This is a genomic window from Burkholderia sp. BDU5 (assembly GCF_001522845.1).
In the GTDB taxonomy this organism is placed as follows: Bacteria; Pseudomonadota; Gammaproteobacteria; order Burkholderiales; family Burkholderiaceae; genus Burkholderia; species Burkholderia mayonis.
On sequence record NZ_LOWC01000171.1, the window covers coordinates 1 to 115,343 of the forward strand.

Sequence of the window (115,343 nt, forward strand, 5' to 3'; positions counted from 1 at the left end):
ACGCCGGCTTGCCGCCCCCGCCAACATGCGGACATTTCATTTGCTACAAAACCGGACATTTCTATTTGTCCGCGACACCCGCGGGGAAGGCAGTGCGGGGAGCGGCGAGGCTGCGGTGGCGGTCTTCTGGCGGCGTTTCGCGATGGCTGTGCCGACGCGGGAATGCGGGTGGGTTGGCGACGTCGCGGCGGAAATCGTCGATATTTCGCACGAGTTCACGTGATCTGTGGGGGGCGCCCGGACGCGCGCGTTCGCTTTCGGCCGACGTTCGACGTTCGACGTTCGACGTTCGACGTTCGACGTTCGACGTTCGACGTTCGACGTTCGACGTTCGACGTTCGACGTTCGACCATGAACGGCGGCGCGCTCGCTTAGTTCCCGCTGCCGCGCACGAGCCGCACGCGCGTGATTTCCGACGGCGCGCCAAGCCGCTTCGGCGGTCCCCAATAGCCGGTGCCGCGGCTCGTATAAACCCACAGCCCGTCGAGCCGCGCGAGCCCCGCGGTAAACGGCTGCTGCAGCCGCACGAAGAAATTCCACGGAAAGAACTGGCCGCCGTGCGTGTGGCCGGACAATTGCAGCGTGAAGCCTGCGTCGGCAGCGGCCGTCGCGCTGCGCGGCTGGTGCGCGAGCAGCACGCGGATGCGCACGTCGACGGGCGCGCCCGCGAGCGCCACGCTCGGGTCGCTCCGATGCGCGGGATCGAAATGGCCCGCCGAGTAGTCGGTGACGCCCGCGATCACGAGGCGGCCGTCGCCGTGTTCGAGCGTGCGGTGCTCGTTGAGCAGCACGTCGAGGCCGAGGCGGCGGAACTCGGCGATCCATTCGTCGGCGCCCGAGTAGTACTCGTGGTTGCCCGTCACGACGTACGCGCCGTGCTGCGCGCGCAGCCGGCCGAGCGGCGCCGCGTGGCCCGCGAGTTGCGCGACCGTGCCGTCGACGACGTCGCCCGTCACCGCGACGAGATCCGGCTCGAGCCGGTTGACCGCATCGACGATCGCCTCGACATAGCCGCGCTTGATCGTCGGGCCGACGTGGATGTCGCTGATCTGGACGATCGTGAAGCCGTGGAGCGCGGCGGGCAGATCGTCGATCGGCACGTCGACGTCGACGACGCGCGCGCGGCGTCTCGCATTGACGAAGCCGACGACGCTGACCGCAAGCGCCGCGAGCGGCACGCCGGCAGCCGTCAGCGTGCGCCAGTGCGCGAGCGACACCGCGCCGGGCGCGAGCGCGTCGACGGTGACGAGCGACGCGAGCAGTACGTCGCGCGCGAGCGTCAGCACGAGCAGCGACGAGAAGAAGCCCATCGCCATGAGCCCGACCCATGCGACGCGATCGCCGAGCGGCTGCCGCTCGAACACGCGCGACAGCATGCCGAGCGGGATCAGGAGGCACGACGCCACGAGCCACAGCGCGCCCGCTACGCGGGCGGCGGGCGATGCGAGGTCCGGAACAAGACGAAAGCCGACGTATACGTGCAGTAGCACGCCGATGATCGTGAGGCGCAGCAGAAACGATGAGATGCGTCGCATGGGGCGGGAGCGGGAGAGGCGGCGGCGCGCGAACGCGCCGCCCGTTGCGCGATTACTCGATGCGTGCGATTTCGTCGAACGAGAAGCGCGGGCTGCGCGGGAATAGGCCGGCGGGGTCGCCGTAGCCGAGGTTCACGAGGAAGTTCGACTTGATCGACGTGCCGGCGAAGAACGCGGCGTCGACGGCCGCCTGATCGAACCCGGACATCGGGCCCGCGTCCAGGCCGAGCGCGCGCGCGGCGACGATCAGGTACGCGCCTTGCAGCGACGAATTGCGGAACGCGGTCGCCTCGATCAGCGCTTCGTTGCCGGCGAACCAACTGCGCGCGTCCGCGTGCGGGAAGAGTTTCGGCAGATGATCGTAGAACGCGAGATCCATCCCGACGATCACGGTGACGGGCGCGGCCATCGTTTTCGCGAGATTGCCTTCGGACAGCGCGGGCTTGAGCTTTGCCTTCGCTTCGGGCGACTTCACGAACACGAAGCGCGCGGGGCTCGAGTTGGCCGACGTCGGGCCGAACTTGACGAGATCGATCAGCTGATGGAGCAGCGCGTCGTCGACGGGCTTCGGCTGCCAGGCGTTGTGCGTGCGCGCGGTGCGGAAGATTTGATCGAGAGCGGCGTCGGAAAGTGTCATGTCGAGATCCGGATGAGCGCGCAAACGGCGTGGCGTTCGAGCGGCTAGAATTTGAACAGGGCGGCGCGGCGCCGCAGGGTGCGGTCCGCGCCATTCCGCGATGATAGCCGGATGCGGAGAATTTCACCGACCATGTTCGATTTGTTCGACGACTTGCCGAAACCCGATGTCGACTGGTATCCCGACTGGCTCGCGCCCGCCGACGCAGGCCGGTTCCATGCGCGTCTCGTCGACGAGGTCGCTTGGCGGCAGGACACGATGCGCACGCCGCGCGGCTCGCTGCCGCTGCCGCGCCTGACCGCGTGGCAAGGCGTGCCGGATGCGGTCTACGTGTATTCGGGCATCCGCAACGAGCCGACGCCGTGGACGCCCGCGGTGTTCGAGCTGAAGCGGATGGTCGAGGCGACGAGCCGCGCGCGGTTCAACAGCGTGCTGCTGAACCGCTATCGCAACGGCTTCGACAGCATGGGCTGGCACGCGGACGACGAGCCGGAGCTCGGCGCGGAGCCGGTGATCGCGTCGCTGAGCCTTGGTGCGACACGCGTCTTCGATCTGCGGCACAACGAGAAGGGCGTCGCGCATGCGTATCGTCTGACGAACGGCAGCCTGCTCGTGATGCGCGGGCGCACGCAGCAGGAATGGCGGCACCGTGTGCCGAAGGAGCCCGCCGTGCAGGGCGAGCGGATCAACCTGACGTTTCGCTGGGTGATCGCGCCGGCCGCCGCCGGGCGCCGCGCCCGGACGTGCGCAGGCGGTTGACGGCCGGGGACGCCGGCGCGTCAAAACCGTGCAGCCTTCGCGTTATGATTCGGTTTCTTTCCGTCCTCTGCAGCCGACATGGCCAAAACCACTACGACAGCCTCGGCGAAGCATGCCGCCGACGCCGAATCGGACAATCCGCGCGATCCCGCGGTCGCCGCGCCTGAAGCGGCCGACGATGAAGCCGCGGGCGGCGCGTCGTCCTATCTCGTTCCGGGGCTCGAGCGCGGGCTGCGTATCCTGTCCGAATTCTCCGCGCGCGAGCCGGTGCTGAGCGCGCCGGAGCTGTCGAAGCGGATCGGCATTCCGCGCACGACGACGTTTCGCCTGCTGCAGACGCTCGAAGCGCTCGGTTTCATCGAGCGCGCGAACGGCGACCGACACTTCCGGCTCGGCGTCGGCGTGTTGCGTCTCGGCTTCGAATATCTGAACTCGCTCGAGTTGACCGATCTCGGCGCGCCGGTGCTCGAACGCTTGCGCGATACGACCGGTCTGTCGACGCATCTGTTGATCCGCGACCGGCGCGACGTCGTGTTCGTCGCGAAGGCGCAGAGCAATGCTCCGATGTTCGGCTCGGTGAAGGTGCACGTCGGCACGCGGCTGCCCGCGCACGCGACTGTCCATGGCCACGTGCTGATGGGCGACCTGACGCGCGATGCGATGCGCCAGCTCTATCCGGAAAAGCGGCTCGAGGCGTTCACCGAGCATACGCCCGCGACCGTCGACGAACTGTACGAGCGTGTGCGTCACTATGCGCGTCTCGGCTACGCGGTCAGCGAGGGCGCGTTCGAGAGCGGGATCTCGGCGGTGACGGCGCCCGTGCGCGATCATTCGGGCTCGATCGTCGCAGCGATCACCGCGACGGTGCCGCGCTCGGAGATCGGCTCCGCCGACGAAAAGGAGCGGCTCGTCGAGACGGTGTGCGGCGCGGCCGTCGATCTGTCGCAGCGCCTCAACTATCGGCCGCTCGACAGCGATCCGACCGTCGCGCATGCGCGGCACAAGGTTGCGTTGTTTTAATCGCATGCCCGGCTGCGGGCGGCGTGGAGTGTGCGCCGCGATGATCGGCAGCCGTACCTGCGGGGCGAATCGATTGATGCGCGTTGCGCCAGCCGACCGCAAGAAGACGAAGCCCTCGCGCGAAGCGGGGGCTTTTTGCATCTGCGCGCGGCGCAGCGTTGCCGCGATGCGAAGCCGCGCTGCGCGCATACCATGAAGCACGTACGCACGTACGTACGTACGCGCAGCACCGCACTCAGAACGAGTGGTGAATCCCTGTCAGCAGGATCACCTGATTCGCCGTGCTCGACGCGCCCGCCGTGAAGAACGCCGCCTTCGCGTTGCCGCTCGCGTGCTCGTACAGCACGTTCGCATAGAGCTGCGTGCGCTTCGACAGCGAGTACGTATCGCCGAGTTCGAACTGCGTCCAGCGGCGGCCGGCGAGCGTCGACGTCGCCGCGCCGCCCGCGATCACGTTGAACGGCGACGTCTGGTAGTTCGCGCCCGCGTCGTAGCTCTGGAACGTGTCCGAGTGGCCGCTCGCCTGCAGCTTCACGCGCGTGTAGAGGCCATGGACGAGCAGCGGGCCGAACTGATACGACAGCCCCGCGCCCATGTTCTCCGCCTTCTGCGCGACGTAGCTCGCGACGGGCATCCCCTGGAACGTGCCGCCCGGCCCCGCGATGCCGCCGACGGTCGCCATCGAGAACGCCTGATCGTGCTCGTTCGAATAGACGGCCGCCGCCTTGAACGGGCCGTTCGCATAATTGACGCCGAAGCTCATCGTCCGGCCGGTCGAGAAGTTCGTCGTGTTGCCGAAGCCGAGCATCGCGCCCGCGGTGAAGCCCGCGTAGGTGGGCGAGCGGTACTTGACCGAGTTGTTGAACGGCACCGTGCTCGTGTCCGCGAGCTGGTCGAGGTTGCCCGGATGGAACGCGTACCAGCTCTGCGCGAGGAACGCGGTCGACAGCGGATCGAGCCAGTCGAAGTTGAACGGCGTCTGATGGCCGAGCGTCAGCGTGCCGAACTTGTCCGAATTCAGGCCGACGAACGCCTGGCGGTTCCACATCGTCCCCGCTGCCGCCATCTGTCCGTTGTTCGTATAGAAGCCGTTTTCGAGCTGGAAGATCGCCTTCAGGCCGCCGCCCAGATCCTCGACGCCTTTCAGGCCCCATCGATCGGGTTGCGTGTTGCCCTGAATCATCGACCACTTCGCGCCGCCGCCGACGTTGTTCACGTAGGCGACGCCGGCGTCGAGGCTGCCGTACAGCGTGACGCTGCTCTGCGCCCACGCGCCGGCGACGGCGCCCGCCCCGAGTAATGCTGCTACCGCATGCTTGACCATCTGATCTCCTGACCTTTGCTCCAAATGACGCGGGCGGTGGTGCGCGCGAATGAGAGTCGGCCACACGCGTTCCCACGGCTGAATGTCTGGCCTTCTTTCGTTCCATATATGGAACTGCGTGCCGTTAGTGGAATGGAGTATAGAGGGGGAAATCAGCCGGAAAAAAATAAATTTTCGAATCGGGGCGACGCGCGCGATTCGTCCGGCGACATGTCTATAACGTCATGAAAAATCAAGGGAAAACCAGAAATTACAATGTTGTCCCCGCGCGGCTCGGGTTGCCTGGCATCGCGCGGAATCCGAGTCTCGGTGTTTTCCCTAGGCGCTGCAGCTTTTTATTTTGATCTTCAAGGCACGCTCCTATAATCACCATCCATAAACTAACGTTCCTAATATGGAACAAACGAACGGGTCGATTTGAAGGAAGGGTGTGAGATGTCTGAACAATGGGTTTGCGCCGGACACGCCGGCGCGTTGTCCGAGGATTCGCCGATCGAGTTCAAGCGCACCGACGGCGTCGAGATCGGGATCTATCGCGTCGGCGACGAGGTGTACGCGCTCGAGAACGTCTGCCCGCACGCCTATGCGCTTCTCACGCAAGGCTTCGTCGACGACGGCACGGTCGAGTGCCCGCTGCACGAGGCGGTATTCGACATCAAGACCGGCCAGTGCCTGAAGGGGCCGGGCGGCCGCGCGCTGAAGATGTACGCGGTGCGGCTCGCCGGCGAGGACATCCAGATCAAGGTGGAATGACATGAACGAGACGACCGTGAACTTCAACCCGCTTCTGAAGCCGTGGCGCGCGCCGCAGCCGAACCACGTCGCGGGCAAGGGGCAGATCGAGATCCCCGGGCAGATGCCGAATCTCGTGTGGCAGACGCGCAAGGCCGGGCCGACGCAGTACGAGAACGATCTCGGCGACGCGCTCGAGCGTGTGTTCGAAAGCGGCGCGACCGAGCTGGCCGACGTCGTCGAAGGTTTGAACCGCATCGGCTTTCGCGCGCCCGACGGCGTCGAGTGGAGCGCCGAGCGCTTCTGCGCGGAACTCGCCGCGCTCGCCGAATGACGCGGCCGACCTCAAACGCTTCCGGAGCAAACAGATGACGTCTTCCGCCCAAACGAATCCCGGCGCCGATCCGATCCGCGACTATCTCGACCGCGGCATCCGCAACTACTGGTATCCCGTTGCGCCGAGCTGGCAGGTGTCGAGTGCGCCCGTCGGCATGACTCGGCTGTCCGAACAGATCGTGCTGTGGCGCGATCAGCAAGGCCAGGTGCATGCGCTCGAGGACCGCTGCCCGCACCGCGGCGCGCGGCTGTCGCTCGGCTGGAATCTCGGCGATCGCGTCGCTTGCTGGTATCACGGCGTCGAGGTGAACGGCGGCGGCACGGTGACGAAGGTGCCGGCCGTGTCGAACTGTCCGCTCGAAGGGCAGACGTGCGTGAAATCGTATCCGGTCGAGGAGCGCGCGGGCGCGATCTTCCTGTGGTTCGGCGACGACGCGCATCGCGAGCCCGATCCGCTCGTGCTGCCGGACGAGCTCGTCGCGCCCGAGTATGCGCAGTTCGTGTGCGTGTCGAACTGGACCTGCAACTATCAATATGCGATCGACAACGTGATGGACCCGATGCACGGCGCGTATCTGCACGCGACGTCGCATTCGATGGCGGAAGGCGACAAGCAGGCCGACATGCGCGTACGCAAGACCGAGACGGGCCTGATGTTCGAGAAGGTCGACCAGCGCGACGTGAACTTCGACTGGGTCGAGCTCGGCGAGACGGGCTGCATCTGGCTGCGCCTCGCGATTCCGTATCAGCGCAAATTCGGCCCGGGCGGCAGCTTCGGGATCGTCGGCTTCGCGACGCCGATCGACAACGATCACTGCCAGGTCTATTTCTGGCGCACCCGCAAGGTCGAAGGCTGGCAGCGCGACGTGTGGCGCTTCATGTACCGGAACCGCCTCGAAGGCCTGCATTGGGCGGTGCTCGAGCAGGACCGCTACGTGCTCGAGAGCATGGCGCCGAACGCGCGCGATCACGAATACCTGTATCAGCACGACGTCGGCATCACGCGCGCACGCCGGATGCTGCGGCAGCGCGCGCAGGCGCACCTCGACGCGCTCGACGCGCATCGCGCGGCGCAAGCCGAAGCGGCAGAGCGCGCATGAACGCGCCCGTGCAAGCGGTCGCGCTCGCCGGCCGTCGCGTGCTCGTCACGGGCGGCGCGCGCGGGCTCGGCGCGGCGTTCGTCGAGGCGCTCGCCGCGGCGGGTGCAAAGGTCGCGTTCGGCGACGTGCTCGAAGCGGAAGGCCGCGCGCTCGAACAGCGCCTGCGCGATGCGGGCCGCGACGCGCATTTCGTCGCGCTCGATCTCGCGAATCCGGCGAGCGTCGCCGCGTTCGTCGACGAAGGCGCGCACGCGCTCGGCGGCATCGACGGCCTGATCAACAACGCAGCGATCACGAATTCCGGCGGCAGGCTCGCGACCGAGCTGTCGATCGACACGTGGGATGCGGTGATGGGCGTCAACGTGCGCGGCGTGTGGCTCGCGTGCAGCGCGGCGCTGCCGCATCTCGCGCGCTCGGGCCGCGGCGCGATCGTGAATCTCGCGTCGGACACGGCGCTGTGGGGCGCGCCGAAGCTGCTCGCGTACGTCGCGAGCAAGGGGGCGGTGATCGCGATGACGCACGCGCTTGCGCGCGAGTTCGGCGAGCACGGCGTGACGGTCAACGCGATCGCGCCGGGCCTGACCGAAGTCGAGGCGACGGCCTATGTGCCCGCGGAGCGCCATGCGTATTACCAGCAGGGCCGCGCGCTGCCGCGCGCGCAGATGCCGGCCGACGTGACGGGGCCGGTGCTGTTTCTTTTGTCCGGCGCCGCGCGTTTCGTGACGGGCCAGTTGCTGCCCGTGAACGGCGGCTTCGTGATGCATTGATCGATTGTTGGAACTCTTGAAGGAGATGACGATGGCGGACGCCGATATCGCGCGTAAATCGTGGGACCAGCCGGCAGGCGAGAGCTTCGCCGAGTGGATGGACGGGCGCGTCGCGCGCTTCACGACGCGTCGCTACGACTGGGACGCGCTGAAGTTCCAGGCCGATTTCGATCCGAAATACCGCCGCGCGCAGATGCGCTACGTGGGCACGGGCGGCACGGGCGTCGCGAAGGACGTGAACACGGTGCCGGCGGGCGGCTTCACGTTTTCGACGATGGTGATTCCGGCCGGCAACATCGGCCCGAGCCACATCCACGTCGACGTCGAGGAAATCTTCTTTGTGCTGCGCGGCAAGATGAAGGTGATCTGCGAGCGCGGCGGCGAGACCTGGGAAGCGGTGCTCGGCGAGCGTGACCTGATCTCGGTGCCGCCCGGCGTCTATCGGACCGAAATCAACATCGGCGAGGAGGATGCGCTGATGTGCGTGATGCTCGGCTCGCCGAAGCCGATCACGCCGACGTATCCGCCGGATTCACCGCTCGCGAAGATCAAGCGCTGAGGCACGGACGACAACGATGAGCGCGATTTCCTCGACGATGAACGACGCAGGCGCCACGCCGTTCGCCGGACTGCTCGAACGTTTTTCCGAGCGGCGCGCTGCGGCGGGCGCCGCAGGCACGATCGGCTACCGGGAGGCCGGCGGCGTGCGCGGCGAGCGCTGTCCCGTCGTGCTGTTGCACGGGATCGGATCGGGCGCGGCGTCGTGGGTGCGGCAGCTCGATGCGCTCGGCGCGACGCGCCGTGCGCTCGCGTGGGACGCGCCCGGCTACGGCGCGTCGTCGCGCGTCGCCGCCGAGTCGCCTGTCGCGGCCGATTACGCGGCGTCGCTCGGCGCATGGCTCGACGCGCTGCGGATCGAACGCTGCGTGCTCGTCGGCCATTCGCTCGGCGCGATCGTCGCCGGCGCGTTCGCGCGCGCCGCAAGCGAGCGTCTGTCAGGATTGCTGTTGATTTCGCCCGCGGGCGGCTATGGCAGTGCGCCCGCCGACGTGCGGGCCGAGCGGCGCGACAGCCGTCTCGCGCTGCTCGCGTCGCTCGGCCCGCAAGGGCTCGCCGAGCAGCGCAGCGCGAACATGCTGTCCGCGCATGCGAGCGACGCGGCGCGGGCGTGGGTGCGCTGGAACATGGCGCGGATCGTGCCCGCCGGCTATGCGCAGGCGACGCACCTGCTCGCGAACGCCGATCTCGCGGCCGACCTCGCGCATTACCGCGGCCGCGTGGCGGTCGCGGTCGGCGCGGACGACGCGATCACGCCGCCCGCCGCATGCGAGCGGATCGCGCAGGCGGCGCGCGTCGGGTTGCAGGTAATTCCGCGCGCGGGCCATGCGGGCTACGTCGAAGCGCCCGATGCGTATGGCGCGCTGATCGATGCGTTTTGCCGTCAATGCGACGGACAGCGAGGTGCGGCATGAGCGCACCGCTGCTGAAAGACGCCGACGACGCGAAAAACGATTCGAACTATGTCGTACCGGGGCTCGAGCGCGGTCTGCGGATTCTTGCCGAGTTCTCGCCGCGCGAACCGGTGCTCGGCGCGCCGGAGCTGTCGAAGCGGCTCGGCATTCCGCGCACGACGGTGTTCCGTCTGCTGCAGACGCTCGAATCGCTCGGCTTTCTCGAGCGCGCGGACAAGGACCGCAATTATCGATTGGGCGTCGCGGTGCTGCGCCTCGGCTTTGAATACCTGAGCTCGCTCGAGCTGACCGATCTCGGCTTGCCGGTGATCGAAGGGCTGCGCGACGCGACGGGCTTCACGACGCACATCGTGATCCGCGACGGCCGCGACGTCGTGTTCGTCGCGAAGGCGCAAAACGCGGGGCACGCGTTCGGCTCGGTGCGGGTGAACGTCGGCACGCGCTTGCCCGCGCATGCGACGACGCACGGCCACGTGCTGATGGGCGACCTGTCGCTCGCTCAGTTGCGCGCGCTGTATCCGGAGCCTGCGCTCGAGCGCGTGACGAAGGCGACGCCCGAGACCGTCGACGTGCTGTTCGGCGTGATCCGCGAAGACGCGCGGCGTGGCTACGGGATCGGCAACTCGGCTTTCGAGCGCGACATCTCGGTCGTCACGGCGCCCGTGCGCAACGACGCGAGCAAGATCGTCGCGGTCGTCACGGTGACGGTGCCGCGGCCGGAGATCGACGCGTCGCTCGTCGCCGACGGGCTGATCGACAAGGTGCTGCGCGCGGCGGCGGAGCTGTCGCGGCGGCTGAACTACCGGTCCGACGACGAAAACACCTATTTGAAGGCATTGGGATTGCGATGATCCAGATCGATTTGAGCGGACAGGTCGCCGTGGTGACGGGCGGCTCGTCCGGCATCGGCTACGCGAGCGCAGAGCTTTTCCTGCGCGCGGGCGCGTCGGTTGCGATATGCGGCCGCGACGCAGAGCGGCTCGCGAACGCGCAGGCGCGGCTCGCACAGCCGTTCCCGCGCGAGCGCGTGCTCGCCACGCGCTGCGACGTGCTCGACGAGGCCGATGTGAACGCGTTCGCGCAGGCGGTCGCCGAGCGCTTCGGCGGCGCCGACATGCTCGTCAACAACGCGGGCCAGGGCCGTGTGTCGACGTTCGCCGACACGACTGACAACGCGTGGCGCGACGAGCTCGAACTGAAGTACTTCAGCATCATCCGCCCGACGCGCGCGTTCCTGCCGCTCTTGCGCGCGTCGGCCGCGCCGACGATCACCTGCGTGAACTCGCTGCTCGCCTTGCAGCCGGAGCCGCACATGGTCGCGACGTCGTCGGCGCGCGCGGGCGTGCTGAGCCTCGTCAAGTCGCTCGCGTCCGAGCTCGCCCCCGAACGCATCCGCGTCAACTCGATCCTGATCGGCATCGTCGAATCGGGGCAGTGGCGGAAGCGCTACGAAACACAGGCCCTTCCGGGCGAATCGTGGGAAGCGTGGACAGCCGCGCTCGCCGCGAAAAAGAACATTCCGCTTGCGCGCTTCGGCCGGCCCGACGAGGCTGCCTGGGCGCTCTTCCATCTCGCAACGAATCTGTCGTCGTACACGACGGGCAGCCATATCGACGTATCAGGAGGCTTTGCACGCCATGTCTAACAAAACCACCACCACGGTCGGCGAGCTGATTGCCGCCTTCCTCGAACGATGCGGCGTGAAGACCGCCTTCGGCGTGATCTCGATTCACAACATGCCGATCCTCGACGCGATCCATACGCGCGGCAAGATCCGCTACGTCGGCGCGCGCGGCGAAGCGGGCGCCGTCAACATGGCGGACGGCCTCGCGCGCGTGTCGGGCGGGCTCGGCGTCGCGTTCACGAGCACGGGCACCGCGGCGGGCAACGCGGCGGGCGCGATGGTCGAGGCGCTGACGGCCGGCACTGCGCTCCTGCACATCACGGGGCAGATCGAGACGCCTTACCTCGACCAAGATCTCGCGTACATCCACGAAGCGCCGGATCAGCTGTCGATGCTGAACGCGATCTCGAAGGCCGCGTATCGCGTGCGCACGGTCGAAACCGTGCTGCCGACGATCCGCGAGGCGGTGCGCGTCGCGATGACCGCGCCGAGCGGCCCGGTATCGGTCGAGATTCCGATCGACATCCAGGCGGCCGAAATCGAATGGCCGGACGACCTCGCGCCGCCGCATGTCGCGGTGCGCGCGCACGACGCCGCGCGCGTCGCGCAGCTCGCCGAGCGTCTCGCGAGCGCGCGTCGGCCGCTCCTGTGGCTCGGCGGCGGCGCACGGCACGCGCGAGCGGAGGTCGAGCGGCTCGTCGCACTCGGCTTCGGCGTCGTCACGAGCGTGCAGGGGCGCGGCGTGCTGCCCGAAGATCATCCGGCGACGCTCGGCGCATTCAACGTCCACGCGGCCGTCGAGCGCTTCTACAAGACGTGCGACGCGATCGTCGTCGTCGGTTCGCGGCTGCGCGGCAACGAGACGCTGAAGTACAAGCTCGCGCTGCCGCGGCCGCTCTTCCGCGTCGATGCCGACGCGCTCGCCGACAACCGCGGCTATCGCAACGACCTGTTCGTGCACGGCGACGCGAAGCGCGTGCTCGCCGAGCTCGCCGACCGGCTCGAAGGCAAGCTCGCCGTCGATCCGCGCTTCGCCGGCGATCTCGCGGCCGCGCGCGAGGCGGCGGTCGCCGACGTCGGCAAGGGGCTCGGCCCGTACAAACGTCTCGTCGACATGCTGCAGCAGGCGGTCGGCCGCGACTACAACTGGGTGCGCGACGTGACGATCTCGAACAGCACGTGGGGCAACCGCCTGTTGCAGATCTTCGAGCCGCGCGCGGGCGTGCATGCGCTGGGCGGCGGGATCGGCCAGGGGATGCAGATGGCGATCGGCGCGGCGCTCGCCGGCTCGGCGGCGAAGACTGTGTGCCTCGTCGGCGACGGCGGCCTGATGGTGAACGTCGGCGAACTCGCGACCGCCGTGCAGGAAAACGCGAACGTGATGATCGTGCTGATGAACGATCAGTGCTATGGCGTGATCCGCAACATCCAGGATGCGCAGTACGGCGGCCGCCGCTGCTACGTCGAGCTGCATCAGCCGGACTTCGCGCAGTTTTGCGCGAGCCTGAACCTCTCGCATCACCGGATCACGTCGCTCGACGACGCGGAGCGCATCGTCCGCGAAGGGCTCGCGCACGACGGCCCGGTGCTGGTCGAGGTCGACATGCTGTCGGTCGGCTCGTTCGCGACCGCGTTCGCCGGCCCGCCCGTCAAGAAGGACACGCCTGCGGAGCGCCAATATGCGTAATGCCCACGCTCCCGTCGACGTCGCGATGATCGGCTTCGGCGCGATCGGCGCGGCCGTCTATCGCGCGGTCGAGCACGACGCCGCGCTGCGCGTCGCGCACGTGATCGTGCCCGAGCATCAATGCGACGCGGTGCGCGGCGCGCTCGGCGATCGCATCGATGTGGTGTCGTCGGTCGACGCGCTCGCGTACCGCCCGCAGTTCGCGCTCGAATGCGCGGGGCACGGCGCGCTCGTCGACCACGTCGTGCCGCTGCTGAAGGCGGGCACCGATTGCGCGGTCGCGTCGATCGGCGCGTTGTCCGATCTCGCGCTCCTCGACGCGCTCTCCGACGCGGCCGACGAAGGCGGCGCGACGCTGACGCTCTTGCCGGGCGCGATCGGTGGGATCGACGCGCTCGCGGCCGCGAAGCAGGGCGGCCTCGACGACGTGCTGTACGTCGGCCGCAAGCCGCCGCTCGGCTGGCTCGGCACGCCGGCGGAAGCGCTCTGCGACCTGCGCGCGTTGACCGCCGAGCAGACGATCTTCGAAGGCAGCGCGCGCGACGCGGCGCGGCTCTATCCGAAGAATGCGAACGTGGCGGCGACGGTCGCGCTCGCGGGCGTCGGGCTCGACGCGACGAAGGTGCGCCTGATCGCCGATCCGGCGGTGACGCGCAACGTGCACCGGATCACGGCGCGCGGCGCGTTTGGCGAGATGTTGCTCGAGATGAGCGGCAAGCCGCTGCCCGACAACCCGAAGACGTCCGCGCTGACGGCGTTCAGCGCGATCCGCGCGCTGCGCAATCGCGCGTCGCACTGCGTGATCTGAACGATCTGAACGATCTGAACGATCTGAACGATCTGAACGATCTGAACGATCTGAACGATCTGAACCGGCTGGGACACCCATCATCATGACTGCATTCGATTCTTCCCTCGTGCCGTCGGGCGAGATCCTGATCGGCGGCGAGTGGCGCCGCGGCCGCGGCGCGACGACGCCGAACTTCTATCCGGCCGACGGTTCGCTCAACACCGAGATCCACATGGCCGACGCGGCCGACGCGCGCGAAGCGGTCGAAGTCGCCGACGCCGCGTGGCGCCGCGCGAACTGGGCCGGCCTGAAGCCGCATCAGCGCGCGGCCTTGCTGTATCGGATCGCCGATCTGATTCAGGCGAATCACGAGGCGCTTGCGCAATTGCAGCGGCGCGACAACGGCAAGCCGATCAACGAGACGCGCGCGCTCGTCGTGAGCGCGGCGAGCACGTTTCGCTACTTCGCCGCGTGCGCGGAGACGCTCGACGAGGCGCTGACGCCGTCGCGCGGCGACTATCTGTCGATGAGCGTGCACGAGCCGCTCGGCGTCGTCGCGGCGATCACGCCGTGGAATTCGCCGATCGCATCCGATGCGCAGAAGCTCGGCCCCGCGCTCGCTGCCGGCAATGCGGTCGTGCTGAAGCCCGCCGAGGTGACGCCGCTCGCGTCGCTCGCGCTCGCGCGCCTCTGCGAGCAGGCGGGCGTGCCGCCCGGCGTGATTTCGGTGCTGCCGGGCAAGGGCTCGGTGATCGGCGACGCGCTCGTGCGCCATCCGCTCGTGAAGAAGGTGTCGTTTACGGGCGGCACCGAAGTCGGACGCGGGATCGCGCGGCTCGCCGCGGAGAAGCTGATGCCGCTGTCGCTCGAACTGGGCGGCAAGTCGCCGACGATCGTGTTCGACGACGCCGATCTCGATCACGCGGTCAACGGCGTGCTGTTCGGGATCTTCAGCTCGTCGGGCGAATCGTGCATCGCCGGCTCGCGCCTCTTCGTGCAGCGGGCGATCTACGACGCGTTCGTCGCGCGTCTCGTCGACGCGGCGCGCAAGCTGCGCGTCGGCGATCCGGCGAGCGAGCGCACGCAGATGGGCCCGCTCGTCACCGCGCAGCATCGCGACACGATTGAGCGTTACGTGGCGCTCGGCCGCGACGAAGGCGGCCGTGTGCTGTGCGGCGGCGACCGGCCGGCGGGCGAAGGCCGCGACGCGGGCTTCTTCTATCTGCCGACGATCCTCGACGGCCTGTCGAACCACGCGCGCATCTGCCAGGAAGAGATCTTCGGGCCGGTGCTCGTCGCGCTGCCGTTCGACGACGAGGCGTCGCTCGTCGCGGAAGCGAACGACAGCGTGTTCGGCCTCGCCGCTGGCATCTGGACGCGCGACTACAAGCGCGCGTGGCGCGTCGCGCGCGCGCTCGACGCGGGCACCGTGTGGATCAACACATACAAGCAGTTCTCGATCTCGACGCCGTTTTCCGGCTGGAAGGAAAGCGGGATGGGCCGCGAGAAGGGCAGCCTCGGGATTCGCGAGTACATGCAGCAGAAGAGCCTCTACTGGGGCTTGAACGAATCGCCGCTGCCGTGGGCGAACTGACGGAAAGGATCATCGAATGAGCATTCTCGGCATCGAACAGATTACCTACGGCGTGACCGATCTCGCGACATGCCGCCGCTTCTTCGCGGACTGGGGCCTCACAGAGGTCGCGCGCGACGCGACGCACGTGCGCTTCGAGACGATGAACGGCTGCACGGTGCGCGCCGTCGACGCGAGCGATCCGTCGCTGCCGCCCGCGTTCGAGGAAGGCCCGACGCTGCGCGAGGTGACGTGGGGCGTCGGCACGCAGGCGGAGCTCGACGCGCTGCGCGGCAAGCTCGCCGGCCAGCCGGGCCACTATGAGACCGACGGCGCGGTCGGCTGCATCGATCCGAACGGCATGGCGATCCGCATCGAAGTGACGCGCAAGCGCGCCGTCGACGTGAAGGGTTCACTGCCGAACGTGTGGGGCGAGACGCTGCGTGTCGATCAGCCGGCCGCGATCTACGAGCGCGCGGAGCCGATCGAAGTCGGGCACGTCGTGTTCTTCACGAACCGGCTCGCCGAGCAGGAAGCGTTCTACCACGAGCTGCTCGGCTTCGAGACGTCGGACCGCTATCCGGGCCGCGGCGCGTTCATGCGCTGCGCGCCGCACGGCGGCCATCACGATCTGTTCCTGCTCGCGCTGCCTACGGCCAAGCGCGGCCTGAACCATGTCGCGTTCACGGTGCGCGACATCCACGAAGTGTTCGGCGGCGGGATGCACATCAGCCGCTGCGGCTGGGAGACGCAACTCGGGCCGGGACGCCACCCGGTGTCGTCCGCGTACTTCTGGTACTTCCGCAATCCGGCGGGCGGCCTCATCGAATACTACGCGGACGAGGACATGCTGACGCCCGCGTGGCAGCCGCGCGAGTTCGAACCGGGCCCGACCGTGTTCGCCGAGTGGGCGATCGACGGCGGTCTCGACGGCAACACGCGCCGGCAGAAGCACGCGCAGGCGCCGGAAGGCAAGTTCATGACGGAGCGCAAAGATGACTGAGCAAGCGAATGCCGCAGCGGAGGCCGCGCCGCGCGCCGTCGTCGTGATCGGCGGCGGGCAGGCGGCAGGCTGGGTGGTGAAGACGCTGCGCGGCGAAGGCTTCGCCGGGCGCATCGTGATGATCGCGGACGAAGTGCATCTGCCGTACGAGCGGCCGCCGCTGTCGAAGGCCGTGCTCGCGGGCGATGCGGACATCTCGACCGTACGCGTCGTGCAGCCCGACGAATTCGGAACGCTCGCGGTGGAAACGTGGCAGCCGGAACGTGCGGCGTCGATCGATCGCGCGCGGCGCGTCGTGCGCACCGCGTCGGGCCGCGAGGTCGAATACGAGCGGCTCGTGATCGCGACGGGCGGCTCGCCGCGCCGCTTGCCGGATTCGATCGTCAAGATGCCTAATCTTCATTACCTGCGCACGCTCGACGAAGCCGTCGCGCTCGGCGAGAAGCTGCGCGCGAGCCGTCGCGTGCTCGTGATCGGCGGCGGCTGGATCGGACTCGAAGTCGCGGCGACCGCGCGCAAACTCGGCGTCGACGCGGTCGTCGTCGAGGGCGCGCCGAGGCTGTGTGCGCGCTCGGTGCCGGGCGCGGTGTCCGGTTTCCTGCTCGATTTGCATCGCGCGAACGGCGTCGACGTGCGCCTGAATGCGTCGCTCGCGTCGCTCGATGCGCACCCGGACGACGCGAGCCGCGTGCGCGCGACGCTCGCCGACGGCACGACCGTCGATGCGGATATCGCGGTCGCGGGCATCGGCCTCGCGCTCAACACGTCGCTTGCCGCGGACGCCGGGCTGCGCGTCGACGACGGTATCGTCGTCGACGAATACGGGGCGACGAGCGATCCGGCGATCTTCGCGTGCGGCGACGTCGCGAACCATCCGAACGCATGGCTGAAGCGCCGGGTGCGGCTCGAATCGTGGGCGAACGCGCAAAACCAGGCGATCGCGGCGGCGAAGGCGGTGCTCGGCGTGCGCGCGCCGTACGCGGAGATTCCGTGGTTCTGGTCCGATCAATACGACGTGAACCTGCAGATCCTCGGCGATCTGCCCGCCGACGCGCAGCTCGTGATTCGCGGCGACGTCGCGGCGAGGCGCGCAACGCTGTTCTTGCTGACGGACGGCGCGCTGCGCGGCGTGATCGCGATCAATTCGGCGCGCGACCTGAAGCTCGCGCGCAAATGGATGAGCCAGGGGCGCGCGATCGACATCGCCGCGCTGGCGGACACGACAAAGGCGCTCGCCTGATCGACGAGAGCGACAACGACGACATGGAGGAGAACACACGCATGAGCACACTGGAAAGCGCCGTCGCGGGCGGGCCCGCGGCCAAAGCGGCGGCGAGCGCCGCGACCCCTGGCGCGATCATCGCGCGCCTCGAGCGGCTGCCCGCGAACGCGATGCAGATCCGCGCGCGCGTGCTGATCGGCACCGCGACGTTCTTCGACGGCTTCGACGTGATCACGATCGCGGCGACGCTGCCGCTCCTGATCCACAAGTGGGGGCTTTCGCCGAATCAGATCGGAATGCTGATCGCGTCGGGCGCGATCGGTCAACTGCTCGGCGCGTTCCTGTTTCCGGCGCTCGCGGAAAAGTACGGCCGCGTGCGCGCGATCGCGTGGAGTTCGGCCGTGATCGGCGTGACGAGCATCGCATGCGGATTCGCTTCGACGTTCGAAGCATTCGTGCTGCTGCGGATCGTGCAAGGGCTCGGCCTTGGCGGCGAGCTGCCGGTCGCCGCGACCTACATCAATGAGATCACGCGCGCGCACGGCCGTGGCCGCTTTGTGCTGCTGTACGAGATCGTGTTCCCGATCGGCCTGCTCGCGTCGATGGCGCTCGGCGCGTGGCTCGTGCCGCGCTTCGGCTGGGAGGTGATGTATTTCATCGGCGGGATGCCGCTCGTGCTCGCGCTCGTGTTGACGCGGCTCGTACCGGAGTCGCCGCGCTGGCTTGCCGCGCGCGGTCGGCTCGACGACGCGGGGCAGGCGCTGCATGTGTTCGAATCCTCGGTGAAGGGGCCGCTGCCTCCCGTGACGCACGCAGGCGAGTTCGACACGCTCGTGCGTCGTCATCCGAAGCGCCGGATGTTCGATCTGTTCGGGCCCGCCTATCTGAAGCGCACGCTCGCGGTCGCGACGCTGTGGGCGACCTGCGGATTCATCCAGTACGGGCTGTCGACCTGGCTGCCGACGATCTACAAGAACTTCTATCACGCGCCGCTGCAACTCGCGCTGAACCTCGCCGTGATCGGCTCGGTGATGGGCGTGGTCGGCTCGCTCGTATCGGCGCTCACCGTCGACGTGGTCGGCCGCAAGCCGGTGATCGTCGGGTCGTTCGTGCTGTGCGCGCTGTCGCTCGTGTTCGCGGGGATCTATCACGCGTCGTCGGTATACGTCGTCGCCGCGTTCTGCTCGCTCGCGCTCGGCCTGATGGCGTCGGGATTCATCACGTCCTATGTGTACACGCCCGAGCAGTATCCGACGAGCATCCGCGCCGCCGGCTGCGGGCTCGGCAGCGCGTGGCTGAAGATCGCGTCTTTCGTCGCGCCGATGGTGGTGCCGCGCGCGATCGTCGGCGGCGATCTGAGTCCGGCGTTCTACCTGCTCGCGGCGGTGCCGCTCGTCGCCGCGCTGACCGTGCATTTCGTCGGCATCGAGACGAAAGGGCAGGTGCTCGAGAAACTCGAGGCGTAGCACGGCACTTTCGCGGCACTCGGCAAAGCGGAGAGAACGGCCCGGGATTTTCCCGGGCCGTTTTTTTATTGTGCGCATCTGCCGCAAAAAGCGGTGGAGAAGATGCATCGAATGAGACGCCCGGCGCGCTCCGCGATTCCGTGAGTTTCCGGCTGTCGGTGCACCGGCATTCGATAAATAGTATTCCTCGGTTTTATTAATTGCTCGTTTAATATTTTCATTGATTAATCGGAATTTTCTGATGTGGAATTTTTGAGTAATGTGGGCTGGATTACATTTTTAACATTATTCCGCCAGTGTTCGATGGATTACTGTTTTTGAGTATTCTGGAAATGACGAGGTGGAAAGTTATTAATATCCCTGCCTGCGAGGCGTGATCGGGGTTCGCGATTGATGTCCCGGAAATCATATAAATGATTTTTACATTTTAATCGCAATGCGTGATTTCGTTTTCGATGGCGACAGTCCGGCGGGCTGGGCGATCGGATGCCGACCCTGCTGACGACCCGTGCGAATTGAATTCACAGGGGATATTGAGTGAACAAAATCTACAACGTTGTCTGGAGTCGGGTGCGAGGCCAATTGATCGCGGTATCCGAATTTGCCGGGTCGAATGGAAGCACGGGTTCGACGGCGCGAGCCGTCACGGCGGCCGCTCGCGTCGACGCAGACGCGGCGGCTTCGTGTCGATCGCGCATTTCGTGGGCGAAGCTCGGCCTGATGTCGCTGTCGGTGGCTGCGGCGATGGGCGCGATGGCGACCGACGCCGCCGCGCAGGTCAGCTATGCGGCGGGCTATAACGCGTACGCCGGCTCCGGCGGCAATACCGGCCCGTGGGCGTTCTACAACCCGGCTTTCAGTCCGGGCTCGCTGCTGTACGGCACGGCGGTCGGCAACTACGCGTACGCGAACGGCGAGGGCGGCTCGGCCTACGGCGATCACGCCACGGCGACCGGCCGCCTGGGCACCGCGCTCGGCGTCTACTCGCAAGCGGCGGGCGACGGCGGAACCGCGATCGGCGCCAGCGCGAGAGCGCTGCCGGACTTCAGCCTGGCGATCGGCACGAACGCGCAGGCGCTGAAGGACACGGGGCAGTCGATACCCGGTCGCGAAGACATCGGCACGATCGCGATCGGCGCCGGCGCGTTCGCGCAGGGCGACAACAGCGACCCGCTGCACGTGTCCGCGCCGAACGCGTTCGGCGGCTACTCGTCGGCGACCGCGAGCGGCGCAGTGGCGCTGGGCGAGGGCGCTGCGTCGTCCGCCTATTACGCCAACGCGCTCGGCGCGTATTCGAAGGCGTCGGCGGCGGGCGCGGTCGCGGTGGGCGGCGGCGCCGAGGCGACGGCTCAAGGATCGGTCGCGATCGGCGGCGCGACGAGCGTCAACAATGCGACCGCGTTGTCCGGCTACGCGAGCGCAAGCGGCGTCAACGCGATCGCGATTGGCTCAGGCGCTCAGGCGACCGGCAGCCAGTCGATCAGCATCGGCACGGGCAACGTCGTGTCGGGTGCGAACGCGGGTGCGTTCGGCGATCCGTCGACGGTCACGGGCACGGGCTCGTATTCGTTCGGCAACAACAATACGATCAACGCGAACAATGCATTCGTGCTGGGCAACAACGTGATGATCGGCTCGGGGCTCGACGGCTCCGTGGCGCTCGGCAACGGCACGACGGTGGCGGCGGCCAATCCGACCAGCAGCGCGACGATCACCACGACGTCCGGCGGCCAGTTGACGCTGTCCGGCTTCGCCGGCGCGAATCCGACGAGCGTCGTGAGCGTCGGCGCGCCGGGCGCCGAGCGTCAGATCACGAACGTGGCGGCGGGGCGCATCACGCCGACCTCGACGGATGCCGTCAACGGCAGCCAGCTGTATGCGGTCGCGAGCACCGTCGACAACGCGGTGAACGGCGGCGGGATCAAGTACTTCCACGCGAATTCGACCGCGCCCGATTCCACGGCGGTGGGCGCCGATAGCGTCGCGGTCGGGCCGGCTGCCGTCGCCTACGGTCAAGACTCGATCGCCGAGGGCGCGAACGCATCGGCGGGCGTGAGCGGCAATCCTGCGGTCGCGGGCGACGTCGCGCTCGGCAGCGGCGCGCAGGCGACGGGCGGACGATCGCTCGCGCTCGGCGCGAACGCGTCCGTCAACACGGCGGGCGGGGTGGCGCTCGGCGCCGGCTCGCTCGCGAATCGCGCGGCCGGCACCTATACGGACCCGATCACGGGCAGCAGCTTCACGACGGCGTTCGGCGCGGTATCGGTCGGCCTCGAAGGATCGCTGCGTCAAATCACCAACGTCGCGGCGGGCACGCAAGCGACGGACGCGGTGAACGTCGGCCAGTTGCAAGGTGCGATCGCGCAACTGAATCAGTCGATCCAGAACATCACGAACGGGTCGAACTCGGGCAGCAGCGGAAACAATGGCAATAACGCCGGGCAAACCGTGTCGGGCCAGTGGATCACGGGCAATCCGTCGACCTATACGGCGCCCGTCGCGAGCGGCATCGGTTCGACCGCCGCGGGCAGCGGCAGTGTCGCGTCCGGCACGAACAGCGTCGCGGTCGGCGACGGCGCGTCGGCTGCCGGCAACAACTCGGTCGCACTCGGCGCCCATTCGGTCGCGACCGCACCGAACACGGTGTCGGTCGGCTCGGTCGGCAATGAGCGGACGATCTCCAATGTCGCGCCGGGTGTCAACGGCACCGATGCGGTGAACGTGAGCCAGTTGAACAGCGGCATCGGCAATGCGGTCGGTCAGGCGAATCAGTACACGGATCAGAAGGTCGACCACTTGCGGCGCGAGATGAACGGCGGCGTGGCTGCGGCGATGGCCGTGGCCGGATTGCCGCAGCCGACCGCGCCGGGCAAGAGCATGGTGGCGATCGCGGGCTCCACGTGGCAGGGTCAGCAAGGCTTCGCGCTCGGCGTATCGACGATCTCCGAGAACGGCAAGTGGCTTTACAAGGGGTCGCTGACGACCAGCACGCGCGGCGGTACCGGCGCGGTGCTCGGGGCGGGCTATCAGTGGTGAGATGAGTCGCGCACGACGGCCGGTCTCGTGCCAGCCGTCCAGACGATAAGGAATCCAATATGAAAATGAACAGGATATCGAAATATGTGGCGGCGGCCGGAGTGTGCGGGGCGCTGCTGGCGGGATGCGGAATGGCGCCGACCACTGCGCCGGACGGGTCGGTCGGGTTCCCGGCGCGCGACAGCGCATGGTTGAAGGAGGGCGCGTTCGTGAATGTCGAGAATCTGCGGCAGATCGGGCCCGGTCTCGACAAGAACCAGGTCTATGCGCTGATCGGCGAGCCGCATTTCAGCGAGGGGATCTTCGGCGTGCACGTGTGGAACTATGTGTTCAATTTCCGCACGGGCCACGGGCAGGACGTCGTGACCTGCCAGTATCAGATCCAGTACGACAACCACTACCGCGTGAAGTCGACGTATTGGAAGGAGCCGGAATGCAAGGCGCTGGTCGATGGGCCGAAGGAGCCGCCGGTGGCGCAGGCGGCGAGCGACGAATCGAAGCAATTCACGCTCGATTACCACCTGCTGTTCCCGTTCGACAAATCTGCGCTGCGCGATCTGCTGCCGAGCGGGCGCGCGGAACTGGACCGGATCGCGGCCACGCTGCAGCAGCAATACCAGCACATCCGCTCGGTCCGGGTCACCGGCTATACCGATCGGCTCGGCACGGATGAATACAACCGCCAACTGTCGCTCGCCCGGGCTGAAACGATCCGCTCGTACCTGACGACGCGCGGCTTGCCGGCCGATCTGATCGTCGCGCAAGGGCTCGGCAAGGCCGACCCGGTGAGCGCCGGGTGTCCCGCGGGCCGTTCATCCGAAGCGATCGCCTGTCTCGCGCCGGATCGGCGCGTCAGGATCGACATCGCAGGAGAGCGGCGCTAGGCTCGCAACGGTGCGCCATTCCGGCGTGCGTCGGTGCCCTGGCGGCGCCGAAAGCCCGCCGCGTGCGGCCGGTCGGCGTCACGACCGGTTCGTGTGCGAATTGGCGCACCGACTAGCGCACGGCGGTGACGGGTACGCTCGCGATGCTCACGAGGCGGTCGAGGATGCTGCGGTGGAAAAAATGGGTGAGCGCGTGGAGCGGATCGCGGCGCGGCGCGACGACGACGATCTCGTCGCAGCCGTTCTCCGCCGCGCAGGCGGCGATCGTGTCGGCGATCGGGCCGACTTTCATCGCAACCGAATATTTGACGTGGGCGTCCTTGAGGATGGCGATGGCTTGGGCGAGTTCGCCTTCCGAGAAATCATGCTCGATCTGGCGGAGCTTCGCGAGCGAGTGGAAGGCTTCGAGGCGGGTGGATTCGAGAGGGGGCTGCACGTTGACCAATACGACTTCGGACGCACATCGCTCGTGATACAGAAAGGCGGCGTGCCGCACGGCCTGCAGCGAACGCTGCGAGTGACCGACGGGGACCAGGAGTTTGAGCATGAGAAAACCTGTTCGGTAACGCGGTGACAGTAGGCTAGTCCTGTCGCCGTCGGCATGGCCTAAAGAAATTTGGGGGCGGCGTAAAAATGTCGTAAACGTGTCCGGCGCGTCCTCGCGCTATAAAAAATATAAGAAATATAGATTTATGCGCATAAAGGGACGAGGCTCGGCCGGCGACGGATTCGCGCCGTCGGCCGTGTTCGTGCTTCGAGGCGAGCCGAGGCTTCCGCATCCCCGTGTCGATCGCAGCAACGCGAGACGAGACTTCTCGCTCCATTCGTCTATCGTAGCGCCGGCGCGAGGATTCGGCGCATCGTTAATTGGATCGTCATCTGAATCGTCTTGGGGATCGCTGCGATGCAGCAATCCGAACCCGGAGCCGGGCGGCCGCGCAGAGGAATCCGGGGCGTTTATATAATTGTCCGCGTCCAGAGAAGGCGGGGCTGTCGCAACGTCGTCGCACGCATCGCCGCCGGTATATTCACCGATCCGCACGGAGACCCGTATGTCCGCAGGCATTTCCCCGTCCTCCCGCCCGCCCGCCGCGCTGCTCGAGCCGCTCGTCGACATGCCCGCGCATGCGCTCGCCGTGGCGATCCGGTGCAAGGACGTGTCGTGCGTCGAGACGATGCGTGCGTATCTCGCTCACATCGAGCGTGTGAACGGCGACGTCAATGCGATCGTCGCGTTGCGCGAACCCGACGCGTTGCTCGCCGAAGCCGCGCTGAAAGACGCGGCGCTCGCGCGTGGCGAATATACGGGCTGGCTGCACGGCGTCCCGCAGGCCCCGAAGGATCTCGCGATGACGAAGGACATCGTGACGACGCTCGGCTCGCCGATCTTCCGCACGATGAGGCCGTCGGCCGACGCGCTCGTCGTCGAGCGGATGCGCGCGGCGGGGGCGGTGTTCGTCGGCAAGACGAACACGCCGGAGTTCGGGTTGGGCTCGCATACGTTCAACGAAGTCTATGGTGCGACGCGCAATCCGTACGACCTGTCGAAAAGCGCGGGCGGCAGCAGCGGCGGTGCGGCGGCCGCGCTCGCCGCGCGGATGTTGCCCGTCGCCGACGGTAGCGACTTCGGCGGCTCGCTGCGCAATCCGGCCGCGTTCTGCAACGTGTACGGCTTTCGGCCGTCGCAAGGGCGCGTGCCGCGTTGGCCGAGCGTCGACGTGTTCGTCCAGCAGCTCGGCACCGAAGGGCCGATGGGGCGCACGGTCGTCGACGTCGCGCTGCTGCTCGCGATCCAGGCAGGCTACGATCGGCGCGATCCGCTGTCGCTCGCCGAAGATCCGCAGCGTTTCGCGCAATCGCTCGATGCGGACCTGCGTGGCAAGCGGATCGCGTGGGTCGGCGACTGGAACGGCTATCTCGCGACGGAGCCGGGCGTGCTGGCGCTGTGCGAGGCGAGCTTTGACGCGCTGCGCGCGATCGGCTGCGATGTCGATGCGGCGCTGCCGTCCTTTTCACCGGAGCGGATCTGGCAGACGTGGCTTGTGCACCGGCATCTGCTGTCGGGCGGGAATCTGCTGATGCACTACCGTGAGCCGTCGCGGCGCGCATTGCTGAAGCCGGAAGCGATCTACGAAGTGGAGGGCTTGTTCGAGCTCGGCGCGTCCGACGTCTACGACGCGAGCGCCGCACGCAGCGCATGGCACCAGGCGCTGACGACATTCTTCGAGCGCTACGACTACGTCGCCGCGCCGACCGCGCAGGTCTTTCCGTTCGACGTCGGCCTTCGCTGGCCGCAAGCGATCGCAGGGCGCACGATGGACACCTATCACCGGTGGATGGAGACAGTCGTGCCGTGGACGCTTGCCGGCTGTCCGGCGATCAGTGTGCCGGTCGGATTCAACGAGGCGGGACTGCCGATGGGCATGCAACTGATCGGCCGGCCGCGCGACGATTTCGCGGTGCTGCAACTCGCGCGTGCGTACGAAAAGGAGCGGGATTGGGTGAATGCGCGCCGGCCCGCGTTACCCGGCGCTCGAATCGAGTAGACGCGGCGGCGGCGCATGACCAACGCGGTCGATCAGGCGTGCGCGGGCCGCTCCGATCGACCGCCGAGATGCTCGAGGCAGCCGGCGGGCCGAATTCGCCCGGGTTCGCACTGGAATGATGTCGTCAATTTTTTTGGCATGCTGAACTATTGAGGCCGGATCGATCGATTCGATTGAGCCGACTCACTTCGGCATCCTCAATTCACTCGCCGGCAGCCGGCTCGTGGATTTCAATTCGCGCATCGAAATCGTGCTGAGCAGTTCCTTGACGCCCGGCAGCGACCGGAGCCGATTCAATACGAAGCTCGAGAACGTATCGAAATTCTTCGCGACGATTTGCACGAGATAGTCGTGCTGCCCGGTCGTGTTGTGGCACGCGACCACTTCCGGCATCGCCATCACGCCTGCTTCGAACGCGCGGCAGGTTTTCTCGGTGTGGCTGTCGAGCGAAATGTTGACGAACGCGACGATCTCGTAGCCGAGCGCGCGCCGATCGAGGATCGCCTGATAGCCTGAGATGAAACCGTCGGCTTCGAGCCGGCGCAGGCGCTTCCAGCACGGCGCCGCGGACAGCGCCACACGATCGGCCAGCTCCGCGTTGCTGAGGCGTCCGTTCTCCTGCAGGATCTTCAGGATCTTCAGATCTGTTTCGTCCAGCTTCATGCCGATCGCCATTTTTTTATGAGGGAAATGAAGAAAGAAATATTCTTTTGATTATAGGGGCGTGCAGGAATGAAATGGAAAGCATATTTCCTGCTAGCTTTCTTACACTGAGTCGATTGGCGATAGGCGCGGCGCGCGGCTTACCGCGCGCCGGCGGACCGAATCGCAGCCACCGTAAATAGGAGTCACCGCATGACGTATTCGAGCTATCACAAGAAGGACATCGACGGCCGTCCGTTGCATCCGGAAACGCAGATGATGTCGTACGGATTCGATCCGTTCCTGTCCGAAGGTGCGGTGAAGCCGCCGGTGTTCCTGACGTCGACGTTCGCGTTCCGCTCGGCGGAGGACGGCGCCGATTTCTTCGACGTCGTGTCGGGCCGCAAGCCGCTCCCGCAGGGCGAGGCGGCGGGTCTTGTCTACAGCCGCTTCAATCATCCGAATCTCGAGATCGTCGAGGACCGCCTCGCGCTGCTCGACGGCTCCGAGGCGGCCGTCGTCACGTCGAGCGGGATGTCGGCGATCAGCGCGATCTTTCTCGCGTTCCTGCGCCCCGGCGATCAACTGGTGCAATCGGTGCCGCTCTATGGCGGCACCGAAACGCTGATCGCGAAGTTCTTCCGCGAATGGGGCGTGACCGCGCATCCGGTCGAGGACGGCCTGACGCCGCAGTCGATCGGCGCGGCGCTCGAAGCCGCCGCGCAGCAAGGCCCGGTGCGGCTTTGCTACGTCGAGACGCCGGCGAACCCGACCAACGCGCTGATCGATCTCGACGGGATGTGCCGCGAGCTCGATGCATTCGAGGCGCGTCACGGCTATCGCCCGATTTCGGTGTGCGACAACACGCTGCTCGGGCCGATCTTCCAGAAGCCGAGCGAGCATGGCGTCGACATGTCGGTGTACTCGCTGACCAAGTACGTCGGCGGCCATAGCGACCTCGTCGCCGGCGGCGTGACGGGCCGCAGGGATCTCGTCGCGAAGGTGCGGGCGGTGCGCAGCGCATTCGGTTCGCAGCTCGATCCGCATTCGTCGTGGATGCTGATCCGCTCGATGGAGACGGTCGTGCTGCGGATGAGGCAGGCGGCGCGCACGGCGTCGGCGGTCGCGAAGTGGCTGGCGACGAATCCGTATCAGAAGGTCGACGTGTATCACCCGGAGCTGATCGTCGACGACGCTTATCAGGCCGTGTACGAGCGGCAATGCGAGGGCGCAGGCTCGACGTTCGCGTTCGTGCTGAACGGCGGTCGCGCCGAAGCATTCCGCTTCATCAACGCGCTGCATCTGTTCAAGTCGGCGGTGAGTCTCGGCGGCACCGAGTCGCTGATCTGCCATCCGGCGTCGACGACGCATTCGGGCGTTCCGCAAGAGGCGCGCAAGGCGGCGGGCGTGTCGGAAGGGTTGATTCGCGTGTCGATTGGCCTCGAGCACGAGGACGATCTGATCGCGGATCTCGACAACGCGTTTCGCCGATCCGGCCTCGCTGCGAGCGAGTAACACGCGAGCGGCGACGGGTCCGCGAACGATCGGCCCGGCGTAGTCAGCGTTCCTGAACGAATGCTGTGCCGGGCCTGACGGCGTTTGTTGATATGAAGGTCATGCTCGGTGCATGTCCGGAATCGTCGGCTGGCGGCGCTGCGTCGCCAGCCGACGGTCATGATGAATCGCTTTCGATCCCGATGCGGATCAATCGGAATGGGATCGATACGTTGCCAATGCGGCAATGATCGCATTTCTCGATTCGAGAAAATCTTTTTGCGTTCGCTTGATTTCCTCTCCTGTCTTCGCGAAGCCGATTTTCGGAACGAGCGTCGCCGCATACAGATCGATCATCCACGGAGGCGGGTGATGAGAGACCTCGTTGTAGAGCTTTGCCGCGATGGTTTCGGCATCGATTGTTGAGGGATGCATAATAAAATTTTCAAGGAATTGATGTGGTTAACCTAGGTAATTTTTAGCGGTCGGTCAATTCAATGATTGATGTTTTTATAGTGCCGGATTCGAGTGGTTCGAAGTGCAAGTGGGTGAAGAAATTAATAAGGTATTCGAAGGTATTGGAAGTTAATCAAGTGTTGAATAGCGTTGTCTTTGTTGCGCGCGATGCACCGCTCGAGACAAAGCTGCCGTTACCTCGCACGGTGCGTCGATTCCGCCCGTCGATCCCACTGCCGGCGTGCGATCGCAATGCCGCAATCGCCCACCCGTCAAGCCACCCGGCGTGCTCGGTCGAATCCCGGTCTCGCCGCAGGTGTATCCGTGGCGAAGCCTGTCAATACGTTTCGATATGTATCCGTGATTGCATTCGTCGTACGCTCGCCTCGACAATTCTCCACGGCAGGATTCACAGGGAGATTCGATGAAAACGATCAATCGCTTCGCGAAGCGCGCGGCGCTCGTTTGCTGCGCCGGCGGCGCGCTCGTGAGCGGGGCCGCGTTCGCGCAGGTCGATCTGCAAAGCCTCGGCGCGTCGCTGCTCGGCGGCGCGTCACAGCAGGCGAGCGCGTCCGGCACATCCGGCATGTCGCAGATGCTGCAGTCGTACGTCGGCGCGAACCAGCAGGTGCTCTCGGGACAGGCGAGCCTTGCATCGGCGATGGGGCTCACGGGCGCGGCCGGGCAGGCGCAGCACGCGGCAGGTCTGTTGACGAACGGAGGCGCGAGTGCGCTGACGCCCGGTGCGTTGTCGCAGGTCGGCGGCGCGCAGCAGTCAGTCGCGCAGGCGTTGACGCAGGCGTTCGCATCGGGCGGCGCGAACGGCGCCGCGTCGGGCGCGGGCGTCGACAAGGCGGCGTTCACCCGAGGCCTGACGTCGCTCGGCGAAGGCATCACGCAGTATTCGCAACTGCAATCGGGGCTCGGGAGCCTGGGGGCGTCGAATCCCGCGTCGCTGCTGCAGGCGGGTCTCGATCCGAACAATCTGAAGGCTGCGTCGTACATCGCACAGAACGCGCCGAACCAGTTCCAGTCGATCGGCGGCACGCTCAGCGCAGCCGTGCAGTTCGCGGCGAGCCATGGGATCTCGGTGCCGTCCGTCGCATCCGCGGCGCTCAAGCTGCTGCCGTAACGCGCTTCGTCGACGCGCGCGCCGCCGCGACGGCCGGCGCGCGCTTGGCCTTGCGTCAGACGGGGTTATCCGCGTAATGCTATGGTGACGCGTTTCGTCCCCATCGGATTGTCCACATGCGCGACGCAGTCGATCTTTCCCGTTATTTCGCCCGCATCGGTTATCACGGACCGGCGGAGCCGACGCTCGACGTCCTTCGCCAACTGCAGGTGCTGCACCCGCAGTCGATTCCGTTCGAGAACCTCAATCCGTATATCGGCGCGCGCGTCGCGCTCGACCTCGAGTCGGTGGTCGACAAGCTGATCGAGCAGCGACGCGGCGGTTACTGTTTCGAGCAGAACAAGCTCTTTTACACGGTGCTCGCGCAACTCGGCTTTCGCGTGACGCCGCTGATCGCGCGCGTGCGCTGGCAGCGTCCGCCCGAAGAGTCGACCCCGCAGACGCACATGCTGCTGCGCATCGATTTGGACGGCGCGACATGGTTTGCCGACGTCGGTTTCGGCTCGACGACGCTGACGGCGCCGCTGCGCTACGACCTGAACGACGCGCAGTCGACGCCGCACGGCATGTATCGCGTCGTCGACGCGCCCGTCGCGGGCGAGCTGGAAATCGAGTGCGAGACGCCGAACGGCTGGCAGCCGCTGTATCGCTTTTCGCTGAAGCCCGTCGAGTGGATCGATTACGAGGTCGCGAACTGGTATACGTCGAGTCATCCCGATTCGTTCTTCACGCATGATCTCGTCGTGTGCCGGATCCTGCCCGACGCACGCGCGCTGCTTTTCAACGATGCGCTGACGTTGCGCACCACGGAGGGGGCGGCGCAAACGACCCGGCTGTCGGATGTCGATGCATGGACGGCGTGCTTGCGCGAGCGCTTCGGGCTCGACTTGAGCGGATTCGACGCGGCGGCGCTGTACGCGCGGGCGGTGGCGCGCGCCGAAGCGGCGGCGGCCGCGGCCGCCGAGCGGCGCGAGGACGGTGGGACGACGTAATGCGGAGCCGTGTGGTGTGCGGATGCGGCGGGCGGCAAGAAAAGCGATGTGTGGAATGCGCCACTTCGATTGCGGCGGTGCAGCACGCGTAAATGAAGGTTCCGGTGCGGCAAGCGCCGCTCATCGCATGCAATTCGGTGCACGGCGGCGACCTTGCGCAATCGGCGAGGCACGCCCGCGCAATCGATCGAGAGGAGACAGCCGAGGAGGAAACGGATGCGTGAAGTACGCTGGGCGCCGCTCGAAGACGACGGGATCGAGCATCTGGCATTCGAGCGACACGCGGGTGGCAGCATTGCCGAGAGCGTGGTCGTCGGGCGCAACGAAGGACGCGCGTACGGTCTTGCGTACCGCGTCGTCTGCGACGAACGCTGGCGCGCGAAGCACGTGCTCATCAAGATGATGGGCGGCGGCGCGCTCGAACTGCGCGGCGACGGCGAAGGCGGGTGGCGCAACGCGGCGGGCGAGCCGCTCACCGGGCTCGACGGCTGCATCGACGTCGACATCGCCGCGACGCCGTACACGAATACGTTGCCGATCCGCCGCCTCGAACTCGCGCGCGACGAACGGCAGACGATCGACGTCGTCTACGTGTCGATTCCCGACCTGGCACTCAGCCGCATGCGGCAGGCGTACCGGTGCGTCGAGCCGGACCGCCGGTATCGCTACGAAAGCGTGGCGAGCGGCTTCACCGCGGTGCTGGAAGTCGACCGCGACGGGCTCGTGATCGACTACGAGATGCTCTTCAGACGCTTGCCGGACGACGTACGCTGATTCGCCCGTGGCCGGTCGCCCGATTTTGCGGCGGCGACAGCAGTGAGTTTCTTCGGCTCGTGCGCGATCGCGAACCGGCCGATCCGCGCGGCGATCAGCGCCGCGTCGCGGATCACCGTCCAGTGCGACGCGGCAATCTCGTCGCGCCGGTGGGCGCCGAGCCAGCGGTCGAGGTTGCGGGTGAGGGCAGGCGTCACGTACCGATCGTAGCGCGGCACGATGATCTGCACCGGCGCCTGCGCATAGCGTTCGCGCGGCCGACGGGCGCGCTCGATGAAATTCGCGCGGTAGAGCTTGAGGCCGTTCAGCCCGTTGCGCAATTGATCCGGATCGGCGTCGACGACGATCCGCTCGGTCCTGCGCAGCCACAGCGGCCACAGCTTCGCGCCGCCCAGGCGCCACGCGAGCTCGGGGACGAACGGCAAATGGAAGAACGCGATGTACCACGACTTCAGCGTCTGCTTCAGATTGAGCGGCGCGCGAAGCACGTGATCGAGGCACGGCCCCGAAATCGACGTGTATGACGCGAGCCGACCCGCGATCGACGGATCGGTCGCCGCTTCCCAGCATTGAATCGAGCCCCAGTCGTGGCCGACGAGGTGAAACGGCCGGTTGCCGCACGTCACGTCGGCGACGGCGAGCAGATCCTGCGCGAGCGCGGGCAGCTTGTAGTCGACGCGGCGCTTCGGCGCATCCGATGCGCCCGCGCCGCGCACGTCGTACGCGATCACGCGAAAGCGCTTGTCGAGATGCTCGCGCACGCGCTCCCACACGCGCGCCGAATCCGGATAGCCGTGCACCAGGATCACGGGCGGAGCATTGCGCGGCCCGCTCAGATAGACAGCAAGACGCACGTCGCCCGAGCGGACCGTCAGCGTGTCGCGGACGGACGCCATCGCTTGTCCGCTTACCCGTGCTGCTGCGCCGGCGACGAATGAAGCGGCACGCGGCGCGGCGCGGCCTGGTCGGCATAGCGCTCGTTCGCAGCTTCGATGTTCGCGAGCAGCGTGTCGATGCCCTGCAGGTACTGCCGGTTGTCGTGATCCCACGGATGGAAGCCCGGCCGGAAATAGTCGAGCCATTCGAGCGCGATGCTCGGGAACACGCCGTTCTTCGGGCTGTACAGGTACTTGACGAGCCGCCACATCCCCTTCAGCTTGCCGTGGCGCATCCGGTGCGCGAACATCAGGCGCACGTGGAAGTCGAACACGACCGTCCAGAAGATCAGCGTCGTCAGCAGCATCGTGCCGGTGCGCAGTAGATAGGTCTTCACACCCGGCTTCATCACGGTGTTCCACACGTCGTACGAGACCGCCTTGTGCTCGGTCTCTTCCATCGCGTGCCACATCCACACCTGCTTGTAGCCCTCGACCGAGCCGTCGATCCGATGCTCGTGGCCCGTCAGCAGCAGATTCGCGAGGATCGCCGTGTAGTGCTCGAGCGCGATCGTGATCGCGAGCTGCATCGAATTCGGCAGCACCTTCTTCATGTAGCCGAGCAGCGCCCACAGGCGCTTGTCGAGCTTGTGCGCGGGCAGGCCGGCCGATTGCAGCAGATCGTTGTACTCGATGTGCTCGCGCGTGTGCATCGCTTCCTGGCCGATGAAGCCCGCGACCTGCTTCTTCAGCTCGGGATCATGGATCTCGTCGCGGTAGTTGCGCACCGAATCCATGAAGAAGCGCTCGCCCGCCGGGAACAGCAGCGACAGTGCGTTCATGAAGTGCGTGACGGGCGTGCCCTGGACGTGCCAGTCGTGCGCGCGATCGGGGGGCAGCGCGAAGCGGATGTCGCGCCGGACCGGCATCAAATGCGGTGTCGTCATGATTGCTCTCCTCCCTGGTTGCCTGCGTTGTTGTACGTTGCGTGCACGGGCGCCGGCGTCGCGCGGCCCGCGCGGCGGCGCGCGCGGGCGCTCTGCAGCTTCGTCGCGAGCACGACGAGCGACTGATACGCGGCGGGCAGCGTGCGCGCGAGCCAGTCGGCGCCGCGCGCGTCGCGGCCGATCAGCACGCGGCGCTTGTTCTTGCGCACGCCCAGCAGGATCACGCGCGCCGCTTCGTCGGCCGTCGTGATGAAGAACTTCTCGAAGTCCGCCTTGCCCTGCTGCTCGCTCTCGACCATGAAGCCGACCATGTTCTGCGCGAGCCGCGCCGATTGCGCGATGTTCGTGCGGATGCCGCCCGGATGCACGCAGGTCGCCGACACGCCGCACTTCATCAGGTCGAGTTCCTGGCGCAGCGACTCGGTGAAGCCGCGCACCGCGTACTTCGTCGCGTTGTAGCCGCTCATGCCCGGCTGCGCGAAGATCCCGAAGATGCTCGACGTGTTGACGATGTGGCCTTCGCCGGATGCCTTCAGGTATGGCAGGAACGCTTTCGTCCCGTGGACGACGCCCCAGAAGTTGATGTTCACGATCCACTCGAGATCGCTGTATTCCATCCCGTCGATCGTGCTCGACAGCGCGACGCCTGCGTTGTTGAAGACGAGGTTCACGCGGCCGTGCGCAGCGGCTGTTTCGTCGGCCCAGGCGTGCATCGCGGCGCGGTCGCCGACGTCGAGCACGCAGGTCGTTACGCGCACCGACGGCGCGAGCGCGCGGACGATCCGCTCGGTCTCGGCGAGGCCGACCGCGTTCTTGTCGGCGAGCGCGACGTGGCAATGCTGTTGCGCGAGCTGCACCGCGAGCGAGCGGCCCATGCCCGAGCCGGCGCCCGTGATTGCAGCGACTTTGTTGGAAAAGGATTTCATGTCGTAGGCTCGTGTGGTGTCTGGGCTCAGGCGGTCGTCTCGGCGGAGGTCGTCGCGACGACGGCGTTCGGCAGCGTCGGCGCCGGCTGCGCGTTTTGACGCGGGTTCGCGTAGTACGCGTGGTAGTCCGCCATCGAGAAGAACGCGGTTTCCTGCCGGAAGCGCCACGTGAAAGTCGGCCACAGCGTCGTGTTCTTGCCGTTGCGCGGATCGAGATACCAACTGTTGCAGCCGCCCGTCGACCAGACTGCGCTCTTCAGCTTGTTCTGGATGCGATTGTTGTATTCGAGCTCGACGAGCGGACGGACTTCGATCGCTTCCGCGCGCTCGGTGCGCATCGCCTTCAATGCGCCGAGCACGTACTCGATCTGCGACTCGATCATGTAAACCATCGAGTTGTGGCCGAGACCCGTGTTCGGTCCCATCAGGATGAACCAGTTCGGATAGCCGGGGACGGTCGCGCCGAGATACGCGTGCAGGCCGTCGCGCCATGCGTCGACGATGTCGACGCCGCCGCGCCCGACGATCGTGCCGCGCGGGAATGGGTTGTTGATCTGGAAGCCCGTGCCGTAGATCAGGCAGTCGACTTCATGGCGCTTGCCGTCCGTCGTGACCACCGCGTTTTTCTCGATCCGCTCGATGCCCGTCGTGACGACGTCGACGTTCTTGCGTGTGAGCGCCGGGTAATAGTCGTTCGACATCAGAATCCGCTTGCAGCCGATCGTGTAGTCAGGTGTCACCGCGGCGCGCAGCTCCGGTTCGGAAATCTGCTTGCCGATGTGGCGCAGCGCGAGCTTCTGCACGAGCTTCATCGTCGACGGATGGATCGCGAAGCCGAGCACGCGCGATTCGAGCATCCAGTAGAGACCGCCGCGCAGCAGCTTCTGCGTGAACGGCAGATTGCGGAACAGCCATTGCTCGAAGCCGCTGACCGGGCGGTCCGGCTTCGGCATGATCCACGGCGGCGTGCGCTGGAACAGCGCGAGGTTCGCGACGCGCGGCGCAATCTGCGGGACGAACTGGATCGCGCTCGCGCCCGTGCCGATCACGGCGACGCGCTTGCCTTCGAGCGGATAATCGTGATTCCAGTCCTGCGAGTGAAACGTCTCGCCCTTGAACGTCTCGATGCCGGGGATGTTCGGATACGCGGCGCGCGACAGCCCGCCCATGCCGGATACGAGCACGCGCGCGGACACGCGCTTGCCGTTCGCGAACGTCAGGTGCCAGCGATGCGCGGTCTCATCGTAGGTCGCATTGGCGAGCTCGTGGTTGAAGCGCAGATGCGAGCCGACGTTGAAGCGCTGCACGCAGTCTTCCATGTACGCGCGGATTTCCGGCTGCGGCGCGAACATGCGCGTCCAGCGCGGATTCGGCGCGAACGAGAACGAATAGACATGCGACTGGACGTCGCACGCGCAACCGGGGTAGTGGTTGTCGCGCCAGGTGCCGCCGACCGAGCTGGCTTTCTCGAACACCGCGAAATCCTGGTTGCCGGTCTGCCGGAGGCGAATCGCCATGCCGAGCCCGGAAAAACCGGTGCCGATGATGGCGATATCGATGGTTTCTTCGTGCTTTGTGTTGTCGAGCGGACCGAAAGACATATTGCGCGCGTTCATCCAAGCGTCTCCATTTTGGCTCATTTTTTACTGTTACATTGATTGATGTAACCATAGATCGTGAGAGCCGAAACCGCAAGCCGGGTAGACACAGCCCTCTAAGCGCGGGATTCAACGGATGCCGACGCCCGCCGGATGCGCTTGCGCGGGAGAAAGCGCGGTGGAGCAGGGAATCGCCATGCTGCGTCGCAAAATCGCGTGCGATCCCCAACAGATTAAGGATTGCGACGCGGATTCGATTAATTTGATTTGCGGCGCAGCACGCCGAACGCAATAGTCAATTGCGCGACGGCATAAAAACCCCAGATGAAATAATCGACGCCGGAAAACGCGCCGAGAAAACGATCGATGCCGATCAGCGCGTCGGAGGCGACGAACACGAGTGCGCCGATCGCGACCTGCGGGCCGGGTGTGCGGGCGCACAGCGCGAGGCTTGCCATCGCGACGAGCACGGCGATGTAGACGGCGACCGGCGCGGCGAGCGCGGCGAGATGGGGAAAGAACGCGGCGTAGAGCGCGGGTGCGGCGATCCACAGAGCGACGAGCGCGGCGGCGCGCAGTCCGCTCGGCGCGGCGCGCCACGGCGCGAACAGCGCGCAGTACGCGAGATGCGCGAGCAGGAACGCGCCGAGGCCGGCGACGAACGACGGCGGCCATTCGGAAAGCGCGAGCAGCACGTCGCCGAGCATGGACGCGGCGAATGCGATGCCAAGCCAGGCGCGCTCGCGCGCGAGCGGATGCTGCAGCGCTGCGAGGAACAGCAGCGCGCCGAGCGCGGCTTTCGCGGCGGGCTGGCCGGAATAGGGCGCGTGGCCGAGCGACAGCCCATACAGCAGCGCGGCAAGCGCGGCGGCGAGCCAGAGGCCGCGCGTGCGCGGGGGCAGGTTGGACAACACGATCGGGCGGTCTCCTCGCACGCAGCTCGTTATCGGGTGCGCGGGCGGCGTCGCGGTCGACGCACGATGTCCGCGCGGCCGTCCATTATCCGCAAGAAGACGTTATCGGGGACGGACGAATCCTTCTAACCGGGCTGCGGGCGAGGCGCTGCGCCTATTTCGCCGCGAGCGCGGCGGCGTTCCGGTCGGTCCAGACGTTGTCGCCGACGGTCAGCTTCTGCGGGATCAGCTTCGCTGCGTGAAACGCGTCGGCGACGCCCTGTTGCGACGCGACGATCTTTCCGTCGAGCGGCGCCGCGCCGTACGGCACGCGTTTCATCCAGGTCTCGACGAGCGCCTGATCGAGGCCGATTTTCGGCGCGATCAGCGCGGCGGTTTCGGCGGGATGCGCGTTGATCCACTGGCCGGTCTCGCGCAATTGCTGCAGCACCGCGCCGACGATGTCCGGATGCCGGGTCGCGAAGTCGCGCGTCGCTTCGTAGAAGTTGTAGGCGGAAGGCAGGCCCGTGTAGTCGGCGAGCGTGCGCGCCTTCAGCGCCTGCTGCGCGGCCGCATAGTACGGGTCCCAGACGACCCAGGCGTCGACGTTGCCGCTCTCGAACGCGGCGCGCGCATCGGCGGGCGGCAGATAGATCGGGCGAATCTCGTCGTAGCGCACGCCGGCCTTCTGCAGCGCCTTCAGCAACAGGTAGTTCGCGCTCGATCCCTTTTGCAGCGCGACTTTTCGGCCTCTCAGGTCGGCGACGGTCTTGAGCGGCGAATCGGCCTTCACGATGATCGCCTCGTTGTGCGGCGACGGCGGCTCCGCGCCGACGTAGACGAAGCGCACGCCGCTCGCCTGCGCGAACACGGCGGGCGGAGCGCCCGTGTAGCCGATGTCGATGCTGTCCGCGTTCAGCGCTTCGAGCAGTTGCGGGCCGGCCGGGAACTCGAACCATTTGACCGCGTAGCCGAGCGGCTTCACCCGCGTCTCGAGCGAGCCTTGCGCCTTGACGACAGCGAGCAGTCCCGCTTTCTGATAGCCGACGCGCAGCACCTTGCCGCCCGCGTCGTCCTGCGCGAAGGCGGCGACGGTGACGAGCGACGCGAGCGCGGCGGCTACGGTTCGGGGAATCCAGCGGGCAGGGCGAATCATCGGCAATCTCCACGACGTTGAACGAAACGGGCGGCGCGCACGCCGCTCGGGTCGGGAAATCGTCGCACAGGCGGTCGCCGGTGCGAACCAAGCATTGCCGATATCAATATGGCGCGCGCGTCTAACGTTTTTTCGGAGCGTCCTTCGCCGCGGTTCGTTCGAACCCGGACTCTCCGTCGCGCGCCGCCTGGGAACTCAGCTTCTTGTCGAGGATCGTCGCGACGCGGCCGCCCAAATAGGCGCTCGACGCCGCTTCGAGCGCCCGGTTCATCTCGCCTTCGACGAACACCGACGAGAGCGGACGCAGCCGCCAGATCGCGTCGACGAGCGCCGGCACGTCGGTCGGCGGCGGCAGCGAGCCTTCGTCGTAGCGATCGAGGCGGCGCACGACGAGCTCGACGAGCACGCGCGCGATCGCATCGAAATACGGCCGCGTGATGCTGATCGCGTCGAGCAGTTCGCGCGCCGGGATGCCCTCGCGTACCATCGCGGCCGCGGCTTCGAGGAGCGCCGGACTTTTCGCGACGAACGACATGCCGCGCCGCTCGAGCAGGCCGAGCTCGGCGACGCGCCCGAGCGATGCGGGCGTCTGCGGGCCGAACATCTGGATCAGCTGCGCGAGCGAGAAGGATTGCGGGCGCTCGTTGGACCAGCGGCCGCCGATCGCGTTTTCGAGCCCGAGGATCGAGCGCAGGTCGTGGCCGTCGTCGATCGCCTTGATCAGGTCTTGGATGTTCGACAGCGTGTAGCCGCGCGCGAGCAGATGATTGATGACCTTCAGGCGAGCGACGTGCGTGTCGTCATAGATGCCGACGCGGCCGCGTTTGCGCGGCGGTGCGAGCAGGCCGCGATCCTGATACGCGCGTACGTTGCGCACCGTCGTGTCCGACACGCGCGCGAGCTCGTCGACCGTGTATTCGTTCAACGTCGACGCGTCCGGGGCAGCGTCGGCGGGAGTGGTTGGGTTCGATTTCGGCATGCAACGATTTTAGCGCGACCGAGCGCTTCAGTGCGAGGCGTCGGCGTCGGAGGGCGGTTTTTGTGCGCCGTCTCCGAGCACTCGCTGCATCAGCGCGGTGTCGATCCAGCGGCCGTGCTTGAAGCCCACGCCGCGCAGCGTGCCGACCGGCTCGAAGCCGAGCGCGCGATGCAGCGACGTCGAGCCGCCGCTGCCGCCGTCTGCGACGACCGCGATCATCTGCCGCCATGGCCCCGCTTCGCAACGCTCGATCAGCGCGGCGAGCAGCACGCGGCCGATGCCGCGGCCGCGGTGTGCGTCGTTCACGTAGATCGAATCTTCGATCGCGTAGCGATAGGCGCTGCGCGGCCGATACGGCGTCGCGTACGCGTAGCCCGCGACGACGCCGTCCAATTCGGCGACGAGATACGGCAGGCCGTGCCGCAGCACCGCTTCGCGTCGCGTGCGCAGATCGTCGACGGAAGGCGGCGTCTCCTCAAACGACGCGACGCCCGTCACCACGTGATGCGCGTAGATCGCCCGGATTGCTTCGAGGTCGTGCTCGGCGGCGTCGCGGATGATGGCGGTGGAAAGGGTGGGCGCGTCGGAGGCTTTCATCGCAAAACGGGGCGGGAGTGATGGAATCGATACTATGCGCGCCTTCAAAAATGTCCGCAAAGCGAGGGACGCGATCGCGCGCAGCCGGAATTTCCGGAGATTGCGCGCGCAATGGGCGGTCATTCATGTTTCGATTTTCCAGCGGCGGCGAAGACGACTCGATTCGATCGATGGTGCCTTGCGATTTCGCTTAACGCCGTCGACTGCCTTATAATCCGCGGCCGTTCCGAGACGCGCGGCGTGCAGCGGGAAACCGGCGTTGTCGTTCGACACGAACGCGTCACGAAAAAATGCCCGCGATGATTTGAACGAAATGAATAAACAAAACAGCAAACCGGCCGAACTTCAAAAGAAGAACGATGCGCGTCGCAAGCCCGGCGCGCGGGCCGCGCTCCTCGACAACGACAACATCGTATACGCGCTGCATGTCGGCCACGAGCTGAAGTTATTCCCGCAGCCGTGCAAGCGGGACGCGAAGTGATCGACCGGGCCGCCGCGCGCGCAGGCGGCTCGAGTCACGCTTTTTTCCTGAACGGCACGTCTTCGACGAACCACGCGAGCGCGAATGCGATCGCAATCACCGCCGCTGCACACAGATAGACCGTGTGCAGCGAGCTCGCGAACGCGTGCAGATACGCGCCGCGCACCGTGTCGGGCAACTGGCGGACGGCCGAGGGGCCGAGCGACGGCGGCAGCTCCGCGTCGGGCGGCAGCGCGGCCGCGAGTCGCGCGTGCAGCCCGTTCGAGAACAGCGCGCCGAACGCGGCGACGCCGAGCGAGCCGCCGATCGAGCGAAACAGCGTCGCGCCGGACGTCGCGACACCCAGATGCCGGAACTCGACCGTGTTCTGCACCGCGAGCACGATGACGGGCATCACCATGCCGAGTCCGCCGCCCAGCAGCGCCATGTACAGGTACATCGCGCGCAGCGGCGTGTCGAGCGACAGCGTCGCGAGGAGCAGCATCGCCGCGCCGGCGACGAACGTGCCCGCGATCGGAAAGAGGCGATACTTGCCGAGCTTCGTGATGAGCCGCCCGCTCGCGATCGACGTCGCGAGTATCCCGCCCATCAGCGGCAGTAGCTGCATGCCGGCCTTCGACGGCGTCGAGCCCTTGACGACCTGCAGATAGAGCGGCAGGAACGTGACCGAACCGAACAGCGACAGACCGACGACGAAGCCGATCAGGCTGCACAGCACGAAGGTCCGGTGGCGGAACAGCGCGAGCGGCATGATCGGCTCGGCGGCGAGGCGTTCCTCGTAGACGAAGCCCGCCGTCGCGACGAGGCCGAGCGCGAGCGTGAGCCATAGCTGCGGCGACGACCACGGCAGGATCGTGCCGCCCTGGCTCGTGAACAGCACGACGCAGGTGAGTGCGGTCGCGAGGAACGCGGCGCCCGCGTAGTCGATCCGATGCCGCACGTGCGCGGTGTGCGGCTTGAACGCCGCGCCAATCACCGCGAACGCGAGCGCGCCGAGCGGCAGATTGATGTAGAAGATCCAGCGCCATGACAGGTGCTGGACGAGAAACCCGCCGAGGAGCGGCCCGATCACCGTCGCGATTCCGTACACGCCGCCGAACATCCCCTGAAAGCGGCCGCGCTCGTCGGGCGGGATCAGATCGGCGATCGCCGCCATCGTGACGACCATCAGCCCGCCGCCGCCGAGCCCCTGCAGCGCGCGCAAAACGATCAGTTGCGTCATGTCCTGCGCGAGCCCGCACAGCGCCGAGCCGACGACGAACAGCACGATCGCCGCCTGCAGCACGATCTTGCGCCCGTACAGATCGCCGAGCTTGCCGTACAGCGGCAGCACGACGGTCGACGACAACAGGTACGCGGTGACGACCCAGGACAGCTGCTCGAGGCCGCCGAGCTCGCCGACGATCGTCGGCAGCGCGGTCGACACGATCGTCTGATCGAGCGCCGACAGCAGCAGCACGAGCAGCAGCGCGGCAATCGTGAGCCGCACGGACGCGCCCGGGCGGCCGGCGTCGGCTGGGGCGGGCAGCGCGGAGGATTCGGTAGGCATAAGGCGTCGTTTCGTCGTTGGGGGCGACACGGAATGTAGGAACAATCGATTGACTAGTCAATATCTGCTTCGTCACAACATATTCCAGCGGTTACGAACCGTGACGGCGGCCGTCGGGCGGCGCGCCGCGGCAAGTCGCCGCAGCGCTTGATGCGTCTCAAGTTTTCAGGCGCGGGGCCGTAATACCGGCGACTGTCCCCCAAACCGACGGCTACCACTTACGGCTTTTCCTGGTCATGAACGCTTTTTTTTCCCGCTTTTCGATTCGCACCCGGATCTTCTCGACGCTCGGGCTCGTCGCCGTGCTGCTGACGATCACGGGCGTGATCGGCTTCTTCAGCATGCAGAACTCGAACGCCGCGCTCGACGACGCGTACACGCGGCAACTCGCGGCGAAGACGGCGCTCGCGTCGTCGAGCCTCAACCTCGCGATCACGCGCACGACGCTCGATCGCGTGATCCTGCATCCGGAGGCGCCCGACACCGCGAATACGATCGCGAAGGCGGAGCAGTACCTGGCCGCGTCGGACCGCGGCTGGCGCGATTATGACGCGCTGCCCCGCAGCGACGACGAGAAGGCGCTCGCCGGTCAGGCGAACGCCGCGCGCCGCGCGCTCGTCGACGATGCGCTCAAGCCGATGATCGACGCGCTGAAGGCGGGCCGGCACGACGATGCCGATCGTCTGATGATGACGGTCGCGCCGCCGCTGTCGGTTGCGTGGACGAAGGCGACAACCGCGCTCGACGACGCGCGCGCAGCGTACGGCAAGGCGGCCCACGGCGACGCCGAGCAAATGTACGTGTGGCTGCGGCTCGCGCTCGGCGGCGGGATCGTGTTCGGTCTCGCCGCATGCCTCGGCTGCGCGATCGGCCTGCATTTCGCGATCTCACAGCCGCTCGTGCGGATCCTCACGCACCTGCGCCGCTTGTCTGACGGCGATCTGACGACCGAACTGCGCTGGACGTCGCACGACGAAATGGCCGAGCTCGTGACCGGCCTGACGACGATGCAGCGCAGCCTGTCCGACACGGTGCGCAAGGTGACGGACGGCTCCGAGTCGATCGCGACCGCGACGCGCCAGATCGCGGCCGGCAACACTGACCTGTCGCAGCGCACCGAGGAGCAGGCGGCCGCGCTGCAGCAGACCGCGGCGAGCATGGAGCAACTGACCGCGACGGTGAAGCAGAACGCGGACAACGCGCGCGAAGCGCAGAACTGCGCCGACACCGCGACCAACATCGCGACGAAGGGCGCGACGGTCGTGGGCGAGGTGGTCGGCACGATGGCCGAGATCGATCAGAGCTCGCAGAAGGTGGCCGACATCATCGGCACGATCGAAGGGATCGCGTTCCAGACCAACATCCTCGCGCTCAATGCGGCGGTCGAGGCGGCGCGCGCGGGCGAACAGGGCCGCGGCTTCGCGGTCGTCGCGGGCGAGGTGCGCACGCTCGCGCAGCGCTCCGCATCGGCGGCGAAGGAGATCAAGGCGCTGATCGGCGAATCGGTCGAGCGGGTGGCGACGGGCTCACGCCTCGTCGGCTCGGCGGGCGACACGATGCAGGAGATCCAGCGCGCGATCGCGCGCGTGACGGGCATCATGACCGAGATCTCGGCCGCGTCGAACGAGCAGCGCGACGGCATCGAGCAGGTGAACCGCGCTGTGTCGCAGATGGATCAGGTGTCGCAGCAGAACGCGGCGCTCGTCGAGCAGGCGGCGGCCGCCGCCGCGTCGCTCGAAGAGCAGGCGGACGGGTTGCGCCGCACGGTCGGCGCATTCCGCGTCGCCTGACGTTTACGCTGCCCGATTTCCCGATATTTCGGCGCGCGGGACGGTTGATCCGTGCGTGCGTCCGGCCTCGCCTGACGCGATTCGGCGCCATCTTGCGTTAGCGCCCGTCATGCGGAGGGCGCGATCCGCTCCGCTGCCCGCCGCGACGCGACGACGATCAGCTTCATCGTCGCGCGCGTCGCGCCGACGAACAGCTTGCGCGCCGCGCGCGCGTCGAACGTGTCGAAGTCGACTTCGGTCAGGATCACGCACGGCGCCGCCTGCCCTTTGAAGCGATAGATCGAATCCAGCAGCACGTCGCCTTCCCGATATTCCGGATTTCCGAACAGGTCGTACTTGCCGGTGAAGCTTTTCACGCGGTGCGGGCCGAGCTGGTCGAGCGCCGTGAACGCCGAGCCCTCCCGTCCCCTGAACGACAGCACCGCGATGTCCTGCTTGCGAAAGCCGAGCGCCAGCGCATGCGTGACCGCGCGCTTCGTCGCGTCGATGCAGGCTTGCGCGGCGGATTCCGTGTCCGTCGCATCGTAAGCGGAGATCGAGATCTCCGATCCGCCGAACGGGCTGCCCGACGCGAGCTCGGTCGCGAGCGGCTCGACGCCGCCGACGACGTCGCGCACGTAGTCGAGGATGTCGCGCGGGCTCCGGTAGTTGGTCGTTTCCTTGAGCGTCACCCAGCCGGGCAGCGGCACGCTGTCGCGCATGTAGAGATTCTGAAGCGGATCTTCGAGCCACCACCCCGCGCCGCCCGGCGCGACGAGCCGCTCGAGCGCGGCCGCCCATGGCGGCTGGAAGTCCTGGCCTTCGTCGACGATCAGCGTATCGAACCGCCAGCGCTCGGCGACCGGCGTGTGCGCGAAGCGCGCTTCCAGTTGCGCGAACGCGTCGCGCGTGCCGAAGTCGGGCACGTGGCCGCCGTCGCGCGCGACCCAGTCGCAGAGCTGGTGGTAGTTCGCGATCTTCGCGCCTTCGGGCGCGATCCGCGCGACATGATCGGCGAGCGGCCGGTTGAAGCACACGTACAGCACGCGCTTGCCCGCCGAGATCGCGTCGCGCATCGCCTGCACCGCGAGCTGCGTCTTGCCGGAGCCCGCGGTCGCGATCACGCGCAGCCGGAATGGCGTGAACTCGAGCCGGCGCGCCCACGTGGCGAGGCCGCCCGACAGCCGGGTGACGAGTGTGTCTGCCTGGCCGACGAGCGCGCTCGTGTCGGGCGTCAGCGACAGCTCGTCCGCGAGGAAATGGTGGATTTTCGCGACGCTCGGAAAGGGCGGTTCGTCGGCGGGCAGCGCATCGACGATGCGCGCGGCGAATTCGCGCCTGCGCGTCGCGTCGACGATCCGCGCGGGCGCGACGCCCGCGATCGCCGGATTCTTCACCGTGTAGTCCGGGCAGTACAGCAGTTCCTCGACGCCGTACGCGCCCGCACCGAACGCGGCGGTGAGCCGCCGATGCAGGTTCTCGAGCGTGCGCGCGAGCTGGATCGACACGTTGCGTTCGGTCTGCAGATAGACCTTGGCGAGCCCCTTCGGGGTTTCGCGCAGGAAGCCCGCCTTCTGCTCGATCACCAGCACGCGTCCGGCCGGGCTCACGATCACGAAATTCGCTTCGCCGAACACCGAGAAATTCTGGTCGGCGCGCGTCCAGTGCACACCGTGGTAGACGGTGTAGGCGTCGGGCAGCATCCGTTCGAGCGTCGCGAGCGTCTCGCGCTCGCGCTCCGCCGCGCCCGTGGCGGCGAGGTTCTTCCAGTCGTCGGGAATGATGCGGGCCATGTCGGGTCCTGGCAGGGCGTGCGATGGGGAAGGATCGCCGGCTATTGTACGCAGGCGCGTGCGGGACGGGGCGCGCCGCAGTTCGCGGGACGCGATGCGAGTCGAACGAACGATCGGGCGCATGGGGGGGATCGATGTGTGCGGATGTGCGCGGCGAATGCGCCCGGCGCGCGCGGCGAATGCGCGGATCGGCGCGACATATCGTCGGCGGCGCGGAAATCGGGCGACGTGGAAAGAGGCAAGATGCCGCTGCCGATGCGCTCGCGCATGGGGCGCGATGCTTCTCGTCAGAAGCCCCAAAGTAACCAACATGTAACCAAATCCGAAGCAACCTGCCAGCCAAAGGTTTATGACGAAGTGCACCACGAACCATCATCATGAGTCCACCTGTACATTGGTGACACCCCTCCTGACGGCCCTCGCTGGGATTGCACACGGTCGAAAGACGCTCAGAAAAATCATAATGAGCCGCTATCTGGCAGCGGCGAGCATCGATTTCTACGTCAGGTTTCCTCCGAACAACTTGTGCGGCTGGGCAGGTGCGTCCCGTTTCATGTATCGCGTCCGGACGAGGACGGCATTTGCGCTGACGAACTCGTCGCCTTACCGTGCGCATCCGCCGCCTGCCTCTCTCAGATTTCGATATGCGAAACTGTTTGAGATGCAACGAGCTTCGGCGGCGGCGAACACATGCAGATACAAAGATCGTCGCTTAGCGCCACCTGCCGCCCATCCGGTCCCGTGCTCGAAATCCGTGGGCCATCGCACGCGATCTTGCCGACGGTTTTACACACCGGACACGACACCGGGTCGTGCTCATATGCCTGTTCGCGACCATTCAGCAGATCGCCTCCATCGCCTCCTTGGACGATGCCGCCGACTGTCGTCAGGTCGCCTTTCACAATGTCATATCGCCGCATCTCGTTCTCGCTCAGACCGCGCCCGGACGCAATCGCAAGCTATTCAGCAGCGTGTCCCACGTTTGCAGCGCGCCAGCCTCGTCCACGGGCGATGTTGCCTGATCCGGCGGCAGGTCGGGAGAGGGAGCACCAAGCAACAATTGGATTGCTGTATGCGGTCTCGCGAGCGTGCTCGGGTCGCCCGGAGCCAGCAGGTAGAAACGATACGACGTAATCGGGCCATCCTTCAGTTCGAACAGTACTTCCTCGCCGTCCACTCCGCCCACCGTGCGCTTGCCTTGGCGCAAGATTCGATAGCTCCCACCGCCGGCAACCCGATCCATCTGCGCACGGAGTTCGGGTAAGGTCTTGGTCAAGGGTTTCCCTTGATCCTGCCTGACGGAATCACGCATCTGGATCACCAACAGCGCTGGCCGTCCGGGCATCAGCGCGAAGGACTGGCTCACTTCTTCCGGATACGTGGATGAGCCCGTCACGATTCCGCCATCAAAGCAGAAACCCGATTCCGTTGGTACCGACCAGTTATCGCGTGCTTTTATGCGCCGATAAACATCCCTATAGATTCCATCCGCGTCATTAAGGGCCGTTTCGCCGATGCTGCCGGTTGTATGAAACAACGTATGGTTATCGTAAAGATATCCCTCGGTGTGGAATGGCAGGCTAACACCTTTTGCTACCCCTTTCTGAAATACAAAGACCTTCGAGTCCTTCGTTGGTGAAATCGTCTTTTCCAGCCATGAGAACCCCGTTTTTTCTTCCAGATTTATAGGGTTGACACGCTGTTTGGATTTCAGGTCTTTCTCTAAATTTTCGACTTTTGATTGGTAGACATCAAGCGATGTTTTGTACTGCGTTTCGAGTTTCTCGCCCCGAAACTCATATCGTTGATTGGAAATTTCACTTGTCGCGGGCCGGTTGAATACGAAACGGCCAACACACCACGGACGCGGTTTGGACAACAAGGGATTGGTCACCGTTGGTTCTCCGGAATAGGTTATTGAACTAGCGCACACACCCGCCACCACAATCAGATTTCGTGCAATACGAGTCAGCATGACGGCTCCGGTACCTCTTGTGCAATTTGTACAATGCTATAGAGCAACGCCCATCGGGTCCACGGATGGTTATAGCTGAACTGATGTTCGTAGCCACCTTGATTGAACACCATCTGTACACCCGGAGCTGCACCACCACTTGCACTACTTGCAGGGGCTTCCGCCGACCATACCGGTACAGTACCGTCACCTGGAGCGATGCCGTTCTTTCTTGGATCAGTCGTTGTGCTACCTGGAGGGAGCTTCGCCACTTTCTGCACCTCGAATTCGACGGTCAGCTTGCGTGACTCGAGATAGATGCGTAGGTTTCCCTTACCCGAATCCGAATTGGGATCGACATGCAAAAAGGTCGCGGCACGCAGTTCGTCTTCTGTCACATCGGCCGGCAGGTTTCCGGTCCACATCACCGTGCCCCATCCCAATAGGTCTTCAAGCTTTTCGCCCGACTCGATAGCTGGCTTACCTTTTTCGCCGCTCGGCCTAGATTTTTCTCTCGACTCAAGTCCGCCATCCGCATAAGAAATATACGTTTTCTCGTGGTAAGCATCTTTGATTTTACTTTGCCTAGTTACAACATCCAGCATGACATCTTTGAAACTGCTAAAAATAGTCTCTTTATTTCCCTTTGATTTCAGGCGTTCGTTCACAATTCCAGCTGGGTCGAGCAATGATGCATCTGGTACCAACCCATACCACTGTGAATTTGCGTAAATATCGCCGTATGCATTGCCGTCTTTCGGTAACTGCATTACCGGATCACCATTGATCCGCGCAAATATCCACCACGGCTCGCCCTTGTGATAATCCGGCATCGGCAATAGCTCCAACGGCCCCGGTGCATTCGCTGCAACCGCCGTGAACTCCGCCGCGTTGTTCCCGACCAAGCTGCCGTTGATGAAGCCTTTCAACACGCCCTCGTTACCGGCTCCGGTCCTGAACCGCTTCGCCGCAATCGGCGCACCCGTTGCGGGCAAGACGTTGTGAAACACCCCATACATCAGGTTCCCCGCACCGTGCATCGCGATCGCCATCCGCGCTACCAGTCCGCCCATCGAGTGCGTCAGAATGATCGCCTTGTCGGTATGGTTCTCCGCAATGATTTCCTTGATCCCCATCAGGCGCGTAATCTTCTTGGTCTTCGGATCTTTGTAATCAGAGCCGTTCACGACGTCGAATCCGGATTTCTCGTTCGATTGCAGCCAGTTATAGCCAATCGCATAGACCCGATATCGGTACTTGATAAAGCGATTAAACGCGTCCGATTCGGCATCGATCGCTTGCCCCTTGCCCTGCGCCCCTGCTTCAATCGCCCCATAGTCGGCCGGTTCGGTTCCAAGCAACGGCTTGAGCGCCCACGTCTTACCCGTTGGGTCGGGCGTCACCCAAACACCATGCGGCTTCCCCATGAACTTCGGCCGATTGAGTTGTTCTTCCAACCAAGCCAAAACCGGGTGATAGCTGGTCCGATGTATCGACCCCCAGCCCCGACGGCGCGCTTCCGCCTCGTCCACGTACTGCTCCGGGCTATCGTTCTTGCCATGTTTGCCGGCGTTGATCGGCCCATGCGGCGTCACTGCCGCCTTGGTCGGATCGAACTGCGTTTCGCGCGTGGACGAGCCCTTGAACCACAATCCAAGCAGCGCGGGAAGTGCGCCCAAGTCCCCCAGCATCCCGTCCGTGTTCGGTGCGAAGAACATCTCGTCGCCGGTATCGGTGTTCGTCAAGAGCGAGCCCATGACGCCCGGCAGGAAGATCACCGGAATGATGGGTCGCACGTCGCACAACAATTCCTTGCTGCGCGTGTCGCTCGCTGGCGTCAACGTAAAGTGGCCGTACGACGATCCATCCGGGGCAGTGCGCCCCATCACCTGCACGACCTCTTGCTCGGCAGGATCGCCATCGGACGGCGCACCGCCGCCCGCGTTGTCAGTTTGGTTATCGCTCATCGCGTTTCACTTGAATCATCTCGTTTGATGTTGGATGTCATGCTGACGTGTCGTCCGCACTCGGAGTAGGGCGCAAAGCGTGGAGTTTCAGCGACTCGACATCCTCGTTCTTCTGCTCGGCAATGTGTCCCAATTCGTTCGTCATGCCTTTGATGCGTGTGCCGTCGCCGCGCACAATCTCGTACGGATGGTTTTTCATCACTTCGCCCGTGATTTGATTTCGCAGTACGTATGGATCATTGAATTTCGCCTGCGGCAAGCTGTTCAGGTGCTGAGCGACGGAACTCGGCCCCTGACGGCTGAAGGATGCCGACTTGACCGTGCGCGGGCCTTGTGTCCCGTCCTCGATTCCGCCAGCCGTCCACCGAGTGTACGAACCGCCGGCCTTGATCCAGATTTCATCGGCATCGAGCACGATGCGCTTGGCCTTCATCATCACGTCTTTGCCCGCGTTGATACTCACGTCGTCAGTATTGGCCGACAGCTTGATCGGGCCTTTCGCCGTGACAAAGAACGCGCCAAATTTCTGCGCGAAGAAGCTGAGTTTTTCCGCGGCCGCCACGATCATCGATTTGCCCGTCGCAACATGGGTATTGCCGTTACTGACGATATTCGCCTCGCCTTCGGCAACGATATGGGCCGATCGGTCCGCCACGAGTGCAAGGTCTTTCGGCGTCGATACCAGAATGTTGGGCTGCGCAAATCCGTTCGCGTTGCCCGTGCCGCCGCCGGCCGTCACGCCGCCGGACGTTGAGCCTGATACCGCGTACTGAATCTCCTTCGATAGCCCCTTGAGCGCGTCTTGGCCCGCTTGCAGGGTTTCCGCCTGCGCGGTCGTGCTCGCACTCGATAGGGACTCGACCAGCATTCCCGCCTGCTGCAACTGGGTTCGCGCCTCGTCTGCGCTCATTTGCTCGTCGTCGTAGCCCTTCGCATGCGTGCTGATCGATAAGCCCTTGCTCGCGCTAACCGCACCGAACTCGTCTGCGTGCAGTGCGAAGCCCGAACCTAGATATCGGCCGCGCGTGTTGCCGTCCTGCTGAATCAGATAGCCTTGCATCAGTGCAGCATAGCTCTTGCCCGTGTAGCTGATGATCCGCGTGCCGCTTTGATGCGTGGCGTCGTCGTGGACAAATGCGTTGTATGCGCCCGTGCCGCCAAACCCTTGCGACTGGAATCCCGACAGCAGAACATTCGAATGCCATTGCGAAGGGGTCGTGCCGCCGTTGACGCGCCCCAAAATGAACGGCTTGTCGCAATCGTTTCCCCAATAAGCGACGAGAACCCATTCGCCGGCTCTCGGCACGTGAACCGATCCATAGCCGTTACCCGTATCGGCCTGCATGGCCGACAGCAGCGGCGACGATCCGAACGTGCCGTCTGGATTCTTCCGGTCCCACGCGAAATGCACGCGGACCTGATTGCGTTCATTCGTCCACGCCTCCATCCCTTCTTGCGTGACGACGATGGCATGCTCAATCGTCATCGGCGGCTTCCGATGCACAAGCGGGCTACGATATTCGACGCTCGTCTCCTGCGCTTCAACCTCCATCACGAAGAAGCCCGTCGTGCCATCCTGCACGTGCCCCGGCGTCGTGAAATGCGTATCATGTACCGCCTGCTGCTCGGCCAGTGTCGCACGCAGACTACGCGGATATTCGGTCACCTGCTGACCAATCGGCACGTTGTTTTCGATAAACCAGCGCGCCTCGATCACGAGGAATTCCCGCTTCTTCGGGTCACCGTCCGCATGGCGCGGATGGTTGTTCAAGGTGAACCGTAATCCCGCATCGAGCCACCGTAGACCACTGACGCCGAAATACCGGCGCGCGCGTGATTCCCAGACTTGCACGCGGCGATGCGCACGCGCCTCGCCGCTGTCCGTGTCGGCATAACCGTAGGCAGTTGGCTCGTAGATCGTCATCGGAGCGCGCGGAATGCCACGTATGTACCTGTGTCGCCCATCGTCTTCTACATAGGTCGTCGATGGCAACGCGCTGCTCGCCTCAAAATGCGAGGCTGGCCGTTTGTAATCGAACGAGCGGGATATGAATTGCAGGCTCTGCATCGTCTGCATGATCACCCATTGCGTGAACCCGTCGGCCTCGTGGTCGGTATTGCCACGATAGTATTCGGCTGGTTTTGCCTCCGGCAGTGACGACACGCCATCCAGAATGACGAGCGTCGTCTTTGGCGGCTCGCCTTCGCTCGTTGGCTCATGTACCCAATAGAAATACCAACCTTCTTCTTCGAGAAGGCGGTGTACAAAATGCAGGTCGGACTCGCTTTGCCGGCACCACGAGCGCACAACCGGCTCACGCGTCAGATCGAAGCGGAACCGTCCCCGAAGCTGCGGATACCGATTGAGTATTTCCGAAATGATTTCGCGCGCATCTTTTTCGAGCCATCCCTCGTCGTTGCGGGAATAGCTCAGGAAAATCAGGGCAGAGGAAAATTCGAGCTGGTACGTTGATAGACCGCCGTCCCCGCCCAGATAGCTGACCTGATGCACAAAGCCGTGCACCGGACGATAAACCGGATCGGCATACAGCGTAGTCCGCTGCTGAATCCAAAGGGTAACGGGGTGGTGCATCAACGAAAGCAACGCGGTGTCGTCGTTCAGCGATGCAACATCGACCGTCCAGTGGTAGTCGCCGCCGATGCCGGACGATCCGCGCGCCCGCAATGGAATCAAAGCGTTTTTGCCGAGCGGGGTGTTCAGCATCAACAGCCGGTCACGCTGAAGCATTCCCCGGTGGACGGCCTCATAGAGGTCGCGATATTTCAGTTCCCCGAGCGTGGATGGTCTGAGTACCATTTTTCGTTATCCTTTCTCTGCGGTTCGACCGTCAAGAAAGTGACACGAGGACGGTCAGCCATGGCGACCGGGGTCGCTCGCGCGATTGTAGCTTACGTCAGACGAAACCAAGGGTTTGCCTCAGGACCATTTGACAATCCCATTCCCGGTCTTCGGTGGACATCTCTGCGCGCGTCGCGTAGTGCGCGATGATGCGGGCAAACAGGGTTGCAAAATCCTGAAGGGGTTCCACTGCATGCTGGACGATGCTTTCGAGTATCGCGATATCGCGGTTCAATTTGCCGTAGCGCCTGCCAAAGGTCGCAGCAGATTGGTCGGTCGCGGTGGATTGGTCGTCTTGCGTCACGCACTGGCTCTCTCTTGTCAGGAGTAGCCCGCGCCGACGACGACGAAAAAACGAGGGTGGGCGGGCACGATAACGGAGTTGGAAGACCAGGAACGATGAACTGAACCGGCAGACCCGAAGGTCTCTCCGCCACGGCCCCCGTGTGTCCGAAACGCGAAAGCTGAAGTACTGGCTGACGCGGTACTTTATCGAAGATGAGGGTAGGCCCCTCGCGATCGGCGCGCAGGCGCAGGTCACAAACCACCTCAAGCCGCGAGGGTAAAGGGCCCTGGTGGTGAGCGTTGAGGAAATGGCGGAGAGGACGCCGTCAGGTATGGATCGAAGAGACGAACGAAAGTGAACCGCTGGTGAAGCGTCGTAATGGTGATTGCAGCGTCGTCGAAACCGCGGGATGTGGGCTCCCGCGGGACAAGCTCAAGGGAGCTAATGCCGGTCAATTGCATTACATTGCTTTCACCTGCTCAATACACTTAAGTTATTGACAGTGCTTCACTATTCCTCGTTGTGCAATGTCATTCACCCCGATAAATATAGATGATTGGGGGCGCGCTGATGCCCGACATCCGCGCGCCGCCATCGTCACGCGCGCGACAGGCGCTTCGCGAGATCGGCGCTCAGGATCGCCATGCGGGCAGGCTTTTCGTAGCAGACGACGTCGTACACGCGGATCACCTCGCTGATTTCGGTCTCGCTCGCACGGCCCGTCAGCAGGTCGCCCGTCAGCACGAAGATCGGCGCGCCCGGATTGTCGGACGCGCGCACGGCCTGGATCGCATCGGCGGCGGTGCGGCCGTCGAACATCCATTCGGTGACGACCGCGTCGAACGCCTGGCCTTGCAGCGCGTCGACGAAGGCGCCGACGCTGCCGAAGCGGGCCGTCACGAAACCCTGCTCGTCGAGATAGCGGCAGACTTCGCCGGCGCTCACGCTGTCGGCGTCGATCACGGCGACGAGCAGCTTGTCGCTTTCCGCGCGGCGCGGATAGATTTCGATCTTGTGAACGTCGTACGCGTTTTGATAGAGAACGCCCGTGTGGCGCAGCACGCGCCAGCGGCCCTGCTGCTCGTAGGCGACGAACTCGGGACGCGCGCCCGCGTCGAGCAGCCCGCCGATCCACGCAGTGCACGGAATTTCGGCGATGCCTGCATACAGCACCGCGTCTTGCGCGCATGCGCCGACCATGCCGGGATCGAGGGCCTGCGCGCCGAATAGCTGCGCGGCGGGCTCGCCATAGGCTTCGGCGACTTTCTTGATTTGCGCGAGCGTCCAGGGACTGCTGCCGCGCAGCTTGCGATGCCCTTGGGAAAAGCTCAGGTCGAGAATTCGACACAGCTCGGTCGTCTGCTGACGCTTGCCGATGCCGTGACGGGTCATCAGTTCGCGTACGCGCTCGGCGACGGCAAGGGCATCCGTGGTGTTTGCTTCGTTGGCCATACTGCGGGAACGGATCGGATCGAGTGATTCAGAAGGGAGCGCCTCGAGGCGCACGGTACGGCATCGTTCGATGCCACCGGATGAAGCGAGCCGACCGGCCACGCGTGGAAGGGATAACTTTACCGCAAATATAAAGTTCGTTCTGCGCACTAGTGTGCGTTTTTCTGTGAAAGGTGTTTCGTGAGGTTACTGTGACGGGTTTTCGCCAATGGCGTTTTCGCCAGAACTTCCGATATGACCACAACCTATCCGCTTCACAAGACGCTCGCGCGCGCCGACGAGCCGTTTCCCACGCAGGCCGACGTCGTGATCGCGGGCGCCGGCATCATGGGCTGCGCGGCCGCCTATTATCTCGGGCTGCGCGGAATAAAGGCGGTCGTCTTCGACAAATCCCGCATTGCGGGACAGCAATCGACGCGCGCATGGGGCTTCGTGCGCCAGCAGGGCCGCGAGGCCGCCGAGGTGCCGCTGATGATGGCCGGCATGCGCCTGTGGGAAAGCCTCGAGCGCGAGCTCGGCGTCGATCTCGAATGGCGGCAGGGCGGCTGTCTCTATATTGCCGACGACGACGACGACTGGGCGTCGTTCGTGCAATGGATCGACGTCGCGCGCACACACGGGCTCGACACACGCACGCTCACGCGCGCGGAGATCGACACGCACGCGAGCGGCCTCGCCGCAACCGCGCTCGGCGGCCTCTACACGGCGAGCGACGGCCAGGCCGAGCCGCGCCGCGTTGCCGCGGCGTTCGCCGCACGCGCGGTCGAAGCCGGTGCGCGCTTCTTCGAAGGCTGCGGCGTGACCGCGATCGACACGTCGGGCGGCGCGGTGACGGGCGTCGTGACCGAGCGCGGCGTCGTGAAGGCGCGGCGCGTGATCTGCGCGGCCGGCGCGACGAGCTTTTGCCTGCTCGACGGCGTCGGCATCCGGCTGCCGCAGCAGGCGGTGCGCGGCACCTGCATGCGCACGAACGCGTTGCCCGCCGTGTCCGCATCGACGATCTGGGGACACGGCCTCGGCATCCGGCAGCGCGCGAACGGCGCGATCAACCTCGCCGACGACATGCAGGTCGACGTCGACGTCACGCTCGGCCACCTGCGCGGACTGAGCGTCTTCTTGCCCGAACTTTGGACGCAGCGCGAGAAATTCCGCTTTCATCTGAACGGCGCGGCGTGGCGCGATCTGACGACGCGGATCGCAGGCGGTGCGCCCGCGATCGAGCCGCGCGATCCGAATCCGCAGCCGAATCCCGCGCATGCGCCGCGCGCGCTCGCGAAGCTGAAGACGATTTTTCCGGCGCTGCGCGACGCGCAGATCGTCGAGGCGTGGGCGGGCCTCATCGACGTGCTGCCCGACGGCATTCCCGTCATCGACGCGCCGCGCGCGCCGGACGGACTCGCGATCGCGACGGGGTTCTGCGGGCACGGCTTCGCGATGGGGCCGATCGTCGGCCGCTTGCTCGCCGAGTGGGTCGATACCGGCGCGACGTCGGTCGATCTGTCCGCGTTTCGCGCGGCGCGTTTCGTCGACGGGACGATGCGGCGGCCGAGAAGCATGCTGTAGCGTCGATGACCGTTCGCGACGGCGAGCATGACAGCCGCGCCGCTGCGGGCGATGCCGGCGATGCGGCGGGCGTCAAACATCGGCAAATAGCGCGCGTTCGAGCACGACGTGCGGTGCGCGACGACGGTTTCCGCCGCGCGCGGCGTCGTCCGGCAGCGTAAAATCGCGACGCCCGGTTCTGGAGATAATCATTGGCATCGCCTTCCGATTACCGCAAGTCGCTGCGCTTTCGCCTGCGCAAGGCGCGCACGCCGTGGACGGCGCCGCGTCCGCGCACGCTGTTCATGCGGCCCGCCGCGTCGCCGCTGCGCACGCTGGTGTTTCGCCTCGCGCTCGTGATCGGCCTGTGCATGCTCGCGTTCCTCGTGCTGTATCTCGATCGGGACGGCCTGCGCGACTCGACGAAGAGCGCGCCGATGAGCATCGCGGACCTCGTCTATTTCACGATGGTCACGGTCGCGACGGTCGGCTACGGCGACATCGTGCCCGTCACCGCGCGTGCGCGCCTCATCGATGCGTTCTTCATCGTGCCGATTCGCATCGGCATCTGGTTCATCTTTCTCGGCACCGCTTATCAATTCGTGATTCAACGAGTCATCGAGGACTTCCGCATGAAGCGCCTGCAAAAGAATCTGCGCGACCACGTCGTGATCTGCGGCTACGGCCTGAGCGGCTCGATCGCCGTGCGCGAACTGCTCGAAAGCGGCGTCGATCCGGCGACGCTGATCGTCATCGACTCGCAGGAGCAGGCGCTCGAGGCGGCCGCGGCGCTCGGCGTGACGGGCCTCTGCGGCGATCCCGCGCAGGAGGATCTGTTGAAGCAGGCGCAGGTGCGCAGCGCGAAGGCGGTCATCATCTCGGTTACCGACGACCCGACCGCGATCCTGCTCACGCTGTCGGTGCGCAGCATCGCGCCCGATACGAAGATCGTCGTGCGGATCCAGGAGAACCTGTACCAGCGGCAATTGCGGCAGGCGGGCGCCGACGTGATCGTGTCGTCGACGAAGATCGGCGCGCTGCTGCTCGCCGATGCGGTCGAGAGCCGCTACATCGTGCCGTTCGTCAACGACATGCTGTCGACGCGCGGCCGCGCGACGCTCGTCGAGCGGCCGGCCGCCGTGCACGAGATCGGCTGCCTGTCGAATGCGGTGACGGGCGCGCTCGTCGTCGGGCTGGCTCGCGCGGGCAAGATCCTGTCGTTCTACGAAGATCCGCCGTGCCGGATCGAGGCGGGCGATACGCTCGTCGTGATCCAGTCGACGCGGGCGACGGAGCGGGCGGGCATCGACGTGGCGGACTGAGCGGACGCGTCGGGAACGGGCGTCCGGCCCGTCGCGCGTGCGTGCGCGGTTGGCGGCGCGCGGGTCTCGTGATGTCCCGATGCGCCGAATCGCGGAGGCTTCATTGGCTCGTTCGGCGGAGGAACGGTTCGCCGACCATTGGCCGATGCGTCGGCGCGATCAAGGCGATGCGCGACGCACGCGCACGCGCGCAGAAGCGTCGCGCGCCGATCGACTCGCCGCCGCGCCTCACGTGAGCAAACGCGCGCTGTTCCGGACTCGGCGCGAATCGGCCGATCCGAGATTGACAGTCAGTTCGCCGGCGCGGCGGCGAGATCGCCGGGCGCTGCGTCAGGCCCCATCGCGATCGATTCGCGTATGAGCGCGGCGAGCTTGTCGGCGTCGTGTTCGGGAATCCAGTGGGTCGCGTGCGGCAGCACCTCGAGCCGGTACGGGCCGCTCACGAAGTGCCGCGCCAGCTCGGCGCCGCGCCGCGACAACGCCGCATCCCGCGCACCCCATATGTGCAGCACGGGCACCGACACCTTGCGGGACAGATAGCCGGGCGGCGTCAGCGGGATCGCGCGGTACCAGTTGAGCGATGTCGTCAGCGCACCCGCGTCGACGATGTCGGTATAGACGGCGTCTACTTCGTCGCGCGTCATTCCGGTGCGCGTCAGCATTTTCTCGAACAGTTTGCGACCGCGCGTGACGAACAGCTCCGGCAGCTTCGGCAACTGGAAGAGGCCCATGTAGTACGAGCGGAACAACTGGTCGCTGCTCAGCATCGAGCGCATGAACGCACCCGAGTGCGGCACCGACACGGTCGTCAGCGTGCGCACCGCGGCAGGGTGCTGGGCCGCGAGCGCCCAGGCGACGGCCGCTCCCCAGTCATGGCCGACGACGTGGACCGGGCCGCCGCCGAGCCGCTCGATCAGCGCGACGACGTCGCCGACGAGGTGCGGCATCCGGTACGCGGCGACCCGGTGCGGGCGTGCGCCCGGCGAGTAGCCGCGCTGGTTTGGCGCGACGGTCCGGTAGCCGTCGGCGTTCAGCGCGGCCGCGACGCGCGCCCAGCACTTCGCCGTCTGCGGCCAGCCGTGCAGCAGCACGATGATTTTGCCGTCGATCGGGCCCGTATCGACGACGTCGAAAGTCAGTCCTTCATGATTGAACGAAGTCACGCGGCGCGCATCGGCATCATCCAAGGTCGGATCTCCTGATTTATGTCTTCGATATCCTGTCTTCGGCATTCGCGCGACGCGCGACGCAATGCGCAAGCCGTCGTCGTCGGCCTGTGCGGCGTGCGCTTGCACGGGCGTTCGCCCGTCGTCGCACGGGGGGCGCGGCGATGGGCGCAGGGCGCCGGCAGCGCGCGGCATCGAATGAGTCTAGGCTGCGGCTGTCGATTTGCCTACTGGATATTCGTGATGTGACTCATTGACCATCCGGAATTTGCTCGCGCGACATCTGGCGGCGCGCCGGACGGAAGCGCGCCGCCAAGGGGGCCCCGCAATGGGGGAAAACCTCGACCGCGAAGCGCCGGCGCCGGGATCGAAGCCGTGTAGCATCTGAGACGACCCGGAATCCACTACGAACATCCCTTTCGAGAGAGGCGCAGCATGAGCGAAGCAGACCGCGAGCAGGGCAAGGCGCGCCGGACGCAGGTGATGGGCGACGCCTTCGTCGAGCGTGCGATGAGCAACCTGGACGGCTTTTCGCGGCCGTTGCAGGATTGGCTGAACGAGCATGCGTGGGGCAGCACGTGGCAGCGCGGCGGCATCGATCTGAAGACGCGCAGCCTGTGCACGTGCGCGATGCTGGCGGCGCTCGGCCGCGGCCACGAGCTCAAGGGGCACGTCCGCGGTGCGCTGAACAACGGCGCGAGCCTCGTCGAGATCCGCGAGGTGCTGCTGCACAGCGCGCTGTACGCGGGCGCGCCCGCGGCCGTCGAGGCGTTCCGCAATGCGCGCGAAGTGATCGATGCGCTGGGGCTCGGCGTGCCCGATGACGGCGAATGACGGCGACGTGCGCCGCGTCGCCGGAATCGCGCATTGGGCTCGCGGCAGCGCCGACCGGCCGCGACGGCGGCGGCGGCCGTCTGCTTGCGGATCATCGCTGATCGTCGATACTGGAGTAGCCAAGTAGCCAAGTAGCCAAGTAGCCGAGACGACTGATCGACGCCGCAAGAGCACGAAGCCGAAGAGCAACACCGAACAACCAGCAAAGCCCCCGAACGGACCCACGAACCCGAAGCCGACGCTCCCTTCAGGAGGACAAACGATGACGACAGCGGTTTTCGACGCGGCGCAGACGTCGCGACTGACGCCGTTCGCCGAGCTGGTGGATGCATTGCGTACGGCCGCGCTCGACGCGGCCGACGGCCGGATCGCGAGCCCGGCGCGGCTCATCGTGCCGCTCAACGAAGGCGGCGTGATGCTGTCGATGCCCGCGTCGGCGTCCGATCTCGCGATCCACAAGCTCGTGACCGTGTGTCCGCGCAATCGCGGCGGCGATCGGCCGACGATCCAGGGACAGGTGAGCGTCGTCGATCCGACGACGGGCGAGCCGCTCTTCGCGCTCGACGGCCCGACTGTCACCGGTCGCCGGACGGCTGCGGTCACGCTGCTCGCGATCCGCACGTTCCTGCCCGCCGCGCCGCGCGACGTGCTGCTGATCGGCGCCGGCGCGCAGGCCGCGCATCACGTCGACGCGCTCGCCGCGCTGTTTCCCGGCTCGCGGGTGCGCGTGAAGGCGCGTACGGCCGCGCAAGCGGCGACGTTCTGCGAGCGATTGCGCGCGGTGCTGCCGACGCTCGAGCCGATCGACGGCGACGCGCCGCCCGATACGCTCGATGCGATCATCACGTCGACGACGAGCGCGACGCCCGTCTACGACGAGGCGGCGCGGGCGGGGCGGCTCGTCGTCGGCGTCGGCGCGTTTACGCCCGACGCGGCCGAGGTCGGCGCGCGGACGATCGCAGGAAGTGCGCTCTACGTCGACGATCCGGCGGGCGCGCGCCACGAGGCGGGCGATTTGATCGCCGCAGGCGTCGACTGGATGCGCGTGCATTCGCTTGCCGACGCGCTGCGCGCGAAAGAAGCGGCTGCGCCTGCATCCGCCGAGGCCGTACCGGGTACGCCGGTATTCTTCAAGAGCGTCGGCTGCGCAGCCTGGGATCTCGCCGCGTGCCGCGTCGCGCTCACTTCACGCACTCGAGCGTGTACTTGAGCGCCGGGCCGATCAGGCGCCGCCACACGTCCCACGTGTGCGCGCCGCCGACGATCCGCAGCGCGGCCGGATTCTGCGCGCGCCGCAGGTTCGTGTAGAGCACGCTCGACTCGGCCTGGATCGACAGGTCGTCGTCGCCCGCCGCGATGAACATCCGCAGCCGCAGCGGCTGCGCGAAATAGCTGCGCCACAGCGCCGGGTAGTTGAGCTCGTGCCAGACCTTCGGATCGAACTGCTTGTCGCCGAACACGCCGACGTAGCGCGCAGCCGAGCTGGCGGGCGGCTCGTTCGCGTAGATCGCGGGGCTCAGCAGCATCGCGCCGCAAAAGCGCTCGGGCTCGAGGAGCGCGAAGCGCAGCGCGCCGTAGCCGCCCATCGACACGCCGCCGATCACCCGTCCCGCGCGCTGGTTCGACACCGCGTAGTGCGCTTCGACGTCGGGAATCAGGTCGTCGAGGAAGGCGCTCTGCATCTTCTCCTTGCGGTCGACGTACCAATCGGTGCCGCCTTGCGGCATCACGATCACGACAGGCGGAATGTCCCGGCGCTCGATCAGCTCGTCGGCGGTGAACTGCAGGCGGCCCTGCGTGATCCAGTCGTTCGCGTTGCCGGCGTTGCCGTGCAGCAGGTACAGCACCGGATAGCGCGCGCCCTCCGGGTTGTAGCCTGCCGGCAGGTAGACGGTGTACGACCAGTCGCGGTGCAGCGCTTGCGAGCGGAACGTGCGGGTGGCGATGCTGCTGACGGGCGCCGCGTGCACGGCGAGAGGGAGCGCGGCGGCGAGCAGCGCGGCGAGAAACAAAACGAATCGGCGCATGACGGCGTAATTGGTATGGGCGCCGATATGCTAGCAGCAGCGAATGACAGTCGTGTGCGGGTTTTCTGCGTCAGCGCCTCGGCCGGCGCAGCGGCGGGCGCAATGGCGGCCTGAACGGCTGCAACAGCCGCGATTGCCGCACGAAGTCCGACATCCGTGCGACGAGCGGCGCGTACAGCTTCGCGACGACGTACAGCAGGCCGACCGCCGCCGCATCGGCGACGAGTCCGAGCGGCAAATTCAGGTAGCCGTCCGTCGCCGCGTACAGCAGCGAATCGACCGACAGCGAGATGCCCGTGCCGGCGACGAAGCAGAGCAGCCCCTGCCGGCCGATCGTGCCGATCCACGGCATCGCTTGCGCGATGCGATGCATCCAGCCGAGATGGACGAGCTTCGCGGCGAGCCATGCGATCGCGATGAAGTTCGCGAGCCGCAGCGGGCCGAGGTTCTGCTTGATCGACGGATCGGTCGGGAACGGCTCGATGCGCAGCCGGTAATACGCGCCCGCCGCGACGACGGCGATCGCGGCCGCGGTCGCGAACCAGCCGACCGGCCGCCGCGCGAGCACCTGATAGATCGGCTGGCAGCGCGCGACGATGCCGAGCACGAACAGGAACTGCCACGCGAACGGATTGAAGTCCCACGGCGCGCCGTCGTCGGTCGGCAGATAGCCGGCGATCTTGCGCGCGGCGAGCCACAGCGCCGCGCTTGCGACGACGAGCAGCCACCACCCGCGGCTGCGCGCGACGGGCAGCGCGAGCGGCACGAGAAGCGCGAAGAACGCGTACATCGGCAGCACCGACGCGAGATACGGCTGACGCCTGAGCAGCAGGATGTCGCGAAGCGCGGCGAGCGGCGCGTGCAGCAGCCCTTCGAGATCGTTGGTCGGCATGTTCGGCGCATCGATCGCGAATGCGTTCAGCACCGCGGTGATGAGGAGCATCAGGCCGGCCGTGAACAGGAACGCGCGGTAGATTTCAAACGCACGTTTGACGAAGCGCTGGCGCGCGGCGGCCTCGGTGTGGCGCGCGGCGAGCGAGTTGTACGCGATCGCGGTCGCGAAGCCGCCGAGGAAGACGAACACCTCGGCCGCGTCGCAGAGCGCGTACGCGTGCAGCGTGACGCGCGACAGGATGCTGCCGCCGATATGGTCGACGACGATGACGAGCAGCACGAGACCGCGGAAGAAGTCGAGCTCGGCGTAGCGTTGGGCCGGCGCGGCGTTCATGCGGCGTCGCGTGCGCGCGACGCGCGACGGACGCGGTGCGAGGCTGGAACGGCGAAAACGGGGACGGACAAGGGACGCATGATGGGGGGCGGCATCGCTACATGATCGGATTCAGACGACGATGGTCGCGCATTGTGCCATCGAAGGCGAGGGTTTCGGGTTTACGCGAAGTTACAAACGATCCTGACGAAATCCCGACACAGTAGTTGGCAATACGCAACGAAATGTAAAAAAAGTGATGCACCAACATGGACGTTGCATTTTTTGCATGACAGTATTTCTTTCATTGCAGCAATCCCGCGACGTGGGCCGTCGGAGACGGGATGCACTCGAAATGCTCCGAAATGGGGCGCCGAAATTTGAAATGCGTCGTGGCAGCCTGGCTTGTGCGAGGTTGTCGAAAACAAAGTCTGGAGATACCGATAATGAAAAAGCAAGTCATTTCCGCAACCGCTTTGCTCGCATTCGCCGCGCCGGTTTTCGCCCAAAGCAGCGTCACGCTGTACGGCGTGATCGACGAGGGCTTCAACTACACGAGCAACGTGAACGTCAACGGCGTGGGCAAGAGCAACTACCAGCTCGCGAGCGGCTTCGCGCAAGGCAGCCGCTGGGGTCTGCGCGGCTCGGAAGACCTGGGCGGCGGCCTGAAGGCGATCTTCACGCTGGAAAACGGCTTCGATCTGAACAATGGCAAGCTTGGCCAGGGCGGCCGGATGTTCGGCCGCCAGGCGTTCGTCGGCCTGTCGCACACGCAATTTGGTTCGCTGACGCTCGGCCGTCAGTATGACTCGGTCGTCGACTACCTCGCGCCGCTGACCGCGAACGGCAACTGGGGCGGCACGCTGTTTTCGCACCCGTTCGACAACGACAACACGGACAACTCGTTCCGTGTGAACAACACGGTCAAGTACGCGAGCCCGGACTGGAACGGCCTGCAAGTCGGCGGCACGTACAGCTTCAGCAACGCGACCGGCTTCTCGAACAACCGTCAGTACAGCATCGGCGCCGCGTACACGATGGGCGGCCTGCAACTCGCCGCCGCGTACCTGCAGGCGAACAATCCGGGCAAGACCGCGAGCGGCGCAATCGCGGACAACGACGCGAACTTCACGGCCGACCGCCTGCGCATCTTCGGCGGCGGCGTCAACTACACGTTCGGCCCGGCGACGGTCGGCTTCGTGTACACGAAGGCCGACATCAAGAATCCGGTGTCGACGGTCTATCTGCCGTCGTCGACGTTCACGGGCCTCGGCCTGACCGCGACGAAGTTCCAGAACTTCGAAATCAATGGCAAGTACCAGCTGACGCCGGCGCTCTTCATCGGCGCGCAATATGTGTATACGGACGGCAAGTTCGACGCGGCCGCGGGCAACGTGAAGCCGAAGTACCACACGGTCGGTCTGATGGCGGACTACAACCTGTCGAAGCGCACCGACGTCTACCTGCAAGGCGCATGGCAGAAGGTCGCGGGCGACAAGACGGGCACGATCGCGGACGGCGGCTATGTCGTCGGTACGGATGGCCCGTCGGCTTCGGCGAACCAGTTCGCGGTCCGCGCGGCGATCCGCCACAAGTTCTGAGTGCGCCGGGAGACCGGCAAGGAGTAAGTGGTGCAAGTCCACTGCGATGAAGGTATAGCGAGCCACATCGGCCCCGAGCCGTGCGCAGGCCGCCGCGAGGCGGTCGGCGAAGCGTCGGTAGGGGAGCGTGTGGGCCAGCCGTTGAGCCGCGATAGTTGTGTTATTCCGGGTGCCGACGCGGTTCAGAACGCGGAAGGCAACACGAAGGGGCGCGCAAGCGCGAGCGCCTCGACGACCCGGCGTGGTCAGAGACCCTGGCACGCACGGACGCTCCTTGTGCGGGAACCGGGAGATCTCTCGTCTGGCCAGTCGCAACACGGGCTGGTCCGCGTCGGGAAGGCGAGGAGCCGTAGCCGCTAACCGCTAACCGCATTTGCTGTTCGCGTCCGCCGGGCGGTTCGGATCGAGCGCGGCGGAATCCACGTCTTTCCCGTTCTGCTTGTTTGCTGCACAGATCAGCTGACAATTCGCTCGACCCGAACGAGCCCCGGCAGATCGTCCATCAAGCGATGCTTGCCGCGCTGTACGCGTGGTGGGCGCGGCGCATAACCGAATCGCAGCGATTCCCCGAGCCGAAGCGCCGCGACGAGCGAACGCCATTCGGCGACCAAGCGATCAAGCCGCGAACGATTCGCCCTTGCCCGGATCGTGCGCGAGAAACGCGATGAAATCGCGCGTGTATTTCGGCAATTCGTCGAAGCTGCGCGCACAGATCGTCAGCCGGCGGTGCGCCCACGGATCGGTGAGCTCGATCAGGCGGATCTGCATCGTCTGTTGCGCGCGCAGCGCCGCATGGCGCGACACGATGCCGATCCCGACGCCGCGCTCGATCAGCCGGCAGATCGCGTCGAAGCTCTTCAACTGCACGCGGTAGTCGATCCGCTTGCCGAGCGCCTTCGCTTGTTCGGCGAGGTGGACCTGCAGCGCGCTGCCGTCCGTCATGCCGATGAAGTCGGCGTCGACGAGTTCCGTGAACGCGACCCGCTCGCGTGCGGCGAGCGGATGGTCGACCGCCGCGACGGCGATCAGCCAGTCCTCGCGAAACGGCATCTGCTCGAGTCCGTCGAGGCCGACCGAATCGGCGACGATTCCGAAATCCGCCGTCTTGCCGCGGATCGCATGGACGATCTCCTGACTCGAGCGCTCCTCGACGCTCACCGACAGCTTCGGATGGCGCGGCAGATATTCGGCGAGCGCGTCGGGCAGGTACTCGCTGAGCGCCGCGGTGTTGCTGAGGAGGCGAATGTGGCCGCGCAGTCCGGCGCCGAATTGCTGGAGTTCGCCGCGCATGTGGTCGATCTGCTGCAGCACGACGCGCGCGTGGTGCTCGAGCGCGCGGCCGGCTTCGGTCGCGCGCGTGCCGCGCTTCGCGCGCTGCAGCAGCGGGACGCCGAGTTCTTCTTCCATGCCGCGAATTCGCTCGCTCGCGGATTGCAGCGTCATGTGCGCGCGCTCGGCGCCTCCCGTGATGCTGCCGGCTTCGCAGACGTGCAGGAAAAGTCGCAGATCGGTCAGGTCGAATCGCATGGGGCTTGCGTTGTCGTTGTAATGGCCGATACGGTAACAGGATTGCGGCGCGGCGCGTTCAGGCTGTGCCTGAGCGCCGCTTCGCCGGTTCCGTATTTTCGTGTGACGAATTGCCGCGCATCATGTCCGCTCGTTCGTCGATCCGGAGGCGCGCATGCGAAGCAACCCGTCTTGGCTCCTGGCGTTCAAGATCGCGTTGCACATCTTCTTTCTCTGCTGCGGCGCCGCTTTCGCGTATTCGACGCTGGTCGCGGCGTAGCCGTGACGCGAACGGTCGCGGAGGGTGCGGCGCACGAATTCGCCGTCGGGTGAACGGGGCGCGGCGCGTGCGGATCGCCGGACGCCGTGCGCAAAAAAACGCGCCCAGTCGTCCGAAATAGGCTCGGTTCGGCATTTTTGACGGGGCGAACGCGTGTTTTGCGCTGTGCATCGAAGTCGTGCTTATCAGCGTCGCATCAGCGAATTATTTCGTTTCAAGCGGAATTGCAGCGGTGCAATTTCAGTTTCCACAATTCTTGCTGCGATTTTGTCATCATTCTTGCATCCGGTTACACGCGCTCGCGGCGATTTTTGAGATGCTCAAAAAATTCAATGACCGGAGTTGTCTCGAGCATGAGCAAGAGCGAGATCGACCGCAGTGTCGCGTGGCTGTCCGGCATGGCGGCCGCGCTCGTCGTCGCGGGTTGCGCAACCACGTCGCCTGTCACGCCTACCGATACGCTCGCCGATGCGGCGGCTGCCGCTTCGTCGGCGAGCGCCGCGCAGGCGGCCGCCGCGCCGCCGGCCAGCGATGCGGCGCAGCATCAGGACAAGTCCGTCGCGCCGGCGCGCTTCGCGACGCGCTACCTCGTGAAGCGCGGCGACACGCTGTCGGCGATCGCCGACGCGAACGGCTGCACGGTGCGCGACCTGCAGGCCTGGAATCACATGGGCCGCCGGACCCGAATCGCCATCGGGCAGGTGCTGCGGATCGCGCCGCCCAGCGCGGAAAATGCAGCCGCCTCGCAGGCGGCGAGCGGCCCCAATTTCGCACGTGCGCCCGGCATTGCCGCCGCCGCGGCCCGTACGAACGGTTCGGCAAGCGGGGCGAGCGCGGCGCCGGCCGGCGGCACGAATCCGTCGTCGTCGGTTGCTGATGCGTCGCAGTCGGCTTCGACGCCCGAAAGTGCCGCCGATCGCGCGGCGAACCGCCGCGTCGTGCAGGAAACGAAGCGGCATGCGCAGTCGATCGCGCTCGCGTGGCCGGCGAAGGGCGCGATTGCCGAAACGTTCCAGCCCGGCCGCAACCGCGGCATCCGGATCGTCGGACGCGCGGGCGATGCGGTGCGCGCGGCGGCGTCGGGCCGCGTGATGTATGCGGGCACGGGCCTGAACGGCTACGGCACGCTGATCCTCGTCCAGCACAACGTGGATTTCCTGACCGCGTATGCGCACAATCGCAAGGTGCTCGTGAAGACGGGCGACATCGTTCAGCAGGGCGAACAGATCGCCGAGATGGGTGCCGGCGACAGCACGCGCGCGGGGATGTTGTTCGAAGTACGGCGCGACGGCAAGCCGGTCAATCCCATGCAGTATCTGCCGGGCCGGCAGCAGGGATAGCGATCGATCGCGCACGCTGGCGGCGTGCGAACGAGAGGCGGGCGATGCGCGGCGAATTTGACGCATCGCCCGGGCGCGGCGTCGTGCGCGCGAGCGGCCACAAATCCGCACGGTTTCGTGCAGCGAGAACTGATACGCTCGTGGGCCGCGATTCCGGGTGCGCGAGTGCCGCGCCGCCCGGTTCGCGTCCGTTCACCCTCTCGCTATCCGCTTATGAACCATTCTCCGTTGCGCCGTTCACTGCTTGCTGCTGCCGTTTCCGCGCCGCTGATCGGCGCATGTGCGCCGCTGCGCGGCAACACGAACGGCGTCGCCGCCGCCGAGCGGCAATTGGGCGAACTCGAGTCGTCGTTCGACGGCCGACTCGGCTTCGTCGCGCTCGACACGGCGACAGGCGCGTGCATCGCGCATCGCGCCGACGAGCGCTTTCCGTTCTGCAGCACGTTCAAGACGATGCTGTCGGCCGCGATCCTCGCGCGCAGCGCGGGCGACGCCACGTTGCTGCGGCGCCGGATTCCGTATGAGAAGCGCGACCTCGTCAGCTATTCGCCGATCACCGAGAAGCACGTCGGCGAAGGGATGACCGTCGCCGAACTTTGCGCGGCGACGCTCCAGTACAGCGACAACACGGCAGCGAACCTGCTGATCGCGCTGCTCGGCGGTCCGCAGGCCGTCACCGCGTATGCGCGTTCGATCGGCGACACGATGTTCCGCCTCGACCGCCGGGAGACCGAGCTCAATACCGCGATTCCCGGCGACGAGCGCGACACGACGACGCCTGCCGCGATGGCCGCGAGCGTGCGGCGGCTGCTCGTCGGCGATGCGCTCGGCGTTGCGCAACGTGCGCAACTCGATACGTGGATGCTCGGCAACACGACGGGCGGCGCGCGGATCCGCGCGGGCGTGCCGGCCGACTGGCGTGTCGCCGACAAGACGGGCACGGGCGATTACGGGACGGGGAACGACATCGGCGTCGCGTATCCGCCGAACCGCGCGCCGATCGTGATCGTCATCTATACGACGATGCGCGACAAGAATGCGCAGGCGCGCAACGACGTGCTCGCGTCGGCGGCGCGGATCGCCGCGCGGACGTTCGGCTGACGGTACGCCGTTCGGGGGTGTCCGGCGCGCGGGTGGCTGGCGGCGGCTCAACGCGTCGTGCGAGCGATGCCGTGCGCGCCATGCCGATGCGTCGGGCATCGTCGTTTCGGTGAGGCGATCGTCCGACGCGTGATCGGTTTCGGCGGTCGCCGGCATGCACGCGATGTCGATCGATCCGCTTGGTCGTGTTCGTTGCGAGGCGGGCCGCCCTGAGGCGCGCAGCGTGCGCCACGAACGGGCGCGGGCAGCATCCTCCCGTTTGGCGACGGGGATTCGAACGTTCGCCTCGGTGATCGGGCAGTGCCGCGTTCGTGCACAGCGCGAGCCGCTTCGTACCGCCGAGTTTCCTGCCCGCCGCCGGCGACGGCGATTCGAACATCCATCGCGGTATGCAGGCCGCGCCGCTTTCCCTTCTCGCACGATCCGCATCATGTCGCCGACGCCGGGAATCGTCTGTCATAACGTCACGTGACGGCGAGGCCCGCATCGCTCGCACGAGCCACGCGGCAGCGGCGATTCACGCCGCGCGTCGCGTGCGTTCCGTCCCGCCTTGTCCTGGCTCGTCAAACGCTTCGTGTTCCGAACGCTCGCACAGCGCCCGCATTTCGCTTATCGTGACGGCTTGCCCGCAGGCATCGTCCGCCGCATCGCCTGCGCGTCCCCGTGTTGCCTCCGCTTCGCCGTCGACCGCCATGCGCCGCCTTCCACCCTTGAACGCCCTGCAGATTTTCGCGACGGTCGCGCGTCATCGCAACTTCACGCGCGCCGCCGATGCGCTGTGCGTGACGCAAGGCGCGATCAGCCGTCAGATTCAATCGCTCGAAGCGCATTACGGCTTTCCGCTCTTCATGCGCCACGCGCGCGGCCTCACGCTGACGGCGGAGGGCGAGCAACTGCTGCCCGTCGTCGTCGAGAGCTTCGCGCGGATCGAGGACATTTCACGGAAGCTCACGCGCCAACGCACCGATCTCGCGCTGAAGGTGCCGACCTGCATGATGCGCTGGGTGTTGCCGCGGATCATGCGGTTCCAGCGCGAGCATCCGGACCTGCACGTGCAGATGACGACCACCTGGCGGCACGACATCGATTTCCAGAGCGAGCCGTTCGATGCGGCGATCGTCTACGGGACGTCGCCTGGCACGGACATGAAGGCCGTGCCGCTCTTCGACGAGCGCCTCACGCCCGTGTGTTCGCCGGACTTGCTGAAGGACAGGCCGATCGCGCGCGTAGACGACCTCGCGCGCCACACGCTGCTGCATCCGACGCGCGATCACCGCGACTGGCGGCGCTGGCTCGAGTATGCGGGCGCAGCCGGTGTCGACCCGGATCGCGGGCCGAGCTTCGACACGCTCGATCTCGCGACGAGCGCCGCGACGCAAGGCTTCGGCGTCGCGCTGGGCGACCTGACGTTGAGCGAGGAGGACCTTGCCGCACGGCGGCTCGCGACGCCGCTCGACATCGTGCTGAAAACGGGAGCGCGTTATTACTTCGTCTATCCGGACAGCGTCGCGCAACAGCAGAAGATCCAGCGTTTCAGCGGGTGGCTCGAAGCGAATCGCGACTGACCGGACGGCTCGTCCGGTTCGGCCGCGATCTCGCCGGGCGAGGCCGGGCGCCGAACGTGCTCCGCGCGGCCGCCGCTACAGATACGACACGACGGCGACGATGCGCTGCGGGGCGCCGGGCCGGCCCGCCGGCAGCGGAATCGTGCGCGACTGCTCGGTGAACCTGACCGTGCGCAGCGCCGCGCCGCTTTGCGGATCGACGAACGTGACGGCGCCTTTCGCAGGACGAGGGCAGGCGGGCTGCAGTTGCGCGCGCGCGCTGGCGTCGCTTGCGACCGAGAACGAGCACGGCGGCTCGACGATCATGCCGGTGAAGCGGATGATGCCGGTCTGCTGGGCGTGAGCCGCGGAGGAAAGCGCAAACATCGACACGGCCAACAGGCTGGACGCAATGAGCGATGGACGTTGCATAGAGTACTCCACGCGAATGAGCGCCCCGCAACGTTCCGAACGGCAGGCTGCGGATACGCTGCGAAGCTAAATGCGTAAACGGCAGTGCATGCGAAAACTTGATGCGAACGGATTAGAAGGTTGCGTCAACAACGAACGGGTTGGCGCCTTTCGAAAGATGCTGACGCTTTCAAGATAGAAGCGGCACGCGGCGAATACAAGGCGATGTGGGGCATGGCGTTGCCGACGAGCGCGACGCGAAGGCGCACGGCGGCGCTGCGTCGAACGGACGCATGCGAGCGTGCTGTTACGCCGCCACGCTTCGGCGTCTCGCGCGCGCGTCAGCCCGCTCGCCGATAGCCTTCCGTCGCGCGCAGCAGCGTTCTCGTGTACTCGGTGCCGACGCGCGCCGCGCGCACGTCCTCGATCCCGAGCTGCTCGACCATCGCGCCGTCGCGCATCACCGCGACGCGGCTGCACAGGAAGCCGACGACCGCGAGATTGTGGCTGACGAGGATCATCGTCAGCCCGCGCTCGCGATGCAGCCGCTTCAGCAGATTCAGGATCTCCGCCTGCACCGACACGTCGAGCGCCGACGTCGGTTCGTCGAGCAGCAGCACGCGCGGTTCGACGATCAGCGCGCGCGCGATCGCGATGCGCTGCCGCTGCCCGCCCGATAGCTGATGCGGATACCGAAAACGGAACGCGGGGCCGAGCCCCACCTCGGCGAGCGCGCGCGCAATCCGCTCGTCCGCGTCCGGCAGTCGATGGATCGCGAGCGGTTCGCGCAGCGTCTCGTCGACGGTGAAGCGCGGATGCAGCGACGCATAGGGATCCTGAAACACCATTTGCACGTCGCGGCGGAACGTGCGATCGAGTTTGCCTTCGATCGGGCGCGCGTCGATCGACAGCGTGCCGCCCGCGAGCGGCACGAGGCCCGTGAGCGCGCGCAGCAGCGTCGATTTGCCGGAGCCGGACTCGCCGACGAGCCCGAACGCCTCGCCCGCGCCGATGGAGAAACTCGCGCCGCGCACCGCGTCGACGTGGCCGGTGCGGGTCGGAAAGCGGATCGAGACGTCGCGGACTTCGATCATCGGTGCGCGTCTCATCGTGCGGTCTCCGTCAACCACGCCGGATCGCGCTCGAGCACCGGCAGGGCGTCGGGCGGATTCGAAAGCGGCGGCGTCGCGGCGAGCAGGCCGCGCGTATAGGGATGCGTCGCGTGGACGAGATCTCGCGCCGCGCATGTTTCGACGACGCGCCCCGCGTACATCACGGCGACGCGATCGCAGAACGACATCACGAGCGGCAGGTCGTGGCTGATGAGCACGAGGCCCGTGCGATGGCGCGCGATCATGTCGTCGAGCACCGCGAGCACCTGCATCGACACCGCGACGTCGAGCGCGGACGTCGGCTCGTCGGCGACCAGGAGGCGCGGGCCTGTCGACACCATCATCGCGATCATCACGCGCTGGCCCATCCCGCCCGACAGCTCGTGCGGATAGGCATCGGCGACGCGCGCCGGATCGCGGATCTCGACCGCGGCGAGCGCATCGACGATCCGCTCGCACAGCGCGCGGCCGCGCAGGCCGGGATCGCGCAGCCGGAATGCCTCGGCCATCTGCTTGCCGACCGTCATCACCGGGTTCAGCGAATACTTCGGGTCCTGAAGAATCATGCCCATCGCACTGCCGCACAGCTTGCGCCGCTCGCGCGCGGAGAGCGTGAGCAGGTCGCGGCCGTCGAAGCGCAGCGCCCGCGTGCGCCATTGCGCGGCGGCGGGCAGCAGGCCGAGCAGCGCGCGACCGGTCAGCGATTTGCCGGAGCCGGATTCGCCGACGATGCCGAGCCGCTCGCCCGGCGCGAGCGTGAGCGACAGGTCGCGCACCGCTTCGACGAGCGTGCCGTCGTGCGTGCGAAAGCCGATCTGCAGTCCTTCGATCTCGCAGAGCGGCGGCGTGTCCGGGGAAATGGCGGAAGCAGCCATGTCAGGCTCCATGACGCGGATCGAAGACGTCGCGCAGACCGTCGCCGAGCAGGTTGAACGCGATGCTGACGACGAGAATCGCCGCGCCCGGCAGCGTCGCGACCCACCACGCATCGAGCAGCACGTTGCGGCCCGACGCGACCATGAAGCCCCATTCGGGGCTCGGCGGCTGCGCGCCGAGCCCGAGAAAGCCGAGCCCCGCGACGGTCAGGACGATGCCCGCCATGTCGAGCGTCGCGCGCACGATCACCGACGACAGGCACAGCGGCACCACGTAGCGCAGCACGATCCGCAGGTCGGATGCGCCTTGCAGCCGCGCCGCATGGATGAAGTCCGCGTTCGCGATGCGCAGCGTCTCCGCGCGCGCGAGCCGCGCATACGCGGGCCAAGCGGTGATCGAGATCGCAACCACCGCATTGACGACGCCCGGCCCGAGCGCCGCCGCGAACGCGAGCGCGAGCACGATCTTCGGGAACGCGAGCGCGATGTCGGTGATCCGCATCAGCGCGCTGTCGACGAGGCCGCCGCAATAGCCGGCCGTCGTGCCGATCGCGAGCCCGATCGGCACGACGATCGCGACGACGAGGATCGCGATGCCGAGCGTAAGGCGCGAGCCGGCGATCAGACGCGAGAGGATGTCGCGGCCGAGCTGGTCGGTGCCGAGCCAGTGCGACGGCGAGCCGGGCGGCAGCAGCCGGTCGGCGAGCACCTGGCGCAGCGGATCGTGCGGCATGACGAGCGGCGCGACGATTGCGACCGCGACGAGCGCGGCGAGGATCGCGAGCCCGAGCAGGTTCAGCGGATTGCCGGCGAAGCGCCGCCAGCGGCGGTACGCGAGGCCGAGCGTCGCCTGCCGGCGCGATGCGGGCGCGTCGGAGAGCAGCCACGCGCGCAGCGTCGGCGCGGCGGGGTTCGAGGTGGAGCGGTCGGATGAAGCGTTCATGGCGAAATCGGTCGGGCGAGCGGGGTGCGCATCGCGTCAGCGGGCGCGCGGATCGAACACGCGATAGAGCGCATCCGTCAGCAGATTGATCGTGATGAACATGATCCCGATCACGAGCGTGCAGCCGAGCACCGCGTTCATGTCGGCGTTCAGGAGCGCGCCCGTCAGATACGAGCCGATGCCGGGCCACGCGAACACGATCTCAGTCAGCACGGAGCCTTCGAGCAGGTTGCTGTACGTGAGCGCGATCACGGTCAGGAGCGGCACCGCGATGTTGCCGAACGCGTGCCGCCAGATCACGCGGCGCTCGGCGAGCCCCTTCGCGCGCGCGGTGACGATGTACTCCTGGCTGAGCTGGTCGAGCATGAACGAGCGCGTCATCCGGCTCAGGTACGCGACCGAGTAGTAGCCGAGGATCGCGGCGGGCAGCGCGATATGCGCGAACGCGTTGCGGAACACGTCCCATTCGCCGGCGAGCGCCGAATCGATCAGCAGGCTTCCCGTGCGCGTGTCGACCATCCCGTCATAGACGGGATCGAGCCGTCCCGGTCCGGCGACCCAGTGCAGCCGCGCATAAAACAGCAGGAGTCCCATCAGTCCGAGCCAGAACACCGGCACCGAGTTGCCGATCAGGCCGACGAAGCGCGCGACGTGATCGATCGGCCGGTTGTGCCTGACGGCCGCCGCGACGCCGAGCGGCACGCCGAGCCCGATGCCGAGCAGCGTCGCGAGCGTCGCGAGCTCGAGCGTCGCGGGGAACACACGCAGGATGTCGTCGAGCACCGGGTTCGACGTCAGCAGCGACATGCCGAGATTGCCGTGCAGCACGTCGCGCGCATAGATCACGAATTGCGTCGCGAGCGGCTTGTCGAGCCCGAGCGCAATGCGCTCGGCCGCATAGGCTTCGGCCGACGCGCGGTCGCCGAGCACGGCGAGCACCGGGTCGATCGGCACCTTGCGGCCGATCACGAACGTGAGCGCGAGGAGCCCGGCGAACGTCACGGCGAGCGTGAGCGCCCAGCGCAGGATGCGCAGCGCCCAGCGCACGCCGGGCCGCCGCGCGGGCAGCGTGCGGAGCGCTTCGAGGGAGGTGGCGGGTGTCGACATGTTGCTTATCCGGTTGCTGCGTCACTGCTTCTTCACATTGCGATACGACACGAGGTCGTTGATCGGGCCGACTTCGAGGCCGCTCACGCCGGGCCGCGTCGCGACCTGCGCGACTTTCTCGAACAGGATCACGAACGGCGATTTCGCGAGCACGTCCTTCTGCATCGCCTGATACAGTTGCGCGCGCTTCGCCGCCGACGGTTCCGCGAGCGCCGCGTCGGTTTGCGCGGTCAGCTGCGGAATGTTCCAGGCGTTGCGCCACGCGAGCATCTTGTAGCTGGACCGATCGGAATTATCCGGGTTCCATGCGAATCCTTGCGCGTTGCTGTGCGGATCGATGTAATCCGCAGACCATTCGCCGATGTAGATGTCGTGCTGGCGCGCGCGATATTTCGCGAGCGTCTGCTTGTTGTCGCCCGGAATCAGCTGCACCTTGACGCCCGCCTGCGCGAAGTTCGCCTGCACAGCCTGCGCGATTTCGGTGTACGGATAGTCGTTGCGCACGTCCATCGTCACGGTGAAGCCGTTCGGCACGCCGGCCTTCGCGAGGAGCGCCTTCGCCTTCGCGACGTCGAGCTTGTACGGGTTCGCGTTCAGCGTGCCGAGGAAGCCTTCCGGCATGAACGTCTGATGGACCTTGTAGGTCGCCTTCACGACGTGGCTCTGAATCCCGCTGTAGTCGACGAGCCATTTCAGCGCCTCCTGGACTTCGGGCTTCGCGAGCGTCGGATTCTTCGTGTCGAGGCCGAGGTACAGCAGCGTCGCCTGCGGCGACGGCGCGACCTTCGCCTCGCCGTGCTTCGCGACGGCTGCGATATCGTCGGGGCTGAGGTCGCGCGCCGCGTCGACGTCGCCGCTCTCGAGCAGCAGGCGCTGGCTCGCCGCCTCCGGCACGTGCCGCAGCACGATCCGCTTCATCGCGAGCGGCAGCCGGTAGCCTTCGAAGCGTTGCAGCACGATGCTCTCGCCCGCCGTCCACTTGACGAGCCGGTACGCGCCCGAGCCCGCCTCGCGGGTCTTCAGCCAGCCGTTGCCGAAGTCGTTGCCCTGCTGGTGCGACAGCAGCAGCTGCTTGTCGACGACCGACGCCGGCCACGAGCCGAGCACGTTCAGCGCGAAGGTCGGCGCGTACTTGCGGTCGGTCGTCACCGAGACCGTCAGGTCGTCGATCTTCTTCACGTTCGCGAGCGCGTTCGCCTTCGTGAGGCCGATGCCCGCGAGCACTGCGGCCGGTCCCTTGTCGAGCAGCACGGCGCGCTGGATCGACCACGCGACGTCGTCGGCCGTGAGCGGGTTGCCCGAATGGAACTTGAGGCCCGCGCGCAGCTTGAACGTGAACGTGAGGCCGTCTGGGCTCACGGTCCACGACTGCGCGACGTCGCCGTTGAACTTCGATGGATCGGCGAGATCGACTCGCACGAGCCGGTCATAGGTGTTCGCGACGTATTCTTCGGGCACCAGCTCGTAGATTTCGCCCGGATCGAGCGAGATGAATTCGTCGAGCAGCGTGGCCATTACGAACATGTCTTTCGGCGTCGCCGCGTGGGCATCGAGGGCCGGGGCGGCCCCGAGCACGGAAGCGGCGGCAAGCGCCGAGACGAGCTTGGGCATCGGGAGTTTCATACGCGCTCCATGGGGCTGGGATTCGGCGTGAAGGCCGTGGCTCGGGCTTCGGCCCGGTTGCGGGGCAGGCGTGGCGAGCCTGTCGCGTGCGGCGCGGGCGGGCGTCACATCAGCCGCCACGATCCGCTCGCCGCGTTGTCGATTGGCGGGAATGCGCGCGAGCCGGGCAGTTCGTAATGCCACCACTCTTCAGGAATGTGCGTGAAGCCCGCTGCGTGCATCACGCCGAGCAGCAGCAGCCGGTTGCGCTGCACGGACTCGGGCGGGCCGTCGTGAAAATGGCGCGACGCCGTCACCATCTCGTCGAAACCCGTGCCCATGTCGAGCGCGTCGCCGTGCGCGTCGACGAGCGTCAGGTCGAGCGCGGTGCCGCGGCTGTGATTCGAGCCGAGGCCGAGGTCGGCGACGAAGTTCCGGTCCGGCAGGAACGACCACAGTACTTGCTGCGCCTGCGGCGGCCGGTAAGCGTCGTAGATGCGCAGGCGCACGCCGATCTGCGCGGCGATCGCCGTCGCGCGGCGCAGCGCCGCTTCCGCGGGCGCGAGCAGCAGGCAGTGCGCGCGAGCGTAGATCGGCCGGCCGGTGAAGTTGCGGTTGGTCGCGTAGACGATGTCGATGTCGACGTCGACGTCGTGCGTGCGAGGCGTGATTTCGACGAGGTGCGGATGCGTCATCGGATGCGGTGTCACGGTTCGAATTGATCGAGCTCGCGCTGCAGCTCGCGGTTGCGCGCGACGCGCGTGTCGATCGCATCGCCGAGCCGGTCGACGACCGCGCTGATCAGCAGGTTGAACAGGCACGTGAGCGGCGCGAGCGAATCCCAGAACTGGCCGACGTCGGTCTTCACCTGCAGCAGGTCGCACGGCAGCTCGCGCGCCCACGGGCAGTAGACGTCGGTGACGAGCGCGAAGCGCACGCCGCGCGCGACGGCTGCGTCGCAATAGCGGCGCGCGATTCGCGAGTACGCGCGCGTGTCGGTGACGATGCAGTACGGATCGGCGAATTCGGCGTTCAGCGAATCGACATACGAACCCGACATCCCGTCCGAATAGAACACGCGCGGCCGCAGATATTCGAGGTAGCTGTGGAACGCGTTGCTGATCCCGCGCGTCGACTGGATGCCGAGGATGAACACCGCGTCCGCCCGCGCGACGCGGTCCGCCACTTGCGCGAACGCCGGCGTGCTCGCGAGCCGGTACGCGTGGCGAATCGCGTCGAGCTCGCGCGCGAGCGCGTCGTCGAGCGGACCGGGTGCGTCGTCCGGCGCGGCCTCGTCGCTTGCCGGCGCGCATGCGCTCGTCACGCGGCGGTATTCGTCGAGGCGATCGGTGATCATCCACGGCCGCTCGGTCGCGCCGCGCAACTCGCGCTTCAGGTCGTCGAGATTGCGGTAGCCGACGCTGCGCAGGAAGCGCCCGACCGAGATGCCGCTCGTGCCGGCCTGCCGCGCGATCTGGTCGGCGGTTTCGAGGCCGAGCCGGTCGAGGTTCGCGAGCATGTAGCTCGCGATGCGCTTCGCCGTGGGCGTCAGTTCGGCAAAGCGGGCTTCGACGGTCTGGGCGAAGGCGGGAGGCATGGATGCGTGCGTTAATGCACTGTCGAGAATGATGAAGTTGTCATCCATCTAACAAAGCCAAAATACGGCATACCACATCAAAATAACTATCAAATTCCTATATTCATAGTGTTTAATTATCGACGACATGAATCTTTTGTGCATTGAATCGCGGCTGAAGTATTGCGCGGATGTTTTTGTTCGTGTCTCATTTCGATCGCATTACAGGACATTACATTGAAATGAAAATCACCGCCTGTTTAATCGCTTGTTCCAAACAAAACAAGCGAGCGGGCGATGCCGGTTCGGCGACGCGCACCATTGGCCGTGGGCGTGCGCCAAGCCGGAACTGCGCTGCCACGGCGACGAGGCCGATCGCCGGGAGACGGACATGCGAAGCGAGCGACGCAGGGCGATTGATCTGCCAATAATAAAAGGAGAAAAATCAATGATCCATGTTGAAAGAACGAATAAATCGGAAAACGAGGGGAATCTCAATGGCCCGGCGTGAATATCCGAGAACGATGAAGCGCGCAGGGTCGAAGCTGCTGGTTCCGGTGGTCGTCGCGGCCGCAGCCGCGGTCGCGACCCGCCCCGGATGGGCGCAGACCGCGCCCGTCGCGCCATACCAGGACCCGGGCCGGCGAGGCGACCCGGCGAGCTGGCGCACGCCGGAATTCACGAACGCATGGGGGCTCGGCGCGATGCACGCCGAGTATGCGTATGCGGCCGGCTATACCGGCGCGAACGTCTCGATCGGCGTGCTGGACTCCGGCTACTACGCGCAGCATCCGGAACTGCCCGACAGCCGATTCATTCCGGTGACGGCGGCGGGCGTATCGGGCGTGCTGAACGCGAGCAACAACAGTCACGGCACGCTCGTGAGCGGCGTCGTCGGCGGGGCGCGGGATGGCGTCGGCATGCACGGCGTCGCGCCGGACGCGAAGGTGTTCGTCGGCAACACGAACGCGACGGACGGCTTGCGGTTCGGCGTGTCCGATCCGATGTTTCCCGCGTCGGATGCGAAGTATTTCGCCGAGGTCTACGACGCGCTCGCCGCGAAGGGCGTGCGCATCATCAGCAATAGCTGGGGCTCGCAGCCGGTCGACGAAAACTACAGCACGCCGAAGAACGTCGCCGACGCGTACAAGCTGCACGAAGCGGTGCGCATCCGCACCGGCCAGGGCACATGGCTCGACGCGGCCGCCAAGGTGTCGCGCGACGGCGTGATCAACAACTTCAGCGCGGGCAACACCGGCTACGACAACGCCAGTCTGCGGGGCTCGTATGCGTACTTCCATCCGGAACTCGAAGGGCGCTGGATGACGACGACGGGCTACGATCAGTTGAGCGGCCAGGTCTACAACAAATGCGGGATCGCGAAGTGGTGGTGCGTGATGGCGCCCACGGGCGTGCCGTCCACGTCATACTCCGGCAGCGCGTCGGCGCCGACGGGCCCGACCTATGCGAACTTCAACGGGACGTCGGCGGCCGCGCCGCACGCGTCGGCCGCGCTCGCGCTGATCATGGAGCGGTTCCCGTACATGTCGAGCGAGCAGGCGCTGTCCGTGATGTTTACGACGGCGCAGAACATGGAGCCGGACCCGAGCCGGCCGGACTACACCAACAACGGGCTGTTCTCGACCGTGCATCCGGCGAAGCCGGGCGCGTCGAACGTGCCGAACCCGTTCGGCGGCTGGGGGCTCGTCGATCTGAGAAAGGCGATGAACGGTCCGGGCCAGTTGCTCGGCAAATTCGACGCGGCGCTGCCGTCGGGCGTCGCGGACGTGTGGTCGAACGATATTTCCGATGTCGCGCTCGCCGCGCGCAAGCTGGAGGACGACGCCGAGCATCGGGCGTGGCTCGACACGCTGAAGACGAAAGGCTGGGAGCGCGGACTGCCCGCCGGCGCGAGCGACGGCGACAGGATCGACTATGCGGTCGGCGCCGCGCGCGAGGCGGCCTATCAGGCGCGCGAGTATCAGGGCAGCCTCGTGAAGTCGGGCGGCGGCACGCTGACGCTTGCCGGCGCGAACGCCTATCGCGGGCTGACGACGGTCGACGGCGGCGAGCTGAGGATCGACGGCTCGATCGCGGCGGGCGCAGTGGTCAATCCGGCGGGGCGGCTCACGGTGAACGGCCGCGCGGCCGACATCGCCGTCAACGGCGGCGTCGCGACGATCGCGGGAACGAGCGCGAACCTGTCGGTCGACCGGCAGGGCGCGGCGGCCGTCACCGGCACGACGGCGGATGTGCGGGTGGCGAGCGGTTTTGCGTCGCTCGGCGGAACGAGCGGCAATGTCGTGGTCGGCGCGCTCGGCGTCGCTGCGATCACGGGCCGGACCGCCGATGTGACGGTCGACGGTGGCCGGGCGTCGCTCGACGGCGTGAGCGGCGGCGTGTCGGTCGGCAACGGCGGCGTCGTGAACGGCAACGGCACGGTGCGCACGCTCACCGCGGCGGCCAACGGCACTGTCGCGCCCGGGCATTCGGTCGGCGCGCTGACGGTGTCGGGCGACGTGCGCTTCGCGCAGGGTTCGACCTATGCGGTCGAGGTGTCGCCGAGCGGCGCGAGCGACCGGATCGACGCCGGCGGCCAGGCGCGGATCGACGGCGGCGCGGTGACGCTCGCGCTCGAGAACGCGCCGCCTCCGCTCACGCCCGACCAGTCGCGCTCGGTGCTGGGCCGGCGCTTCGAGATCCTGAACGCGGCGGGCGGCGTCGAAGGCAGGTTCGATACGCCGGGCGGCTATCTGTTCGTCAATCCGGTGCTGGCCTACGGCCCGACGAACGTGAGCCTGACGATCGATCGCAATGCGACGCCATTCGCGAGCGTTGCGCGCACCGACAACGAGCGTAGCGTCGCCGATGCGCTGGAAACGGTGAATCCGGGCAGCGCGGTCTATAACAGCGTGCTGTTCGCGGCTTCGGCGCAGGCGCCGCAGGCGATGCTCGCGCAACTGACGGGCGAGATCTACCCGGCGGCCTATGCGGCGCTCATCAACGAGAGCCGGCAGGTGCGCGACGCGGTGCTCGACCGCTTGTGGACGGTGCGCGGCGCGCCGGGCCGGCCCGGCGCGTGGGCGCGGCTGCTCGGCTCGTGGGGCAGCGCGAGCGGAAGCGGCGACGTCGACGGCTACACGAGCTCGACGGGCGGCTTTCTCGCCGGCGCGGACGCCGCCGCGCGCGACGGCCTCCGGGCGGGCGGCTTCGCCGGCTACAGTCACACCGGCGTGCACTTGAAGGATCAGCCGTCGTCCGCATCGTTCGACAGCTTCCACCTCGGCGCGTATGCGGGCTGGCAGCCCGGCGCGCTCGGCGTGCGCGTCGGCGCCGTGCATGCATGGCATCGCGGCGGAGTCGACCGCGCGGTGCAATACGGTGCGGCCGCCGAAAGCGAGACGACCACGCTGAACGCGGAAACGACGCAGGTCTTCGGCGAGACCGGCTATCAGTTCGCACTCGGCGGCGCCACGACGGTCGAGCCGTTCGGCCGCATCGCGTACGTGCATCTGAAGAACCACGGGACGACCGAAACCGGCGGCGCGGCGGCGCTGCGCGTGCAGGAAGGCAATCATGACGTGACGTTCTCGACGCTCGGCGTGCGCGGCGAGACGCGGCTGGGCCTCACGTCCCGGCTGCAACTGACGCTGCAAGGCAGCGCGGGCTGGCAGCACGCGCTGACGGGCGGGCAGCCCGTCGGCTCGCTCGCGTTCGCGACGGGGAGCAGCGTGTTTTCGGTGTCGAGCGTGCCGGTGGCGAAGGATGCGGCGGTGCTGAACCTGAGCGCCGGGCTCGAGCTCGGCAGGAACGGGCGGCTGAGTGTCGGTTACTCGGGATCGCTAGCGAGCCGTCAGTCGGATCATGCGGTGCAAGGCAGTCTGCACTGGAAGTTCTGACGGGCGCGCGGGGCGCGGACCGGACAACGGCCGCGCCCCGCGCGTCGCGCACGTGGCCGTTGCGGCAACGCGGGTGGCGCATCGAGCCGTCATCGACATTCACGGGGACAACGATGGATATTTCATCCCGCCCGGGCGCGTCCGGCGCCTGGCAGGACATCACGATCATCGACGATCTGCTGCCGCCGCGCGAGCACGCGGAAATCTACCGATTCCTGTCGACGGGCCAATGGAGCCACGGCTGGCGCTCGCACAACGGCGCGGGGACGCAGCCGTTCTGGAATCGGCATTTCGCGGGCGCGACAGACCCTGCTCGATCCCGCGTCGGGCCGGGCGCGGGCGACGAATTGGCGCGTGCCGCGCCACCGTTGCATGCATGCTGGCAGCGACTGGCGCAGACCCATCTGAAGCAGCACGAACTGCAGAGCTGCTACGCGAACGGCCTTCCTTACGGCGTCGACGGATCGGTGCATACGGATTCGCTCGCGACGGGCGCGTGCACGGCGGTGTATTACCCGCACGAGCGCTGGGATCCCGATTGGGGCGGCGAGACGATACTCTTCAACAAGGACCGCAGCGACATCCTGTCCGCGGTGTATCCGAAGCCGAACCGGCTGCTGATTTTTCCGGGCTTCGTCTATCACGTTGCGCGCGGCGTGTCGCGCGCCTGCCCGACGATGCGGATCACGCTGATGTTCAAGACGCAATGGCTGTCGTGACGGGCGGGTGTCGGTGCGCACGGGCGGCGTAAGATCGCTGCGGCCGATGCATACGCCGATATCCGCCGGCCGCGATTTCGGAAGAGACTGCGAATGACGAGCCGGCCGACGATCACTGCGCCGCGACGAATCGCGGCGCGGTGATCGCGCAAACCTGAGCGCAAGCCCGAGCTCGAGCGGACGCCGGCGTCGTCACTTCTTCAGCGTCTGGTACGACACGAGATCGTTGATCGGCCCGATCTCCGGGCCTGTCACGCCCGGCCGCGTGGCGACCTGCACGACCTTCTCGAACATGATCACGAACGGCGAATTCGCGAGCACCGCTTTTTGCAGCGCCTGATACTGCTGCGCGCGCTTCGCGGTCGACGGCTCGGCGAGCGCCGCGTCGGTCTGCGCGGTGAGCCGCGGCACATCCCAGCCGTTGCGCCACGCGAGCAGCTTGTGCTTCGCGTTGTCCGAATTGTCAGGATTCCATGCGAAGCCGCGCGCGTTGCTGTTCGGATCCATGTAGTCGGGCGACCATTCGCCGATGAAGATATCGTGCTGGCGTGCGCGGTACTTGCCGATCGCCTGCTTCGCGTCGCCCGGAATCAGCTTCACCTTGATCCCGCCTTGCGCGAAGTTCGCCTGCAGCGCCTGCGCGATCTCGATGTACGGATAGTCGTTCGGCATGTCCATCGACACCGAGAAGCCGTTCGGCAGCCCGGCTTTCGCGAGGAGCGCCTTCGCCTTCTCGACGTTCTGCCTGTACGGATTCGCGTTCAGCGCGCCGAGGAAGCCGTCCGGCAGGAAGGTCTGATGGACCTTGTACGTCGTCCTGACGATGTTGCGCTGGATGCCGTCGTAGTCGACGAGCCACTTCATCGCTTCTTGCACCTCGGGCTTCGCGAGATTCGGATTCTTCGTGTTCAGGCTCAGGTACAGCAGCGCGGACACGGGCCACGACGCGACCTTGATCTTGCCCGCCTTCGACAGCGCATCGAGGCTGTCGGGGCTCAGGTTGCGGGCGGCGTCGACATCGCCGTTCTCGAGCAAGAGGCGCTGCGCGGACGCTTCGGGCACGTGCCGCAGCACGATGCGCTTCATCGGATACGGCGTGCGGTAGCCGTCGAAGCGTTGCAGCACGAGGCTCTCGTTCGGCGTCCACTTGACGAGCCGGTACGGGCCCGAGCCCGCGTCGGCGTTCTTCAGCCAGCCGTTGCCGAAGTCGCCGTTCTTCTCGTGCGACAGCAGCAGCTTCTTGTCGACGATCGACGCCGGATCGGCGCTCAGCACGTTCAGCACGAAGCTCGGCGCGTACTTGCGGTCGGTTTCGATCGATACGGTCATGTCGTCGATCTTCTTCACTTTCCGCGCGACGTTGTCCTTCGTGAGGCCCAGGTCCGCGAGCACGCCGGCCGGTCCCTTGTCGAGCAGCACCGTGCGCTGCAATGACCACGCGACGTCGTCGGCCGTCACCGGATTGCCCGAGTGGAACTTGAGGCCGGGGCGCAGCTTGAACGTGTAGGTCGCGCCGTCGGCGCCGACGCTCCACGATTGCGCGATCCGGCCTTCGAACTTCGACGGATCACGCAGATCGACGCGCACGAGCCGCTCATAGGCGTTCGCGACGTATTCGGACGAGACGAGTTCGTAGATCTCGCTCGGATCGAGCGTCGTGAATTCGCCGAGCTGCGTCGCGATCACGAAGATGCCGGGTGGGGTGGCGGCGTGCACGGGGAACGCGGCCGCCAGCGCGACGAGCGCGGCGCTCGCCGCGAGCTTGGACAGCAAGTGCTTCATCGAGGCTCCGTCGGAAAGGGTGTCGAGCCCGATTCTCTCATTGCCGGGCGCGTTTCAGAAACCTCGACCGGCGCGGCGCGCCGCCGCGCCGCGCTGCCGCAAAACGCGCCGCGCCGGCACGCGAATATTACAAACTTAAAGTAAATCAGATTAATTCATCGATTCATATTAACAAGTCATTTAATTTTTTTGATTATTTGTATTTAACTTGCGTGGCGGGATGATCAATTTATCGAAAATAGAATTGATATTTCGCGAAAGCCATTTTTTTGAGAAACGATAGAAGAGGCAAACATGACAAACCTGTCCCGACGCAAGATGCTCGCCAATACGGCCGGCGCGCTCGCCGCCGCCGGCATCGCCGTTTCCGCGAAGGCCGCATCGTTCGGCAATCCGGATAGTCCGCCCGAAGGCGCGGTGAATGCGCGCAATCCGCAGAGCCTGACCGACCCGGGTCCGAAAAACCAGGCGTTGATGAACGAATTCCCGTCTTTTCAGAATCCGCCGGCGACCGATATTAACGGGATGCCGATTTTCTGGGCATCGTTCAATAATGCGCACAAGCGAATTCAGGACGGCGGCTGGGCGCGCGAAGTCACCCAGGACGATTTCGCGATTTCCGAAACGATTGCCGGCGTCAACATGCGCTTGACGCGTGGCGGCATTCGCGAGATGCATTGGCACCAGCAGGCCGAATGGGCATTCATGCTCGACGGCCGCTGCCGGATCACCGTGCTCGATGAAGAAGGGCGGCCGTCCGTGCAGGACGTGAAGGCGGGCGATCTATGGTATTTCCCGCCGGGGCTGCCGCATTCGCTGCAGGGGCTCGGCGTCGACGGCGCCGAATTCCTGCTCGCGTTCGACAACGGCCGCGCGTCCGAATTCAACACGCTGCTGGTGACGGACTGGATCGCCCACACGCCGCCCGACGTGCTCGCGCTGAACTTCGGCGTGCCCGCCGACGCGTTCAGGAACATTCCGCTCGACAACCTGTGGATTTTCCAGGGCGACGATCCGGGGGCGCTCGCGGATGCGCAGCGGGCGTCAGCGTCGTCGCGCGGCGCGCCGAAGCATCCGTTCATCTTCTCGATGGGCGACATGAAGCCGACCGTGAAGACGCGCGGCGGCGAAGTGCGGATCGTCGACAGCACGAGTTTCGACGTGTCGAAGACCATCGCGGCCGCGCTCGTCACGGTGAAGCCGGGCGGCATGCGCGAGCTGCACTGGCACCCGAACGCGGACGAATGGCAGTACTACATCCGGGGCCAGGCGAGGATGACGGTGTTCGACACCGGCCCGAAGGCGCAGACGGCGGATTTCCGCGCGGGCGACGTCGGCTACGTGAAGAAGAGCCTCGGCCACTACGTGCAGAACACGGGCAATACCGATCTCGTGTTCCTCGAGATCTTCAAGGCCGACCGCTACGCGGAGGTGTCGTTGTCCGACTGGCTCGCGCACACGCCGCCGAAGCTCGTCGAAGCGCACCTGAACGTCGCGCCCGACGTGATCGCGCGCTTTCCGCGCAACCGGCCGGACGTGGTGCCGGCGTAATCGCGCGGCGGGCGAGCGGCCGAAACGGTCACGGCGGCGGCCGCCGCCCGGCCGCGCGGCCGGCGGGCGTTCCGGCTTGCCGCGCCGCGCATTCAGAAACACTCCGAACCATTCAGAACTCGAACGGACACACACCATGCTTTCCTCCACCACGATAAGCAAATCCGCCGGCGATTTCGCGCTGGCCGGCGAGGCGACGTCGCGCACCGTCCGCGCGGCGCGCGACGCGCTCGAAGGGCGCCGCAAGGGCGTCGCGGCCGCGCTGCCGTTCGTCGGGCCGGCCGTGATCGCGTCGATCGGCTACATGGACCCCGGCAACTTTGCGACCAATATCCAGGCGGGCGCCGCGTACGGCTACGCGCTGCTGTGGGTCGTGCTGGCCGCGAACGTGATCGCGATGGTGTTCCAGGCGATGTCGGCGAAGCTCGGCATCGTGACGGGCCGCAACCTCGCCGAGCTGTGCCGCGAGCATTTTCCGCGGCCCGTCGTCTGGGGGATGTGGGCGGCGTCGGAGATCGCCGCGATGGCGACCGACCTCGCCGAATTCCTGGGCGGCGCGCTCGCGTTCGGGCTGCTGTTTCATTTGCCGCTCATCGTCGGGATGGGCGCGACGGCCGTGCTGACCTGCGCGATCCTCACGCTCGAAAAGCGCGGCTTCCGGCCGCTCGAAGCGGCGATCGCGGCGTTGGTCGGCGTGATCGGCGCGAGCTATCTCGGCGAACTGCTGATCGCGCCGCAGGACTGGCATGCGGCCGCCTACCATCTCGTCGTGCCGCACTTGCGCGACCGCGCGGCGCTCACGCTCGCGGTCGGCATCATCGGCGCGACGATCATGCCGCACACGCTCTATCTGCACTCGGGCCTCACGCAGCAACGCACGACGCCGCGCAACGACCGCGAGCGCCGGCTGCTGCTGCGCTTCTCGAACCGCGAGGTGACGGTCGCGCTCGGCGTCGCCGGCTTCGTGAACATCGCGATGGTGATGATGGCGTCGTCGGCGTTCCACGAGACGATGCCGGGAATGGCCGACATCGGCGACGCGTATCACACGCTGATTCCGCTGCTCGGACCGGCGGCGGGCGCGCTCTTTCTCGTCGCGCTGCTCGCGTCGGGCGTGTCGAGCTCGGTCGTCGGCACGCTCGCCGGGCAGGTCGTGATGCAGGGCTTCCTGCGCCGCCGCGTGCCGATCTGGGTGCGGCGGCTCGTGACGATCGCGCCCGCGTTCGCGATCGTCGCGCTCGGCTGCGACGTCACGCGCGCGATGGTGCTGAGCCAGGTCGTGCTGAGCCTCGTGCTGCCGCTGCCGATGGTCGCGCTGCTGCGGTTGTCGAGCCGGCGCGCGGTGCTCGGCGATTTTGCGCTGCGCCTGCCGATGGTCTTCGCGGCGAGCGCGGCGGCGGCGGCGATCGTCGCGTTGAACGTCTATCTGATCTGGGCGGCGTTCGATTGATCGAACGCGTGACGGACGCCGAGCGGTGCATGCGATAGCCGGCGCGCGGCGCGCAGAGACATCGGTCGCCGCACCGCCACCGTCACGACAGCCGATGGCTCGGCCCGGCGGGCACCTCATCCGGCAGCGGCACGCCGGCCAATTCGAGCAGCGAGCGCTCGATCTGTCGTGTCAGCGCATCGAGTGCGAGATGGTTCGGCCCGTCGCCGAACGGATCGGCGATCTCGCCTGCGATCGCGTCGAGCGCGATCAGCGTGTACGACACGAATACCGAGACGAACGGCGTCGCGATGCCGATCGAATCGACGAGCCCGAACGGCAGCATCACGCAGTACGCGTAGACGGTCCGGTGCAGCAGCACGTGATACGGAAACGGGATCGGCGTGGACGCGATTCGCTCGCAGCCCGCGAGTTTCGCGCCGAGCTCGTTGAGTTGCGCGTCGAGCATCCACAGCTGCGTGTCGGTGAGCGCGCCGCAACGATGCCGCTCGGCGAGCCGGCCGCGCAGCGCGTGCAGGATCGCGACCGGCCGATATTGCGCGGCCGCGACGGGCGCGAGCCAGTCGGCGGGCAGGCAGCGGCGCAGGTCGTCCGCCGGATCGGCGCCGCGCAACTGGTGCTTGAGCGCGTACACGAAGCCCGCCGTCGCGCGCGCGAACGCGGCGCCGTCGGCTGTTGCGTCGTAGCTGAGCGCTTGCGACGTCAGCGCGCGCGCCGCCGTCAGCGCGCCGCCCCACAGCTTGCGCGCCTCCCAGTAGCGGTCGTAGCTCGCGTTGTTGCGGAACGCGGCGAAGATCGCGAGCGCGAGGCCCGCGAGCGTGAACGGCGTCGGGTTGAGCGGCACCTTCTCGCCGAGAATGCGGCCGTCCGTCAGCAGCGCGACGACGCTCACGGCGCTCATCAGCGCGAGCTGCGGCAGAATCGATTGGAGCACCGAACCGTCCCAGACGAACAGCATTCGGAACCAGTGCTCGCGCGGTCTGACGATCATGCGCTCACCGTGTCATGCCGCTTGCTGCGCATCGGCAGCGGATCGATGCATCAGCACCGGAATCGACTTCGACGTCGGCGTGTTGCAGACGTCGCCGACGCTGTCGAGCGGCACGAGCGGATTCGTCTCCGGGTAGTACGCGCCGAGGCAGCCGCGCGGAATGTCGTACGCGACGAGCAGGAACCCGTCGACGCGCCGCTCGATCCCGTCGTCCCACACCGTTTCGAGAGCGACGCGCTCGCCCGCTTCGAGGCCGAGCATCGCGAGGTCGGCCGCGTTTGCGAACACGACGCGCCGCTGGCCGAACACGCCGCGATAGCGGTCGTCGAGCGCGTAGATCGTCGTGTTGTACTGATCGTGCGAGCGCGTCGTCATCAGCGTCATCAGCCGCTCGCCGTAGCGCGCGCGGGCGCGCTGGATCGGCGAGTCGACGGGCAGCGCGTGAACGATGAAGTTCGCCTTGCCGGTCGGCGTGAGCCATTCGCGCTCGCGCGACGCGATCCGCATGTGGAAGCCGCCCGGCTGCGCGATCCGCGCGTTGTAATCGTCGAAGCCTTCGATGCTCGTCTCGATCGCATCGCGGATCTTCGCATAGTCGTTCATGTAGCCGAGCCAGTCGATTTCGCCGCTGCCGAAGAGCGCATGCCCGAGCCGCGCGACGATCGCGGTCTCCGACAGCAGATGCGGCGACGCCGGCTTGTTCATCCCGTACGACACGTGAACCATGCACATCGAATCCTCGACCGTCACGCCCTGCGCGACGCCGTTCTGCAGATCGATCTCGGTGCGGCCGAGCGTCGGCAGGATCAGCGCTTCGCGGCCGTGCACGAGGTGGCTGCGGTTCAGCTTCGTCGTGATGTGGACGGTCAGGCCGCAATTGCGCAGGCCCTGCCACGTGCGCGGCGTGTCGGGCGTCGCCATCGCGAAGTTGCCGCCGAGGCCGACGAACACACCGATGCGGCCGTCGAGCATCGCTTCGATCGTCTCGACGACGTCGTAGCCGTGGCCGCGCGGCGGCGCGAAGCCGAACGCCTGGCCGAGCCGGTCGAGGAACGCATCGGACGGCTTCTCCTCGATGCCGACCGTGCGGTTGCCCTGCACGTTCGAGTGCCCGCGCACGGGACAAAGGCCCGCGCCCGGACGGCCGATGTTGCCGCGCATCAGCATCAGGTTCGACAGCATGTGCACGGTCGCGACCGAATGCTTGTGCTGCGTGATGCCCATTCCCCACGTCGCGATCACGCGCTCGCCGCGCACGTAGATTTGCGCGAGCGCGTCGATCTGCTCGTGCGGCACGCCGCTTTCCGCGGTCAGCGCGGCCCAGCTTTCCGCGCGCAGATCGGACGCGAACGCGTCGAAGCCGGCCGTATGCCCGGCGATGAAGTCGACGTCGAGCACACGTGCGTCGCCGCGCTCGCGCGCCGCGTCGTCGAGCTCGACCACGCGCTTCGCGACGCCCTTGATCAGCGCGAAATCGCCGCCGACGGCCGGCTGCACGAACATCGACGCGATCGGCGTGCTCGACATCGTCAGCATCTCGGCGGGGTGCTGCGGGCTCGCGAAGCGTTCGAGCCCGCGCTCCTTCAGCGGATTGATCGACACGATCGTCGCGCCGCGCTTCGCGCATTCACGCAGCTCGCCCATCATCCGCGGGTGGTTCGTCGCCGGATTCTGGCCGAAGATCAGCAGCGTGTCGGCCGCCTCGAAATCGTCGAGCGTGACGGTGCCCTTGCCGACGCCGACCGTGGCCGGCAGCCCGCGACTCGTCGCCTCGTGGCACATGTTCGAGCAGTCGGGGAAGTTGTTCGTGCCGTAGTAGCGCACGAGCAGCTGGTACAGGAACGCGGCCTCGTTGCTCGCGCGGCCCGACGTGTAGAACGCCGCGCGGTCCGGATCGCCGAGCGCGCGCAGGCGTTTCGCGATCAGCTCGAACGCGGCGTCCCATGCGATCGGCACGTAGCGGTCGCTGGCGGCGTCGTAGACCATCGGATCGGTGAGGCGGCCGTGCTGCTCGAGTTCGTAATCGGACTGTTCGAGGAGCGACGCGACCGTGTGCTCGGCGAAGAACGCGGGCGTCACGCGCTTCGCGGTCGCCTCGGCGGCGACGGCTTTCACGCCGTTCTCGCAGAATTCGAACGTCGACGCGTGCTGGCGATCGGGCCACGCGCAGCCGGGGCAGTCGAAGCCGTCCGGCTGGTTCTGGCGCAGCAGCGCGCGGTAGTTGCCGCCCGATACCTTTTCCTTGAACAGGTTGATCGCGACGTACTTGAGTGCGCCCCAGCCGCCCGCCGGATGGGCGTACGGTTCGATGCGCGCGTCGGGTTCCTTGGTTTTCATGTCTTGAAGAGTCTGAGCGCCGGTTGGGGACGGCGACGGAATGAAGCGTACGCGCTCGGCGGCGTGGGCCGGGAGCACACCTCGTCGGAAAGAAAAAGAGTACAGTTCGCACTTCTGGTGCGTTGCGTCAAGAAACTGTACTCTTGCGTATCGACAAACGGACAATCGAGGCACGCGGTGAAGCGCTACGAACAGCTCGCGGACGACATCGAGGCGATGATCCGGCGCGGCGTCTACCGGCCGGGCGAGCGGATTCCGTCGGTGCGGCAGGCGAGCCGCCAGCACCGGCTCAGCGTCACGACCGTCGTGCGCGCGTATCTGGTGCTCGAGAGCCGCGGCGCGATCGAGAGCCGGCCGCAGTCCGGCTATTTCGTGCGCGCGCGGCAGGACGCGCCGGAGCCGGAACTGCATGCGTCGACGCCCGTCGCGGTGTCGTCGGCCGTCGACGTGAGCCGGCTCGTGCTGTCGACGCTGCGCTCGATCGCGCGCGACGACGCGGTGCCGCTCGGCTCGCCGTATCCGGATGCGACGCCGTTTCCCGCGCAGCGGATCGCGCGGCACGCGCAGGCGATCGCGCGGCGGCGCACGCGCTGGGGCGTGATCGACGACTTGCCGCCCGGCAATCCGGAGCTGATCCGGCAGATCGCGCGCCGCTATCTGGAGAGCGGCGTCGCGGTCGATCCGGACGAGATCGTCGTGACGATCGGTGCGACCGAGGCGATCAATCTGTGCCTGCAGGCGGTCGCGAAGCCGGGCGACACGATCGCAGTCGAATCGCCGACGTTCTATGCGATGCTGCACGCGATCGAGCGGCTCGGGATGCGCGCGATCGAGGTCGCGACGCATCCGGGCGAGGGAATCGACATCGACGCGCTCGCGCGGATCCTTGCGAGCGAGCGCATTGCCGCTTGCATGGTGATGCCGAATTTCCAGAATCCGCTCGGCTTTCTGATGCCGGACGAGTGCAAGCGCGCGCTTGTCGAGCTGCTCGCGCGGCACGACGTGCCCGCGATCGAGAACGACGTCTATCACGAGCTTTACTATGGCGCCGCGCGGCCGAGCACGCTGAAGGCGTTCGATTCTCGCGGGCTCGTGTTGCACTGCGCGTCGTTCTCGAAGAGCCTGTCGCCCGCGTACCGGATCGGCTGGGCGATGCCGGGGCGCTACCGCGATCAGGTCGAAAAGCTCAAGTTCCTGAACACGCTCGCGACGCCCGCGATCGACCAGCTCGCGATCGCCGAGTATCTGAAGCACGATGGCTACGATCATCATCTGCGGCGGATTCGCAAGCTCTATGCGCAGCAGGCGAGCATGATGGCGGCGATGGTGCGGCGCTTCTTTCCGGACGGCACGCGGCTGTCGCAGCCGCGCGGCGGCTACGTGCTGTGGGTCGAGCTGCCGGGCGGCGCCGATGCGATGGAGCTGTACCGGCTCGCGCTCGCGCAGAAGATCACGCTCGGGCCGGGGCACATGTTCTCGACGACGGGCGCGTATCGGCGCTTCATCCGGCTCAATTACAGCTATCCGTGGTCTCGGCAGATCGAGGAGGCGGTGAAGACGGTCGGCCGGTTGGCGGCGGTATGTGCAAAGAGATGACGGGTGGGGCGATGCGCGGCGCGCGCCCGATCGACGAGAGGACGGGACGATGATGATGGAAGGGGATCACGGCGAGCGGAACGAGCGAGGCGGTTCGGCGGAGGTCGACGAACGGGATGCGATCTCGCATGACGATGACGACGGCCGGCTCGATCCGGCGATCGTCGCGGTGCTGCTGCGATTGCGCGATGCGGCCGTCGAAGCGCGCGGCGCGCCGTGGTCGCTCGCGAAGCTCGGCAAACGCGCGCGCGTGCCGATGAGCACGCTGCGGCGCACGTTGACGCAGCTCGATGCGGCCGGCTTGACCGAGACGATCCTGCGCGACGACGGCACGGGCCGCGCGATGCTGACGGCGCAGGGGCTGGAATGGTGCGCTGCGCTTTTCGGCGATGCTGCCGCGGCGCGTGGCGACGCCTGACGCAACCACGCGCGTGCGAATCGACGACACGCATGCGGGCACGATTCGACGGGCGGCGTAAACAAGAGCGGGGCGGTCCACGGACCGCCCCGCCGTCATGCAGCAATGATCCGGCTTACCACCGCGCCGAGATCCCCGCCATCAACGAATGATCGTAGATCTGATCGTTGAGCCCGCGCCGATAGCCGATGTCGAGATCGAGCCAGCCGCGCGGCGAGTAGATCGCACCCGCGATCACGTACGCTGGATTCGCGCCGGCGCCGCGCTCGGGATTGCGCGAGATCCCGACGTCGATGCCCAGCCGCAGCTTGTCCGTCGCGCGATAGATCGCCGCGCCGGACGCCTGCCAGATCGACGTCAGGCCGTCCTGGCGATTTGGCTGATACATCAGGCCTGCATTGGCGAGCAGTTGCACGCGTGCGATGTCGTACTGCGCGAGCAGCATCGCGCCCGCGTTCACGCGGCCGTTGCCGAGGCCGCGCGCGTCGTCGCCGACCGGCACCGTGAAGCGCGGCTTCACCGCGATGCTGAACGGCCCGCGTTCCAGCACGAGCCATTTCGCGCCGATTTCGATGTCGCCGAAGCCTGAGCCCTGTTCGTCGGAGCGTGTCTGCACGTGCGTGTACGGCGCTTGCATGTACAGATCGACGCGCTCGCCGAAGCCGCGCGTGAGCGTCGTGTTCCAGAGCTGCTGGCGGCCGATGTCGGACTGCTTCGACGTGCGCTCGACGTTCATTTCGTACTGCCAGCTACCGTCGCCTTGCGTGTTGGTGTCGTCGGACGTGAACGGGTGGTCGGCTTGCGCGCCGGAGGGCGCGAAAAGGGCGCCTGCGGCTGCGAGCGGAAGCATTCTTTTCATATCGTCACCTTCGATGAAACGAGCGGCCGGCGCGCGCGCCGCGCGCGGCCGGATGCGAGAGGGATGCGTCGCTTTAGAACCACTGTTTGTAGCGACGGACGTAAAGCGTCTTCACGATCTGCGCGAGCATGATGTAGCCCGCCATCGTCGCGACGAGCCACAGCCAGTAGCTGCCGGGCAGATGGATGAAGCCGAGCGCTTCGGCGAACGGCGAGAACGGCAGCCAGCAGCCGATCGCGATCGCGATCGTCGTCGACATCAGCACGGGCAGCGACGCGGTGCTCTGCAGGAACGGGATCTTCTGCGTGCGCAGCAGATGGACGACGATCGTCTGCGACACGAGGCTCTCGACGAACCAGCCGGAGTTCATCACGAGCTGGCCGCCCGCGCCGCCTTGCGCGTGGTACAGCGCGCCCGCGCCGAACACGGTCCACATCAGCACGTACGTCGTGATGTCGAACACCGACGACGTCGGCCCGACCCACAGCATGAAGCGGCCGATGTTCTTCGCTTCCCACTTGCGCGGCTTCTTCAGGAATTCGGGGTCCATCTTGTCCCACGGCAGCAGCATCTGCGACGTGTCGTAGACGAGGTTCAGCACGAGCATCTGCACGGCGAGCATCGGCTCCCACGGCAGGAACGCGCTCGCGACGAGCACCGAGAACACATTGCCGAAGTTCGAGCTCGCGGTCATGTTCAGGTACTTGAGGATGTTGCCGAACGTCTCGCGGCCCTTGATCACGCCTTCTTCGAGCACCATCAGGCTCTTCTCGAGCAGGATGATGTCGGCGGTCTCCTTCGCGATGTCCGCGCCGCTGTCGACCGAGATGCCGACATCGGCATCGCGCAGCGCGGGCGCGTCGTTGATCCCGTCGCCGAGGAAGCCGACCGTGTGGCCGTTCGCCTGCAGCGCCTTCACGATCCGCGCCTTCTGCAGCGGCGTGAGCTTCGCGAACACGGTGGTGCGCTCGACCGCCTTTTCGAGCGCCGCATCGCCGAGCGCTTCGACTTCGGTTCCGAGGAGCGGCTTGCCGGGCTCGAGGCCGACTTGCCGGCACACGTTCAGCGTGACGGTCGGGTTGTCGCCCGTCAGCACCTTGACCGCGACGCCGTTCTCGCGCAGCGCGGCGAGCGCCGGCGCGGCGGATTCCTTCGGCGGATCGAGGAACGTCAGGAAGCCGCGCACGACGAGGTCGCGTTCGTCGGCCGTCCGGTATTGCTCGCGCTCGTCGCCGCGCGGGATCGAGCGCGTCGCGACGATCAGCACGCGGAAGCCGTCTTCGTTGTACGCGTTCGCCTGCGTGAGAAGCCGCTTGCGCTCGACGAAATCGAGCGGGCGCACGCCTTCGTTATCCTGAACGTGCGTCGACACCGCGAGCATCTCCTCGACCGCGCCCTTGCAGACGAGCAGATGCGCGCCACGCGGGTCCTCGACGACGACGGACAGGCGCCGCCGCACGAAATCGAACGGCAGTTCGTCGATCTTGCGATAGCCCTGCGGCTTGATCCATTCGCCGAGCTGATTCGCACGATTGACGATCGCGATGTCGATCAGATTCTTCTGGCCGCTCTGGTGGAAGCTGTTCAGCCAGCCGAGGCGCAGCACGTCCTCGCTCTTGCGGCCGGACACGTCGAGGTGATGCTCGAGGATGATCTTGTCCTGCGTGAGCGTGCCCGTCTTGTCGGTGCAGAGCACGTCCATCGCGCCGAAGTTCTGGACCGCGTTCAGCCGCTTGACGACGACCTTGCGCCGCGCCATCGCGACCGCGCCGCGCGCGAGGTTCGCGCTGACGATCATCGGCAGCATCTCGGGCGTCAGGCCGACTGCGACGGCGAGTGCGAACGTCAGCGCGCTCAGCCAGTCGCCCTTTGTGAGGCCGTTGATCATGAAGACGACCGGCACCATCACGAGCATGAAACGGATCAGCAGCCAGCTGACGCTCGACACGCCGCGATCGAAGCTCGTCTCGACCCGCTTGTGGCTGACGACGTTCTTCGCGAGCGCGCCGAAATACGTGCCGGCGCCCGTCGCGACGACGACCGCGGTCGCCGTGCCGCTCACGACGTTGGTGCCCATGAAGCACGCGTTCGCGAGATCGAGCAGCGAACCGTCGTGGCCGGCGACGCTGCTGCCGCTGCCGTTCGCCGGCTCGGCGGATTTCTGCGCGACGGCGCCGAGCGTGTCGTACTTCTCGACGGGCAGCGCTTCGCCCGTCAGCACCGCCTGGCTGATGAAAAGGTCGCGCGACGAAATCAGCCGCACGTCCGCGGGGATCATGTCGCCCGCGGACAGATGCACGATGTCGCCGACGACGACGTCGCGCATCGGCACGTCGTGCTTGATCGGCGCGCTCGCGTCGTCGGTGCGGCGCTGCACGGTCGCCGTCGTGCGCACCATCGCCTTCAGCTTCTCGGCGGCGCGCAGCGAGCGGAATTCCTGCACGAAGCGCAGCAGCACGCTGATCGTGATCATCGCGAGCAGGATCGTGATCTTGACGTAGTCGCGATCGTCCGGCTCGGCGAAGTAGACGTCGGTGAGGAAGCTGATCGAGGCGAGCACGAGCAGCACGTAGACGAATGGGTTGTTGAACGACGTCAGCAGCTGCCGGCTCCAGTGCGGCGGCTTGTCGTGCGCGATTTCGTTCGGGCCGTCGCGCAGCAGGCGATCCTCGGCGTCGGATGTCGTGAGGCCGCGCTCGCTCGTGCGCAGGTTGTCGAGCGTGTCGGCGAGCGGTTGCGCGGATTCGTATTCGATGCGCATCGGGCGGCGATCGTCGCCGTCGTCCCGTGCGCCGTAATGGAGGAACCCGCGTTGCTTGTTCTTTGAGGGAGTGCGTTGTGTCATCGGACGCTCCGTGTGTCGCGCGCGGCGAGCGGGGAGCGTCGTCGTTATCGATGGACGAGCGTCTCCCGCCGCTTCGCGTCGCGCGCGTTCGGCTGAATGAGTGAAAAATCGGGGTCGCTCGCCGGCGCAGCCGACGCGGCGCATGCGCCGCCCGGCATGACGCCGGCGAGCGGTAATCGGCTACTGTCGTCTGCTTCCATCTGGACTCCTGTCGATCGTCGGCCGGATGCGATAAGGCATCCGGAATGAAGGGCGCGCATCACGGGTCGCTGCGAAAGCGATGCATGCACGAGCGGCACGCAAGCGCATGCGCGGCGCGGGCCGCGGATGGCGAGAACGAACGAGCACGACGCGCGCACGGCGGCGCATGCATCGTTCATTCGAGAAAATCGTGGCGGGAAGATCGAGCCGAGATGGCCGGAAAGACGCCGCATCCTGCTGGCGGGATGCGGCAGAAGCGTGGGGCTCTGCGCGAATGCCTCAGTCAGCAGTCAAGCCGGTGCAGGACCGACTACAACTCGCATCGGTGTTCACGGAACACTCCAAGTATCAAGACGGGGGCGATGGTAAGGGGTCGGCGTGCGAAGCGTCAAGCTTTTTACGGCAGGTTTACACGGTCTGCGCATTCGTTCGTGCGGCGCATGTGCGTCGTCGCGCGACCGCGGCCGCGCGCGGCGGCAAAGCAAGCGGCCGCCCGAACGGGCGGCCGCTGCACGATCACGTGCGGTTCGCGTGGCTATTTCGTTGCGGACGCAACCACGGTGCCCGCGTCGACGATCCCCGCACCCGGCGCGCGCGCGAGACAGGACGCCGTCGACGCCGACGGCCGCGCGGTGCTCGCGAGCTTCTGCGCGATCTGTGCGGGCGTCAGGTTCGGATTCACCGCGAGCATCAGCGACGCGACGCCCGCCACTTGCGGCGCGGCGAGGCTCGTGCCGCTGTGCGTGCCGTACGCGTCGGACGTCGGCACCGTCGTGCCCGCGTTGGTCGTCGACAGAATGTTCGAGCCCGGCGCGCTCAGCATGATGTCAGCGCCGAAGTTGCTGTACCACGCACGCTGGCCCGTGCTGTCGGTCGCGCCGACCGCGATCACGCCCGTGCAGTTCGCGGGGCGATCCTGGGTCGTCGCCTGGCCGTCGTTGCCGGCCGCGACGACGACGGTCGCACCTTGTGCGATGACGTCGTTGATTGCCTGCTGAAACGTGTCGCCGCACGGGCCCTTGCCGCCCAGGCTGAGGTTGATGACCTTCGCGGGCGTCAGATTCGTCGGCGCGCCGGCGACGGGGAGGCCGGCCGCCCAGCGCATCGCGTCGGCGATGTCGCTCGTCGTGCCGCCGCACTTGCCGAGCACGCGCACGGGCAGCATCTTGCCGTACCAGTTGACGCCCGCGATGCCGATGCCGTTGTTCGCGGCGGCGCCGATGATGCCGGCGACCTGCGTGCCGTGCCAACTGCTGTTCGACGGCGCGCTCGCGCAGTTATAGAACGGGCTCGACGGATCGGTCAGCTCCTGCTGCGTGACCCAGTCGCCCGGATCGGTCGCGTCCGGGCTGCGACCGTGCCCGTTGTTGCCGGTGTTGATGTCGGAAATGAAGTCGTAGCCGGGCAACAGATTTGCGATGATGTCCGGATGCGGACGATAGCCGGTGTCGAGCACCGCGGTGACGACGGTCGGCGAGCCGGTTGTCACGCTCCACGCGTTCGGCAGATCGATGCCGGCCGTCGGATCGAAGTAGTTCCACTGCTGCGCGTAGTTCGGATCGGTCGCCACGGTGCGGGCGAAGACGCGCCGGTCGGGCTCCGCGTACGCGACGTCCGGATCGGCCGCGAACGTTTGCGCGAGCGCGCTGGCGGTATCCGCGTTCATCTTTTGTCCGAGCGCGAGCAGCGCCGCGCCGCCCGACATCGTCCGCTCGACCTGCACGGCACTCGTCTGCGCGATGTTTTGCGCATACGAGCGCGCGGCGCCGCCCTTCGTGCTCCATTGCGACATCGCGCGCTGGATCACCGCGTCGAGACGCGCCGCGTCGTTCGTCGCGGCCATGATCCGCGCGCCCGACGCCGTCGTCGCCGATGCGTTTTGCAGCTTGACGATCAGATGGTCGACGGGCGCGTCCTGTTGAACGGTGCTGGAGACGAGGGAGGCGCTTGCGGCGGCCGATGCGGTTTGCGTGACGGGGCAGGCCGTCGTCGAAGTCGAGGATTGCGACGAGCCCGATGTCGGAGCAGGTGTCGGAGTCGGTTGCGCGGCTGCGGATGGTGCGCTGCCTCCGCCCCCGCCGCCGCCTCCGCCGCAACCGGCGAGCGGAACGAGGAGGGACACGGAGAGAATGCCGGCGACGGCGCGGGCTTGGCCAAACCGCGTCTGATCAGGATTGCTACGCTTGTTGTTCATGGCGCCTCTCCACCCTTGGTTTCGAAACCGCGTGTGCGGTTGACGCGGTCAAGATCCGTGGCGTGAGAAGTCCGTGAGCATCGTCGCCCTTCGGTTGCATCCCGATACATCGCCAGGTCTTGTCCGGATTCCGCCGGGCTCGTGCGCGCCCGATCGGAGGTACTGGTGTGAGTAACGGCTGCGTTTAACGATTCTTGATAGTCTTTCCGAAAATATAGTCGCTCACCGCACAAATACACGAGCATTTTTGGTGTATCGCATGGCCTGATTTGAGTGTAATTTTGAGATAAGCGCGGTAAACCGAGAACGACCGTATCAAACGGGTGAGCAAATGCGTATTCGGCGCACCGCCGGAAGGCGGCGGCGTCATGCGACCCGAAGGTTGCCGCAGCGCATGCCGCCGGTGGTTTTTGAACGGATTACGATCGCTTTTCATTCGACTTCTTTGGAGAAAAGCATGCACGTTCGTTTCAACTGGCCCGTCGCCGCGTTCGTCTGCATGGCTGCAGGCGCCGTTCATGCACAGGAACTCACCGGTACGCTCAAGAAAATCAAGGAGACGGGCGTCGTCGGGCTCGGCATTCGCGAATCGTCGGTGCCGTTCTCGTATTCCGACAATCAGCAGAAGAACATCGGCTATTCGCGCGACATCGCCGCGAAGATCGTCGACGAGATCAAGCGGCAATTGAAGCTGCCCGGACTCGTCGTCAAGGAAATTCCGATCACGTCGCAAAACCGCATTCCGCTCGTGCAGAACGGCACGATCGACTTCGAATGCGGGTCGACGACGAACACGCTCGAGCGGCAGAAGCAGGCGGCGTTCTCGAACAGCATCTTCCTGTACGGCATCCGCTTCAGCACGCGCAAGGACTCGGGCATCAAGGACTTCGGCGATTTCGCGGGCAAGACCGTCGTGACGACGGCGGGCACGTCCGACGAGCGCCTCCTGCGCAAGCTGAACGAAGACAGGAACATGAACATGACGATCATCAGCGCGAAGGACCACGCCGAGGCGTTCATGAACGTGACGACGAGCCGTGCGGCCGCGTTCGTGATGGACGAGCCGCTGCTGTATGGCGAACTCGCGAAGGAGAAGAATCCGGGGGCTTACGTGGTCGCGGGTACGCCGCTCGTCCACGAGAACTACGCGTGCATGATGCGCAGGGACGATCCCGCGCTCAAGAAGCTCGTCGATTCGACGATCGCGCAGATGCAGACGTCGGGCGAAGCGGAGAAGCTCTACGACAAGTGGTTCATGCAGCCGATTCCGCCGCGCGGGCTGAATCTGAATTTTCCGTTGTCGCCGGAAATGCGCGCGCTCTTCAAGAATCCCAGCGATCGCGCGCAGTACTGAATAGGGTCCGCGCTCGGCGGAGGGCGGCGCGGCGCGCCTCGCCGCGCCGGTCCCTTGACCGGTCGATTGCGGCAGGGCCGCCGGCGGCCCAGCCGTGCCCGGATGCGCGGCCGGCTCTGTATGTCGCTCGCCTCGCGCGTGTCGCGACAATCGACACGCAGCTTCACGATCCCGTCACATCGCACTGCTGCGCATTCCGGATAGTTCGGATGCCGTAACTCCATATTACGAAACAGTTTCTTGCTGAAACTGAAAAAAACAGCCGGAGCCACAATGCAAGGGAATGCAAAACGATTTGATGAACTATATAAGGTATTGTTCAATTGGCGATGAGCGCGTACATTTCGGGTCCGCGCCGGCGTTCGGGACATATCAAGACTCGTTTTCCCGAACCCGACGCCTGAGAGAAGGAACGATGAATAACGACACCAATCCCCACGCGCGTCGCTCGGGCGACGCGGCCGAGCCCATGGGTGGGGGGCTCACTCGACGCCAATGGCTGCAGCGCTCGCTCGCGCTGACCGCATTGGGCCTTGCCGGCTCGCTCACGTTGCGCGCGCTCGCCGAAGGTCCGAGCGCCGCGCCGCTCGATGCGTTCATGACGCTGTCCGAAGCGTTGACCGGCAAGACCGGCCTGAACCGCGCGGTCGGCGAACGGTTGCTGCGTGCGCTGCAGAAGGGTTCGTTCGAACTCGGCGACGGGCTGCCGAAGCTTGCCGGCTCGCTCGCTGCGAACGCGCTCACGCCCGATCAGGAAGCCCTCTCGCTGCGCATTCTCGAAGCGTGGTATCTCGGCATCGTCGACAACGTCGTGATCACCTATGAAGAAGCGCTGATGTTCGGCGTCGTGTCGGACACGCTCGTGATCCGCTCGTACTGCCCCAGCAAACCCGGCTTCTGGGCCGACAAACCGATCGAGAGGCAAGCCTGATGGCCGATACACAGCAAGCCGACGTCGTTGTCGTGGGCTCGGGCGTCGCGGGTGCGATCGTCGCGCATCAGCTCGCGATGGCGGGCAAGTCGGTGATCCTGCTCGAAGCCGGCCCGCGGATGCCGCGCTGGGAGATCGTCGAGCGCTTTCGCAACCAGCCGGACAAGATGGACTTCATGGCGCCGTATCCGTCGAGCCCGTGGGCGCCGCATCCGGAGTACGGCCCGCCGAACGATTACCTGGTCCTGAAGGGCGAGCACAAGTTCAACTCGCAGTACATCCGCGCGGTGGGCGGCACGACGTGGCACTGGGCTGCGTCCGCGTGGCGCTTCATTCCGAACGACTTCAAGATGAAGACCGTCTACGGCGTCGGCCGCGACTGGCCGATCCAGTACGATGATCTCGAGCATTACTACCAGCGCGCCGAGGAGGAACTGGGCGTCTGGGGGCCGGGCGCCGAAGAGGATTTGCTGTCGCCGCGCAAGCAGCCGTATCCGATGCCGCCGCTGCCGCTGTCTTACAACGAGCAGACGATCAAGACCGCGCTCAACGGCTACGATCCGAAGTTCCACGTCGTGACCGAACCCGTCGCGCGCAACAGCCGTCCGTACGACGGCCGTCCGACCTGCTGCGGCAACAACAACTGCATGCCGATCTGCCCGATCGGCGCGATGTACAACGGCATCGTCCACGTCGAGAAGGCCGAGCAGGCGGGCGCGAAGCTGATCGAGAACGCGGTCGTCCACAAGCTCGAAGTCGGCCCGCAGAAGAAAATCGTCGCGGCGCGCTACAAGGACCCGAAGGGTGTCGAGCATCGCGTCGAAGGCAAGTACTTCGTGCTCGCCGCGAACGGCATCGAGACGCCGAAGCTGATGCTGATGTCGACGAGCCACGATTTCCCGAACGGCGTCGGCAACAGCTCCGACATGGTCGGCCGCAACCTGATGGACCACCCGGGCACGGGCGTGTCGTTCTACGCGAGCGAGAAACTCTGGCCGGGCCGCGGCCCGCAGGAGATGACGTCGCTGATCGGCTTTCGCGACGGCGCGTTCCGCGCGACCGAAGCGGCGAAGAAGATCCATCTGTCGAATCTGTCACGCATCGACCAGGAAACGCAGAAGATCTTCAAGGCCGGCAAGCTCTTGAAGCCCGCCGAGCTCGACGCGCAGATCCGCGACCGTTCCGCGCGCTACGTGCAGTTCGACTGCTTCCACGAGATCCTGCCGCAGCCAGAGAACCGGATCGTGCCGAGCAAGACGGCGACCGACGGGATCGGCATTCCGCGCCCGGAAATCACCTACGCGATCGACGACTACGTAAAGCGGGGCGCGGTGCACACGCGCGAGGTCTATGCGACCGCCGCGAAGGTGCTCGGCGGCACGGATGTCGCGTTCAACGACGAGTTCGCGCCGAACAACCACATCACCGGCGCAACGATCATGGGCGCCGACCCGCACGATTCGGTCGTCGACAAGGACTGCCGCACGTTCGACCATCCGAACCTGTTCGTTTCGAGCAGCGCGACGATGCCGACGGTCGGCACGGTGAACGTGACGCTGACGATCGCCGCGCTCGCGCTGCGGATCTCGGACCAGTTGAAGAAGGAAATCTGATGCTGAAACGAACCCTTTCCTTCGTACTGGCCGGCTGCCTCGCATTGCCCGGGCTGGCGGGCGCGGCGGACGCCGCCACGGCTGCGTCCGCGCCCGCCGCCGCTGCGTCCGCGCCGGCTGCGGCCGCCGCGATCGCCCCGGCCGCACGCTCCGGCGATGCTGCGCTCGTCGAACGCGGCCGCTATCTGGCCGTCGCGGGCGACTGCATGGCGTGCCACACGGCGAAGGGCGGCAAGCCGTTCGCGGGCGGCTTGCCAATGCGTGCGCCCGTCCTCGGCACGATCTACACGACCAACATCACGCCCGACAAGGAAACGGGCATCGGCGACTGGACGTTCGCGGACTTCGAGCGCGCGGTGCGTCATGGTGTCGCGAAGAACGGTGACAACCTGTATCCGGCGATGCCGTACGTGTCGTATGCGAAAGTCACCGACGACGACGTGAAGGCGCTCTACGCGTACTTCACGCGCGGCGTCGAACCGGTCAGGCAGCCGGCGCGCAAGAACGACATTCCGTGGTATCTGAGCATGCGCTGGCCGCTCAAGATCTGGAATCTCCTGTTCCTGAAGGACGGCGCGTACCAGCCGAAGCCCGAGCGCGGCGTCGAATGGAACCGCGGCGCGTATCTCGTGCAGGGCCTCGCGCACTGCGGCACGTGCCACACGCCGCGCGGCGTCGCGCTGCAGGAGAAGTCGCTCGACGATACGGGCGGCGGCAGCTTCCTTGCGGGCTCGGTGCTGTCGGGCTGGGACGGCTACAACATCACGTCGGACACGAGCGCGGGGATCGGCGGCTGGTCGCAGCAGCAGCTCGTCCAGTACCTGCGCACGGGCAGCGTGCCGGGTCTCGCGCAGGCGGCGGGGCCGATGGCCGAAGCGGTCGAGCACAGCTTCTCGCAGATGACCGATGCCGACATCGGCGCGATCGCGACGTACATCCGCACAGTGCCCGCCGTCGCCGACGGCAGCGCGAAGGCGCGCTCCGCATGGGGCAAGCCGGCCGAGGACGGGATCCGGCTGCGCGGCGTCGCGCTCGCGTCGACGGGCATCGATCCCGCGCGGCTCTATCTCGGCAACTGCGCGAGCTGCCACCAGATGCAGGGCAAGGGCACGCCGGACGGCTACTATCCGCCGCTCTTCCATAACTCGACCGTCGGCGCGCCGAATCCGACGAACCTCGTGCAGGTGATCCTGAACGGCGTCGCGCGCAAGGCGGGCAAGGAAGACGTCGGGATGCCGGCGTTCCGCCACGAACTGTCGGATGCGCAGATCGCCGCGCTGACGAACTACCTGACCGTCCAGTTCGGCAATCCGGCGGCGAAAGTGAGCGAACAGGACGTTGCGAAGCTGCGCGCCTCGCAGTAACGTACGGGTCGGTTATCCGGCGATCGAGGAGGACGGCATCGCACCGGGCGGCTGTCCGGTGGCAGGTCGCAGTCGACAGGGAGGCGGCTCACGGCGTGCGCCGTGAGCCGTGAGCCGCCTCGGTTCGCAACCGGCACGTGCGCGACGCCTCGCGCGCGGCGTCCGCTTCCCGCTCCAGACGATAATGAGACAAACCTTCCTTGCGCCTCAGAAAGACCTTCTCCTGCTGCTTTCCCGCATTCTGCTCGTCATCCTGTTCGTGATCTTCGGCTGGGAGAAACTGCTGAATTTCTCGGGCACAGTCCAGTTCATGGCGGCCGAGGGCACGCCGTTGCCGTCGGTCGCGGCGGTCGTCGCGGTCGTGATGGAGTTCTTCGTCGGCATCGCGATCCTGATCGGCTTCTACACGCGGCCGCTCGCGCTCTTGCTCGGCCTCTACACGATCGGCACCGCGATCATCGGCCATCACTACTGGTCGATGCCGGCCGCCGAGCAGATGAACATGATGATCCACTTCTACAAGAACATCGCGATCACGGGCGGCCTGTTCGCCCTGTGCGCGGCTGGCCCCGGACGCTATTCGATCGATCGCGGTTGAGCGGCGTGCCGGACGTGTTTGGAACCTGAGAGAAGACAATAGGCGGAGAACAATGGGTTTTCATTCGAAGAAAATGATGGCTGCGATCGTCGCGGCCGGGCCGGCGCTCGCTTGCGCGCAAACGAGCGTCACGCTGTACGGCCGGGTCGACGGCGGCATCGAATACCTGAATCACATCGCGAACCCTTCGGGCGGCAGTTCGTCGCGCTGGAGCGCCGAGAGCGGCGACTGGGGCACCAGCATGTTCGGCCTGAAAGGCGTCGAGGATCTGGGCGGCGGCACGGCGGCGATCTTCAACCTGGAGACCGCGTTCCAGGTGATGAACGGCACGACGGGCGGCGGCCGGATGTGGTCGCGGCGCGCGTACGTCGGCCTGAAGAACGACATGTGGGGCACGCTGCAGGCGGGCCGCAATCTTTTCATCGACAGCGACGGCGTGTGGGAATTCGATCCGTTCGTCCAGCAGGCGTTCTCATCGGCGTCGCTCGTGCGCGGCCGCAACTGGCAGCAGACGAGCAACAACGTCGAATATCACAGCCCGGTGTTCGGCGGCTTCGACGTGCAAGCGCAATATGCGTTCGGCAACCAGTCGCGCGGCTTCAACTACGGCGCGCCCGGCGACTTCGGCCGCTCGGACGGCGTGATGCTCTCGTATCACTCGCCGATGCTCGACGTGCGCGGCATGTACGACGAGCTGCGCGACAGCAACGGCCGCATGAGCAACATCTTCTCGAGCTCGCGCGAGTACTTCATCGGGGCGAACGTGAAGGTGCAGAAGTTCAAGATCCAGGGCGCCTATACGCATTACTCGGCGCCCGACACCCCGGCGGGCCTCGCCGATCGCGCCGATCACTTCTGGCTCGGCGCGACGTATCAGGCGAATCCGCAGTGGGCGGTGACGGGCGGCGGCTACTACGTGCGCGTGCGCGGCGGCGACGGCGGCGATGCGTCGCACGATCCGTCCGGCCACGCGATCATGTATGCGCTCGGGACGACTTACAACCTGTCGAAGCGGACTTTCCTGTACGGCACGGTCGCCTATGTGCGCAACGGCGGGAATTCGAACTTCTCGCTGCTCGCGACGCCGCGCGACGCGACGCCGAACACGAGCCCGCTCGCGGGAGAATCGCAGACGGGCGCATACGCCGGGATGATGCATACGTTCTGACGCGCACGTCGCACGATGCGGGAGGAAGGGCTTCGGCGTGTCGGCCGAAGCCCTTTTTTCATGGGCCGGCGGCGCGGCGAACGCACCGGATCGTTCCTCGCGGCGGATTCGTTTCGCGGTCCGGACGAATGTGCGCCGCGGCCCGCGCAGCGTTCGAGCATGACGCGTCCGATTGGACATTAGATAGAAACACTGATTGCTGGCCATAGTCGGACGGCGCAAAGTTGTACATACAACTTCGGCGCGACTGAAATCGCCGCCAGAAGCCGTTCGTAAGCTCCCGGAAACCCGACGGACAGGTTGCGCGCCCGCTTCGCGGCGACGGCGTGCCGCGCCCGTGCACATCGAGGAAATCGCAGATGCTCTTTCAAGGCTTCGGTCCGCTGCTATGGGCCGGCACGGTCGAAACGGTCAAGCTCGCCGTCCTTTCGCTCGCCGCGTCGCTCGCGCTCGGGCTCGCGGGCGCGGCGGCCAAGCTGTCGCCGAACCGCGTGCTGGCCGGCATCGGCACGTTCTACACGACGCTGATTCGCGCGGTGCCGGATCTCGTGCTGATGTTGCTGCTGTTCTACGGGATCCAGATCCTGCTGAACGACGCGACCGACATGCTCGGCGTCGATCAGATCGACATCGACCCGTTCGTCGCGGGCATCGTCACGCTGGGCTTCATCTACGGCGCTTACTTCACCGAGACGTTCCGCGGTGCGTTCCTCGCGGTGCCGCGCGGTCAGCTCGAAGCGGGCTTCGCGTACGGGATGAGCTCGTGGCGCGTGTTCGCGCGAATCATGTTCCCGCAAATGATGCGCTTCGCGCTGCCCGGCATCGGCAACAACTGGCAGGTGCTCGTGAAGGCGACCGCGCTCGTGTCGATCATCGGCCTCGCCGACGTCGTGAAGGCGTCGCAGGACGCAGGCAAGAGCACGCTGAATTTCTTTTTCTTCACGCTCGCGGCGGGCGCGATCTATCTCGCGATCACGACGCTGTCGAATCTCGTGTTGATGTATCTCGAAAAACGCTATTCGGCGGGTGTGCGGAGGCTGGCGCTGTGATTCAGATCATCGGTCAATATTGGCAGAACTACCTGTTCAGCGACGGCTACCGGATCAGCGGCCTCGCGATCACGCTGTGGCTGCTCGTCGTGTCGATCGGGCTCGGCTTTTGCCTCGCGGTGCCGCTCGCGATCGCGCGCGCGTCGCGCAACCGCTTGCTGTCGCGCACGGTCTGGCTCTACACATACGTGTTTCGCGGCACGCCGCTCTACGTGCAGCTACTGCTTTGCTACACGGGCATCTATAGCCTGGGCGTCGTGCACGATCATGCGTGGCTCGACAGCTTCTTCCGAAGCGCGATGAACTGCACGCTGCTCGCGTTCACGCTGAACGAATGCGCGTATGCGACCGAGATCTTCGCGGGCGCGATCAAGTCGACGTCGCCGGGCGAGATCGAGGCGGGGCTCGCATACGGGATGTCGCGGTTCAAGCTGTACACGCGCGTGATCCTGCCGTCGGCGTTGCGCCGCGCGCTGCCGAGCTACAGCAACGAAGTGATCCTGATGCTGCACGCGACGACGCTCGCGTTCACGGCGACCGTGCCCGACATCCTCAAAGTCACGCGCGACGTCAATTCGGCGACCTACGCATCGTTTCAGGCGTACGGGATCGCGGCCGTGCTGTATGCGGTCGTCGTGTTCGGCCTCATCTGGCTGTTCCGCCGGATGGAGGCGCGCTGGCTGGCGTTCCTGAGACCGCAGGGACGCTGACGCGCACAGCGGCATCGATCAACGAAGCTCAACGACGATCAAGGACGACGGCGAATGTACAAGCTCAGTGTGGACGACCTGCACAAGAAGTTCGGCGACAACGAGGTGCTGAAGGGCATCTCGATGAAGGCGAAGGCGGGCGACGTGATCAGCATCATCGGCTCGAGCGGCTCGGGAAAGAGCACGTTCCTGCGCTGCATCAACTTTCTCGAGCAGCCTTGCGCGGGCACGATCACGCTCGGCGACGAGTCGATCCGCGTGGCGCGCGACAGGCGCGGCGCGCCGAAGATCGGCGATCCGAAGCAATTGCAGCGGATGCGCGTGAAGCTCGCGATGGTGTTCCAGCACTTCAATCTGTGGGCGCACATGACCGTGCTCGAGAACGTGATCGAGGCGCCTGTCAGCGTGCTCGGCCTGTCGCGCGCCGAGGCCGAGGCGCGGGCGCGCGAGTACCTGCGGAAAGTGGGGCTCGCGCCGAGCGTCGAGGCGAAATATCCGTCGCACCTGTCGGGCGGCCAGCAGCAGCGTGTCGCGATCGCGCGCGCGCTCGCGATGGAGCCTGAAGTGATGCTGTTCGACGAGCCGACGTCGGCGCTCGATCCGGAACTCGTCGGCGAAGTGCTGAAGGTGATGCAGGCGCTCGCGGAAGAGGGACGCACGATGATCGTCGTCACGCACGAGATGGGCTTCGCGCGCAACGTGTCGAATCACGTGATCTTCCTGCACCAGGGGCGGATCGAGGAAGAGGGACATCCGCAGGATGTGCTCGTCAATCCGAAGAGCGAGCGCCTGTCGCAGTTCCTGTCCGGCCGGCTCAAGTAGGCGGCCGGCGAGCGCCGGTGAGGGCGCGGCGCGATCTCGCGCGCGCGCGCCGGCACCGCCCATCGATTTACTCGCTGCTCGTCCACTCGACGTTCGCGCCGACCGAGCGCAGATTCTCGACGAAATGCGGATGCGCGCGCCGGATCGGCTGCGCATTCAGGATCTCCGAGCGGCCGTCGATGCTCGCCGCGACCATCAAGAGCGCGATCGCGACGCGGATGATGTACGGGCTTTCGACGCGCGCGGGGCTGAGCGGCAGCCCGCCGAACGTGATCAGCCGATGCGGATCGGACAGGAACACGTGCGCGCCGAACTTCGACAGCTCGCCCGTCCAGCCCATCGCGCCGTCGTAGACCTTGTTCCAGAACATCACGCTGCCTTGCGCCTGCACGCCGAGCGCGATGAAGATCGGCAGCAGATCGACAGGCAGGTACGGCCACGGCGCGGCCTCGACCTTCGTCAGGATGTTGCGCGTGAACGGCTGCTTGACCTTCAGCGGACCGTCGCGCAGCGCGTGCGACCAGCCGTTCTCGTGCGCGACCTGAACGCCGAACTTCGCGAAGGTCCGGTCGATCAGCGGAAACTGCTCGGGCGAGCCGTTGCGCACCGCGATGTCGCCTCCCGTGATCGCGCCGAGTGCGAGGAACGTCGCGATCTCGTGGAAGTCCTCGTTGAAGCGGTACTCGCCCCCCGCGAGCGCGCGGCCGCCCTGGATGCTCAGATGCGACGTGCCGATGCCTTCGATCGGCACGCCGAGCATCGCGAGGAATCGGCAGAACTCCTGCACGTGCGGCTCCGACGCGGCGTTGACGAGCGTCGACGTGCCGTTCGCCGACGCCGCGCACAGCACGAAGTTCTCGGTCGTCGTGACCGACGCGTAGTCGAGCCAATGATGATTCGACGTGAGCGGCCCGTCGGCGCGCACGATCAGCGAATCGGACGTGCGCTCGATCCGCGCGCCGAAGCGCTCGAACACCTCGACGTGCGGGTCGATTTCGCGCACGCCGAGCGTGCAGCCCTTCACGTCGTTCTCGAGCCGCGCGACGCCGAAGCGCGCGAGAAGCGGCGGCACCAGCATGATCGACGAGCGCATTTCCTCCGGCAGCCGGTGCACGGCCGGATCGAACGCCGTCGCGCGGTGGTGCAGGTCGAGCGCGCCCGTCGCGTAGTCGATCGACACGTCGCTGCCGAGCGTGCGGAAGATGTCGAGGATCTTGCGGACATCGGTGATGTCCGGCACGCCGACGAGCCGCAGCGGCTGGTCGGTGAGAAGCGTCGCGCACAGGATGGGCAAGACGGCGTTCTTGTTGGCGGACGGCGTGATTTCTCCGCGAAGCGGGGCGCCGCCATGGACGATCAGGTTCGACATGTTCGGATGCAGGTGGGTGTAATGACACGCAAGGTCGATATCATGCCATCGTTCGCCAGGATTTCGCAGATTCGTCGTGCGGCGCGGCATGCACGCGTGCTGCGGCAAACGGGCGGCGCAGCGCGGGCGGGCACGGGCTGGCTGGCGGGCGCGCAACGCTGGGGCGCTTCACACGCATCGCGCGAAGAGGGATCATCGCATGGTGAGAAACATTGGCGGTCGTACCCTTTTCAAGCGAGGCGACGTATGCAAACCGATGATTCCCCGATCTACGAAGGCGGCTGCACGTGCGGCGCGGTGCGCTACCGGATGACATCCCGGCCGCTCATCGTGCATTGCTGCCATTGCCGCTGGTGTCAGCGGGAAACCGGCACGGCGTTCGCGCTGAACGCGCTGATCGAATCGGACCGCTTGCTGCTGCTGCGCGGCGCAGTCGACATCGTCGATACGCCGTCGAACAGCGGCAAGGGCCAGAAGATCGCGCGCTGCCCGCGTTGCCGTGTCGCGGTGTGGAGCCACTATGCGGGCGGCGGCAGCGCGGTGAGCTTCGTTCGCGTCGGTACGCTCGACGATCCGGATCGCCTGCCGCCCGACATCCATATCTTCACGTCGTCGAAACAGCCGTGGGTAATCCTGCCGCCCGACGCACGCGCCGTGCCCGAATACTACGCGTCCGACGAGATCTGGTCGGACGAGAGCCTCAAGCGGCGCGCGATGCTGCGTGCGAAGCGGGATCGTTAGCCGTCTCGATGGCCGTTTCGCCGGCGGGGCGGTAATCTGCCCGGCATCTCCGGCGCGTGACATGAAGAGGCTGCGTCTGACGGAGAACGGGTCGAGTCGATGACGGCGCGGCTTGCGCGCATCGATCAATGCGCGCAAGCCCTGCAAACGACACGCCGACGCGGCTTTCGCCGCGCCGGCGTGTCGGGACCATGCGGCTCATGCCGGCGTGGCCGGCATGTCAGGCTTTACAGGCAGCTATTGATGTCGCCTGCGGCCGCGCTGTCCGCCGAGCCGCTGCCCGCGCGGAAGCCGACCCACGTCTTCGCGTTGCCGGAGCGCGCGGGGCGCACGACCGCGGCCGCGCCGTTCGGCGGTTGCTGGCCCGGCACATAGACGTCAGCCGCGAGACCGTTCGCGAGCACTTCCTGCGTGACGACCTGCTGTTGCGCCTTGTCGGCCCAGGTTTTCGCGATGCAGGTCGAGACATCCTGCGCAGGCTTCTGGCTCTGTCCCACGTTCTGGACGTCGGCGCCCGCGGCGCTGGCCGAAGTTGCCACAATCAATGCGATGAACGGTAAATATTTCACGTTATCTCCCTCTGGTCGTGAATCGTGAATCGTGAATCGGATTTCAACGGATACTACGATCCAATGTGAGTGCGCATCGTCGGCGATGTTCCGGGCGATTCGGAAACAAGATGTTAAGGAGCTTGCCAAGCGAAGCGGAGTGCACCGGGCGTCGTGTACGCGATTGCTGCGCCGCACGCGCATGTGCGACGACCCGGCGTTGCCGAGGCGTCGCGTGTGCTTGCGGATGAATTGATTGGTGCTGCGAAGGCGTGAAGAAGAGAAAGCGGTGCGCGGATTGCCGTCCGTCATACGGGATTCGGCGCGATCGAAACCGTCAGCCTACGCCGCGCAGTTCTCCGACTGCTTGGCGTAGGGTGCATGCTAACGGTGGCCCCGTCGCGTTCGTATTCGTTGAGTTCATAATGGCAAAGACCGCGCGCGACGACTGTTAAGCACGTTCAAATCGACGGGCAAAGATTGTCATAGATTGTTTGGCGCGCGGCGCGCGTTTGACGGAGCATGCAGCCTTCAAAACTGACGAAGCTATCAACTCACGGGACTCACGCCTTGGACAGCGAAAGTCGATCTCCGAGCAGTCTTCCCGCCTGACAGGCGGAACGTCCGCCGGCCCTTCCGTTTTTTTTCCGCCGCCGTTCCGCCATCGCGCCGCCGCCGCGCGATCGAGCAAGCGGCGCCGCATTCTCGGCGCGCATCCGCCGATCGAATCAATAGAGCCGCGTGCGATTGCGCTCGTCGAGTTCGCGCTCGTATTGCTCGGCGTCGAATCCGGCGGGCGCGAGCTTCTTCAGGATCGCGCCCGGCGACGGCAGTTCCGTGCGCGGCACGTGCTTCGAGGCATCCCACAGCTGCGAGCGCAGAAACGCCTTCGAGCAATGGAAATAGACGGCTTCGATGTCGACGACGATCGCCGCCTTCGCCGGCTTGCCGTCGACCGCGAACGACGCGAGCAACTCGGGATCGATCGACACCTTCGCGCGGCCGTTCACGCGCAGCGTCTCGCCGACGCCCGGCACGACGAACAGCACGCCGACGCGTCCGTTCGTGACGATGTTGCGCAGTGTGTCGATGCGGTTGTTGCCGGGACGGTCGGGGATCGCGAGCGTGCGCGGGTCTAGCACGCGGACGAAGCCGGGGCGGTCGCCGCGCGGCGAACAGTCCAGGCCGCCCGCGCCCGATGACGCGAGCACGACGAACGGCGACTTCGCGACGAATGCGCGGTAGTCGTCGCTCATGTACGGGATTTCCTTCCACAGCGAGCGATCGCTCGGCTTGCCGTAGTGCGCTTCGAGTTGTTCGAGTGTCGTGAGAAGCATCGGTGATCCTGCGTGAACCGGCCGGCGGGGCAGTCATTATGCCGGCTGCACCGAATTCCTGTCGCGGGCGGCGCGGCGGGCGGTCCGCGGCTCGTCGCGATCCGGCTCGATCGCGGCGAACCGCGGGACAGCGTGGTTGAGTGCGGCTCGACGGGCTCGTGCGGCGTCCCGATGGGCGTCGCGCCTCAATTCGAATCGAAGGTATAAGCGCCGTCGTTGTCGCGCGGCCCGTTCGCGTATCGGATGCAGCGCGCGACCACGTTGATCGCGCGGCCGAGCGGCATGCCGGCGAGCAGGCCCCAGAGCGCGAACGACAGCAAGGCGAACGTGCTCGTCGCGACCCATGGCTTCGCGGATGCGACCGCGTAGTGCAGGTACGTTTCGGCGGCGAAGGTAAGCATCAGCGTCGCGAGCAGGCTCGCGTCGCCGGGCAGCCGGACGAGCAAACGCGCTTGCCTGACGTTGAATTGCAGCCGCCAGCGGCGCGCGTGGAGCCAGCCGACCGTTGCGCCGGCCGCGAGTCCCGCCGCCGCGACGGCGTCGGCTCCCATGCCGGCGTGCGGAAACAGCGTGTTGAGGCTCGTGATGCCGAGCGTCACGAACACGATCGGCGACAGCAGCGGACGTGTCGGCGTCACGTCGCACGGGAAAGAGCGTTTGACGCCGAGGTAGACGAGCGCGCAGAACAGTATGTAGACGTAGGTCGGGAGATGGAATGTCGAGTACATGATCGAGAGTGCATTCATCGGCTTGTCTGTCCACCACGATAGGGGCGATCGAGCGGGTTTGCCGTCGTTTGCGACGAACGGCGCGTTCCGGGCGACGAACGGCGTCGACGTGCGATGAGCACGCCGGGGGGAAACGCGGCGACGCCGCCCGGCGTGATCCGCGGGGCTGCGAATTCGCCAGATTTCGGGGCGAGCGGGCTGCGGCTCGAGTGGCGCGGCGCGTGCAGTCGAGAGCACGCGGCCGTGCGCGGCGGCATTGACGATGTTGATCGTTCGGCGATCGCAACGCCGGGCGGCAGGCGATGTTTCGCCACCTGTCGCTTGTCAGTCACTCGTCACGTGTCGTGTCGTCGCCGTGCATCGCGCGTGGCGCGGACATGATCGCCATCCTGCGTCGCGGCATTAGACGCCGGGCGATCGGCGTCATGCGATGGCGGGCGGCGGAATGCACGCGCGACGGCGACGGCCACGGGGAGGGGCGCGCGACACGCTTGTCGAATCCCGCGCGGCCGATCGGCGCGGCGCTCCACTACAATCGTGACCGAGGCGCCGTCGCCCGTCGGATGCAGCGGCGCCTCGTCGCGCGTCGGCGCTGTTCGTCGCGCGCGACGCCGTCACGACGCACTTGGCGCTCAGTTGTGGAATCGCACTTCCATTCGCGTTCACGCTCGTTCGACACCATGCAAAGCCGGTTCCATTCCTTTTTTTCTGCGCGGACACCCGATTCCGGCGCCCCGCGGCCCGTGCGCAGGATGCTGGCGTTGGCCGGTCTCGTGCTGTTCAACAGCATCGTCGGCCTGAGTTTCTGGGCGAACCGCCGCGACGACGCGGTGCTGCCTTATCTCGTGCTCGCGAACGGCATCGGCCTGTCCGCGCTGCTGCTCAGCCGGTGCGTCCACCAGCTGACGCGCGGCAAGCTCGCGGTGCTGCCGAAGGTGCTGATCATCGCGCCGGCCAGTATCTTCGCCGGCTTCGAGATCACGGCGTCGACGATCGGGTTCGTGCCGCATCTGATCGGGCGCGCGAGCGTTCGGGAGTGGCTCGCGTACGGGTCGTCGTTCGTCGTTACCGGCGTGGCTTGCGCGTTCCTTTCGTTGTTCATGCAGGCGGCGCGGATGCGCGCGTCGCTCGAGACGCAGCGCCGGGAGGCCGCCGAGGCGCGTCAGGCGGAGACGGCCGCGCGCCTCGCGCTGCTGCAGGCCCAGATCGAGCCGCACTTTCTTTTCAATACGCTCGCGAACGTGCAGAGCCTGATCGAGCGCGATCCGGCCCGCGCGTCGATGATGCTCGACAGCTTGAACCGCTATCTGCGCGCGAGCCTCGGCCGCACGCGCAAGTCGACGTCGACGCTCGGCGAGGAGCTCGAACTCGTCGAGGCGCTGCTGCAGATCGCGTCGATCCGGTTGGGCGGGCGGCTGCGATACGCGATCGACGTGCCCGCGTCGTTGCGGAAGCTGGCGTTTTCGCCGCTGCTGTTGCAGCCGCTCGTCGAGAATGCGCTGCTGCACGGGATCGAGCCGTCGATCGACGGCGGCGAGATCCGCGTGAGCGGCCGGCGCAACGGCGGGATGCTCGAACTCAGCGTGATCGACACCGGGGTGGGCCTCGGCAACGGAGAAACCAGGCTTCATGGCGGCGTCGGACTGGCGAACGTGGTCGCGCGCATCAAGCGTCTCCACGGCGAGCGCGGCCGCGTGTCGGTCGGCGCGACGGCCGGCGCCACGCGGGGCGTGACCGCGACCTTGCTGATTCCGATCGATTGACATGCCGACTGCACTCATTGCCGATGACGAACCGAACCTTTCCGCCGAGCTCGCCGGGCGTCTTGCCGAGCTGTGGCCCGAGCTCGAGATCGTCGCGATGCCGCGCAATGGCGTCGACACGCTGGCGGCGCTCAACGCCGCGCGTCCCGACATCGCGTTTCTCGACATCCGGATGCCGGGCATCGACGGGTTGAAGCTCGCGAGCCTCGTGCCCGGCGTGCACGTGGTCTTCGTGACGGCATACGACGAATATGCGGTCGAGGCGTTCGATCGATCGGCGGTCGATTATCTGCTGAAGCCGGTGACGGACGAGCGGCTGCTGCGCTGCATCGCGAAGCTGCAGCGCGGCGGCTTTGCGCTGGTGAGCGCGGACGCGCTGTCGGACGCGAGGACGTCGAAGGAGCCGACGCTGATCCGCTGGCTGACGGTGGGCCTGAAGGATACGACGCGGCTCGTGTCCGTCGACGACGTGCTGTACTTCCAGGCGCTCGACAAATACACGGAAGTGGTGGCGAACGGCGAGCGGCATGTGATTCGCACGCCGCTCAAGGAACTGCTGCCACGGCTCGACCCGGATCGCTTCGCGCAGGTGCATCGCGGCGTGATCGTTGCGTATGCGGCGATCGACCGGATCGAGCGCGATCTGCTCGGGCGCCTTCGCATTCATTTGCGCGGCCATCGGGACGTGCTGCCGGTGAGTCGCGCGTATGCGGGGCTGTTCAAGCACATGTGATGTGCCGCTCAGCCCGTCTTGCGCGTCGGCGCGAAGCGGCGCGTCACGAACGCCGCCGGATGCACGCGGCGGAAACGCTCGCGCTTGTGCTCGTCGTCGAAGTGCCGCAGCGCCGGCTTCACGAGATCGCTGCGCGAGACGATGCCGGCGAGCCGCATCGTCTCGGGACCTGCAATGACCGGCAGACGCTCCAACTGATGCACGGCGAGCCGCGTCGCGACTAGGCGGCAGGTCTCGTCGGCGAGCGCGAAGACGGGCGCGCGGCGCGGAAGCACGTCGGCTACCCGCACGTCGGCTACCCGCATGTCGCCCGCCTGCGCAGCGCCGACGCCAGCGCCGCCCGCACGCGCGCCGCCTCCGCGATCGAGCGTCGCGCGATCGAGCAAGCCGATCAGCACCCCGTCGCGCACGACCGGATAAGCGCGGTGCGCCTGCGTCGCGCCGAAGTACCGCGCACGCGCGATGTCGACGCTCAGGTCCGCATCGATCGTGACGACGTCGCGCGTCATCACTTCATCGACGTAATGACGCTCGAGCGGATCGACGCCGTACTCGCGATAGATGTGATAGCCGCGCCGCGCGATCTTCTCAGTCATGATCGAGCGCTTCATCACGATGGTCGCGAAGCCGTGCGCGACGAGCGTCGCCGCGAGGAGCGGCAGCAGCGCGTTCGTGTCGTGCGTGAGGCCGAAGGCGAACACGATCGCGGTGAGCGGCGCGCCGAGCGTCGCACCGAGTGTCGCCGCCATGCAGACGAGCGGCCACAGCGCCGGATCGCCGCCCGGCAGCACGGGCCCGAGCAGCGTGCCGAGCCCCGCGCCGAGCATCAGGAGCGGCGCGAGCACGCCGCCCGACGTCCCCGAGCCGAGCGCGATCACCCAGATCGCGGCCTTGACGACGAGAATGGCAAGCGCGAACTGCAGCGCGATGTTGCCGTGAAGCAGATCGCCGATCACGTCGTAGCCGACGCCGAGCGCGCGCGGCTCGATCAGCCCGCCGATCCCGACCGCGAGCCCGCCGATCGCGGGCCACCACATCCAGTGGATGGGCAGCTTGCCGAATCCGTCCTCGGTCTTGTAGAGCGCGACGGACAGCCCGCACGCGAGCGCGCCGGACAACAGGCCGGCAAGCACGCACGAGCCGAGCGCGGCGGCCGACGGCGGCGCGGTCACGAGCGGAAACAGCGGGCCGACGCCGAAGAACGCGGCGCGCGCGAAGCCCGCGACCGCGCACGCGAGCGCGACGGGCAGGAAACTGCGCGGCCGCCATTCGAACAGCAGCAGCTCGACGGCGAGCAGCACCGCGGCGACGGGCGTGCCGAACACGGCGGTCATCCCGGCCGTCGCGCCGGCGACGAGGAGCGTCTTGCGCTCGGCGGCCGTCACCTTCACGAACTGCGCGATCAGCGAACCGATCGCGCCGCCCGTCATGATGATCGGACCTTCCGCGCCGAACGGCCCGCCGCTGCCGATCACGATGCCCGATGCGAGCG

97 protein-coding genes and 1 pseudogene (1 of these 98 running past the window's edge) are annotated in these 115,343 nt (G+C 66.5%); 52 read left to right on the forward strand and 46 right to left on the reverse strand.

The genetic code is table 11. The features are described from left to right. Window positions 1–223 (forward strand): hypothetical protein (locus tag WS69_RS34360; RefSeq protein ID WP_197419324.1); only part of this gene is annotated, 223 nt, incomplete at its 5' end. A gap of 148 nt (window positions 224–371) precedes the next feature. On the opposite strand, the gene WS69_RS28160 is transcribed toward WS69_RS34360, so the two are convergent. Next, window positions 372–1,535, reverse strand: coding sequence for a metallophosphoesterase (locus WS69_RS28160; RefSeq protein ID WP_059473924.1), 1,164 nt, complete (start codon window positions 1,533–1,535; stop codon window positions 372–374). A 52-nt stretch (window positions 1,536–1,587) separates the two neighbouring features. Continuing rightward, on the reverse strand, window positions 1,588–2,172 hold the full coding sequence (locus WS69_RS28165; protein ID WP_059474045.1) for a malonic semialdehyde reductase: 585 nt from the start codon (window positions 2,170–2,172) through the stop codon (window positions 1,588–1,590). A gap of 132 nt (window positions 2,173–2,304) precedes the next feature. On the opposite strand from WS69_RS28165, the gene WS69_RS28170 reads away from it, so the two are divergent. Both WS69_RS28170 and WS69_RS28175 read left to right on the forward strand, forming a co-directional pair. Further along, complete coding sequence (locus WS69_RS28170; RefSeq protein WP_059473925.1) at window positions 2,305–2,931, forward strand: alpha-ketoglutarate-dependent dioxygenase AlkB family protein; 627 nt, start codon at window positions 2,305–2,307, stop codon at window positions 2,929–2,931. A gap of 78 nt (window positions 2,932–3,009) precedes the next feature. Next, window positions 3,010–3,951 carry an IclR family transcriptional regulator gene (locus WS69_RS28175; protein WP_059473926.1) on the forward strand — a complete coding sequence of 314 codons (942 nt, stop codon included), beginning with the start codon at window positions 3,010–3,012 and terminating at the stop codon, window positions 3,949–3,951. Between the two features lie 235 nt (window positions 3,952–4,186). Here the strand turns inward: WS69_RS28175 and WS69_RS28180 are convergent, their stop codons facing one another. Beyond that, on the reverse strand, window positions 4,187–5,275 hold the full coding sequence (locus WS69_RS28180) for a porin (protein ID WP_059473927.1): 1,089 nt from the start codon (window positions 5,273–5,275) through the stop codon (window positions 4,187–4,189). Between the two features lie 435 nt (window positions 5,276–5,710). Between WS69_RS28180 and WS69_RS28185 the strand changes: the two genes are divergently transcribed. The 16 genes from WS69_RS28185 to WS69_RS28260 all read left to right on the forward strand — a co-directional run bounded on the left by WS69_RS28185 (window position 5,711) and on the right by WS69_RS28260 (window position 22,967). Beyond that, window positions 5,711–6,028, forward strand: a complete 318-nt coding sequence (locus tag WS69_RS28185; RefSeq protein ID WP_059473928.1) for a non-heme iron oxygenase ferredoxin subunit — start codon at window positions 5,711–5,713, stop codon at window positions 6,026–6,028. 1 nt (window position 6,029) lies between these two features. Next, window positions 6,030–6,341, forward strand: coding sequence for a recombinase-like helix-turn-helix domain-containing protein (locus tag WS69_RS28190; protein ID WP_059473929.1), 312 nt, complete (start codon window positions 6,030–6,032; stop codon window positions 6,339–6,341). Between the two features lie 34 nt (window positions 6,342–6,375). Then, a complete protein-coding gene (locus WS69_RS28195; RefSeq protein WP_059473930.1) occupies window positions 6,376–7,443 on the forward strand; it encodes an aromatic ring-hydroxylating dioxygenase subunit alpha in 1,068 nt (355 codons plus the stop codon). Then, window positions 7,440–8,210: an SDR family oxidoreductase gene (locus WS69_RS28200; RefSeq protein ID WP_059473931.1), complete on the forward strand. Its 771-nt coding sequence runs from the start codon at window positions 7,440–7,442 to the stop codon at window positions 8,208–8,210. The genes WS69_RS28195 and WS69_RS28200 overlap by 4 nt, the downstream gene beginning before the upstream one ends. A 31-nt stretch (window positions 8,211–8,241) precedes the next feature. Next, complete coding sequence (locus WS69_RS28205) at window positions 8,242–8,769, forward strand: cupin domain-containing protein (protein WP_059474046.1); 528 nt, start codon at window positions 8,242–8,244, stop codon at window positions 8,767–8,769. Between the two features lie 16 nt (window positions 8,770–8,785). Beyond that, window positions 8,786–9,682, forward strand: coding sequence for an alpha/beta fold hydrolase (locus tag WS69_RS28210; protein WP_059473932.1), 897 nt, complete (start codon window positions 8,786–8,788; stop codon window positions 9,680–9,682). Continuing rightward, window positions 9,679–10,533, forward strand: coding sequence for an IclR family transcriptional regulator (locus tag WS69_RS28215; protein ID WP_059473933.1), 855 nt, complete (start codon window positions 9,679–9,681; stop codon window positions 10,531–10,533). Before WS69_RS28210 ends, WS69_RS28215 begins: the two co-directional genes overlap by 4 nt. Beyond that, window positions 10,530–11,327: an SDR family oxidoreductase gene (locus WS69_RS28220; RefSeq protein ID WP_059473934.1), complete on the forward strand. Its 798-nt coding sequence runs from the start codon at window positions 10,530–10,532 to the stop codon at window positions 11,325–11,327. Before WS69_RS28215 ends, WS69_RS28220 begins: the two co-directional genes overlap by 4 nt. Beyond that, window positions 11,320–12,993, forward strand: coding sequence for a thiamine pyrophosphate-binding protein (locus tag WS69_RS28225; protein WP_059473935.1), 1,674 nt, complete (start codon window positions 11,320–11,322; stop codon window positions 12,991–12,993). Before WS69_RS28220 ends, WS69_RS28225 begins: the two co-directional genes overlap by 8 nt. Beyond that, window positions 12,986–13,801 carry an aspartate dehydrogenase gene (locus WS69_RS28230; RefSeq protein WP_059473936.1) on the forward strand — a complete coding sequence of 272 codons (816 nt, stop codon included), beginning with the start codon at window positions 12,986–12,988 and terminating at the stop codon, window positions 13,799–13,801. The genes WS69_RS28225 and WS69_RS28230 overlap by 8 nt, the downstream gene beginning before the upstream one ends. An 85-nt stretch (window positions 13,802–13,886) precedes the next feature. Further along, window positions 13,887–15,377 (forward strand): aldehyde dehydrogenase, encoded by a 1,491-nt coding sequence (locus WS69_RS28235; protein ID WP_059473937.1) that lies wholly within the window; start codon window positions 13,887–13,889, stop codon window positions 15,375–15,377. A gap of 16 nt (window positions 15,378–15,393) precedes the next feature. Beyond that, window positions 15,394–16,359, forward strand: a complete 966-nt coding sequence (locus WS69_RS28240) for a VOC family protein (protein WP_059473938.1) — start codon at window positions 15,394–15,396, stop codon at window positions 16,357–16,359. Continuing rightward, on the forward strand, window positions 16,352–17,599 hold the full coding sequence (locus WS69_RS28245; protein WP_059473939.1) for an NAD(P)/FAD-dependent oxidoreductase: 1,248 nt from the start codon (window positions 16,352–16,354) through the stop codon (window positions 17,597–17,599). Before WS69_RS28240 ends, WS69_RS28245 begins: the two co-directional genes overlap by 8 nt. A 41-nt stretch (window positions 17,600–17,640) precedes the next feature. Next, window positions 17,641–19,047 carry an MFS transporter gene (locus tag WS69_RS28250; RefSeq protein ID WP_059474047.1) on the forward strand — a complete coding sequence of 469 codons (1,407 nt, stop codon included), beginning with the start codon at window positions 17,641–17,643 and terminating at the stop codon, window positions 19,045–19,047. Window positions 19,048–19,617: 570 nt separating this feature from the next. Beyond that, window positions 19,618–22,083, forward strand: coding sequence for a YadA family autotransporter adhesin (locus tag WS69_RS28255; RefSeq protein ID WP_197419325.1), 2,466 nt, complete (start codon window positions 19,618–19,620; stop codon window positions 22,081–22,083). A 59-nt stretch (window positions 22,084–22,142) separates the two neighbouring features. After that, on the forward strand, window positions 22,143–22,967 hold the full coding sequence (locus WS69_RS28260; RefSeq protein WP_059473940.1) for an OmpA family protein: 825 nt from the start codon (window positions 22,143–22,145) through the stop codon (window positions 22,965–22,967). A gap of 112 nt (window positions 22,968–23,079) precedes the next feature. On the opposite strand, the gene WS69_RS28265 is transcribed toward WS69_RS28260, so the two are convergent. Further along, a complete protein-coding gene (locus WS69_RS28265) occupies window positions 23,080–23,514 on the reverse strand; it encodes a universal stress protein (RefSeq protein WP_059473941.1) in 435 nt (144 codons plus the stop codon). Between the two features lie 568 nt (window positions 23,515–24,082). Here WS69_RS28265 and WS69_RS28270 point away from each other — a divergent pair. Then, entirely contained in the window at window positions 24,083–25,513 is a 1,431-nt protein-coding gene (locus WS69_RS28270) for an amidase (protein ID WP_442854929.1), read from the forward strand. A 183-nt stretch (window positions 25,514–25,696) separates the two neighbouring features. Here the strand turns inward: WS69_RS28270 and WS69_RS28275 are convergent, their stop codons facing one another. Together WS69_RS28275 and WS69_RS35580 are read right to left on the reverse strand one after the other, a co-directional pair. Then, window positions 25,697–26,176: an Lrp/AsnC family transcriptional regulator gene (locus WS69_RS28275; RefSeq protein WP_059474049.1), complete on the reverse strand. Its 480-nt coding sequence runs from the start codon at window positions 26,174–26,176 to the stop codon at window positions 25,697–25,699. A 16-nt stretch (window positions 26,177–26,192) separates the two neighbouring features. Continuing rightward, a pseudogene (locus WS69_RS35580) lies at window positions 26,193–26,389 on the reverse strand (hypothetical protein). Between WS69_RS35580 and WS69_RS28280 the strand changes: the two are divergent. Next, window positions 26,369–27,670, forward strand: coding sequence for a cystathionine gamma-synthase family protein (locus tag WS69_RS28280; protein ID WP_059473943.1), 1,302 nt, complete (start codon window positions 26,369–26,371; stop codon window positions 27,668–27,670). The pseudogene WS69_RS35580 and the gene WS69_RS28280 sit on opposite strands and share 21 nt — an antisense overlap. A 189-nt stretch (window positions 27,671–27,859) precedes the next feature. Here WS69_RS28280 and WS69_RS28285 read toward each other — a convergent pair whose 3' ends face one another. Next, a complete protein-coding gene (locus WS69_RS28285; protein WP_059473944.1) occupies window positions 27,860–28,084 on the reverse strand; it encodes a hypothetical protein in 225 nt (74 codons plus the stop codon). Window positions 28,085–28,529: 445 nt separating this feature from the next. On the opposite strand from WS69_RS28285, the gene WS69_RS28290 reads away from it, so the two are divergent. From WS69_RS28290 to WS69_RS28300, 3 genes are all read left to right on the forward strand, one after another. Beyond that, the gene (locus WS69_RS28290) at window positions 28,530–29,237 is read left to right on the forward strand and encodes a hypothetical protein (RefSeq protein ID WP_059473945.1); all 708 of its coding nucleotides are present in this window, start codon (window positions 28,530–28,532) and stop codon (window positions 29,235–29,237) included. A 116-nt stretch (window positions 29,238–29,353) separates the two neighbouring features. Further along, window positions 29,354–30,229 carry an arylamine N-acetyltransferase family protein gene (locus tag WS69_RS28295; RefSeq protein ID WP_059473946.1) on the forward strand — a complete coding sequence of 292 codons (876 nt, stop codon included), beginning with the start codon at window positions 29,354–29,356 and terminating at the stop codon, window positions 30,227–30,229. 216 nt (window positions 30,230–30,445) lie between these two features. Then, window positions 30,446–31,003, forward strand: a complete 558-nt coding sequence (locus WS69_RS28300; RefSeq protein ID WP_059473947.1) for a putative glycolipid-binding domain-containing protein — start codon at window positions 30,446–30,448, stop codon at window positions 31,001–31,003. Here the strand turns inward: WS69_RS28300 and WS69_RS28305 are convergent. From WS69_RS28305 to WS69_RS28340, 8 genes are all read right to left on the reverse strand, one after another. Beyond that, a complete protein-coding gene (locus WS69_RS28305) occupies window positions 30,961–31,899 on the reverse strand; it encodes an alpha/beta fold hydrolase (RefSeq protein WP_059473948.1) in 939 nt (312 codons plus the stop codon). The genes WS69_RS28300 and WS69_RS28305 overlap by 43 nt on opposite strands. Window positions 31,900–31,910: 11 nt before the next feature. Continuing rightward, entirely contained in the window at window positions 31,911–32,825 is a 915-nt protein-coding gene (locus tag WS69_RS28310) for a metal-dependent hydrolase (protein WP_059473949.1), read from the reverse strand. Continuing rightward, on the reverse strand, window positions 32,822–33,751 hold the full coding sequence (locus WS69_RS28315; protein WP_059473950.1) for an SDR family NAD(P)-dependent oxidoreductase: 930 nt from the start codon (window positions 33,749–33,751) through the stop codon (window positions 32,822–32,824). Before WS69_RS28315 ends, WS69_RS28310 begins: the two co-directional genes overlap by 4 nt. Window positions 33,752–33,777: 26 nt before the next feature. Further along, entirely contained in the window at window positions 33,778–35,367 is a 1,590-nt protein-coding gene (locus tag WS69_RS28320; RefSeq protein ID WP_059473951.1) for a flavin-containing monooxygenase, read from the reverse strand. Between the two features lie 239 nt (window positions 35,368–35,606). Further along, window positions 35,607–36,263: a lysoplasmalogenase gene (locus tag WS69_RS28325; protein WP_059473952.1), complete on the reverse strand. Its 657-nt coding sequence runs from the start codon at window positions 36,261–36,263 to the stop codon at window positions 35,607–35,609. Window positions 36,264–36,417: 154 nt separating this feature from the next. After that, window positions 36,418–37,398 (reverse strand): sulfonate ABC transporter substrate-binding protein, encoded by a 981-nt coding sequence (locus tag WS69_RS28330; protein WP_059473953.1) that lies wholly within the window; start codon window positions 37,396–37,398, stop codon window positions 36,418–36,420. A 121-nt stretch (window positions 37,399–37,519) separates the two neighbouring features. Beyond that, entirely contained in the window at window positions 37,520–38,377 is an 858-nt protein-coding gene (locus tag WS69_RS28335) for a MerR family transcriptional regulator (protein ID WP_059473954.1), read from the reverse strand. Window positions 38,378–38,404: 27 nt separating this feature from the next. Then, window positions 38,405–38,974 (reverse strand): GNAT family N-acetyltransferase, encoded by a 570-nt coding sequence (locus WS69_RS28340; protein WP_059473955.1) that lies wholly within the window; start codon window positions 38,972–38,974, stop codon window positions 38,405–38,407. Window positions 38,975–39,233: 259 nt separating this feature from the next. On the opposite strand from WS69_RS28340, the gene WS69_RS33895 reads away from it, so the two are divergent. After that, window positions 39,234–39,455, forward strand: a complete 222-nt coding sequence (locus WS69_RS33895; RefSeq protein ID WP_156438444.1) for a hypothetical protein — start codon at window positions 39,234–39,236, stop codon at window positions 39,453–39,455. 34 nt (window positions 39,456–39,489) lie between these two features. Here WS69_RS33895 and WS69_RS28345 read toward each other — a convergent pair whose 3' ends face one another. Then, a complete protein-coding gene (locus WS69_RS28345) occupies window positions 39,490–41,004 on the reverse strand; it encodes an MDR family MFS transporter (protein WP_059473956.1) in 1,515 nt (504 codons plus the stop codon). A gap of 236 nt (window positions 41,005–41,240) precedes the next feature. Here WS69_RS28345 and WS69_RS28350 point away from each other — a divergent pair, with 236 nt between their 5' ends. Next, complete coding sequence (locus tag WS69_RS28350; protein WP_082716562.1) at window positions 41,241–42,794, forward strand: methyl-accepting chemotaxis protein; 1,554 nt, start codon at window positions 41,241–41,243, stop codon at window positions 42,792–42,794. A gap of 107 nt (window positions 42,795–42,901) precedes the next feature. On the opposite strand, the gene WS69_RS28355 is transcribed toward WS69_RS28350, so the two are convergent. From WS69_RS28355 to WS69_RS28380, 7 genes are all read right to left on the reverse strand, one after another. Further along, entirely contained in the window at window positions 42,902–44,566 is a 1,665-nt protein-coding gene (locus WS69_RS28355) for an ATP-binding domain-containing protein (RefSeq protein WP_059473958.1), read from the reverse strand. Between the two features lie 632 nt (window positions 44,567–45,198). Further along, window positions 45,199–45,486: a PAAR domain-containing protein gene (locus tag WS69_RS32645; protein ID WP_082716563.1), complete on the reverse strand. Its 288-nt coding sequence runs from the start codon at window positions 45,484–45,486 to the stop codon at window positions 45,199–45,201. An 11-nt stretch (window positions 45,487–45,497) separates the two neighbouring features. After that, on the reverse strand, window positions 45,498–46,541 hold the full coding sequence (locus WS69_RS28360; protein WP_197419326.1) for a T6SS immunity protein Tli4 family protein: 1,044 nt from the start codon (window positions 46,539–46,541) through the stop codon (window positions 45,498–45,500). Then, window positions 46,535–48,487 (reverse strand): esterase/lipase family protein, encoded by a 1,953-nt coding sequence (locus WS69_RS28365; RefSeq protein WP_059473959.1) that lies wholly within the window; start codon window positions 48,485–48,487, stop codon window positions 46,535–46,537. Before WS69_RS28365 ends, WS69_RS28360 begins: the two co-directional genes overlap by 7 nt. A gap of 37 nt (window positions 48,488–48,524) precedes the next feature. Then, complete coding sequence (locus WS69_RS28370; RefSeq protein ID WP_059473960.1) at window positions 48,525–51,305, reverse strand: type VI secretion system Vgr family protein; 2,781 nt, start codon at window positions 51,303–51,305, stop codon at window positions 48,525–48,527. Between the two features lie 97 nt (window positions 51,306–51,402). Next, window positions 51,403–51,651 carry a hypothetical protein gene (locus WS69_RS28375; RefSeq protein ID WP_059473961.1) on the reverse strand — a complete coding sequence of 83 codons (249 nt, stop codon included), beginning with the start codon at window positions 51,649–51,651 and terminating at the stop codon, window positions 51,403–51,405. 579 nt (window positions 51,652–52,230) lie between these two features. Beyond that, window positions 52,231–53,085 carry a helix-turn-helix domain-containing protein gene (locus WS69_RS28380; protein ID WP_059473962.1) on the reverse strand — a complete coding sequence of 285 codons (855 nt, stop codon included), beginning with the start codon at window positions 53,083–53,085 and terminating at the stop codon, window positions 52,231–52,233. A 234-nt stretch (window positions 53,086–53,319) separates the two neighbouring features. Here WS69_RS28380 and WS69_RS28385 point away from each other — a divergent pair, with 234 nt between their 5' ends. Together WS69_RS28385 and WS69_RS28390 are read left to right on the forward strand one after the other, a co-directional pair. Next, entirely contained in the window at window positions 53,320–54,648 is a 1,329-nt protein-coding gene (locus WS69_RS28385; protein WP_059473963.1) for an NAD(P)/FAD-dependent oxidoreductase, read from the forward strand. A 191-nt stretch (window positions 54,649–54,839) separates the two neighbouring features. Further along, complete coding sequence (locus tag WS69_RS28390) at window positions 54,840–55,949, forward strand: potassium channel family protein (RefSeq protein WP_059473964.1); 1,110 nt, start codon at window positions 54,840–54,842, stop codon at window positions 55,947–55,949. A 290-nt stretch (window positions 55,950–56,239) separates the two neighbouring features. Here WS69_RS28390 and WS69_RS28395 read toward each other — a convergent pair whose 3' ends face one another. After that, window positions 56,240–57,181, reverse strand: coding sequence for an alpha/beta fold hydrolase (locus WS69_RS28395; protein WP_082716580.1), 942 nt, complete (start codon window positions 57,179–57,181; stop codon window positions 56,240–56,242). 369 nt (window positions 57,182–57,550) lie between these two features. Here WS69_RS28395 and WS69_RS28400 point away from each other — a divergent pair, with 369 nt between their 5' ends. Then, complete coding sequence (locus WS69_RS28400; protein ID WP_059473966.1) at window positions 57,551–57,949, forward strand: carboxymuconolactone decarboxylase family protein; 399 nt, start codon at window positions 57,551–57,553, stop codon at window positions 57,947–57,949. A 262-nt stretch (window positions 57,950–58,211) separates the two neighbouring features. Further along, window positions 58,212–59,159, forward strand: a complete 948-nt coding sequence (locus tag WS69_RS28405; RefSeq protein WP_059473967.1) for a delta(1)-pyrroline-2-carboxylate reductase family protein — start codon at window positions 58,212–58,214, stop codon at window positions 59,157–59,159. Here WS69_RS28405 and WS69_RS28410 read toward each other — a convergent pair. Together WS69_RS28410 and WS69_RS28415 are read right to left on the reverse strand one after the other, a co-directional pair. Next, window positions 59,131–59,976: an alpha/beta hydrolase gene (locus WS69_RS28410; RefSeq protein ID WP_059473968.1), complete on the reverse strand. Its 846-nt coding sequence runs from the start codon at window positions 59,974–59,976 to the stop codon at window positions 59,131–59,133. The genes WS69_RS28405 and WS69_RS28410 overlap by 29 nt on opposite strands. 70 nt (window positions 59,977–60,046) lie before the next feature. Then, complete coding sequence (locus WS69_RS28415) at window positions 60,047–61,204, reverse strand: OpgC domain-containing protein (RefSeq protein ID WP_059473969.1); 1,158 nt, start codon at window positions 61,202–61,204, stop codon at window positions 60,047–60,049. Between the two features lie 425 nt (window positions 61,205–61,629). On the opposite strand from WS69_RS28415, the gene WS69_RS28420 reads away from it, so the two are divergent. Continuing rightward, entirely contained in the window at window positions 61,630–62,784 is a 1,155-nt protein-coding gene (locus WS69_RS28420; RefSeq protein WP_059473970.1) for a porin, read from the forward strand. A 615-nt stretch (window positions 62,785–63,399) separates the two neighbouring features. Here WS69_RS28420 and WS69_RS28425 read toward each other — a convergent pair. Further along, window positions 63,400–64,311 carry a LysR substrate-binding domain-containing protein gene (locus WS69_RS28425; RefSeq protein WP_059473971.1) on the reverse strand — a complete coding sequence of 304 codons (912 nt, stop codon included), beginning with the start codon at window positions 64,309–64,311 and terminating at the stop codon, window positions 63,400–63,402. Between the two features lie 612 nt (window positions 64,312–64,923). Here WS69_RS28425 and WS69_RS28430 point away from each other — a divergent pair. The 3 genes from WS69_RS28430 (at window position 64,924) to WS69_RS28440 (ending at window position 68,576) form a co-directional block, all read left to right on the forward strand. Next, a complete protein-coding gene (locus tag WS69_RS28430) occupies window positions 64,924–65,910 on the forward strand; it encodes a peptidoglycan DD-metalloendopeptidase family protein (protein ID WP_059473972.1) in 987 nt (328 codons plus the stop codon). 213 nt (window positions 65,911–66,123) lie between these two features. Beyond that, entirely contained in the window at window positions 66,124–67,011 is an 888-nt protein-coding gene (gene blaPEN-bpc, locus WS69_RS28435) for a PEN family class A beta-lactamase, Bpc-type (RefSeq protein ID WP_059473973.1), read from the forward strand. 692 nt (window positions 67,012–67,703) lie between these two features. Next, entirely contained in the window at window positions 67,704–68,576 is an 873-nt protein-coding gene (locus WS69_RS28440; protein WP_059473974.1) for a LysR substrate-binding domain-containing protein, read from the forward strand. Between the two features lie 75 nt (window positions 68,577–68,651). Here the strand turns inward: WS69_RS28440 and WS69_RS28445 are convergent, their stop codons facing one another. The 8 genes from WS69_RS28445 to sapR form a co-directional block, all read right to left on the reverse strand. Next, window positions 68,652–68,987: a type 1 fimbrial protein gene (locus WS69_RS28445; RefSeq protein WP_059473975.1), complete on the reverse strand. Its 336-nt coding sequence runs from the start codon at window positions 68,985–68,987 to the stop codon at window positions 68,652–68,654. A 320-nt stretch (window positions 68,988–69,307) separates the two neighbouring features. Further along, window positions 69,308–70,075, reverse strand: coding sequence for an ABC transporter ATP-binding protein (locus WS69_RS28450; RefSeq protein ID WP_082716567.1), 768 nt, complete (start codon window positions 70,073–70,075; stop codon window positions 69,308–69,310). Then, window positions 70,072–70,953: an ABC transporter ATP-binding protein gene (locus WS69_RS28455; protein ID WP_059473977.1), complete on the reverse strand. Its 882-nt coding sequence runs from the start codon at window positions 70,951–70,953 to the stop codon at window positions 70,072–70,074. The genes WS69_RS28450 and WS69_RS28455 overlap by 4 nt, the downstream gene beginning before the upstream one ends. A 1-nt stretch (window position 70,954) precedes the next feature. Next, window positions 70,955–71,896, reverse strand: a complete 942-nt coding sequence (gene nikC / locus WS69_RS28460; protein ID WP_059473978.1) for a nickel transporter permease — start codon at window positions 71,894–71,896, stop codon at window positions 70,955–70,957. 36 nt (window positions 71,897–71,932) lie between these two features. Then, window positions 71,933–73,003, reverse strand: coding sequence for an ABC transporter permease (locus tag WS69_RS28465; protein ID WP_059473979.1), 1,071 nt, complete (start codon window positions 73,001–73,003; stop codon window positions 71,933–71,935). Window positions 73,004–73,024: 21 nt separating this feature from the next. Beyond that, on the reverse strand, window positions 73,025–74,626 hold the full coding sequence (locus WS69_RS28470; protein ID WP_059473980.1) for an ABC transporter substrate-binding protein: 1,602 nt from the start codon (window positions 74,624–74,626) through the stop codon (window positions 73,025–73,027). A gap of 104 nt (window positions 74,627–74,730) precedes the next feature. Next, window positions 74,731–75,300, reverse strand: coding sequence for a D-alanyl-D-alanine dipeptidase (gene ddpX, locus WS69_RS28475; RefSeq protein ID WP_059473981.1), 570 nt, complete (start codon window positions 75,298–75,300; stop codon window positions 74,731–74,733). Window positions 75,301–75,311: 11 nt separating this feature from the next. Beyond that, window positions 75,312–76,202, reverse strand: a complete 891-nt coding sequence (sapR, locus tag WS69_RS28480) for a sap1 transcriptional regulator SapR (protein ID WP_059474051.1) — start codon at window positions 76,200–76,202, stop codon at window positions 75,312–75,314. Between the two features lie 476 nt (window positions 76,203–76,678). Here sapR and WS69_RS28485 point away from each other — a divergent pair, with 476 nt between their 5' ends. Both WS69_RS28485 and WS69_RS28490 read left to right on the forward strand, forming a co-directional pair. After that, window positions 76,679–80,080, forward strand: coding sequence for an autotransporter domain-containing protein (locus WS69_RS28485; RefSeq protein WP_082716568.1), 3,402 nt, complete (start codon window positions 76,679–76,681; stop codon window positions 80,078–80,080). 113 nt (window positions 80,081–80,193) lie between these two features. Next, window positions 80,194–80,799, forward strand: a complete 606-nt coding sequence (locus tag WS69_RS28490; protein WP_059473982.1) for a 2OG-Fe(II) oxygenase — start codon at window positions 80,194–80,196, stop codon at window positions 80,797–80,799. A 192-nt stretch (window positions 80,800–80,991) separates the two neighbouring features. Here the strand turns inward: WS69_RS28490 and WS69_RS28495 are convergent, their stop codons facing one another. Then, window positions 80,992–82,581, reverse strand: coding sequence for an ABC transporter substrate-binding protein (locus WS69_RS28495; RefSeq protein WP_059473983.1), 1,590 nt, complete (start codon window positions 82,579–82,581; stop codon window positions 80,992–80,994). A 294-nt stretch (window positions 82,582–82,875) separates the two neighbouring features. On the opposite strand from WS69_RS28495, the gene WS69_RS28500 reads away from it, so the two are divergent. Next, complete coding sequence (locus tag WS69_RS28500) at window positions 82,876–84,132, forward strand: oxalate decarboxylase family bicupin (RefSeq protein ID WP_059473984.1); 1,257 nt, start codon at window positions 82,876–82,878, stop codon at window positions 84,130–84,132. A gap of 136 nt (window positions 84,133–84,268) precedes the next feature. After that, on the forward strand, window positions 84,269–85,582 hold the full coding sequence (locus WS69_RS28505; protein ID WP_059473985.1) for an Nramp family divalent metal transporter: 1,314 nt from the start codon (window positions 84,269–84,271) through the stop codon (window positions 85,580–85,582). Between the two features lie 82 nt (window positions 85,583–85,664). On the opposite strand, the gene WS69_RS28510 is transcribed toward WS69_RS28505, so the two are convergent. Together WS69_RS28510 and WS69_RS28515 are read right to left on the reverse strand one after the other, a co-directional pair. After that, complete coding sequence (locus WS69_RS28510; protein ID WP_059473986.1) at window positions 85,665–86,573, reverse strand: bestrophin family protein; 909 nt, start codon at window positions 86,571–86,573, stop codon at window positions 85,665–85,667. 12 nt (window positions 86,574–86,585) lie between these two features. Next, window positions 86,586–88,910 (reverse strand): FdhF/YdeP family oxidoreductase, encoded by a 2,325-nt coding sequence (locus WS69_RS28515; protein ID WP_059473987.1) that lies wholly within the window; start codon window positions 88,908–88,910, stop codon window positions 86,586–86,588. Between the two features lie 177 nt (window positions 88,911–89,087). Here WS69_RS28515 and WS69_RS28520 point away from each other — a divergent pair, with 177 nt between their 5' ends. Together WS69_RS28520 and WS69_RS28525 are read left to right on the forward strand one after the other, a co-directional pair. Continuing rightward, a complete protein-coding gene (locus WS69_RS28520) occupies window positions 89,088–90,506 on the forward strand; it encodes an aminotransferase-like domain-containing protein (RefSeq protein ID WP_059473988.1) in 1,419 nt (472 codons plus the stop codon). Window positions 90,507–90,561: 55 nt separating this feature from the next. Further along, window positions 90,562–90,924: a hypothetical protein gene (locus WS69_RS28525; RefSeq protein WP_059474053.1), complete on the forward strand. Its 363-nt coding sequence runs from the start codon at window positions 90,562–90,564 to the stop codon at window positions 90,922–90,924. Between the two features lie 115 nt (window positions 90,925–91,039). Here the strand turns inward: WS69_RS28525 and WS69_RS28530 are convergent, their stop codons facing one another. From WS69_RS28530 to WS69_RS28540, 3 genes are all read right to left on the reverse strand, one after another. Next, on the reverse strand, window positions 91,040–91,783 hold the full coding sequence (locus WS69_RS28530) for a transporter (RefSeq protein ID WP_059473989.1): 744 nt from the start codon (window positions 91,781–91,783) through the stop codon (window positions 91,040–91,042). Window positions 91,784–91,856: 73 nt separating this feature from the next. Then, on the reverse strand, window positions 91,857–94,628 hold the full coding sequence (gene mgtA, locus WS69_RS28535) for a magnesium-translocating P-type ATPase (RefSeq protein ID WP_059473990.1): 2,772 nt from the start codon (window positions 94,626–94,628) through the stop codon (window positions 91,857–91,859). A gap of 736 nt (window positions 94,629–95,364) precedes the next feature. Then, window positions 95,365–97,023 carry a S8 family peptidase gene (locus WS69_RS28540; RefSeq protein WP_059473991.1) on the reverse strand — a complete coding sequence of 553 codons (1,659 nt, stop codon included), beginning with the start codon at window positions 97,021–97,023 and terminating at the stop codon, window positions 95,365–95,367. Window positions 97,024–97,480: 457 nt separating this feature from the next. Here WS69_RS28540 and WS69_RS28545 point away from each other — a divergent pair, with 457 nt between their 5' ends. The 9 genes from WS69_RS28545 (at window position 97,481) to WS69_RS28585 (ending at window position 106,632) form a co-directional block, all read left to right on the forward strand. Next, a complete protein-coding gene (locus WS69_RS28545) occupies window positions 97,481–98,377 on the forward strand; it encodes a glutamate/aspartate ABC transporter substrate-binding protein (protein ID WP_059473992.1) in 897 nt (298 codons plus the stop codon). A 415-nt stretch (window positions 98,378–98,792) separates the two neighbouring features. Next, window positions 98,793–99,308, forward strand: a complete 516-nt coding sequence (locus tag WS69_RS28550; RefSeq protein ID WP_059473993.1) for a sugar dehydrogenase complex small subunit — start codon at window positions 98,793–98,795, stop codon at window positions 99,306–99,308. Then, the gene (locus WS69_RS28555) at window positions 99,308–100,921 is read left to right on the forward strand and encodes a GMC family oxidoreductase (RefSeq protein WP_059473994.1); all 1,614 of its coding nucleotides are present in this window, start codon (window positions 99,308–99,310) and stop codon (window positions 100,919–100,921) included. Before WS69_RS28550 ends, WS69_RS28555 begins: the two co-directional genes overlap by 1 nt. Further along, window positions 100,921–102,285 (forward strand): cytochrome c, encoded by a 1,365-nt coding sequence (locus WS69_RS28560; RefSeq protein ID WP_059473995.1) that lies wholly within the window; start codon window positions 100,921–100,923, stop codon window positions 102,283–102,285. Before WS69_RS28555 ends, WS69_RS28560 begins: the two co-directional genes overlap by 1 nt. A 184-nt stretch (window positions 102,286–102,469) precedes the next feature. Continuing rightward, window positions 102,470–102,883, forward strand: coding sequence for a DoxX family protein (locus tag WS69_RS28565; protein ID WP_059474054.1), 414 nt, complete (start codon window positions 102,470–102,472; stop codon window positions 102,881–102,883). Window positions 102,884–102,935: 52 nt separating this feature from the next. Then, window positions 102,936–104,051 carry a porin gene (locus tag WS69_RS28570; RefSeq protein WP_059473996.1) on the forward strand — a complete coding sequence of 372 codons (1,116 nt, stop codon included), beginning with the start codon at window positions 102,936–102,938 and terminating at the stop codon, window positions 104,049–104,051. Window positions 104,052–104,410: 359 nt separating this feature from the next. Further along, the gene (locus tag WS69_RS28575; protein ID WP_059473997.1) at window positions 104,411–105,100 is read left to right on the forward strand and encodes an ABC transporter permease; all 690 of its coding nucleotides are present in this window, start codon (window positions 104,411–104,413) and stop codon (window positions 105,098–105,100) included. Beyond that, window positions 105,097–105,810: an ABC transporter permease gene (locus tag WS69_RS28580; RefSeq protein ID WP_059473998.1), complete on the forward strand. Its 714-nt coding sequence runs from the start codon at window positions 105,097–105,099 to the stop codon at window positions 105,808–105,810. The genes WS69_RS28575 and WS69_RS28580 overlap by 4 nt, the downstream gene beginning before the upstream one ends. A 54-nt stretch (window positions 105,811–105,864) precedes the next feature. Further along, window positions 105,865–106,632, forward strand: coding sequence for an ABC transporter ATP-binding protein (locus tag WS69_RS28585; RefSeq protein ID WP_059473999.1), 768 nt, complete (start codon window positions 105,865–105,867; stop codon window positions 106,630–106,632). Window positions 106,633–106,699: 67 nt separating this feature from the next. Here the strand turns inward: WS69_RS28585 and WS69_RS28590 are convergent, their stop codons facing one another. Next, window positions 106,700–108,001, reverse strand: coding sequence for a UDP-N-acetylglucosamine 1-carboxyvinyltransferase (locus WS69_RS28590; protein WP_059474000.1), 1,302 nt, complete (start codon window positions 107,999–108,001; stop codon window positions 106,700–106,702). Window positions 108,002–108,247: 246 nt separating this feature from the next. Here WS69_RS28590 and WS69_RS28595 point away from each other — a divergent pair, with 246 nt between their 5' ends. After that, window positions 108,248–108,742, forward strand: a complete 495-nt coding sequence (locus WS69_RS28595) for a GFA family protein (RefSeq protein WP_059474001.1) — start codon at window positions 108,248–108,250, stop codon at window positions 108,740–108,742. Between the two features lie 227 nt (window positions 108,743–108,969). Here the strand turns inward: WS69_RS28595 and WS69_RS28600 are convergent, their stop codons facing one another. The 3 genes from WS69_RS28600 to WS69_RS28610 form a co-directional block, all read right to left on the reverse strand. Further along, window positions 108,970–109,239 (reverse strand): hypothetical protein, encoded by a 270-nt coding sequence (locus tag WS69_RS28600; RefSeq protein WP_226382959.1) that lies wholly within the window; start codon window positions 109,237–109,239, stop codon window positions 108,970–108,972. A 779-nt stretch (window positions 109,240–110,018) separates the two neighbouring features. Then, window positions 110,019–110,627, reverse strand: coding sequence for a pyridoxamine 5'-phosphate oxidase family protein (locus tag WS69_RS28605; RefSeq protein ID WP_059474003.1), 609 nt, complete (start codon window positions 110,625–110,627; stop codon window positions 110,019–110,021). A gap of 185 nt (window positions 110,628–110,812) precedes the next feature. Then, window positions 110,813–111,355, reverse strand: a complete 543-nt coding sequence (locus WS69_RS28610; protein WP_059474055.1) for a hypothetical protein — start codon at window positions 111,353–111,355, stop codon at window positions 110,813–110,815. Window positions 111,356–112,098: 743 nt separating this feature from the next. Here WS69_RS28610 and WS69_RS28615 point away from each other — a divergent pair. Both WS69_RS28615 and WS69_RS28620 read left to right on the forward strand, forming a co-directional pair. Then, window positions 112,099–113,118: a sensor histidine kinase gene (locus WS69_RS28615; protein WP_059474056.1), complete on the forward strand. Its 1,020-nt coding sequence runs from the start codon at window positions 112,099–112,101 to the stop codon at window positions 113,116–113,118. A 1-nt stretch (window position 113,119) separates the two neighbouring features. Beyond that, window positions 113,120–113,851 (forward strand): LytR/AlgR family response regulator transcription factor, encoded by a 732-nt coding sequence (locus WS69_RS28620; protein ID WP_059474004.1) that lies wholly within the window; start codon window positions 113,120–113,122, stop codon window positions 113,849–113,851. An 8-nt stretch (window positions 113,852–113,859) separates the two neighbouring features. On the opposite strand, the gene WS69_RS28625 is transcribed toward WS69_RS28620, so the two are convergent. Further along, a protein-coding gene (locus WS69_RS28625) for a chloride channel protein (protein ID WP_059474005.1) crosses the window boundary here: on the reverse strand, window positions 113,860–115,343 show its 3' portion. It continues 358 nt past the right edge of the window; 1,484 of the gene's 1,842 nt are visible here — the last part of the coding sequence; its start codon lies beyond the right edge, outside the window — the gene reads right to left on this strand; it ends in the stop codon at window positions 113,860–113,862.

Coding starts and splice junctions, on each gene's coding strand:
- WS69_RS28300 (WP_059473947.1), top strand. CDS start 30,446: ATGCGTGAAGTACGCTGGGCGCCGCTCGAAGACGACGGGATCGAGCAT.
- WS69_RS28470 (WP_059473980.1), bottom strand. CDS start 74,626: ATGAAACTCCCGATGCCCAAGCTCGTCTCGGCGCTTGCCGCCGCTTCC.
- WS69_RS28185 (WP_059473928.1), top strand. CDS start 5,711: ATGTCTGAACAATGGGTTTGCGCCGGACACGCCGGCGCGTTGTCCGAG.
- WS69_RS28195 (WP_059473930.1), top strand. CDS start 6,376: ATGACGTCTTCCGCCCAAACGAATCCCGGCGCCGATCCGATCCGCGAC.
- WS69_RS28220 (WP_059473934.1), top strand. CDS start 10,530: ATGATCCAGATCGATTTGAGCGGACAGGTCGCCGTGGTGACGGGCGGC.
- WS69_RS28345 (WP_059473956.1), bottom strand. CDS start 41,004: ATGCCTACCGAATCCTCCGCGCTGCCCGCCCCAGCCGACGCCGGCCGC.
- WS69_RS28275 (WP_059474049.1), bottom strand. CDS start 26,176: ATGAAGCTGGACGAAACAGATCTGAAGATCCTGAAGATCCTGCAGGAG.
- WS69_RS28210 (WP_059473932.1), top strand. CDS start 8,786: ATGAGCGCGATTTCCTCGACGATGAACGACGCAGGCGCCACGCCGTTC.
- WS69_RS28570 (WP_059473996.1), top strand. CDS start 102,936: ATGGGTTTTCATTCGAAGAAAATGATGGCTGCGATCGTCGCGGCCGGG.
- WS69_RS28415 (WP_059473969.1), bottom strand. CDS start 61,204: ATGAACGCCGCGCCGGCCCAACGCTACGCCGAGCTCGACTTCTTCCGC.
- WS69_RS28610 (WP_059474055.1), bottom strand. CDS start 111,355: ATGTACTCGACATTCCATCTCCCGACCTACGTCTACATACTGTTCTGC.
- WS69_RS28505 (WP_059473985.1), top strand. CDS start 84,269: ATGCTTTCCTCCACCACGATAAGCAAATCCGCCGGCGATTTCGCGCTG.
- WS69_RS28265 (WP_059473941.1), bottom strand. CDS start 23,514: ATGCTCAAACTCCTGGTCCCCGTCGGTCACTCGCAGCGTTCGCTGCAG.
- WS69_RS28540 (WP_059473991.1), bottom strand. CDS start 97,023: ATGAACAACAAGCGTAGCAATCCTGATCAGACGCGGTTTGGCCAAGCC.
- WS69_RS28350 (WP_082716562.1), top strand. CDS start 41,241: ATGAACGCTTTTTTTTCCCGCTTTTCGATTCGCACCCGGATCTTCTCG.
- WS69_RS28235 (WP_059473937.1), top strand. CDS start 13,887: ATGACTGCATTCGATTCTTCCCTCGTGCCGTCGGGCGAGATCCTGATC.
- WS69_RS28530 (WP_059473989.1), bottom strand. CDS start 91,783: ATGAAAAGAATGCTTCCGCTCGCAGCCGCAGGCGCCCTTTTCGCGCCC.
- WS69_RS28305 (WP_059473948.1), bottom strand. CDS start 31,899: ATGGCGTCCGTCCGCGACACGCTGACGGTCCGCTCGGGCGACGTGCGT.
- WS69_RS28245 (WP_059473939.1), top strand. CDS start 16,352: ATGACTGAGCAAGCGAATGCCGCAGCGGAGGCCGCGCCGCGCGCCGTC.
- WS69_RS28575 (WP_059473997.1), top strand. CDS start 104,411: ATGCTCTTTCAAGGCTTCGGTCCGCTGCTATGGGCCGGCACGGTCGAA.
- WS69_RS28175 (WP_059473926.1), top strand. CDS start 3,010: ATGGCCAAAACCACTACGACAGCCTCGGCGAAGCATGCCGCCGACGCC.
- WS69_RS28355 (WP_059473958.1), bottom strand. CDS start 44,566: ATGGCCCGCATCATTCCCGACGACTGGAAGAACCTCGCCGCCACGGGC.
- WS69_RS28585 (WP_059473999.1), top strand. CDS start 105,865: ATGTACAAGCTCAGTGTGGACGACCTGCACAAGAAGTTCGGCGACAAC.
- WS69_RS28425 (WP_059473971.1), bottom strand. CDS start 64,311: ATGCGATTCGACCTGACCGATCTGCGACTTTTCCTGCACGTCTGCGAA.
- WS69_RS28565 (WP_059474054.1), top strand. CDS start 102,470: ATGAGACAAACCTTCCTTGCGCCTCAGAAAGACCTTCTCCTGCTGCTT.
- WS69_RS28510 (WP_059473986.1), bottom strand. CDS start 86,573: ATGATCGTCAGACCGCGCGAGCACTGGTTCCGAATGCTGTTCGTCTGG.
- WS69_RS28385 (WP_059473963.1), top strand. CDS start 53,320: ATGACCACAACCTATCCGCTTCACAAGACGCTCGCGCGCGCCGACGAG.
- WS69_RS28395 (WP_082716580.1), bottom strand. CDS start 57,181: ATGCCGAAGACAGGATATCGAAGACATAAATCAGGAGATCCGACCTTG.
- WS69_RS28250 (WP_059474047.1), top strand. CDS start 17,641: ATGAGCACACTGGAAAGCGCCGTCGCGGGCGGGCCCGCGGCCAAAGCG.
- blaPEN-bpc (WP_059473973.1), top strand. CDS start 66,124: ATGAACCATTCTCCGTTGCGCCGTTCACTGCTTGCTGCTGCCGTTTCC.
- ddpX (WP_059473981.1), bottom strand. CDS start 75,300: ATGACGCATCCGCACCTCGTCGAAATCACGCCTCGCACGCACGACGTC.
- WS69_RS28545 (WP_059473992.1), top strand. CDS start 97,481: ATGCACGTTCGTTTCAACTGGCCCGTCGCCGCGTTCGTCTGCATGGCT.
- WS69_RS28230 (WP_059473936.1), top strand. CDS start 12,986: ATGCGTAATGCCCACGCTCCCGTCGACGTCGCGATGATCGGCTTCGGC.
- WS69_RS28440 (WP_059473974.1), top strand. CDS start 67,704: ATGCGCCGCCTTCCACCCTTGAACGCCCTGCAGATTTTCGCGACGGTC.
- WS69_RS28280 (WP_059473943.1), top strand. CDS start 26,369: ATGACGTATTCGAGCTATCACAAGAAGGACATCGACGGCCGTCCGTTG.
- WS69_RS28400 (WP_059473966.1), top strand. CDS start 57,551: ATGAGCGAAGCAGACCGCGAGCAGGGCAAGGCGCGCCGGACGCAGGTG.
- WS69_RS28455 (WP_059473977.1), bottom strand. CDS start 70,953: ATGGCTGCTTCCGCCATTTCCCCGGACACGCCGCCGCTCTGCGAGATC.
- WS69_RS28370 (WP_059473960.1), bottom strand. CDS start 51,305: ATGGTACTCAGACCATCCACGCTCGGGGAACTGAAATATCGCGACCTC.
- WS69_RS28180 (WP_059473927.1), bottom strand. CDS start 5,275: ATGGTCAAGCATGCGGTAGCAGCATTACTCGGGGCGGGCGCCGTCGCC.
- WS69_RS28290 (WP_059473945.1), top strand. CDS start 28,530: ATGAAAACGATCAATCGCTTCGCGAAGCGCGCGGCGCTCGTTTGCTGC.
- WS69_RS28515 (WP_059473987.1), bottom strand. CDS start 88,910: ATGAAAACCAAGGAACCCGACGCGCGCATCGAACCGTACGCCCATCCG.
- WS69_RS28465 (WP_059473979.1), bottom strand. CDS start 73,003: ATGTCGACACCCGCCACCTCCCTCGAAGCGCTCCGCACGCTGCCCGCG.
- WS69_RS28165 (WP_059474045.1), bottom strand. CDS start 2,172: ATGACACTTTCCGACGCCGCTCTCGATCAAATCTTCCGCACCGCGCGC.
- WS69_RS28360 (WP_197419326.1), bottom strand. CDS start 46,541: ATGCTGACTCGTATTGCACGAAATCTGATTGTGGTGGCGGGTGTGTGC.
- WS69_RS28605 (WP_059474003.1), bottom strand. CDS start 110,627: ATGCTTCTCACGACACTCGAACAACTCGAAGCGCACTACGGCAAGCCG.
- WS69_RS28550 (WP_059473993.1), top strand. CDS start 98,793: ATGAATAACGACACCAATCCCCACGCGCGTCGCTCGGGCGACGCGGCC.
- WS69_RS28295 (WP_059473946.1), top strand. CDS start 29,354: ATGCGCGACGCAGTCGATCTTTCCCGTTATTTCGCCCGCATCGGTTAT.
- WS69_RS28590 (WP_059474000.1), bottom strand. CDS start 108,001: ATGTCGAACCTGATCGTCCATGGCGGCGCCCCGCTTCGCGGAGAAATC.
- WS69_RS28485 (WP_082716568.1), top strand. CDS start 76,679: ATGGCCCGGCGTGAATATCCGAGAACGATGAAGCGCGCAGGGTCGAAG.
- WS69_RS28315 (WP_059473950.1), bottom strand. CDS start 33,751: ATGAAATCCTTTTCCAACAAAGTCGCTGCAATCACGGGCGCCGGCTCG.
- WS69_RS28560 (WP_059473995.1), top strand. CDS start 100,921: ATGCTGAAACGAACCCTTTCCTTCGTACTGGCCGGCTGCCTCGCATTG.
- sapR (WP_059474051.1), bottom strand. CDS start 76,202: ATGCCTCCCGCCTTCGCCCAGACCGTCGAAGCCCGCTTTGCCGAACTG.
- WS69_RS28500 (WP_059473984.1), top strand. CDS start 82,876: ATGACAAACCTGTCCCGACGCAAGATGCTCGCCAATACGGCCGGCGCG.
- WS69_RS28445 (WP_059473975.1), bottom strand. CDS start 68,987: ATGCAACGTCCATCGCTCATTGCGTCCAGCCTGTTGGCCGTGTCGATG.
- WS69_RS28490 (WP_059473982.1), top strand. CDS start 80,194: ATGGATATTTCATCCCGCCCGGGCGCGTCCGGCGCCTGGCAGGACATC.
- WS69_RS28365 (WP_059473959.1), bottom strand. CDS start 48,487: ATGAGCGATAACCAAACTGACAACGCGGGCGGCGGTGCGCCGTCCGAT.
- nikC (WP_059473978.1), bottom strand. CDS start 71,896: ATGAACGCTTCATCCGACCGCTCCACCTCGAACCCCGCCGCGCCGACG.
- WS69_RS28620 (WP_059474004.1), top strand. CDS start 113,120: ATGCCGACTGCACTCATTGCCGATGACGAACCGAACCTTTCCGCCGAG.
- WS69_RS28320 (WP_059473951.1), bottom strand. CDS start 35,367: ATGAACGCGCGCAATATGTCTTTCGGTCCGCTCGACAACACAAAGCAC.
- WS69_RS28310 (WP_059473949.1), bottom strand. CDS start 32,825: ATGACGACACCGCATTTGATGCCGGTCCGGCGCGACATCCGCTTCGCG.
- WS69_RS28270 (WP_442854929.1), top strand. CDS start 24,083: ATGCCCGCGCATGCGCTCGCCGTGGCGATCCGGTGCAAGGACGTGTCG.
- WS69_RS28190 (WP_059473929.1), top strand. CDS start 6,030: ATGAACGAGACGACCGTGAACTTCAACCCGCTTCTGAAGCCGTGGCGC.
- WS69_RS28595 (WP_059474001.1), top strand. CDS start 108,248: ATGCAAACCGATGATTCCCCGATCTACGAAGGCGGCTGCACGTGCGGC.
- WS69_RS28555 (WP_059473994.1), top strand. CDS start 99,308: ATGGCCGATACACAGCAAGCCGACGTCGTTGTCGTGGGCTCGGGCGTC.
- WS69_RS28430 (WP_059473972.1), top strand. CDS start 64,924: ATGAGCAAGAGCGAGATCGACCGCAGTGTCGCGTGGCTGTCCGGCATG.
- WS69_RS28525 (WP_059474053.1), top strand. CDS start 90,562: ATGGAAGGGGATCACGGCGAGCGGAACGAGCGAGGCGGTTCGGCGGAG.
- WS69_RS28420 (WP_059473970.1), top strand. CDS start 61,630: ATGAAAAAGCAAGTCATTTCCGCAACCGCTTTGCTCGCATTCGCCGCG.
- WS69_RS28200 (WP_059473931.1), top strand. CDS start 7,440: ATGAACGCGCCCGTGCAAGCGGTCGCGCTCGCCGGCCGTCGCGTGCTC.
- WS69_RS28285 (WP_059473944.1), bottom strand. CDS start 28,084: ATGCATCCCTCAACAATCGATGCCGAAACCATCGCGGCAAAGCTCTAC.
- WS69_RS28170 (WP_059473925.1), top strand. CDS start 2,305: ATGTTCGATTTGTTCGACGACTTGCCGAAACCCGATGTCGACTGGTAT.
- WS69_RS28380 (WP_059473962.1), bottom strand. CDS start 53,085: ATGGCCAACGAAGCAAACACCACGGATGCCCTTGCCGTCGCCGAGCGC.
- WS69_RS28225 (WP_059473935.1), top strand. CDS start 11,320: ATGTCTAACAAAACCACCACCACGGTCGGCGAGCTGATTGCCGCCTTC.
- WS69_RS28495 (WP_059473983.1), bottom strand. CDS start 82,581: ATGAAGCACTTGCTGTCCAAGCTCGCGGCGAGCGCCGCGCTCGTCGCG.
- WS69_RS28240 (WP_059473938.1), top strand. CDS start 15,394: ATGAGCATTCTCGGCATCGAACAGATTACCTACGGCGTGACCGATCTC.
- WS69_RS28450 (WP_082716567.1), bottom strand. CDS start 70,075: ATGAGACGCGCACCGATGATCGAAGTCCGCGACGTCTCGATCCGCTTT.
- WS69_RS28160 (WP_059473924.1), bottom strand. CDS start 1,535: ATGCGACGCATCTCATCGTTTCTGCTGCGCCTCACGATCATCGGCGTG.
- WS69_RS28335 (WP_059473954.1), bottom strand. CDS start 38,377: ATGCCGAAATCGAACCCAACCACTCCCGCCGACGCTGCCCCGGACGCG.
- WS69_RS28205 (WP_059474046.1), top strand. CDS start 8,242: ATGGCGGACGCCGATATCGCGCGTAAATCGTGGGACCAGCCGGCAGGC.
- WS69_RS28410 (WP_059473968.1), bottom strand. CDS start 59,976: ATGCGCCGATTCGTTTTGTTTCTCGCCGCGCTGCTCGCCGCCGCGCTC.
- WS69_RS28405 (WP_059473967.1), top strand. CDS start 58,212: ATGACGACAGCGGTTTTCGACGCGGCGCAGACGTCGCGACTGACGCCG.
- WS69_RS28260 (WP_059473940.1), top strand. CDS start 22,143: ATGAAAATGAACAGGATATCGAAATATGTGGCGGCGGCCGGAGTGTGC.
- WS69_RS32645 (WP_082716563.1), bottom strand. CDS start 45,486: ATGCGGCGATATGACATTGTGAAAGGCGACCTGACGACAGTCGGCGGC.
- mgtA (WP_059473990.1), bottom strand. CDS start 94,628: ATGACACAACGCACTCCCTCAAAGAACAAGCAACGCGGGTTCCTCCAT.
- WS69_RS28340 (WP_059473955.1), bottom strand. CDS start 38,974: ATGAAAGCCTCCGACGCGCCCACCCTTTCCACCGCCATCATCCGCGAC.
- WS69_RS28215 (WP_059473933.1), top strand. CDS start 9,679: ATGAGCGCACCGCTGCTGAAAGACGCCGACGACGCGAAAAACGATTCG.
- WS69_RS28330 (WP_059473953.1), bottom strand. CDS start 37,398: ATGATTCGCCCTGCCCGCTGGATTCCCCGAACCGTAGCCGCCGCGCTC.